Below are 92,477 nucleotides of genomic sequence, written 5' to 3' on the forward strand. Positions count from 1 at the left end.
GAAAGAACGAAGCAAAGCGCTTACAAGGAAGAGGTTCCTTCGGGGTTCGCGTTCCAGGCATCTTAAATGACTGCCCACGCTAGCTTGACACTGACCCGATGGCCCAGACAGTTGCTTTTTGAAATAAACTGTGGTAAAGTTAGAGAAATTGGAAATTTGAAACCGCAATTCACATATTGAAAAGGGGATCATTTTGAAGATGGAACTTTTTTCAATATGTGAATTTTTTTTAAAGAAAAAAGGAACATGTTAAATTATCTATTGGAGGTTTTTCACAATGCAAACAGGTACAGTAAAATGGTTTAACGCAGAGAAAGGTTTTGGCTTTATCGAAGTTGAAGGGGGAAACGATGTATTCGTACATTTCAGCGCGATTCAAGGCGATGGCTTCAAGACGCTTGACGAAGGCCAACGCGTGGAATTCAACGTTGTACAAGGCAACCGCGGTCCTCAAGCCGAAAATGTTGTAAAGCTGTAAAGCACATACCGTCTTAGCCATAAGACAGCAACCACAGGGATCGTCTCCAGAAAGGCGGTTCCTTTCGTGCTGTCATAAAGCGAAAGCCCTTATCGATAACGATAAGGGCTTCGTCTTTGCCGGGATTTAACCTAATCCCAGACCTTCTGCGATTCTCGCTCCGTAATCGGGGTCGGCTTTGCGGAAATGCCCGATTTGCCGCAGTTGAATCTCCGGTTTCACAGGCTTCATCGCAGTGACAATGTTGTCGATCAGATCCGCTTGTTCGCTCTCGCTCAATAAACGATACAAATCGCCGGCTTGCGTGTAATGATCATCGCGATCATACGGGTAGCTGTCGACCGCACCGGATACCGGCAGCGGCGGAGCTTTGGCTTCCGGAACCTCTTTCGGGCCGTTAAAGCTGTTGGGCTCGTAGTTGACCGAACTGCCGCCGTTGTCGTCGAATCTCATCGCCCCATCCCGCTGATAGTTGTCTGCAGGGCTTATCGGACGGTTTACCGGTAACAGATTATGGTTTGCTCCCACGCGGTACCGGTGCGCGTCGGAATAGGCAAACAGCCGGCCCTGCAGCATTTTGTCCGGGGAGAAACTGATACCGGGCACCACATTTCCAGGCGACAGCGTCGCTTGCTCCACTTCCGCGAAATAGTTTTTCGGATTCCGGTTCAATACGATGCGTCCGACCGGGATCAAAGGATAATCCTTCTGGGACCACACCTTGGTTACATCGAACGGGTCGAAACGGTACGTATCTGCATCCTGCAGAGGCATAATTTGAACGTACAGCGTCCAGGACGGATAATCCCCTTTTTCGATCGTTTCGAACAGATCCCGGGTTGCGTAATCCGGGTCCTCACCGGCGATGCGGACGGCTTCCTCCCGGCGAAAATTCTGAATGCCCTGATCGGTCTTGAAATGGTATTTTACCCAGACGGCTTCGCCCTGCTCATTAATCCATTGGAACGTATGGCTGCCGAACATGTGCATATGACGATACGATTTGGGTGTGCCGCGGTTGGAGAACAAAATGGTCACTTGATGCAGCGATTCCGGGGAAAGAGACCAGAAATCCCAGATCGCGTTCGGGTCTTTAAGATTGGTTTGGGGATTGCGTTTCTGCGTATGGATAAAGTCCGGAAACTTCAGAGGATCGCGAATAAAAAAAACAGGCGTATTGTTGCCGACCAGATCATAATTGCCGTCTTCGGTATAGAATTTGATAGCCGTACCGCGAGGATCGCGTTCGGTATCCGCGGCGCCTTTTTCGCCGGCGACCGTTGAGAAGCGGATGAAAACCGGTGTTTGCTTGCCAACCTCGGATAAGAATTTGGCCTTGGTCCACTGATTCACGGCATGCGTGACTTCAAAATAGCCGAAAGCGCCTGCACCTTTCGCGTGGACGACCCGCTCCGGAATGCGTTCGCGGTTAAAATGAGCCAACTTTTCGAGTAAGTGCACATCTTGGATCACTACAGGCCCGCGTTGGCCGGCCGTTTGCGAATTCTGATTATCCGCGACAGGGCTTCCACTGGATGTCGTTAACTTTTTTTTGCCCATATCATCAACCTCCTCTTCAAATTTCTAATTGATGTGTGATGGTCATGTTGTGCATATTCTGCACGGCGGTTCGAAATTGCTCGATCCATCAAGGCCGGCGAGCGTGTGGAGCCGGAAAGAACACTCACGGCGGGAAAAGCCCGGAGGAATGAGGAATCCCATGCATTTTATTTGTATTAGCCATATATACTGGATTATGACTACTTCCTAGGATGATAGGGCGGGTGATGCGCATTGCTTCATATTGTCGCTTGTATTAAACAGGTGCCGGATACGAAAATCATCAAGATGAATCCGAAGACCAATACCATGGATCGTGCCAGCGCGCCGGCGATCCTCAATCCCTATGACGCTCATGCGGTGGAGGAGGCGGTTCGGCTCAAGGCAAAGTACGGGGGAACGGTCTCGGTGCTGACCATGGGGCCGCCGCCGGCGGTGAAGGCGATTAAAAAATGCATCGAAATCGGAGCGGACGAGGGCTATATGATCTCCGACCGCGCGTTTGCCGGCGCCGATACGCTGGCGACCAGCTATGCGCTGACGAAAGCTTTGGACAAAATCGCCAAGCTCCGGCCGATCGACCTGATCCTGTGCGGTAAAATGACCATAGACGGAGACACGGGTCAAGTGGGTCCCGGGATTGCCAGGAGACTCGATATTCCCCCGCTCACCTCGGTCAAGAAGATCGTGGAGGTGCGGCGGGAACAAGGATATTTGATCGTACACCGTAAGCTGGAGGACGGCTATGAGGTTGTCCGATCGACATTGCCCTGTCTGCTTTCCGTGGAAAAAGAGATTAACGAAGTTCCTTATTCTCCGCTGCCTAACGTGCTTCGGGCGGCACGCTATCAACCGCAAATATGGTCGGTGGGCGATCTGGACGATGTTGACCGGACTCAGCTTGGATTAAAAGGGTCGCCGACGATTGTTTCCTCCGTGTGGGCGCCCCAAAAGCCCCAAGGGGGGACCATTCTGGAGGGTGGACCGAAGGAACAGGTGAAGGGATTGCTCGGCATTTTGATGGAAAAGAAAGAATTGTTCCAAGCAAGGGGTGAAGCTTGATGAGCTTCGAGGACTACCGGGGTGTCTGGGTGTATATCGAGGTGAAGGAAGGCCAGGTCGCTCCGGTTTCGCTTGAATTGTTGGGGGCGGGGAGAAGGCTGGCGGATAAACGGGGAACGGAACTGGCCGGGGTCGTCATCGGCGAAGGCGTGAAGCCCTTGGCAGAAACGGTATTTGCATACGGTGCGGATACGCTCTATGTATACGATGACCCGATTTATAAGCATTACCGTACGGAACCGTACATGAAAGCCTTGCTCGCGTGCACGCAGAAGTACAAACCGGAAATTATTCTGTACGGCGCCACCTCGACCGGAAAGGATCTGGCGAGCGCGGTGGCTACGGATCTGCCTACGGGACTTACCGCCGATTCCACCATGCTGGATGTGGAAGAAGACACCGGCCTGCTGCTGGCCAGCCGTCCTGCTTTCGGAGGCAACATCATGGCGACAATATTGTGCAAGAAGTACCGGCCTCAAATGGCTACCGTTCGCCCGAAAGTTATGAAAGCGCTATTCCCGGAGCCTGGCCGAACGGGAACGCTGGTAGAAGAATCGATTCCGCTGCAGGAAGAAGAGGTTCGCACCAAAGTGTTGGAGATCGTTCGGGAAACAGCCCGCAGAGTGCGCATCGATGAAGCGGATATTGTGGTAGCCGGGGGAAAGGGAATGGGAGGACCCGCAGGATTTCAGCTGATACATAAGCTGGCCGAAGTTTTGGGAGCCGCCGTAGGGGCCAGCCGGGATGTGGTCGAAGCGGGATGGATCGGGCATCATCATCAAGTAGGGCAGACCGGTGTAACAGTCACGCCGAAAATCTACTTTGCCGTCGGCATTTCGGGGGCCATCCAGCATATCGTGGGCATGCAAAATTCCGGATTAATCATAGCGATCAATAAGGATCCGAATGCTGCGATATTCCAGAACTGCCATTACGGGATTGTAGGCGATGCGTTCGAGATCTTGCCCCTGCTGATTGAAGAGTACACAACGGCCTTGGGTGGAAAGGAGGACGGGTATGTCCGAAAAATTTGAATGCATCGTCGTCGGTGCCGGTCCTGCGGGAATTGCCTGTGCCTATGAGCTGGCCAAGGCCGGAGTGAAGGTGCTGCTGTTGGAGCGAGGCGAATATCCGGGCTCGAAAAATGTGATGGGCGGCGTGCTGTACCGGCAGATGATGGAGGATGTCATCCCGGAATTTTATAAAGAAGCTCCGCTGGAGCGGCCTATCGTCGAGCAGCGGTTTATGATGATGGATAAGGAATCGGCCCTTACCTTCGGTTATAAAGGAATGGAATGGGGACAGGAGCCTTATAACAACTTTACCGTGCTTCGGGCCAAATTCGACCAATGGTTCGCTCAGAAGGCGGTGGATCAAGGCGCACTGCTCGTGAACGAGACGGTGGTGCTGGAATGCATTGTAGAGGACGGCCACGTGGTGGGCGTGCGTACGGACCGTCCGGACGGGGACCTGTATGCGGATGTCGTGATCCTGGCGGACGGAGTGAACTCCTTGTTGGCGAAGTCGCTCGGGTTTCACAGAGAGTTCAGGCCGGACGAAGTGGCGTTGGCTACCATGGAGATTATTAAGCTGGACCGCAAAATCATTGAAGACCGCTTTAACCTGGAGCAGGATCAAGGGTGTACCATCGAGCTGTTCGGCGATGCCACCAAAGGGATCCTGGGCACAGGATTTCTGTATACCAATAAAGATACGCTCAGCATAGGCGTCGGCACTTTACTCTCGGGACTCATCAAGCATAAAATAAAACCATACGAGCTGCTGGAATATGTCAAACATCATCCGATGATTCGTCCGTACCTCCAAGGAGGCGAGCCCCAGGAATATTTGGCCCATCTGATCCCCGAAGGCGGTTATTATTCCATGCCTAAGGTTGTCGGAGACGGCGTCCTTGTCGTGGGTGATGCCGCACAGCTTGTCAATGCAATTCACCGGGAAGGATCGAACATGGCGATGACCTCCGGCCGTTTGGCTGCCGAAACGGTCGTGAAGGCCAAAGAAGAGGGAGATTATTCCGAGCGCGTGCTCGATCATTACCGCAAGCGGCTGATGGACAGCTTCGTCGGTCAGGATTTGAAAAAATATAAAGACGCCACTCACCATTTCGACCGCTTTCCCCAATATTTCGATCAATATATTCCCATGATGAATCGAGCGGCCAGCCAAATGTTTACCGTAGACGGTTCCTCCAAGAAAGAGAAGCAGAGGAAGATATGGAATGAGATCGGCCCGGTCAAAGAGAAGCTTAAAATCGCCCGCGACCTATACCGGGCATGGAAGGTGATGAAGTGAGCCATGAGTGAGCAGGCCAAAGCCGCAACGATAGAGGAGAAGCAGTATCTCCTTCGTTTTAACGCCGATACGAAATCTCATCTTCATGTGTTGAATGCGGAGGTTTGTTTAACCGATTGCCCCGATAAAATATGCACGATCTTCTGCCCTGCCGAAGTGTATAAATGGGAGGAGATCCGGATGCATGTCGGCTACGAGGGCTGTCACGAATGCGGCAGCTGCAGAATCGGCTGTCCTCATCAGAATATTAAATGGGAATACCCGAAAGGCGGCCACGGGATCGTCTTTCGATTGGGGTGAAGCCTATGTTTGAGATCGGCGATTGCGTTGTTTTTTCCCTGGACCGGGCAAGGGGCATTATTATGGAGGCGAACGATGATGTATACCACGTCGTGTGGGAGGATTTTTTCTCCAGCTGGGAGAAAGGCGAGCTGCTCTCCAAAATAGCTCTTAGGTTGGATGACGATCAAGGAGCAGATAGAAATCGTGAGTGAACATACGGAGTAAACCATAACCAGGTGCCCTTGCGGTGGTACCGGGTCACCGCTTTGCCGTTCAGCCGGTGTGCCTTAGTATGTTAATTCTTCTTGAAGCCAACCTAAGAGTACTACCATATTACTGCAAAGAGGGATCGTATGAGTTATTTATGGTTGGTTTTCGCTTTATTATCGGCCATAACCGCCGCGCTGGTCAGTATTTTCGGCAAGATCGGGCTGCAGTCGGTGGACGCCAACACGGCAACGGCGGTCAGGGCCGTCATTATGGCGGTATTTTTAGTGGCCGTGGTTGCGTTTCAAGGCAATATCGGTAAAATCCCGTCTCTTTTCGAAGACAAAAAAACGCTGCTGTTCATCGTGCTGAGCGGAGCCGCCGGTGCCGCTTCCTGGTTGTTTTATTTTTGGGCTTTAAAGCTCGGTAAAGTTTCGCAAGTCGCCCCGGTCGATAAATTAAGCGTGGTCATTGCGACGATAGCGGCCGTTGTGTTTCTGGGGGAACGCCTCAGCTGGATCAGCGGAATCGGCATAAGTCTCATTGCCATCGGCGTCATTCTGATCGCATTCAGCTGAAGGTATAATATAAGAAAAACAAAGGACACCCGCCCCGGTGTCCTTTGTCTGTCTATTCCGCTGCGACTTTCTCGAGTACTTTGATCAGCTCGGCGGGCGGGTAAGCTCCGGAGAGGGCGTACTTGTTATTGAATACAAAGAAAGGTACGCCAGTAACGCCGATTTGTCTGGCTGCTGTCTGGTCATGGATTACCTTGTCGCTTCCTTTCCCTTGTTCGAGCTGTTCCCGCAGATGGACCGGATCATGACCGAGGGAAGCGGCGATGCCAAGCAGAATATCCAGCTGGGCTATGTCCTGGCCCTGTTCGAAGTAAGCGTTCATGATGGCATCGATCATAGCCTCCTGCTCGGAGGCGGGCAACAGGGCCGTCAGCCGGTGGGCCAGCTTGGTGTTCGGCATGCGGGTCACCTGATCGAAACGAAATGTCACCCCCACCGCTTCCCCCGCCTGGGTCACACGATCGGTCATTTGCTTCAAGGAAGCGGCATTGCCGCCCATTTTTCTGATCATAGCGTCCTGAAAGGGAAGTCCCTCGGCCGGCAGCGTCGAATCCAACTCAAAAGCCCTAAAATGGATCTCCACCTCGTCTTTAGGACCCCATGCAGCCAGAGCATCCTGTAAATTTTTCTTGCCGATTCGGCACCATGGACATACCATGTCGGAAAAGACATCGATTTGTATCATCGATATTTACCTCCAGTCAGTTACTTACTTTGTTATAGTATGATCGATTTGGCGGCGAAAGGCAACCATGGATCATTTACCATCGGATATTTTTGTTTTTATCTGTAACAAAAACAGAGATCAATCGTTATAACTCTTGCGAAAGGGGGAGAGGCATGCAGAAGGATTCGTTTACAGAGCTGTTCCGGATGTTTCAGCCCTCTCTCTATCGCTATTTATACCGCATGTGCGGGTCTAAAGAGGTGGCCGAAGAGCTGCTTCAGGAGACGTTTTATCGGGCCATGCTCTCGCTTCGGCTGGAGGATATGAGATTGGCCCGGGCCTGGTTATATAAAGTAGCCCGAAATCTGTTTATCGACTGGGTACGCAAGCGGAAGGGGGAGGCGGAGATGCTGCAGGCCATAGAGATTCACGCTTCCGGCACTAGCCCGATGCCTACTCCTGAAGAGGCTTTGCAGCTGAAGGAGCAGCGGAGAAAAATGACCGGGGTCATGCGTAAGCTGCCCGAGCATTACCGGACGATTCTTTATTTGAGGGAAATGGAAGGCTTCTCCTATCAGGAGCTGGCCGAGACTTTGGATCTCAGCATGAGTCAAGTCAAAGTCATGCTGCACCGCAGCAGGGATAAATTCAGGGAACTGGCGGATCAATGGGAAAGGGGAAATGGACATGAGTGAACAGCGCTTTACTAACGAAGAAAAGCTGCTGCATAACTGGGAATCCGATGCCAACGAACCGGATTCCCCGGCCTGGGATGAGAAAAAGTTCAAGCGCATGATCTGGCGCACCCGGTTTACCGTCGTAAGGAGCGTGGTCTCCACACTGCTGGGGATTTTCTTGCTGGTATGGATTTATATGATGCTCGTAACGAGTTATTATCACAGCAGCGGGAAAAGCGACCAATTTATCCGCTATGTCACTACCTTGGTAGAAACGCATGAACCGGGTTTAAAAGTGGAGAAAGGCGGTCATTGGAACGCAGAGCTGACGCCTTTTCTGACGAAAAAAGCCACGCTGAAGCTGTTTAAGCAGGTGGGTGAATGGCAGATCATCGCAGGGGAAGTTACGGCCACCCAAACGCTTTTCGGTGACGTAACCTATTCGATCAATGAAAATGTAACCTATTTAAGAACACCCAGCCGGTTTTCTTTCGCCGTCCCGCCCGATCTGATTGCCGGTGACCCCAGCCGCACACAGGCTCCCTCCAACCGTTCGGTTTGGGAGCAGCTCAAGCATATCGAGGACGGTTATGTAGCGGAGTTGGCTTTTTCCACGGCTGTGGGGATGGATCCCGAGGAGCTTCTCAAGCGGCTTTCCAACTATCAAGTGCGGGTTCTCAGCATGCCGGTTTATGCGGGAGAGCTGAAGGGAGATCTGAAGAATATTCCCCATTCGACCTCAAATGAACTCCATTTCGTGCCCCATCTTACGTTAAGGCCTTTTGTAAAGTATCAAGAAGAGGGAAACGGGATGAGCTGGGCCGGTTGGCTGGAGAATGCGGACACCCTCAAGCAATCCGTCGATCAAATGCTCAAAGATATCGAATGGCTGAGACAGGAGAGAAGCTACCGGGAGTCCGAAAACGACGGGAAGCGGTTGGACTACCTGAAAGAGAACGGAGTGAAAGTATATGGCGCCGTTGTTACAGGACCGGTGCGCGAGCTGGAGAAGCTGAAGCAGGAGCAGGACCTGTTTTATTTTCAATTGGGAAGGATCGAAATTTGGAACTGGGAGGAACACACATCGTAACAGAGGCCCATAGGTTAAATCCCCGTCACAAAGGCATCAAGTCTGGCGGTGTGTTATCGACACCTTTACATTTTTCCATATGTCAATAATTGCAATTTTACAGGGCTTAAGTGCCAAGCAAGAGGGTTAACGGATGAGTATGCGGGGTGAAAACATATCCAATGGCCTGCTTATCTTTCCTTCTACAAGGAAACACATAACTTTCTGTTTTTTGTGGAACATTACCCCTTAGCCGATGACCGCATAAGAAAAACCATCGCCTAAGGAGTGAAATGGTTACATGAAACGTTATGTCTCTTTCCTCGCCGCATTCGTTGTGCTTTTGTGTTTGATTTTACCCCATTCGGCCGAAGCCAATGCGAACAAACCTTATCACTTCGGGTTTAAGAAGAGCAGGAACCATGAGCTTCCATCGATTCAGGAAGAGGGGTTCCGGTCCATTGTCCAGAAGCATGATGCCATTTTTTTGGGCGATACGAAGCAAAAGGAGCTTTATCTTACGTTTGATAACGGCTATGAGAACGGCTATACGAGCAGGATTTTGGATGTACTCAAGGAGAAGCAGGTACCGGCCATCTTCTTTGTGACGGGACATTATATTCAAGACCAGCCCGAGCTGTTGAAGCGAATGGTGCAGGAGGGCCACCTCATAGGCAATCATTCCTGGAGCCATCCCGACCTTACACAGGTATCCGACCAGAAGCTGAAGGAAGAACTGGATCGTGTCAAAACGAAAGTAGCGGAGCTGACCTCCCAAAAGGAAATGCCGTATTTGCGCCCGCCGCGGGGGGTTTTTAGCGAACGGATGCTTGCGGCCAGCAAAGGATACGGGTATACCAACGTGTTTTGGTCGATTGCTTATAAGGACTGGGATCCGAAGCTGCAAAGAGGATGGGCTTACGCATACGAAAGCATCATGTCGCAGCTGCATCCCGGTGCGGTCATCCTGCTTCACTCTGTATCGAAAGACAACGCGGAGGCGTTAGCCAAAATTATTGACGATGCCCGGAAGCAAGGATATGAATTCAAGAGCCTGGACCAGCTGCAGACGAAAAATTATTAATTTATCCGTAACCCTCACATCGATGTGGGGGTTTATTTTGTATTCATACCGAAATCTGCTTTTGATGGAACCGTTTGCGGTGACTATAAAATAATGGGTTGACAGTAGGGTTTATTCTTGCTAGAATCCAAGTTGCAAATAAATGATAATGATTATCAGTACCAACTTTAAAAAGGGGAGTGTAATGATGTTAAAGAAACACCGGAGATTCTTATCATCCGCAATAACGGCTATTCTGAGCGTCGGGCTTTTGGCAGGATGTGGAACGGCATCACAAGGCGGACAGCAAGCTGCGCAGCCGCAAGAGCCGAATAGCGGAGCTTCCGAATCGAAGACGGAACAAGTCGTCAATCTTTATACGGCAAGACATTATGAAGTGGACGACGTTCTTTATGCTCAATTTACGGAGAAAACCGGTATTAAAGTCAATGTCGTCAAAGGCAAGGCGGAAGAATTGATTGAACGGTTAAAGCGTGAGGGAGAGAGCACTTCCGCCGATTTGTTCATCACAGTGGACGGCGGAGTGCTGAATAACGCCAAGCTGAACGGAGTGCTGCAGCCTGTAAAGTCGGATGTCATTGAGGCTAATGTTCCTGCACAGCTCCGGGATAAAGACAACGAGTGGATCGGTCTGTCGACGCGGGCCCGTGTGATCGTATACTCCAAAGATCGGGTTAAACCGGAGCAGCTCTCTACATACGAAGATTTGGCTACCGATAAGTGGAAAGGAAAAGTGCTCGTGCGTTCCTCCACAAGCTTGTATAACCAATCGCTGCTTGCTTCCCTGATCGAGTTGAACGGGGAGCAGAAAGCGGAAGAGTGGGCTAAAGGCATCGTCGCTAACCTCGGCCGTGCGCCGGAAGGCGGGGACCGTGACCAAGCAAAAGCCATTGCTGCGGGAACCGGAGATGTAGCCATTATGAACACTTATTACTTTGGACAGATGCTGAACTCCAAAGATACGGAAGAAGTGAAGGTTGCACAGCAGCTCGGCGTGTTCTTCCCTAACCAAAGCACGACCGGCACGCATCTGAATATCAGTGGAGTGGGTCTTGCAAAGCACAGCAAAAATAAAGAAAATGCCGTGAAGCTGATCGAGTTCTTGACCGATACGGAAGCGCAGGAACTGATGTCCAAGGAGAACTTTGAATTCCCGGTAAATCCCAAGGCGGAGAAACCGGAGCTTCTGAAATCTTGGGGAGAGTTTAAGGCCCAGCAAATTGACTTTGCCAAGCTGGGAGAACATAATAAAAAGGCAGTTGAGATTTCTAATAAAGTAGGTTGGAAATAAGAATGCGCTTTAGAGCAGCTATACGCAATATAAAACAACATACAAACGGCTGGCTTTATGCCAGCCTTCTGGGGGCAGTAGTCGTTCTGCTGCCCATTTTTACTATATTCGTGTCGCTGTTCCAACCGCCAAACGAAAACTGGCAGCACATCAAGCAGTATTTACTGCAGGACTATGTGTTCCAGACCGTTTGGCTTGTGTTGTTTACTTGTCTGTTTACCGTGCTGCTCGGGGTAACGTTGGCTTGGCTGATCGCGGCTTATGATTTTCCGCTCAGACGCTTTTTTCGCTGGGCGCTTGTGCTGCCGCTGGCCGTTCCTCCGTACATTGCGGCATACACCTACAGCACGATGTTGAGCTATACCGGTATTGTCCAGACCACGCTGCGCAATGAATTCGGGGTGATGCCAAACCCGGAGTGGTTTGGCATCATGTCGATGAGAGGCGCCATTTTCATATTTACGATGTTCTTGTTTCCATACGTATACATGATTACCAGATCCTATCTGGAGCATCAGAGCGGCTCTTATATTGAGAATGCCGCTCTGCTCGGGAGAAAACCTTTTTCCATATTTCTCTTTATCGTGCTGCCGATTTCCCGGCCTGCCATCGTCGGCGGTGTCATACTTGTCGTATTCGAAGTGCTTAGCGATTATGGCGTATCGAGCTATTACGGTATCCAGACCATCTCCGTGGCGATATTTCAGACCTGGTTCGGAATGTACGATGTCGACTCTGCCGTCCGTTTGGCCGCATGGCTGATGGCGGGGGTCGTCGGGATATTCGTGGTGGAACGGCTGCTCCGCCATCAGCGGAGCTTCGCGGCTTCCACCAGTAAATCGAGACCGCTTACACCCAAGAAGCTGAAAGGTATCCGCGCTGCGGCTGCTTTCATGTTCTGCGGGCTTATGTTTGCGTGCTCCTTCCTTATCCCTGTCATTCAATTGATCGTATGGGCCGCCTGGAGCTATGACGATGTGCTTACCCCGGCTTTTTTCGAATTGACGTATAACACGATAGGCCTTGCTTTGACGGCCACGGCGATCATTATGGTGTTCTCGGTGATTACAGCCAATGTAGTTCGTCAGCAATCGAATGTGCTGACCTATGTGCTGGCCCGGTCGGTGACGTCCGGCTATTCCGTTCCCGGAGCGATTATTGCCATCGGCGTACTGGCGCTGTTTATCGGCCTTGATCAATGGCTGGCCCCGCTATATGCCCGGATGGGCCTGGGGAAAGCGCCGCTTGTGCTCAGCATGTCCTTGGTTATGCTGGTTGTCGCTTATGTGGTCCGCTTTATGGCCACCGGATACAATGCGGTCGAGGCCGGTTTTGAGAAGATCGGGATGAAATATACGGAAGCCTCAAGGCTGCTCGGCCTGGGGATGACGAAGACCTTTTTCAAGGTGGATGCCCCGCTGATCAAGGGCGCCTTGTTCAGCGGCGTTATTCTAACGTTCGTGGAAATTATGAAAGAATTACCGTTAGCCTTGCTGCTTAGACCGTTTAACTTTGAAACGCTGGCGACCAAGACCTATCAATACGCAAGCGACGAACGCATCTATGAAGCTTCCATACCCTCTTTGTTTATTATCGGTGTCAGTATGGTCTCTGTTATCGTATTTCATCAATTAGGGAAGAGGTTGAATTCATGAAGATCGTGAATATTGGTAAACTTTCATTTTCCTATTCCTCCAAACAGAAGCCAGTGATTGACCGCTTCTCCTTCGATATGGAAAAAGGGGAGATCGTCGGGATTTTGGGGCCTAGCGGGAGTGGAAAAAGTACGCTGCTGCGGCTTGTTGCCGGGTTGGAGTCGCCAACCGGTGGAAGCATTGCGATTTCCGGGCGTACCGTGGTGGACGATACCTCCTTCATACCTCCTGAAAACCGCGGCGTCGGCATGGTGTTTCAGGATTATGCATTGTTTCCGCATATGACCGTAGCAGGCAACATCGAATTTGGCCTGCATCGTCTGTCGAAGAAAGAACGTGCCGCGCGGCTTGCAGAAATGCTGGAGCTGGTGCAGCTATCAGGCTTTGAGAAGCGTTATCCCCACGAATTAAGCGGGGGCCAGCAGCAGCGTGTAGCCTTGGCAAGGGCTCTTGCCCCGCGTCCTTCCATTCTTCTGATGGATGAACCGTTCAGCAATCTGGATGCAGACCTTAAAGTCTCTATCCGCAGCGAGCTTAGAGATATCCTGAGAAAAGCGGAGATGACCTGTTTGTTCGTAAGTCACGACCACCAGGACGTTGATGCGATTTGTGATCGTACGGTGATGATGGTTTCTTAATCAAGGGTTGCCCGTTGCATTAGACCAACGGGGATAGTATAGTTGTATTAACTATACTGAGGTGAAGCGACACGAGATGAATTGGATGGAGACGATTACAAGTTTGGATTGGCATGATGTGGAACATTGGCTAAAGCAATATGAAGCCTTAGGGCCGCTTCCCGGTATTCTAGCCCCTATGGCAGAATCCTTTCTCCCCGCTTTGCCTCTGGTGGCTATCTTGATTGCCAATGTGAATGCCTATGGATTAGGCGAAGGCGTATTGCTGTCCTGGATCGGAGTAGTGTGCGGAAGCATCAGCGTGTTTGCAATCTTCCGTAAATTTGGTGGCAGGCTTCGCGGTTGGATCGAGCGGAAGCATCCCAGGTCGGAGAAATTAGTGCATTGGCTGGAGCAGCACGGGTTTACCCCCATTTTCCTGCTCGCATGCTTCCCGTTTACACCATCCTCTCTTGTGAACATAATAGCGGGGCTCTCCAAGGTTCCCATGCATACCTTTGTCTTGGCTACGGCTTTGGGCAAAGGCGTCATGATCTTTCTCGTATCGTTTGCCGGCCATAATTTGGACAGCCTGCTCAAACATCCCCTGAAAATAGCGCTGATTTTTCTTGTGTTCTTTATCATTTGGCTGTTCGGGCGTAAGCTGGAATCCAAATATTTTAAATGAAAGCACCGCTCTCTTCTGAAGCTGTCTGTTCAGGGGAGGGCGTTTTTTGTTAGGGAACTGACTTCCAGCATAGCTGTGCGTTTGGTGTTTACAGTATGAACGCGCAAAATTAGAGGTAGCGGTCTTGACGGCGGCATGATAACCTGAAGGAAAACAGAGGCAGAGGTGAAAGGAATGGGATTTTTCGACGGGCTCATGGGGAACGCATCGGAATTGAATGCGGTTGATCTCCAGAAAGAATACGCACGAATATTGGCCAAAGGCGAAACGATTGAGAAGGGGTATAAGGTCATACGCGATCTGTTCATTTTTACGAACAAACGTCTGATTCTGGTGGATAAGCAGGGCTTGACCGGAAGAAAGATGGAGTACCATTCCGTTCCTTATCGGAGCATCACGCACTTCAGCATTGAAACCGCGGGGAGCTTTGATCTGGATGCCGAACTGAAAATCTGGATTTCCGGGAATGCGACACCCATCCAGAAGCAGTTTAACAAGAGCTTGAATATCTATGAGCTGCAGAGCGTGTTGGCCGCTTACGTGCTGGATTAGACAATACGACGGGATCTAAAGCGATAGACAAAATGGGAATAATGATGGAAAGCCGGCAGCAGGGGGATTAAGGTTGCCATGATCGGGTGCCGCAACGATTCGTGCTAAAGCTCTGATGGCAGCTCATGCGTTCCGCCGCACCAAGTCAGAATAGGCCTGACGGGCCCTCGAACGAATGTTTGTTCCACGTGGAAAACGTAAAGGTCATACGAAAGGGGTATACCACCGGTGATCCGCAAAAAACGGTACTGTACATCCTTATTATCATCGCCTTTCTCGATATGATCAGTCAGCTGCCCGTGATTAGTTCTTGGGCTCAGAGTCTCGGAGAAGATCCGTTCATGATCGGATTAGCCGTAGGCGTTTATTCGCTTACGAATATGATCGGTAATGCTGCCGCTCAAGGCGGACGCGCTCGCTCTCCGCGAGCAGGCTGCAGGGCTGCTGCTAAGCACCTTCGGCGTGGTGGCGATCGGCGTGTTCCTGCTGCCGACCAACCGGATATTCGACCGGGTACCGCCGCTTTCCACCTTGCTGGCCGGGATGCTGACGATTGCCGCGGCCCTGCTTGGACTTTCACTGGCCGGCCGGGAGGAGAGCCTTTTCGCAGTTATGGCGATATACGGTATCGGCTTTGCCTTCATGTTTCCTTCTATGAACGCTCTTTTGACCGGTCACGTCCCCGAAGGAGATCGAGGAAAGGCCTTCGGGCTGGGGCCTGTTTCTGCACTTGACCCCCGGAACCAGCGAAGCTCCGCCTTCCGTCTTCCGGCTTATCACGGGAAGAGCGGCCTGCAACGTGGAAAGAAGACCCCGCTGTTCCAGCCCGGCTGGACGACCTTTGCGGTTTCTCCTATAATGGGCTTACACGTAAAATGAAAGCGTTGGCATCACGACGGGCGCTTAGCAAAGGATAGGTGCTGAACCATGTCGCGTAACAAATGGGCGATCGGCGTGTACGCGCTGTTTATCGTATTTTTATTGCTGCTCTGGCAGTTCATTCAGACCAGCTTGGCCATTCAATCCGTTGTCGGACAAATGGAGAGCGGGGCGTCGGCTGAACGGTCGGGTCCGCATCTGGTGCTTATTTCACAAGAGCTGGACAATCCGTATTGGCGGACGGTGGAGCGGGGCGCCCGGGATGCGGCATCGAAGCTGGGGGCGGATATCGAATATATCGGGCCTTATCGCAACAACCCGCAGGAACAGAAAAATCTGCTCGAGAAGGTGATCGCAGCCAAGGCCGACGGCATCCTCGCGCAGGGCATGGCCGACAGCGATTATATCGGCTTGATTAATCGGGCGGTAGCTCACGGCATCCCGGTGGTGACGGTGGATACGGATGCGCCGGAAAGCGCCAGGCTTACATATGTCGGGACGGATAACTATCTATCCGGACGTTTGCTGGGTGAAGCGGTAGTCAAGACGGCAGGAACGCGGGGAGAGATCGGCGTCATCATCGGCAGTCAAGAAGCGGCCAATCAGCGCTTGAGGCTGGAGGGATTTCTTTCCGTCATCGAAGCTTACCCGGAGCTCAAGGTGGTGGAAGTCCGCGCATCCAATATCTCGCGGATTCAGGCGGCACAACAGGCGGAGGATCTGATGAGAAGCTATCCGAATTTAACGATCATGGCCGGAACGAGCGCGCTGGATGCGATCGGTATTCTACAGGCCAAAAAGAAGAGCGGCCGGGAAGGACTGCTCATTTTCGGTTTTGACGATTTGGAAGAAACGCAGCAGGCGATCAGGCGCGGTGATATTCAAGCGACGGTCGTACAGAAGCCGTATCGGATGGGGTACGACGCCGTGAAGCTGATGCTTGAGCATAAGCAGGGGGCTGCGCTGCCGCGGGAGCATTATACCGAAACGGGACTCTTGACTCGGGAGGATTTGGGCGGGGAGGATTCGCAATGAGTATCCGCCGAAAGCTGTTCGTCTTTATCCCGCTGATTGTTGTGCTGATTAACTCGGTGTCTTTTTTCATCTTCCAAAGCGGCAAAACGGTTCAGGAAAGCTACAATCTCATGATGGAACGGATTTTATTATATAAGCAGGTCGCACAAGGAACGGAAGAAAATTTAAGCGCCCTGAGCTCTTACTTGATTGAGCCGAGCACGGGCAACCGGGATATCGTGGCCGATCGGAGAGAGCGCCTGCAGCAACTGCAAGCGCTTCTGACGGCAAGCCGAAACGAGCTGAATCCGTTGGGGCTCACCAATTACACCAATTTGCTGGAAACCTTCATTCATCAGGAAACATCGGTTGTGCAATCTTTGGAAGGAGGGACGCTGTCCTCCTATGTTTCTCTTTATGAGCAGGCGGAGAAAACGGCCGGCTTTATCCAGCAGGAAGGGCAGCATCTGGTTGACTTGGAGCTTACCCATTACCAGCCCTATTACCAGAGTATTCTTAAACTTACGAATCATATCAACAGCCTGGGATTTGCGATCTTTCTCGTGGGAACCCTCTTGAGTATCTTGTTTGCCATCTGGCTGTCGCAAAGCATTACGGAGCCGATCGGCCGGCTGGTGCAGACGGCCAAGCAGATCTCGAGGGGAAACCTCAATGTGGAGCCGCCGGCATCGCAAACCGACGATGAGATCGGCATTCTGACCGGGACGTTTCGGCACATGCTGTACAATCTCAAGGAGCTGATCGCCCGGGATAAGGAGCGGCTGGAGATGGACCGGCTTGTCAAGGAATTGGAGATCAAGGCGCTGCAGAGCCAGATCAATCCGCATTTTTTGTTTAATACGCTGAACAGTTTGTCCAAGCTGGCGTTGATTGAGGGAGCGGACCGGACCAGCGATTTAATTGTGTCCGTATCCCATTTGCTCCGCTACAATTTGCGCAAGCTCGACCAGCCGGTAACCCTCCGGGATGAGGTAGAGCATGCAAAGGAGTATTTTACCATCCAAGGTTCAAGGTTTCGCGATAGAGTACGCTTTGTAACGGAGATTGAGGAGGCCGCGCTGGGCCAGCTGATTCCATGTCTAACGCTGCAGCCGCTTATTGAGAATGCGTTCGTGCACGGGATTGAGAATATGGAGGAAGGTGCGGAGATTGCCCTTCGCATTTGGACAATACCGTATCAACGCCAAGTGATCGTACGGGTGGAGGATAACGGGGTCGGCATGCCGGAGGAGACCCGGATCGCGCTGATGCGGCAGGACGAGCAGCCGGTAAAAACCGCGGGGAGCATATCGGGGGAACCGCCGACTGAGAAGAAGGCATCGACGGGCCTTGGAACGCATAATGTGTTTAAGCGGATCCGCCTTTTTTATGGCCGAGACGATTTGGTAAGCATTCTGGGGAATACAAGACAGGGACAGGGCACGGTGGTGGAGTTAAGGCTGCCTATGCTTACGGAGGAGGTTAAGCCGGATGTACAGATTGCTGATCGCCGATGATGAAGCGTTGGAACGCGAGGGGCTGGAGCTGATTGTAAAGCGCTTTATGCCGGACATATTCGATATCGCGCATGCGGAGAACGGACGGACAGCCATTCAACGGGCGGATGAAATCAGGCCTGATATTGTATTTATGGATATTAAGATGCCGGGCATTCAAGGTCTGGAGGCGATCAGGGAGATCAAATCGCGGCATCCGCAGGCAAAGTTCGTGCTCGTGACGGCGTACGATAATTTCGCTTATGCGAAAGAGGCGATCTCACTTGGTGTAAAGGAGTACCTCCTCAAACCGATGAGGCGGGATCAGATCGCAGATATTTTGGGGAAGCTGACGGAAGAAATCGCAGCAGAACACAAAAAGCGGGAGGAAGAGCTGCGCCTGAGCGAACGGGCGATGGAGTTCATGCCGCTTGCAGAGAAGGAAATTGCGCTGTCCTTGATGCTCGATCCCTTGTATGACCACCATCTGGAACCTCTGTTTGGGCTGCTGGATTTGCGCGTGGTATGCGGATGCGCCTGCGTGATTTCGCTGCCGGTAAAGGAAGATGGGACGATCGATACTCCAGAGGGTATGAGCAGCGAGCAGCTGTATGAAGCGGTGCGGAGCCGGGCCAAAGCGACGGTGCCGCATGCTGTCGCCGGTCCTGTAGTGGGCAGATGGATCGCCTTGTTTCTTGTGAACGGGGATGAGAGCAAGCCGTTCTTCACCTTCCGTACCGAATCCCTGCAGTGGGGCAAGGAGCTGAGCAGCTTTATTACCGGGCAGCTAATGATCGGCGCCAGGCTCGGTCTGGGAACCGTAAAACCGGGTATCGAAGGTTTGCGCGTCTCGTTTAGGGAAGCGCTGTATGCGGCAGCTGCGGAAGGATCCGAGCGGCTGCAGCCGTTCGACCGGTTGCCCGAAGAGGCGGCCGGAGCGGCCAAGGGGTTGGAAGTCACCGTTTTTCCGCGAGGGGACGACATGAACCGGCAGCTGGACCAGCTTCAGGAGGAGAGGGGAAGGCGGGCCGGATCGGTATTGGACCGGGTGCTTGATTATATAAGGAAGCATTACCGGGAGGACATTTCGTTGGAGCAGGCAGCCGATCATGCGGGTTTGAATCCATTTTACCTCAGCAAGCTGTTCAAGCTGCAGACGGGAGAGACGTTTATTGACCATATTACCCGTTTGCGGATCGGCAAGGCCAAGGAACTGCTCGCGGATGAACAGTACAGTTTAAAGGAAATCTGTTATCAGGTCGGCTATCATGACCCGAACTATTTTAGCCGCGCCTTCAAGAGAGCGACAGGGGTTTCCCCGTCGCAGTATCGGCAGCAAAAAGAGCTGTCGGCCGGCGCTGATCAAGCTTGACCAAATCAAAGCGGGATAAAGTCCATTTTCTATAGGGAAATGGATTTTTTTGCTGTAGTGCCAAAAAAATACTAGAAAATGAAAATTGATAGTTAGCGTTTTCATCCGGAATTAAAACAATCCAGATTCATGCCAAAGAAATGCTGGCTTTAACCGGTGTGTAAGCGGGGTCTCCTTGATATGATGTAAGCGCATACTATCGTGAAACTTCATATAGAGCGCTATACGGTTTTAACTCAGATCAAAGGGGAGATTACAAATGAAAAGAAATACGGTAAAGGTTCTTTCCGTCTTGACAGCCGGTGGCCTGCTGCTTGCGGCCTGCAGCTCCGGAACGCCGAATCCGCAGGGACAGGAGACGCCGCCGAAGCCGTCCGAACCTGCCAAAACCGATGCAAAGAAGCAGGTGGAGATTTTCAGCTGGTGGACCGGAGCGGGCGAGGAAGCCGGACTGAAGGGGCTTATTCAGCTGTATAAGGAGAAAAACCCGGACATTGAAGTCATCAATGCCGCCGTCTCCGGCGGAGCGGGTACGAATGCCAAAGCCGTTTTGGCAAGCCGGATGCAGGGCGGAGATCCCCCGGGTACGTTCCAGGTTCATGGAGGCGCGGAGCTGAATGCCGGATGGGTCGCCGCAGGCAAAATGGAGCCGCTGAACGATCTGTTTGATCAGGAAGGCTGGAAGGATAAGTTTCCGAAGGAACTGATCGAGCTGGTCAGCAAAGACGGCCAAATTTACTCCGTTCCTGTGAATATTCACCGGGGCAACGTGCTCTTTTATAACAAAAAGGTGCTCGATCAGCATGGCCTGAAGGCTCCGACAACGTTCGAGGAGTTCTTCCGGGTCGCGGATACGCTCCAAGCCAAAGGGGTCACCCCGCTGGCGCTTGGAGATAAGGAGCCGTGGACGGCATCGCATCTTTTTGAGACGGTGCTTCTCGGCTCCCTCGGTCCCGACGGCTACAAGAAACTGTGGACCGGTGAACTGAGCTTTGAGGATGCATCGGTCAAGAAAGCCGCGGAAACCTTCAAAAAAATGATCGGTTACGTCAATAAAGACCATGCGGCGCGCAACTGGCAGGATGCAGCCCAGCTCGTAGCGAAGGGCGAGGCGGCCATGAACGTCATGGGCGACTGGGTGAAGGGGTACTTCACTACGGATCTCAAGCTGAAACCGAATGAGGATTTCGGGTGGGCGCCCACACCGGATTCGGAGGGAAGCTTTATGGTCATCACGGATACGTTCGGGCTGCCGAAGGGTGTGAAGGATCCGGAATCGATCAAATCGTTCCTGAAGGTACTAGGGTCTGTCGAAGGGCAGGATGTGTTCAATCCGCTCAAAGGGTCCATTCCGGGGCGGATCGATGCGGATGTCACCAAATACGACGTGTACGGGCAACAAACGATTGAAGATTTCAAGACAAGCAAGCTGGCGCCGAGCATGGCTCACGGGTCCGCCGCTCCTGAGGGCTTCGTGACACAGGCCAATCAGGCCATGACGATTTTTGTTACGAGGGGCGATGTCGATCAATTTACGAAGTCGCTTCAGCAGGCTGCAGCCGCAAGCGGTATCAAAAAGTAACACGGAATTTACCCGGTGGCGCGGGCGGCGGCAAGACCGTTGTCCGGCTGTTCCGGGTCTGGTTTGGGGAGGTGAATGACAAATGAATACATCAGCCTCGGAGCGGTGGATCCCTGTGCTCATGATCCTGCCCTCAGCTATAGCCATTGCTGTGTTTGTATATGGTTTTATCGCATGGACCGGCTACGTTTCGTTTACCGATTGGAATACACTGGTGAAGAACCTGAGCTTCGCGGGTCTGAAAAACTATTCATTTTTGTTTCAGGATTTCCGGTTTCAGTCAGATTTGCGCAATACGCTGGCGTTTACGATCTTGTTTATTACAGCAACGATGGGCATCGGACTTTTGCTGGCTCTCCTGATCGATCAGAAAATTAAAGCGGAGGTGCTGTTCCGAAACATTTTCATTTTCCCAATGGCGCTGTCGTTTGTTGTTACCGGCGTTGTCTGGCAGTGGCTGCTCAACCCGTCCACGGGCTTGAACCTGATTTTGCAGTCGTTGGGCGTAACGAATGTGCCGGATTGGTATATCAGCACCAGGATCGTACCAGCGATTTCCATTGGACAAATCGAATTCGGCCTGCCGCTTGCGCTTATTGCCGTCGCCATTGCTACGGTCTGGCAGATGTCCGGATTCACGATGGCGATGTATTTGGCGGGGCTGCGCGCAATCCCGGACGACTTAAGGGAGGCGGCTCGGGTAGACGGGGCAAAGGAACGGGAAATCTGGTTTCAGATCATTCTGCCTCAATTGAAGCCGATTACGGTAAGCGTCATCATTATTCTAGGGCATATTTCGCTCAAAATCTTCGATCTCGTCTATGCGATGACCGGACCGGGCGCGATGTTCGTTACGGATGTGCCTGGCGTATATATGTTTGAGACGACGTTCCGGGGCAATCATTACGCCCAGGGCGCAGCCATATCGATGATTATGCTTGTGCTGGTGTCGCTGCTCATTGTACCTTACCTGATGGCCAGTATGCGAAAGGAGGAGTCGGCATGACGACCGCTCTGAACGCGAGACGCTGGGGGCTGTATATGCTGCTCGTTCTGCTGGCGCTCTTTTATCTGCTTCCGGTGTATGTGATGGTCACCACCAGCATCAAAGGAATGGACGAGATTACGCTCGACCAGATGTGGAAGCTTCCTTCCGGGGTTTACTTTGAGGGATATCGCGAAGCATTCAGCAAGCTGGCGCCGAATCTGTGGAACAGCCTGCTGCTCGCCGTGCCTGCCACGGTGCTCTCTGCACTGCTCGGAGCGCTGAACGGCTATGTGTTGAGCAAATGGAAGTTCCGCGGCAGCGACACATTGTTTACACTGATGCTGTTCGGGATGTTCATCCCGTATCAGAGTATTCTGATTCCGCTCATTCAATTTCTGCAGACGATCGGCCTGTACAACTCGATTCCCGGTCTGGTTTTGGTGCATGTCGTATACGGACTGCCGATTTGTACACTCATCCTGAGGAACTTCTACGCGGGCATTCCGACCGAGCTCCTTGAAGCGGCTAAAATCGACGGCAACGGATTTTTCGGTATTTTCCGCTACATCATATTTCCGCTTTCCATTACAGGATTTGTGGTCGTTGGCATTTGGCAGTTCACCAACATCTGGAATGAGTTTCTGTTTGCAGTTTCGCTTACGACCCAAAAGCAGCAGCCGATCATGGTCGCTCTGCAGAATCTGTCCGGCAGTCAGGTGGTGCAGTGGAACGTCCAAATGGCCGGCGCACTTTTGGCCGCTCTGCCGACCCTGCTGGTTTACGTGTTTCTTGGCAAATATTTCATCCGCGGCTTACTCGCGGGATCGATCAAAGGCTAAAAGAGAAATGCCCGCAGAGCACTTGCTGCCTATGCTCTGCGGGCATTTTGCTTATTTCACCTGAAACGAGCTTTTCAGCGATACGATTCGGTTGAATACCAGCTTATCGGTTGTCGTATGTTTCGGGTCTACATTGAAGTAGCCGTGGCGGAACATCTGGAACTTATCATAAGGCTTCGCGTTTTTCATGTTGTCCTCCACATAACCGTGGAGGATCTCCAATGAATTCGGGTTCACCTTGTCAAGGAATGATTCGCTCTCTTCCATGTTGTCGTCGAGAATAAGCGGCTCATACAAACGGAATTCCGCCGGCTTAGCGCTTGTAGCCTCAACCCAGTGGATCGTCCCCTTCACCTTGCGGCCGGTAAACCCGCTGCCGCTTTTGGTCTCGGGATCGTAGGTACAGCGCAGCTCAACCACGTTGCCGTCGGCATCCTTGATCACTTCTTCGCACTTGATGAAGTAAGCGTGCTTCAGGCGTACTTCATTGCCGGGGAACAGACGGTGATACCCCTTCGGCGGCTCCTCCATGAAGTCGTCCCGCTCGATGTAAATCTCACGGGAGAACGGGATCTGGCGCGTCCCCATCGCTTCGTTCTCCGGGTTGATCTCTGCATCCAGCATCTCCACTTGACCTTCCGGATAGTTGGTGATGACGACTTTTAACGGCTGCAGCACGGCCATCGTGCGCGGCGCCTTCAGCTTCAGGTCCTCACGGATAAAATGCTCCAGCAGTTTATCGTCCACCACGCTGTTGTTCGTCTTGACCACGCCGACTTCGCGGCATAACTCACGAATCGCCTCCGGTGTATAACCTTTGCGGCGCAGGCCGGAAATCGTCGGCATCCGGGGGTCGTCCCAGCCGTCCACGAGCTTCTCGTCCACAAGCTGCTTGAGCTTTCTTTTGCTCATGACGGTATTGGTCAGATTCAACCGGCCGAATTCATATTGTTGAGGCACACATTCCATTTCACATTCACGGACGACCCAATCATACAAGGGGCGATGGTCGGCAAACTCCATTGTGCAGATGGAATGAGTGACGCCCTCGATCGCATCCTCCAGCGGATGGGCATAATCGTACATCGGATAAATGCACCATTTGTCACCGGTGTTGTGATGATGAGCGTGCGAAATCCGGTACAGCACCGGGTCCCTCATGTTGATATTCGGCGAGGCCATGTCGATTTTGGCGCGGAGCACCTTCTCGCCGTTCTGGAATTCGCCCTTGCGCATCCGCTCGAACAGGTCGAGATTTTCCTCCACGCTGCGGTTCCGGTACGGGCTTTCTTTGCCGGGCTCGGTGAGCGTGCCGCGGGTTTCGCGGATTTGCTCGGCCGTCAGGTCGCATACATACGCCTTGCCCTTACGGATCAGCAGGACGGCGCGATTGTACATTTCTTCGAAAAAATCGGAGGCGAAAAACAACTTCTCCCAGTCAAAGCCGAGCCACTTTACATCTTCTTTGATCGATTCGACATACTCCGTATCTTCCTTCAGCGGATTCGTATCGTCAAAGCGCAGATGCGTCCTGCCGCCGAATTCGTCCGCCAGCTCGAAATTCAAGCAGATCGATTTGGCGTGTCCGATATGCAGATAGCCGTTGGGCTCCGGAGGAAACCGGGTCACGATTTCTTTTACTCTCCCCGCCTTTAAGTCTTCGGCCATAATCGTTTTAATATAATTGGAGGATGAAGCAGATACAGGTTTTGTTGTTTCCACAGATATCAACCTTTCTAACATGAATAACTGCAAAAATCTATTAACATCTATAATACACAAAATGAACCGCAATTATAATGGTTTTTAAGCACGAATCTATGAATTTAGGGTGCAGCAGACATATAGGGCGGCGAATTTGTACAATGACTTCAGGCCTCCCGGCCTTTCTTGCACACGCGTCTTTTGCGGTAAAGCAGCCGTCAAAATGGCGTACCTGTATGGAAATGGACTCGTCTGCTTGGCTCATGGACCGGCTTCGCAAGCTTGTGACCCGGACAAGGACAAGATACAATAACGATAACGGGTTTGGAGGTGAGCGAATGATTCGAATCGGACTTGCCGGCTGGGGGGATCATGATGAGCTTTACGAACGGAGTGTCGGGGCAAGGGATAAATTGAAGGTATACAGCCGTTATTTTTCCGTGGTGGAGGTGGACAGCTCCTTTTATGCCATACAGTCGGAAAGCACCTACGAACGGTGGGTAAACGATACCCCGTCCGATTTTTCGTTTGTTATCAAGGCCTATCAAGGCATGACCGGCCATCTTCGCGGTCCGAGCCGATTCTCCGACTCGAAGACGATGTTCGAAGCGTTCTGCAGCTCGATCCGTCCCGTGCAAGAGTCGGGCAAGCTGAAAGCGGTGCTGTTCCAGTATCCGCCATGGTTCGACTGCACGAGGATGAACGTGGAGCAGCTCCGGGAAACAAGAAAGCGGATGGATGACCTGCCCGTTGCTTTGGAATTCCGTCATCAAAGCTGGTTTTACGACGATATGAAGGAGAAAACCTTGTCCTTTATGGAGCGGGAGGGCTGGATTCACAGCATTTGTGACGAACCGCAGGCGGGGGTCGGATCTGTTCCGACCGTGTTGCATCCTACTGATCCGAATCTCACCATCGTCCGTATGCATGGCCGCAACGCAGAAGGCTGGAACCAGGGAGGCAGCCCCAATTGGCGGGAGGTGCGCTACTTATACCGGTACAATGAGGCGGAGCTGCTGGAGTGGAAAGGCCATTTGGAGCGGCTGCAGCAGCAGACGGCCGAGGTGTGCGTCATCTTCAACAACAACTCGGGAGGAGACGCGGCACACAATGCAGCCCAATTGATGAGACTGCTGGATCAGCCGACGAAACCGTTTGCGCCTCAGCAATTGGACTTGTTCTGAATCATTTCGCGCCTGACTCACCCCGTTGTCGCTGGATGCCGGGCGCGAAATGTTACGATTGACAAATCAGGGAAGCAGATTCATAATGAACATATGAATAATTGTTCATATATAAGTAAAACAAACCCATGTTATGGCATATAATAATAGAACTTGCTGATTTGCGCAGTCAGGGGGAATGCATCTTGTCTCAATCAAGCAGTCATCATCACGGACACCATCACCAACACGATCACCATGACCACCACGGCCATCATCACCATCACCATCGTCATGATCATGCCCGCGATGGCAATAAGAAAGGGCTCATCCTCGCCTTGATCATTACCACGAGCATCATGCTTCTCGAGTTTTTCGGAGGGCTTGTGACGGGAAGTCTGGCGCTGCTCTCCGACGCCGGCCATATGCTGAGCGATGCGGGATCGCTGCTTCTCAGTCTGGTAGCGATCAGCTTTGCGGCGAGACCGGCCACCTCCGGCAAAACCTATGGCTTTTACCGGGTCGAGATTCTAGCGGCGCTGTTCAATGGCGTGACATTGTTCGTTATTGCCTTTTTTATTATACAAGAAGCCTATGGCCGATTTTTGGCCCCTCCTGAAATCGCCAGCGGATCGATGATGCTGATCGCCTCCGCGGGCCTGGCCGCCAACCTGCTGAGTGCCTGGGCCTTGATGCGTAAAGGCGACGTCCGCAACAACGTCAATCTGCGCAGCGCGTATCTGCACGTGATCGGAGACGCCTTGGGCTCTGTAGGCGCCATGGCCGCGGGGTTGGTGATGCTGCTGTTCGGCTGGTATGTAGCTGATCCGATCATCAGCGTGCTGGTCGCGCTGCTGATTTTGAAGAGCGCATGGGGAGTCATTCGGCATGCGGTTCACATTCTAATGGAAGGGGCGCCTGCCCGTTTGAATTCGAAAGAGGTACAAAAGACCTTGGAGACCATAGACGGCGTGATCGATGTGCACGACCTGCATATATGGACCATTACCTCCGGGCTGGATTCACTAAGCTGCCATCTGCGTATCGAGGACGGCCGGGACAGCCAGCACATTCTGCAAAGCGCGATACAAATCATTGCATCCCGATTCCATATTCATCATACGACCATACAAGTAGAGGCTTCAGGAATTCTTCATGAGAGATGCGAGTATGAAAAAGGGGGAGGCCACTGATGGCCCGTGAATTCGACGTCTTTGTGGTTGGTTAGGGTCAGGCATGACCTTTGAAAGGCCGGAGATCGCTCCACCGCCAAGACCAACCATGGCCTTTTTTCCGAAAGCGGGTGATCTTATCGACGGGACCTTTTCTTAAGCCGTTCATTCCGGCATTCGCCGCATGCCGCCAAGGGTATATTTTTCAAGTACATACTTTCTCCTGACGAACCCTGCCCAACTTCGGGAAAAGGCTTCTTCATTCGCATAAATTTCACCGTTTCTTCCCACATTAACACCAACCCGATGCGACCGTTCCTTAAGACCCGGTTGCAGGAACTGAGGGAGAAAGGAGGACCCGCGAATGTCCCGTTACGATTCCAGCTTGCAGTCGCAAAATCCGATTTCGCAAGCACAAAACTCGGTGAAGAAGGCGCATAATGCCGTAAAGCAGGCAGAGTCGCATCCGTCCGGGCAGATGATTGAACAGGCCGAGGCAGCCGTGGAGAAGGCGCAACGGTCGATCGAGCAGGCGTCGCTCAGCCATAATCAAGAGCCGGTACAGCTGGCCGCCGACATGCTGGCTGAGGATGAAAGCTCTTTGCACAGTTTGAAGCCAATAGAGGAGTAGCCGATGAAGCCGGGAACCGCCCGGCTTTTTTCTTTTACTTCATGCTCATAGGTCAGCTGCGGTTATCTCTGATCCGGACGTATGTACCCATTACTTCCAGGTTGTGCGGATGGCCTGTACAAGCTTTGGCGGTATCGTGTGTTTCATCGCTTTTCCGGCACCTTCTATGCTACAATGACAGTAATTGGAATAGGCTGGAGTCCTGACGGGCACACCTTGTCTATATTAATCTCCGACGAAGCGTGTTGTCTTTTATGATTATTCTCCTGCGGATGGTCGAATTTCCAGCTGCTGCACGTGGGTCACGGAGGAGCAGCTCGCCGAACAGCCTCATGCCGCAGGGTGTTTCGCTTCAAACTCGGAGTGAAAGGGAGACCAACATTCTGTTATGGCGGATCATCTAGCGAAACCGTCGGAAGAGGAAAAAGCTTGCGGGAAACGGCAGCGGTGGATCGAACTCGTCGAATCGGAGCTTTTGCCCGGGCTGACGCTGACCAGCGAGCAGCCGCACAATCCGGTTGTCGTCCACAGGTACCCGAAGCCGTGGCGGCTGGTCGGGGCGGGGAATTATGCAGGGGTGTTTGCGCACCCCTCATATCCTGACCGCGTGGTGAAGGTGTATGCACCGGGACGTGAAGGCCTGGAAGAGGAAGCGGAGGTGTACAGGCGGCTTGGAAAACATCCGGCGTTCTCCGAATGCTTACACGTGGGAGATGTCTATCTGGTGCTTCGCCGGTTGAGCGGCGTTACGCTGTATGATTGCGTCCGGCGCGCCATCCCGATTCCGCGGCAGGTGATTGAAGATATCGACGACGCTTTGGCGTATGCCGTACAGAAGGGGCTCTATCCGCACGATGTCCACGGCAAGAATGTCATGATGAAAGACGGCCGGGGCATCGTGGTGGATGTCTCGGATTTTTTGCGCAAGGAGCCTTGTTCCATGTGGAACGACCTAAAAAAGGCATACGATCTGTTGTACATTCCGCCGCTTCGCCGGGTGCCGATTCCTGAATTCATATTAAACGCCGTCCGGATCGGTTACCGGATGTGGAAAAAGCCGGCTCGTAATTAGGCGGACGAAACCGCGGCGGATTGGCCGCTTGTGAAATGACAATTTTCCTTTTTTGGCAGGAAAAACAAACTTGTCGGCGAAATGGTAATGAGGCGCCGATACGGCATCCGTCAATGGACGGAAGACGGGTCATTCTAAAAAGCGGGGCCAAACGGTTCGTAACAACCGTATATGAAAGCCTGCTACATGAACATGCGGCGTTCCGCACAAGATAATACGTAGTACCGTTCGTAAGCATACCTTATGCTTGTGAAATTGAAAATTTCAAGGAGGATCCCCCGATGTCCAAAAACTTAAACGAAGTGTTAAACACACAGATTGCGAACTGGAGCTTGCTGTATATCAAGCTGCACAATTACCATTGGTATGTCAAAGGCCCTCAGTTTTTCACGCTGCACGTAAAATTTGAGGAATTATATACCGAAGCTGCGCTGCATGTGGACAATCTGGCCGAGCGTCTGCTTGCGCTCAAGGGCCAGCCGGTAGCTACCATGCGTGAAATTTTGGAACTGGCGACCGTACACGAGGCAACGGGGAACGAGAATGCGGAGCAGATGGTCCGCGCTATCGCCAATGACTTCAACACGGTGGCCGCGGAGCTGAAGGAAGGAATGGCGATTGCCGAGGCGGCGGACGATGAAACGACAGGCGATATGCTGCTTGCCATTCACAGCTCGCTGGAAAAGCATACGTGGATGCTGGAATCGTTTTTGGGCAAATAAGGAGATCAAGCCAAGCGAACCTCTTCGGTCAGACGGGTTCGCTTTTTTGTGCTTCGTTTGGGTATAATGGAAACAAAAGGGATGGAGGGGAACTCATATGTTCGGACGACCATCGGTCATTTTCTTAGGATTAGCATGCGTGCTTGCTTTTAGCGGCTGCGATGCCGCCCGCCAAACCGCTCCTTCGCCGGTAAACGAAAATCCCGCTGCTTCAAACGATTCGGCATCATCTCCCATTCCGTATAAACAGGAAATTATCGCCACCGGATTGGATATCCCATGGGAGATTGAATTTGCACCGGACGGCCGTATCTTTTTTACGGAGCGCGGAGGTTCGCTGCGGCTGATCGATCAGGGAAAGCTCGTCGACGAGCCGGTATTCCGCTTTGACGACAAGCTGTACACCCAAGGGGAAGCGGGACTGCTCGGACTTGCGCTGGACCCGAAATTTAACGAGAACCATTATATGTATGCCTATCACACGTACATGAATGGAAATCAACCGCTCAACCGGGTTGTCCGGCTGAAGGAGAGCGGAGGCAAAGCGACTCTCGACAAGGTGCTGCTGGACGGCATGCCGGGCAACCGGATTCATGACGGCGGACGCATTAAATTTGGGCCGGACGGATTACTTTATGTGACGAACGGAGATGCTGCCTCCCCATCCGTGGCGCAGGATATTGGTGTACCCGCGGGCAAAATCCTCCGTATTCACCCTGACGGTTCAATTCCGGCGGACAATCCGTTCCCGGGCTCGCCGGTGTACAGTTTCGGTCACCGCAACCCGCAAGGTCTGGCGTGGCATCCGGAGACAGGACAGCTGTACAGCTCGGAGCACGGACAATCGGCGCACGATGAGATCAATCGGATTGAGCCGGGTGCCAATTACGGATGGCCATTGGTTCAAGGCGATGAAACCGAGGCAAAGCCGGACAACAACCATACGGACAAGGCAGGTCCCGGACCGCTGATGAAGCCCATACTGCACAGCCATACCGTCACTTGGGCGCCGTCAGGTATGACGTTTATCAGTCAAGGGCCTTGGAAAGGCCATTTGCTTGTTGCGAATCTTCGCGGCACGCAGGTGCTGCATGTGGTTCTGACGGAGGATGGCAAGGGCGTGCATGCCTCGGATGCTTTGCTCAAAGGGGAGTTTGGGCGCATTCGCACAGTAACCGAAGCGCCGGACGGTTCAATCTATATTTTGACTAATAACCGCGATGGCCGAGGGAATCCGAAGGACGACGATGATAAAATCGTTCGCTTCATTCCCGCTTTCAATAAATAAACGGATGAGGATTGTGACTTAACCATGCAAGAAGAGCTGTTGGAGCTAATCAAAAGACTGCTGGGTGAACGCTTGCTGATTCAAGCGACGCTCAGCCAGGTGCGCCGCCGCGACCCGAGCGGTAACGGGTGCACGAAGGTGACGGTCAAGCCGGTGGAGCTAAAAGGTGAGCTGAACTACCAGTTCAGCTCATTTTGCGGTCCGAAGGTGTTTCATGACAACCTGCGCCCGGAAGAAGCGGAAGCAAGGTTTGCCGAGCTGTTCGCGGAGCAATTCCGCCAAGGGCTTCTGCAGACCGGGGAGGCGGATTACCAGGTGCTGATCAGCAAAAAAGGCAAGACCGGCATTCTGAAGAAACCGCCGACCAAGCAAGCGGTCGCAGCCATCACCCATAACAGGAAAAAGAATTATGTCATCGAAGAAGGGGAGCCCGTTCCCTTTCTTGTCGAGCTTGGCATCATGAATGCAGAGGGAAAGGTGTTGGCGAAGAAATACGATAAATTCCGTCAAATCAATCGTTTTTTGGAGATGATTGCTGACGTACTGCCTCATCTGCCGCAAGGGAGGACCTTGCATATGGTGGACTTCGGCTGCGGCAAATCGTATTTGACCTTCGCTCTCTACCATTACTTGAAGGTGATGCAGGGGATCGATCTGCGGGTTGTTGGCCTGGATCTTAAAGAAGATGTCATCAGCAGCTGCAGCGCGCTTGCCCAACGGCTCAGCTATGACGGCTTGCGGTTTTTGGTAGGCGACATCGCCCAATATGACGGGCTGCAGCAGGTGGATATGGTGGTGACGCTGCATGCCTGCGATACGGCGACCGATGCGGCGCTGGAGAAGGCGGTCCGCTGGGGCGCTTCGGTGATTTTGTCGGTGCCCTGCTGCCAGCATGAGCTGTTCCGGCAGGTCCGCAGCGAGGTGCTGGGGCCGCTGCTTCAGCACGGAATCTTGAAGGAACGTTTCTCGGCGCTGGCTACGGATGCGATTCGCGCCAAGCTGCTGGAGCTTCTCGGCTACCGGACACAGCTGCTTGAGTTTATCGATATGGAACACACGCCGAAAAATATTCTCATTCGCGCGGTCCGCAGCGAGAAGCCGCTGCCGCCTGCGGAGCAGGCCAAGCTGGCGGAGAGCTATATCGCCTTCCGTAACTTTCTTCAGGCGGATCTTTATTTGGAGCGTGCGATGAAGCCGGAGCTGGCAGCCTTGCTGAAGTCATAGCCGGGTGGGCGGAGAAAAGAATCATCCGCTTCCGGCTGCTTGTATTACAATAAGACAATCCTACAAAGCATTCATTCAAGAATGCATAAAATCGAGGTGCCGGGTTTTGGGGTATTTATTGCTGCTGCTGGCGACGCTGTCATGGAGCTTTGTCGGCATTTTGGTTAAATCAACGACCGGTTTTGTGGATAGTACAACCATTGCCTTTGCCCGGTTTGCGTTTGGCATTGTGTTTTTGGGAGGTCTGCTGCTCCTGAAGGACCGCGCCTTGAAGCTGAGATTTAACATGAAGTGGATATGGATCGGGGCGGCAGGGAAATGCTGCAATTATTTATTTGAAAATATCGCCTTATCGATCGGTTATTCTTACGGCAATATTCTGATCGGACCGATTCAGACGGTAATTTTGCTGGTGCTGTCGGCTTTCTGGTTTAAGGAACACGTATCGGTCAGAGGGTGGATCGCCGCGGCGCTTTGTATTGTCGGCGTCCTGTTGATCAGCTGGAACGGCCTCTCGTTATCCGAATTGCTCCAAGGCGGGATGGTGACCACGCTGTTGTATGGGCTTGCTGCTCTCGGTACGGCGTTTCACGTGCTGAGCCAAAAGGTGCTGATCAAGGAGATGGATGCAGGGAATATGAATTTCTCTGTCTTTCTGGTGTGCACGGTTCTGCTGGCGCTTCCGCTGCCCTGGACCTTTTCCTGGTCAGGCGAATTCAGCGCTTACGGCCTGCTGGCTCTGGTGCTGCTTGGGGTCATTACGGGGCTTGGCTTCTATTGGTTCTCACTCGCGCTCAAGCTGGTTTCTTTCCCCATTGCGGTCATCGTCAGCAACAGCTGGGTGCTCTTTTCGATTTTGTGGGCCTATTTGTTTTACCATGATCCGATTACGATCTATGTGATCGGCGGCGGAGGATTTTTTGTCGCCGGGCTGGTGCTGCTGAATTTGCCTCTTCGTTCGGCGGTGGAACGCCAGATATCCAGGAAAATGGCGGGGCCAAGCGGAGGGGCGGATGTAAGATGAAGGAGACTAATCAGCCTCGGGGGCCGCTTTTGACGGGATTTCCCCCGGTGGCCGATGAACGGTGCCGAATCCTGATACTCGGTTCCATGCCGGGGAAGGCGTCGCTTGACGTGGGGCAGTATTACGGGCATCCGCGCAATCATTTTTGGAGGCTTCTCTATGCGCTGCTGGACGGTGGCGCCCCGGAGCCTTCTTATGAGGCCCGGATTCGGTTCGCTTTATCGCGCCGGGTGGCGCTTTGGGACGTGTTGCGGTCATGCGAGCGCCAAGGCAGTCTTGATGCGGCGATCCGTCGGCCGGAAGCTAACGATTTTGAACGTTTTTATCAGCGCTGCCCGTATATTCGATTTGTTTTCTTTAACGGGAGCGCTTCGGAGCAGTTGTATCGGCGTTATGTGAAGCCTGTGGAGAAGGATGCCGCGCTTCGATGCTACAGGCTGCTGCCGTCGTCGAGTCCGGCCCGGGCAATGACGTTCAGCGCCAAGCTGGAGGCGTGGCAGCCGCTTCGGGAGGCCTGGTTAAGTGGAGCGGAAGGATAAAAGCAGGACGAACACCCGGATCGGCTATCCCACCCGGGTGTTCGACGCTTATTCTTTTTCTTTTTGCGTGGCGCCGATCAAATTTTTCGTGGTTTTGACGTTCTCTACCGTATCGTTCACAAATTCCATGCTTTGATTTTCTGCTTCCGTAGATGCCGTTCCCTCATAGTTGCCTTGATGCTTTTTGTTCTCCGACATGCGAGCGTCCTCCTTTCGCTTACCTGCTGCTGATTTCATGATTTAACGTGCTCCTCAATCTGGGAAAATATACTTCGGACCCGGTATCCCTTCCTTCCCGCATGGGAAAAAGGCTTCACGGGATACTAATCCGGAGACTTCGGTAAGGAGGTAGAAGACAATGGCGTGCGATAACATCCGGGTGCCTTTCGGTTACGAGCCGCCTGATCCGCGGAATAAGGAACGAGGAAGTCTTTGGGTATACGATAGTTTCGAGGAATTTACGGAGCGGGATCTGGAGAAGGTTTTGGAGCTGGCCGACCGGCGAAACCTGGCCAAGACCGTATTTTACCCTCTTCATGAAGAGACACTCCGCAGAATGGTCAAAGGCGCCTTCACGCCATACTATCGCAGGGTGGATGCGCTCCAGGCCTTGCTTGATGCCGCCGGGACCGATCTGGATTATGTGATCGAGCGGTTTGAAAACAAACGTAAAAAATACACTCCGGTCGACACAGCCTTCCGTTTCCTCGAAGATAAATACGATGGGCCTTTCTTCGTATATGTTACTGGCGATACGGCGAATTTGCTGGCCTCTTATGATTCATTCGAAGCCTGGATCAGAAAGCTCCGCCTCTTGATATCTGGTAAGGAAGTCGGAGGAATCCACCCGCGTTTGCTCCAGTACGAGCATCGCTGGGAATGGGTGTAAACGGATGGCCTGAAAATTGGCGGAACATGCGAACCTTATGGTGACTCTTCAACAATGACATCGAGCGGTAATGGGTTTTATGAGGCCATTTTGAAGCAGGAGGGGGAACCATGGGGGCAAGAAAAAAAATCGCATGGATGGTGATCGCCGGTTTGCTGATCATCAGCTTGATCAGCGGCGCGGCTTGGATCGGTGACCAGCCGGTTTCGGCGGAAATTTCGGAGCAGATCAAGGGCCAATTCGTTTGTCTGGACGAAGGAAACCGTAGAATCACTGTGGCCTATGAGGACATGGAGAGAACGTATCCGCTTGCAGCGGATGTGTGGGTATACCGGAATTCGCAAAAGGCGACGTTGGCGGAACTGAAGCAGGGCGATACACTGGACATCATCTTTAACAGTAAAAATCAAGCGGCTTATATCAAAGCGGCGGATCAAAGCACGGATGCAGAAGCGGCTCCTGCCGTGCCTGCTGATGCCGGTCCGGCTCCGTCCGCACAAGCAGCACCTTCGGTGGAAGCAGCTTCGCCTGCGGAAACAAAACCTGACAGTAGCGGGGGGTCTGCGCCTTCATCGGATGTGAACGCCGGTGTCTCTGCCGTGCCGCCGGCTGCTCAGCCTTCTGCAGGCAGCACACACGTTCCAATGGAGCAGGATCTCTATGCCTGGCCGTGGAAAGAGCTGGAGCTTGAACTGAAAAGCAAGGAGCTGGAGCTCAAGCTGGAGCACGAGCCGAAGGGCAAAGAAGCAGAAGCGGAACTGCAGATCAAAATGAAGGATCGCTCGGTGATCCGCATGAAAGGCGCGGAGGCAGAGCACGTGTTGTTAATGTTGATGCAGGGGCTGCCCGAGGATAAAGCCGCTTGGGTGCAGGCGCTGAAGCAGCGTTTAGCAGCGGAGTTCAAACTGCGGGATGTCTCTTCCGCCAAATGGAAGCTGGATATTCAATGGAAAGACGATACCGGTGCCGTGATAATCCCTCCGGCCGAACATCCGAAATCGGAGCTCAAAGGCAAAGGAAAGGAGAAGGAGCACAACAAGGGAAAAGGGCATGACAAAGACCGCGGCAAGCACGATGACGACGATGATGACCACGACGACGATTAAAAGGTCAACATGCCTTCATCAGACACGTAGAAGGACCTGACGCTGTTCCGTCAGGTCCTTTTTTTGGTACGCCCAGCATGGGCGTCATGTTAGGGTGAGTGTCCCGAACGGGGGCTGGCGAGCGCCTACCGTAGCTGAGGGCAAGACCCTCTATGTCACGCCCCCTCCTACTCGATTGAATGATTACTCCTCGGGCGTACGGTCAAGATACAACCGAATGACCGAGGTGGAATCCCCATGCTCGATTTCCTCGCGGGAAGCTTTCTCCTCCAAAGGATCGTGAGTGTTTAAGCCCGGCGCAATGGTCGGTTCGTTATGTCTGTGTTCCGGCGTTATACGGGATTTGCGGCTTTCAGGCATGAGAATCTCCCTCTTCCGACTTGGAATAAGCGATCAGGGTAATGGCTTGTCCGGTCAGCCCGGAAAGCTTGGACTCGGCCTCCTGAATGATGCTGACCGTCTCCGATTCCGATGGTTTCGGCAAACGGGCGACTTGATAAGATTTGGTTTCGATTTTCATCGTCAAGCTCCTTCTATCGGCATTCGGATAATGTGAACTTTTCTTATCCTCTCCGATGAGAGAGTCATTCATGCATTGGTAGATCGGACCCGGAAGCTGTGATATATTGGAAGTACTGCAAAAATCGAAGGAACGGAAGGGTGGGGAAATCCGATGAGCCTCCAATGGAACCGCATGGCCGTGATGACCAGCATAGTGCTCGCCGTGCTGATTTCATCGATAGATACGACCATTATGAATACGACGATGCCGTTAATCGCCGAAGAGCTTGGAAATGTAAAGCTGTATGCGTGGAGCTTCGCTTCCTATATGATTATCTGTACGATCGTAACGCCGCTCAGCGGACGGATCTCCGATATATTCGGGAGGAAAAAAGTACTGGCCGTTGGGATCTTAATCTTTTTGGTAGGCTCCATCCTGTGCGGAATGGCATCCTCCATGCTGGAGTTGGTTCTGTACCGCGGCGTCCAAGGGCTGGGGGCCGGAGCGATGATTGCCTTTCCGGCTATTATTGCGGGCGATTTGTTCTCAGTGGAAGCGCGGGGCAAAATCCAGGCGCTTTTTACAGGTATGTGGGGATTATCGGCTGTATTGGCGCCCCTCCTGGGCAGTTTGTTTATCGAGCGATTAACATGGCGCTGGATTTTCTATATCAACATCCCGATTTGTCTGGCCTCTTTATTGCTGCTGATTCCATATCGGGAAGTATACCAGGCCCGCAAAAGCACAATCAATTATACAGGATCGCTTTTGTTCGGGTTGGGGATCGGACTTCTCCTTCTCAACACGGTGGTTGCGGAAGGCTATCTGCTGTATACCGTCCTGGGCCTGCTGTTCATGGCGCTTTTCATATGGAATGAGCGAAGGCATCCGTCCCCGATCGTACCGATGGAGCTGATGCGAAACGGGACGGTAGCGTGGATGAATCTGAATGCCTTTTTGACCTGTGCAGCTTTATTCGGCGCTTCGAGCTACATTCCATATTATTTGCAGCACCAGGGATATTCGGTCTTTATGAGCGGGCTGGCGCTCATCGGCATGTCCGTTGGGTGGAGCCTCATGGGGGTGCCTGCAGGCAAATGGATACTGAAATTCGGCTACCGGCCGCTGCTCGTGATCGGGAATGCCCTTTTGGTTCTGTCGGGTCTGCTTTTGCTGTTTTTACCGGATCAGGGGGGCTTCTGGTTCGTTAATGGCGCCTTGCTGCTGCAGGGGATGGCCTTCGGCTTGCTGGTTACCGTTTCCGTCATCGGCTCCCAGCAGCTTGTCGATTCCCATCAGAAGGGAATTTCCACCTCGCTGCAGGTGTTTGCCCGTAATATCGGGACAGCGGCGGGAGTAACGATCATGGGGGCGCTCCTGACGAATGCTCCCGAATTTATGACCGGGATACACCGGCTGTTCCTTTATGGCTTCATTGTCGCGCTGGTCGCACTAGCTTCCACTCTTTTTCTGTTTATGAAGCACGAAAACGCAGGTATGCCTGCCAAAAAGCTCGGCGAACTCTAAGTTAATCGTCGCTCTTTCGATCTTTCCTTTCTTCCTTAGCTCTTCTTTCTTCGCGTTTGGGCTTGCGATCTTCTTCGTCACGGTACATATTTTGCCGCTTGGATGGCTTGGCTTGCAGTTGGGCTTGCTGTGCGGCAAGCACTTCATCCGGGACAGGGAACGGGGTGACCGGCACATCCTTTAACGCCCGGGTCATGATTTCACGAAAGAGCACCGCTGGCACCGCACCGCCCGAGGTCGTCAGGTAATGATTCTGATCGGTCTTGTCGTACCCGAGCCAGATCGCGGCGGTCAGCTCGGGTGTAAATCCTACGAACCATGCATCTTTCGCCCCGTTGCCGCCAATCCTTGCAAATTCAGGGGTATCCGGCAGCTGGGTCGTGCCTGTCTTCCCCGCCGTGGGGCGTCCGTCAAGAAGCGCAGCCGCTTGGCCCGTTCCGACGGCTACGGCTTCCTGCAGAAGCTGCGTCATCGTATAAGCATGGACGGGAGCCGTGAGCATTGTCCTCTGCGGTACGGCTTCGACCAAGGGATGCCCGTCCTTGGTTGTGATCCGTGTGATGACGTGGGCCCGTTCCATCACCCCTTGATTGGCGATGGCGCCGTAGGCCTGTGCCATCTGCAGGGGGGAGACGCCCGCGGACAGACCGCCGAGAGCCAGGCTCAAGTTGCGGTCTTTCTCCGGCAGGTCGATGCCGGCCCGGCGTACATAGTCCAGCCCCGCATCGATCCCGATTTCGTTCAGGAGCCAGACGGGAGGGATGTTCCACGAGCGCAGTACGGCCTCCCGCAATGTAACCTGCCCGCGCGTCTGTCCATCCCAGTTGCTGGGCCGGTAGCCTCCGATGTCGAGCCGACCATCGTAAAGCAGCGAGTCGGGAGTGTACCCGCGTTCGAGCGCAGGGCCGTAAACAGCCAGCGGCTTGAACGTAGAGCCTGGCTGGCGCTTCAGCTTCGTAGCGCGGTTGAAGCCGCGGTATACCTGATCCCCGCGTGCCCCGACGATGGCCCGAATGCCGCCGGTACGATGATCGAGCACGACGACTCCGCTTTGAACAGGCCGATCCCCCGGACCTGCGGGAAACAGCGCATCGGTGCGATACACTTCTTCGGCAGCCTGCTGCACCTTCACATCCATTGTCGTATGAATGCGGAGTCCCAGCGTCAGTATTTGCTGCTCCGTGAAGCCGTACAGCCTCTCCGCTTCATCCATCACATAATCTACGAAGGAGGGATATCGTCCCTTGAGCGATTCTCCATTGTCGGGTTTGAGCGCAATCGGCTGATTGATGGTTTGCGCGTAAGTCGCTTCGTCAATGGTCCCCTGTTCCAGCATCAAGGAAAGAACCAGATTGCGGCGTTCCAAGGCTTTATCCGGATTTTTGACAGGCGAGTAGAGCGTCGGCGCCTTCGGCAGCCCGGCGAGCAGAGCCGATTCCGCCAGTGTCAGTTCTTTAACCGGCTTGCCGAAATATTGCCAGGCCGCTCCTTCCACGCCCCAGCGTCCTTCTCCATAATAGATGCTGTTTAAGTACAGCTCCAAGATTTCATCCTTGCTGTAGGCAAAATTGATTTTGATGGCGTAGCCCAATTCTTTCACTTTCCGGCTGAGCGTTTTATCCGAATCCAGGAACAGGTTTTTGGCCAGCTGCTGTGTAATCGTGCTGCCGCCTTCCTTCAGGGAGCCCGACTGCAGATCGCGGATCAGCGCCCTCCCGATCGACCAGAGATCGAATCCCGCGTGTTCATAGAAGCGGCGATCTTCCACGGCGATCACGGCGTTTTTCAGGTCTGCCGGAATCTCCTCAAGCGGCACAGGGATGATGCGCGAGGAGGAAAGCTGGGAAACCGGCTGTTCGCCGGCATCCATCACGAAGCTCGGCTCGGGAAGCGGATGCTCGAGCTTGCTGATATCCAAGCCGCGAACCCACAATGCGAACAGACCGATGAAGGATGTACCGGCCAAAAACAGCAGCAGAGCACTCCACAGCAGCATCCGGCGCTTGACCCTCCACTTCCCGGATTTTGCGACTTTAGACGGTGCTTCTGTTTCCGGTCCAGCGATATCCGTCTTGTTCTGCTTTTGTTCCGGTTTCACGGCAGGTCCCTGGGAACTGCTAGCCCCCTGCGATTTTCCGGCTGTTTTGCCCCAAGCGGCACGTGCGGCCTGAAGCGCCTGCTTATGGTTCCTTTCAGGGGAACCGGACGGATTATGCCTCACACCGGATGGCTTTTGGAGGGAGGCCGACGGTTTGGATTCTTTAGGGTTCCGGCTCAACCAGCCATTTATCGGTGAACGTTTCATTCCATCTATACCCCTTTCTATCTCTGCTAACCTATTCGCAGCCACCCCCCTTTTTAAGCTGGTGGACGGGCTGAAAAACGGAAAACCGTGACACGGGTTTCGGAAATTTGATACGGGAAACCGGCATGATATAATAAAGCAATGAAAAATGCCAATGATATGCGGAAGTAGGGTTTTCATGCGAATTAACAAGTTTATAAGCGAAACGGGTTTTTGTTCCCGTCGTGAAGTGGATAAATTGATCGAAGCGAAGCGCGTGACCATTAACGGCAAGCTGGCGGAGCTGGGAACTCAAGTAAACGAGGGCGATGAAGTACGGATTGACGGGAAAAGAGTGGGTGCTAAAAAGAAGCATGTGTACATCGCACTAAACAAGCCGGTGGGCATTACCAGTACGACGGAGCGGCATATCCGAGGCAATATCGTGGATTTCGTGGGGCATCGGGAGCGGATTTTTCCGATCGGGCGGCTCGATAAGGATTCCGAAGGGCTTATTTTGCTGACCAATGACGGGGATATCGTCAATAAAATTTTGCGTTCGGAATACGAGCACGAAAAAGAATATATCGTTACGGTGGATAAGCCGATCACGCCGATGTTTGTTCAGGGCATGTCCGGCGGCGTCCGCATTCTCGGAACCGTGACTAAGCCGTGTCGGATCACACGTCTGGACGATCGTACGTTCCGCATTATTTTGACCCAAGGACTCAACCGGCAGATCAGGCGGATGTGCGCGGCTTTCGGATATGAGGTGCGAAAGCTGAAGAGGGTGCGTATCATGAATATCAAGCTTGGCGATTTGCCGTTAGGGCGGTGGCGCGATCTCAAGCCTGATGAGCTGGAAGCTTTGTTTCGTCAGATCGGGCATGAAGCTCATACGTGACGGATTCAGGCACCTGAATTTTGTAATCTGTCTTGGGAGGCAAGCGGCGACAAGACGCCGTTTACTTCCACGATGCGGCTCAACAAGCCGATTTCGAGTCCCGGAAGCGTTAGGTGCCGGGGCTCTTTTCAACAATAAAGATTTTTCCCCGGCCAGTGTCTTCTCACCTAAACCAGTTGTTGACGACCCCGACTAAATCCCCGTTTCCATAATTTACAATCTAAGATAAAATAAAATATAACATTGTCCAAGCCGGATGAATGGCCTGTCAACCTTGAGGTATCGGATGAAGCACCGCATTGCGGTATTCCGTAGGCGAAGCCTGATAATGCCGTTTAAACTGCTTGGAGAAATATAACGGATCCTGGAAGCCGACCGACGAGGCGATCTGTTCGACGGTAAGCTCTGGCCGTTCCCGAAGCAGGTGGCGCGCCTTATCCAGCCGCAACCGCAGCAGAAACGTTACGGGGGTCAGCCCGGTATGCTTTTTGAACAACGTCGACAAATACGCGCGGTTGTAGCCCAGCGTTTCGGCCATCAGCTCGATGGTGATCGGCTCGGCATACTGGGCGGTCAAATATTGCAGCGCCTGTTGTACCGTCTGCTCTCCGCCCGTGGTTTGTCTGGGCATGCTCGCCTGCTGCGGACGAAGGGCTTCGGCGTACTCCGCGAACAGCAGATGAAGCAACCCGTTCGCCCGGAGATTGGCGCCGGCGCTGCGGGATTGAAAGGCAAGCTGAATCTGGCGATACAACGCGCCGATCTTTCGCCTGCGACCGGTATGGACGATGGGGGCAAGCGAGCTGAGGCCGATGTCTTGCAGCATCATGGACGCTTGGGGACCCTCAAAGGCAATCCAGCAATAATGCCAAGGCTCATCCCAATCCGCCGCGTAATGAATCAGCTGGCCCGGCTCGATCAGGAAGCTGTCCCCTGCGCCGAGCTGATAGGTTCGTCCCATACAAGCATATGTTCCTTTCCCGGACAAGATGTGATGAATAAGATAATAGTCGACGACCTTCGGACCCGGTTTGTGCCCGGGCCTGGTTTGGCTGTTGCCGGAGAACAGCACCGTCAGCGGGCTGCCTTCCGTCGGAGTCTCCGGGTTCGAAACGACGTAATAGCTATAGGTCCGTTTGGCTGATGAGGAAACGGGCATTAGAAGGGCTGCCTCCTTTGCTGTGGATTGAAATGTATTCCGCAGTATGCAAACGATCCATGTTTGCATGGCGCACGGCTGAGCGTTCCGATCCGCTTCGGTCAAGCCGTCAGCGGAAAGGGGGTACAACACGCTCCGGAACCTCTTATTTATGGTTACATTATACCATGTCATGGGCAGCGGACCCGCAATAATCTAACATTTATCCATATCAAGCTTACATCCTTCCATAGTGTCGGCGGAAGCGTCCGCGTTATACTTGAGGCATAGATTGATCAGAACAACAATGGATTTTTCCAATATACTATGGTAAACGAGGTGAAGCCCTCATGACAGAAATCCAAGCATTGAAGGAGCAGTTCGTAAAGCTTTACGGGGCTGGAGATTCCCGTCCGATTCGGGTGTTTCATGCCCCGGGGCGCGTGAATCTGATCGGTGAGCATACGGATTACAACGGGGGCTGCGTATTGCCTGCGGCACTTACCTTCGGGACGACGATGCTGATTCGCAAGCGGGCCGACGGGCAAGTGGGTTTGGCTTCGATGAATTTCCCTCTCCGCAAACATATTTCCATTCAAGGTTTGGTATACAACCAGGAAGACGGCTGGATCAATTATCCCAAAGGGATTATTCGTGGGCTGCAAGAGAAGGGCGTAGCTGTCGGAGGGTATGATATCCTTTACAGCGGTGCGATTCCGAACGGGTCCGGCTTGTCTTCCTCGGCTTCCATCGAAGTGGTGACGGCTTACGGTCTGCTGTCCATGGAAGAACAGCCCGCGGACAAGGTTGACATTGCTCTTTTGTCGCAGAAGGCCGAAAATACGTTTGTTGGCGTGCAGTGCGGGATCATGGATCAATTCGCAGTGGCCATGGGGAAGAAGGATCACGCGATTCTGCTGATGTGCGATACGCTGGAATATCGGCATGTGCCTTTTGAAACCGGCGTCTATAGGCTGGTGATCGGCAACACCAATAAGAAACGCGGGCTCGTCGATTCCAAATATAACGAAAGGCGCACCCAATGTGAGCTGGCGGTACGTGATTTGCAAGCGCTGCATCCGGGACTAACGCTGCTCGGACAGCTGTCGTTGGAACAATTTGAGGAGGCCAAGCATCTCATTGAGGATGAAACCGTGAAGAAACGGGCACAGCACGTAGTGGAAGAAATCGACCGTGTGCAGCAGTCCATTAAGGTGTTGGAACAAGGTGATTTGGAAGCGTTCGGGGGACTCATGACGGATTCCCATCGCTCCCTGCAAGACTTGTACGAGGTGACGGGCCCGGAGCTTGATACGATGGTGGAGTCGGCGCTTCAGGTTCCAGGCGTGCTCGGGTCGCGAATGACCGGTGCCGGCTTCGGAGGCTGTACCGTATCCCTTGTGCATCAGGACAGCGTAGAGCGGTTCATCGAAGAGGTCGGCCGCGAATATTTGAGAAAAACCGGCTTGCATCCGGACTTCTATGTATGTGACATTGGAGATGGAGTCAAGGAAATATAGAAGAGAGTCGCCCATGGGGAGACGGAAGGAGAGAAACATGGCTATTTTGGTTACTGGTGGAGCGGGCTACATCGGTTCGCATACGGTGGCGGAGCTGCTGGCAAAAGAAGAAGAGGTCGTGGTGGTCGATAATTTGCAGCAAGGGCATCGCGATGCGGTGCTCGGCGGAAAACTGTATGTGGGAGACATTCGTGATGCGGAGTTTTTGGATTCGGTATTTAGAGAAAATGACATTGATGCGGTGATTCACTTCGCAGCAAATTCGCTTGTCAGCGAAAGCATGCAGAAGCCTGGTAAATATTATCACAATAATGTTTACGGGACTTTATGCCTCCTGGAAAAAATGAACGAATATGGCGTGAAAAAAATCGTCTTTTCATCTACTGCAGCCACCTACGGAGAGCCGGAAAACATCCCGATTCTCGAAACCGATCGAACGCTTCCGACCAACACTTACGGGGAAACGAAGCTGGCGATGGAAAAAATGATGCATTGGTTCGATACGGCCCACGGGATCAAATATGTATCCCTGCGTTATTTTAATGCCGCAGGTGCGCATGAAGGGGGCCAAATCGGAGAGGACCACACGCCAGAGACGCATCTGATTCCGATTATTCTGCAGGTGGCGTTGGGTCAGCGGCCCCACATTTCCATCTTTGGTGATGACTATGCGACGCCCGACGGCACGTGCATCCGTGATTATATTCACGTCAGCGACCTGGCGGATGCGCATATCCTCGCGGTGGAGAAGCTGCGTCGGGGCGGGGAAAGCAGCGTATACAATCTCGGTAATGGCCGAGGCTTCTCTGTGAAGGAAGTTATCGATATCGCACGTGAAGTGACGGGGCACCCGATTCCTGCCGTCATGGAAGCGCGCCGCGCCGGAGATCCGGCCATTCTGGTCGCTTCCTCGGAACGTATGAAAGCCGAGCTGGGGTGGAAGCCGAAACGGGACATCCTTACGCAAATCATTGCCTCTGCGTGGAAATGGCATCGGACACATCCGAACGGCTACGGCAAATAAGACTGGAAGTGGGGACCACAGCTTAGAAGGGGGAGGGATGACAATGGAATATAACCAAACGGAAACGGGCTGCAGCACTTCCGATCGAAAGGCGGCTTACCTGGTGGAACGCTTGCTTCAGTTCGGATTGGTGCAGAAGCTGCTTGAGCCGCTGGATGTTTACGCGGCGCGCAACGGATTGCTCGATTTGCTTCGCATTGCCGAGCCTTATACGGGAGAGCTGAGGGAGCCTGCCGCAGACAGTCCTGCAGAGCTGCTTGAACCGCTGCTGGATTACGCGGCCGATACGGGGATATTGGAAGAAAACCATACGACGCTGCGCGATTTAATGGATTCCCGTATCATGGGCCAACTGATGCCGCGGCAGTCGGAGCTGGCAGAGCGGTTTTGGACTATAGCGAGGAGGGACGGAGTAGAGCGGGCGACGGACTTTTTCTATAAGCTGTGTATCGATTCCAACTATATTCGTATGGACCGGATCCGTAAAAATCTGTATTGGCTTGCACCGACGGAGTATGGAGACCTGGAAATCACCGTTAATCTCTCCAAGCCGGAGATGGACCCCAAAACCATCGCGATGCTCAAAAATGCCCCTCAAAGCCATTATCCCCGGTGCCTGCTCTGTGTAGAGAACGTGGGTTATGCGGGAAGGTTGAATCACCCTGCCAGGCAGAATTTGCGGGTTATTCCGCTTGAGCTGTTGGGTGAAACGTGGTATTTCCAATATTCGCCTTATGTGTATTATCATGAGCACAGTATTATTTTCGACGGGTTGCACCGGCCGATGAAAATGACAAAGATGACCCTCGGGCGGCTGCTTGACTTCGTTGACCGGTTTCCACACTATTTTATCGGCTCGAATGCCGATCTGCCGATCGTGGGCGGATCGATTCTGAATCACGACCATTTTCAAGGCGGCCGTCACCGATTTCCGATGGAACGGGCGGAGGTGGAGGAAAGCTTCAGCCATCCGGACTTTGCAGGAGTGAAGCTCGGCATCGTCCATTGGCCCATGTCGGTCATCCGCCTCTCAAGCCGTGACCGGGAGCTTCTGCTGAAGCTTGCCGCTATGGTTTTGGAGCGCTGGAAGGAATATAGCGATCCCTCACAAGACATCAAAGCCTACTCCGAGCAAGAGGGGACGAAGGTGCCGCACAATACCGTGACTCCCATTGCCCGCAAAAATGCAAGCGGCGATTACGAGCTGGATCTTGTGCTGCGCAACAACCGAACCAGTGCGGAGCATCCGGAAGGTATTTTCCACCCGCATCGGGAGCTGCATCATATTAAGAAGGAAAACATCGGCTTGATTGAGGTCATGGGTCTGGCGGTGCTGCCGGGACGTTTAAAGGACGAACTGGAACTGGCAGCAAGATTGCTGACCGGAGAGACAGCGTTGGACGAGCGGATGATGCTGGACCCCGGGCATCCGCTGCACAAGCATAAAGCTTGGCTGAAGGAACTGGTTGAACGCTACGGCACGGCATTGCCGGACGAGAAGGCTGCAGAAGTGCTTCGGAACGAAGTGGGCCGCAAATTTTTGAATGTGCTCCAGGATGCGGGCGTATATAAGCTGGATGCGCATGGCCGTCAAGGCTTCCGCCGTTTCCTGAGGCACTTGGGAGTCCAATAGGGAGGTTTGATGCCTGACCGCTCATGGAAACGGTCAGGATTTTTGCGTTTGTTATGTGAAAAAACGATCAACTTTTAATTGACTGTGGCAATGTAACCGTAAACGTTGAACCTGTTCCTGGTGCTCCTGATACTTGAATATCACCGGTATGAAGATCGATGATTTTTTTCACGATCGACAAACCGAGTCCGTTTCCCTTAACGGAAGGATCGCGGGATTTATCCACTTTATGGAACGGTTTAAAGATATCTGCACGTTCTTCCTCAGGAATCCCAATGCCATTATCGGTTATAGAGACGGTGATCAGATGGTTATTCTTACCGGCTTCAATCCGAATCGTTCCACGGACCGGCGTGAATTTAATGCTATTATTCAGTAAATTGATCCACACCTGGCTGAGCTGATCTTCATCCGCTTGTACCGTAATAGCCTCTAATTGAACATCCATTTCAATGTCTTTGGCTGTCCATTGAGGCTCCAACGCAATGACGACCTTTCGAAGCTGCTCATCCAGTCGGTACGTACTTCGCTTCAACGGATGAAGTTCCTGCTGTAAATAGGATAGTTGAAGCAAATTTTGACTTAATCGCGATAATCTCTCGCATTCCTGTTCGATGATGGTCAAATAATGGATTCGGCTTTCCTCACTCAATTTCTTCTGCTTTAACGCTTTGCTAAAACCTGAAATCGAAGTTAAAGGCGATTGAATTTCATGCGAGACGTTGGATACGAAATCTTGCCGCATTTGATCCAGCTTCGCAAGCTCTTGTGCCATTTCAGTAAAGCTAACGCTCAAAGCACCAATTTCATCCTTCCGTTTTGTTTGCAGCTCAACATCGAACTTTCCTTTTGCCATAAGCTTTGTTGCTTCTGTCAAACGAAGAATCGGGTGGACGATATAACGGGCAGCGACGATAATAAGAAAACTCCCGAAAAACAAGATAATAATATACATGAGATGAATGGAATTCATGATCTCGTCTTCGATCGGATTCTTCTCCACGGTTACAAATAAACCGTAAGGCTCCCCATTGACCTGAAATGGAAGTCCGATGACCGGAAAATGAGGGACGTGTGCATTCTGGTGCTCACTGGTATCGATATGGCGGACGATATCGCCTGAAAGCACGCGTTCAATTTGAGCAGAATCCATTAGCAAGGATATCTTGTTTCTATCAAGGAGGGGGGTACCGTCCTTATTGTACAGTTGAAGAAGGTTACCCGAAAGGCCAGAAAGGCTTTGCATGAAAGGAATCAAATCGGCGGATGATGTTGTCTGGTAAGAATGTATGATCTTCTCCCCGTTCAGGATGAGCGTTTTTTCTATTAGCTTTTGAATGCGGCCTTCATACAAAAAGGACGAAACAACAAATGCCGTAACCAGGCTCAACATCACAATGCCGACAAAGACAAATACAACGCGGGTATAGAGCGATTTAATCTTTGTACACCTCCAGCCGATAACCCAAGCCGCGAATGGTCACAATGCGGAATTGAGACTCAAATTCGGCAAACCGTTCCCTTAGCCTCTTGATGTGAACATCCACCGTCCGTTCATCCCCTTCATAATCCACGCCCCAAATGTCCTCAATCAAATGTTCCCGCGTAAACAACTGCCCGGCATAGCTGCCCAGTTTGTAAAGCAGTTCAAATTCTTTCATCGGAATGGTGACGGTCCTCCCGCCGTTGTAGATCACCTGATAACTATTGCGGTCTAAAGAAACGTCACCCAATTGAATCACACTGGAAGTAGAAATACGATACCGCTTGAGCAGCGCCTTCACCCGAAGAACCAGCTCGACCGGGTCGAACGGTTTCGCCAAGTAATCATCCGTTCCAAGCATAAATCCTTTGATTCGATCTGCCGACTGCCCCCTCGCGGTAACCATCAATATCGGTATATCCCCATATTCACGGAGCTTCCGGCATAGAACCCATCCATCCATTTTCGGCATCATAATATCCAAAATCACCAGGTCAACTCGATGATTTTCGGCATACTCCAACGCCTCCGCTCCGTTCGATTTTTCTACGAGCTCAAACCCCTCATCTTCCAAGTACAAACGTATCAATTCCCGGATGTGAGCTTCATCATCTACCACTAATATCCTTGGCAAATTTAATTCTCCCCTTTGATTTCTACCACAAAAGGAAATGCTCTCACTTTTCCATGTTGTTTAAACTCAGCCCATATTTTATAGATGCCCGGCTGCTTGAACTCTGTTTCAAAAACCGGATCCTCATGATTGGCCGGATGAACATGAAGAAACTTCTGTGCAGTTTCATCAAGAATGACAACATGCCCCATCGCTCCCAAATAAGGAGTTAAATTGGTTTTATCGAGATCAAATGCTAACGTTACAGGCTTATTGACATCAAAAGAACTCATATTCAGTGTTACGGTTTCTCCGTCGATATGCTGAGTAAGCGTATTGTCCGGCTTAAGCTCCTCGTTGTTCGTTGATCCGCTTGGAGTGCCGACTACAAACGGAATCGGTTCTGCATGAAATGCTAAATTTTTCGGTTTAATATCAATAAAGGCTTTATAAAATCCTTCAGGCAGCATATTTCCAATTCTAAACTCGCCATTGCCCGACTGTTCGGGGTGCACGTGATAATACTTCTGCAGACGTTCATCCACAATGATCAGATGAAGAAGCTTCTCATGATTTACTTCTAAATCGTTAACTGGGTTTCCTGCTTTATCCTTCAAAAAAATCTTTATTTCATTTTCATCAGATTGAACAAACGTAATTACCTCGCTATGATCCTCATGCTGTGAATGACTTCCATGTTCATGGCTGCTTCCATCCTCTTCGCCATGATTTTCATCGTATTGATGCTCTTGTGCAGATGCAGGTTTTGTATCATCAGCGATAAACTCATCATATATGGTAAAGCCACCTATCATGACTGCCACATAAAGAATTGACGTTATGACCCATTTATCAAATATGACCCATTTACCCATTTCAACCAACCCTCGCAATCATTATTTTGGTCAGTCCGTTGAATGAACTTACGCTATGGACACCATATTGTTTATGCGGAAACCTTTAATCGCGGCGGTAAAATGCCGTGGAAGTGAGGGGAATCCGATTTAGCAGTGGTGTGACTTTCCCCTCCATGCTTCCGCGAAAATTTAAAAAAAAAGTGAAGGGCATTTCTATTTCTTCTTCATGATGAACCGTCTGTCAATATAAAAAGCTGCCAACACGGATATGACAACGGTCAAAAGCAGGTTCGCATAAGTTTCAAGAGGAAACGGCTTGCCTTCAAGATGGATATCATTCGCACGATATTCCATTCGTTTCACCGCATGTCTGGCCGTTTGAAGGTCCTCTTGCCGGGCTAAATCTTCAAGTTGGACTTCGAACATAAATCGATCCGGGGAATCGCTATGGACGAGCTGAAGCTCCGTGGTCTTTCCTCTTTCGTTCCAGTTTTTAACATCCTCCGCAGCCAGCGATTTGGCTTGTGTTCCCGAAACGATCATTTTATCCAATTGAGGGGCATTCGACATCGTGTATCTGGATAGCAGGTTCAAACCGTGTTTCGTCACAATGGGGGCATCCGCGCTTGAAACGGAAAGGACCTTTGTCGTTCCGGTGTCTGAATAGATATCAAATACGGAAGCCAGTGCCATTTCCTCCATACCGTCATACAGCAGCACGCCTGCCTTTTTCTTGTTCCACTGAAAAGCGTTATTCAATACATAGGTTGCATAGCGCAGATCGATGTAAAATGGTTCGACCTTTGGATTTTGAAGGAAGTGATAAGAAGGATAATTCAATTCTTTCGCTATTTTGGCCGCCATCGGATCGCCCAGTTTTTGTGAGATGACATAGAGGACGGCATCGATTCCTGATGAAATACCTGCTGAGGATATCACATGATCATCATTAGTAACATAACGCAGATCCCTTTTCCAGTTCACTTCAGGATATTTCTTTGAAAGAATCCACATCGTTTGCCAGTGAGATGCCGCTGACTTTCCATTTAATAATCCAGTAGCGGCAAGATTGTCCGCGCCCGCGCAAATGCTCAATAAAGTGGTTTCCTTGTGTTGTTGTATCCATTCACGGACGGGTTGATAGCTCTTTTGGTCAAGCATGGTCATGTAAGGGATCGCGATAATGTCAGGACTTTTACCCAGCAGTTCATCCATTTCTTTAAAAGAGTAGTGCGGCACCACATCCAAGCCGCCAGTCAGTGACTTCACCTGATTGTCCGCAGCAACGGCAAACACATTGTATGCGCCAGTCATAGAAAACAATTGATACGGAGTCATGAAATCCAATCCTTCCGTGGTTTCATTCCCCAGCAAGACGGCAACCGTAGGTTTATTGGGATCATATTCGGGTTGCTTTATTCCTTGCAAAGAAGGAACGGGCTCTTGGCGAACCGAACCGTAAAAATCTTTTTGAGAACGAAAATATCCGAACGCTCCGACCCCTCCCACAAACACAACGAAACTACATAAATAAACGACGAAACGCAATAATAACTTCTTCATTTGATTTCCTCCTCGATGATTAAGGTCTTTCATTTACAATACCGGAGTAGGGTATAACGACATGTAAAAACGACCGATTTGACATCACTCTTAGACAGAGGCTCACCATCCCATTTTAACCAACGTAACAATGACAAAAGTCATAGAAACCACGAAAGAAATGGATGTCATGACGATCATTTTTTTATTTTTCCATCCGTCTCTAACGATTTGATAAACCGACCAGAGCAAGGTTCCAAGTGTTAATACAATCATCGCACGCCGAAATAAAATCATGTCTTCCATGCTCAACATGGTGGTTGCGGATCCTCCAATAACCAGAAAGATGAGCGCATGAAACCAGTGTTGGGTAGCTAGAAAAGATATCACCACCGGCAAAAATACGGATACCTTCTTTCCCGGTTTCATCTTATTACAGCAAGCTTTCATTCATTTTTTCCTCCTGTTCATATTTTTAAATTAACTTCGCTATGGATGATACTATAAATCAGATTTGTGAACTCATTATGAACTGAGCCATAGAAATTAAGATCAGTCAATGCGGAAACGGACCGCATGAATCCATCATTTAAGAATACTTTCTTTCAAAGTCCATAATATTTAATCATTGAGTAAAATGGAGGTGTAACTATGTCCAATGGATTCGTTATGCGTTCTTTAGACGAAGTCCGGTTTTGGTCACGTATAATGAAGGAACATTCGCTTTTTCTGAAATTAGGGTTTCGTTGCGATGACACCCAGTTAATACATGAGGCGAATCAGTTTTACGCGGTGTTTGAGGAAATTGAAAGAAGGTCGAACGCATTCACATCTGAAACAGACCCTGAAGTAATAAAAAGATTCAATGTAGAAGTGCACAATGCGGCTTCCCGCATATGGGCTTTTAAAAGAAAAGTGTTAGGATTAATTTTAAGCTGCCAACTTCCAGGAGCCAATAACTTTCCATTGTTGGTCGATCACATTAGTAGAGAAGCATTTTACTTTAGAAACCGATTGGAAGAACTGAATACGGGAAGATTAGACCCTTTACCAGATGCAATCATTAATGAAAATGTATTTTTCTTAAGGATAATGGCTGACCATGCAAAATTTATTGGACATTTACTGGACCCCTCTGAACGGCAGTTAGTTGAACAATCACGTAACTTTAGTCATGATTTCGACCAATTGCTCTTTCAAGCCAGAGATTTGGAATCCATGCGACCTCAATCCCAGACAGTTCCTTTACTAGACCAATTCCTTGATCAGAATCGAATTTCCGTTAAATCTCTTCGCGATTTTAAAAAGACTGCTAAAGAATTAATTGAGTCTTGTCGTATAAAGAGTATTATCCATCCCCTGCTGGCAGACCATGTATTTCGGGAAGCTGAGCGATTCCTTTTTATTATAGATATGTTAGAAAGTAGTTTGACAAAAACATCTGCGGGATAAAACATAAAGAGTAATCAACACGATTCAGAACGGGAGCAACCTGTTCGTGGAATTTCCCGGTTATTCGGACTACGGGCACCTTCCAGTCGTCGGCATAGCCGGTCTGACTGTTCTTCGATTGAAGCTTTTGAAACGAACTTTAAGCTTAATGCTCATCCGAATGCTTATCCGGTATACTTTGCAGAAAGCGCTTGCGTAGATGAGTCAGAAGTGACTTCAACGATTTTCAGGTTATTGAAACAAAGGCTTAATCGCATCAGTGCAACTTCGGCCTGCTCACGAGTCATCGGTTCTCCAAGTATTTTACCTTTGTAGCTGATGGCGTAACGCATTCGTTAACCTCCATTATTGAACGGATCCCGGTTCTCCGGGATTTTGTTCTGGTTGACTCTACGTCATTATACGTAGGATTAGCGCAACAAGAATGCATCATCACGGTTGCGCTTCTTGAAACCGGCTTGTACATGTACATACCATCCGATCTGTCCGGATGCGCTCCGGTTCTTCTACATCCCAATCCATCCAATTATAACATGAGAAGTATAGATTAGGGTAATCGCCGGGGAAAATTGGCATATTAAATCCATATCCATTGGAATTATCGGCAGGAGAGTGGATGAATTGCATTTTCGATTTGCTTTAATGATCGGCACGGCGATTGCCGCGGGGCTCGCGCTCCATGCTGTGGAAGGGGCGGCTTTGATCCAGCCGCAGGAACGGATCATGACGTTCGCCGTTCTCAGCGACATCCATGTGCAGAACTGGGACAAACGTGCCCTGCAAACATTCGGACAAGCACTCGACGATCTTCACCATACCGTTCCCCAGGCTGAGGCGCTCATTATCAACGGGGATTTGGGCAACGGGAATCCGGAGGATTACCGTACACTTCGCCAAATGTTGGATAAGCATCCCCATCCGCGGCGGATTTTTTATACTATCGGCAATCATGAGTTTTACCGCATGTGGCATGATCGGCTGGGACGCTGGAGCCCGGACACATTCCCCAACGGGGAGACGGAAGCCGCTGCCAGCCAACGATTTTTGAGTTTTATCGGGGAGCCGAAAGTTTACTATGAACGGGAGGTTAGGGGCTTCCGGTTTCTGTTTCTTGGAACGGAGCGCTATAGACAGTCCGACCCGTCGGTGCAAGAAGATGCTTTTCTATCCGCCGGCCAGTTGCAATGGTTAGAAGCGAAATTAAAGGAAGCCGCCTCCGTCAGGAAACCGATATTCGTCTTCCTGCATCAACCCCTTCCGGATACCGTGTCCGGGAGCGGACGGGAAGGGAGCGGAAGAGGCGTAGTTCAGCATCGGAAGCTCAAGGCGCTGTTGTCTTCCAATCCTCAGGTGCTTCTGTTTTCGGGACATTCCCACCGGGAACTGGCGCAGCCGCGTACCGTCGTGCGCGATCACTTTGTGATGGCGAACAGCTCCTCTGTCCGCGATCCGTCGCACGAAGCCGGACCCTACGCGCCTGAAGCGGGAAAGAGCGAAGGGCTCATCGTTGAAGTGTATCCGGATCGCGTATGTATCCGGGGCCGTGATTTCGGCCATCGGAGCTGGGTGCCGGAGGCGGTCTACACGGTTCAATGAAGTTGGGCTTGATGCAGCAACAGAAGGGCGGAAGGACCGGCTGTCCGGTCCTCCCGGGTTTACTTTTCGACCCACTCACTGCGCAGCGAGAACAGATCCTTGAGATCCTCCGTCGATAACTCGGTGATCCACTGCTCCCCGCTGCCAACGATTTGCTGGCTGAGCTCCATCTTTTTATCGATCATCTCGTCAATGCGCTCCTCCAGCGTGCCCAGCGTGACGAATTTGTGCACCTGCACATGGCGGGTCTGGCCGATCCGGAAAGCCCGGTCGGTCGCTTGATTCTCTACCGCGGGGTTCCACCAACGGTCAAAGTGAAACACGTGGTTGGCGGCCGTGAGGTTGAGCCCTGTGCCTCCGGCTTTCAGCGAGAGCAGGAAAATGCCTGAATCCGGGGAGTCCGGCTCCGCTTCATTTTGGAATACCTCGATCATCCGGTCACGCTCCGCTTTGGAACTCCCGCCGTGCAGGAACGGGACCTTGCCGCCGAATTCTTCTTCGAACACCCGCTGCAGCAGCAGACCGCTCTCTACAAACTGGGTGAAGATAAGACATTTGTCCCCTTCCTGCCGCAGCTCCTGAACCATCTCCAACAGCCTTTCGACTTTGTTGGAACGTCCGCGCCATGGCGACCGGGCCGACTCTTTGGCGAGCAATGCGGGATGGTTGCAGATTTGCTTCAGCTTGGTCAGGGCTGTTAAAATCATGCCCCGGCGTTGCATCGGCGAAAGCGTATCGATGCGCTCGAACATGTCGCGAATGTAGTTTTCATAAAGCGTAGCTTGTTCCGTAGTTAGAGAGACATAGGTTTTATACTCGTATTTTTCCGGCAAATCAAGCTGAATCGAAGGATCCTTCTTCACCCGCCGCAAAAGGAACGGGCGGATGAGCCGCTGTACCTTAGCGATGAGCTCTTGATCCTGGGTCCGTTCGATGGCTCCGACATACCGCTGTGTAAAATCACGCAGCGTTCCAAGGTAACCGGGGTTCAAAAAATCAAAAATCGACCACAGCTCGGTCAGCCGGTTCTCGATGGGTGTACCGGTCAGAGCGATCCGGTGCTGTCCCGTCAGCTTGCGTATGGATGATGCCTGTTTCGTGTAGGCGTTCTTGATGTTCTGCGCCTCGTCCAGACATATGGATTCCCAATGCAAGGAGGAGAGCTCCGCTTCATCCAAGTGTGCCAGCGTATAAGTCGTCAGCACAAGATCGCTGCCGCGGCAGCTTTCGGCGAAACGTTCTCCCTTGGCGCGTCCCGGACCATAGTGCAGATGAACCCGCAGGTCGGGAGCGAAGCGCTGCAGCTCCTTCTGCCAGTTGCCTAGCACCGAGGTGGGGCAAATCAGCAGGGAGGGTGAAGGATCCGTCGTTCCCTCGCTCAGCCGTTTCTCCCGCAGAAGGAGCAGGTAGGTGATCATTTGAATCGTTTTGCCCAGCCCCATATCGTCGGCCAGGCATCCGCCCAGGCCGCATTCCCTCAAGAACATAAGCCACGAAATACCCTCGACCTGATAAGGCCTTAAGGTGCCGCGGAAGCTGTCGGGCGGCTCGGTGAGCGGCGGCCGCTTGGCATGATTCAGAAGATCGACCAGCTCCTGAAGCTGATCGTTGAGCTCGACCTCCATCTTCAAAGAGCGGTGGAATTGCTTGTCTTCCTCGCCGTCGCTCGTACCCAGCAGGTGCAGCTCCAGCACATCCCGAAAGGAAAGGCCCTGCTTCTTCTGCACCTGATGCATTACGCTTTGCAGCTGTGCGAGATGAACGGGATCGAGCTGTACCCACTGGCCGCGGATTTGCACCAGCCTGCGGTTTTGTTCCAGCAGCTCGCGAAATTCTTCTTCCGTCAGCTCGATGTCGCCCAGGGCGATTTTCCAGTCGAACTGCATAAGCTGATTGAGGCCGAACATCGGCTGGGGGCCGGTCCCCACCGACGACTTGATTTTCGCCTTGAGGCGGGGACGCCACTTGCGGATGCGCTCCCACCACGCCGGCAGGAATACGGAGTAGCCTGCCTCCACCAGACGAATGCTGCCATTCACTAGCAGTTCCCAGGCCTCGTCCGGCGTGAGCAGGCTGCGTATGCCTTCCTCGCCTTCGGCGAGAAAGGGGACCATGCGCCGCCACTTGGCGGCATCGCGAACGGCACGTCCGAGGTGTCTGCGCCAAGCCTCGGGCACACCGGCGGCCGCTTCCCCGTCCGTCTCCGCGGTGGCCCAAGCTTTGAGAACCGAAGGGTCCGCCTCGTACTGCACGTTTTGGTCCCCCCGGTCCTGCAGCACGACGCGCAGCGGCCAGGCGCCGCCGGCAGTTGCAGGCTCCTCAAGCTTCAGGCATGTTCGAAAAGGCGTGCCGTCAGACTGCCAGCCAATGGAGATGAGCCAATCCTCCTCGTCCATCCACAAATCGGCGGCCGATTTGCTGCGGGAGAGCAGAGGAAATGAGCGCTCCAGCCGCTCAAGATTTTGACGCATGACCCCGTCTGCTTCGATCCAGGCGGGAATGAGCTGATCCATCCAAAGCTCCGCTGCGGGAGAGGCAGCCAGAGCGGCCGCTTCTTCATCCAGCAACAGCTTCCAGCCGAGCGTCCCGGCTTTCCACTTGGCAAAATCGGGCATAAAGCGGCCTTGCGTCAGCGCCTCTTTGACGGCCGGCGCCAGCCGCATCAGCTCATCCAGCTCGCGGCTGTAGTTCAGCCGCTGATGCATAACGGTGCTTGGAGCGGCCCAATAGTCCAGCGCCTCCAGCGTCGGAAGCAGCACACCTTCCAGATTCATCCATTCGATGACCTCAATGAACGTGCCGTAGAAGGAAGGAGCATGCCAGGCAAACAACCAGTCCCGCAGGTCGTAAGCGTCGCAGATGCCGCCGTTGTGACGGGTACCCCACAGGAAGAATCCGCCCTGAGGCGCCCATCGCACATTTACGCTGATGCTTCCCGTATCGATCATGGTATCCATTTTCCTTTCCTCAACTCTTCTTGTAATGCGCGAAGGCGAGAGTATTTTACGGCCAGCCGGTAGATGTAATCCTCCCAATCGTTCAGACGGTCCAGCTTTTTATATAGATTGTTCAGCTTTTTGAGCAATTTGGTTGCGGACTTGTAAGCGGTGCGGTTCTTCCCGGCAATGCACCGTTCCACCGCTTGGTGATACAGCGGCAGTACCAGTGCCGGGTTCTGCTTCTCTACGGATTGCAGATCGACGGAGTACAGGTCATTCGGGGAAACGCGGTTGGCCAACTGCAAATCGATCCAGGCTTTATACCGCCGGCCCTTCAGCAGATATGCCGAATAGAAGTTGTACGTGCGCGGCAGCAGCGCTACCATGACGGACACCCATTCCGCATCGTCGGATTGCCGCCCTACGGCTTCCATCCAATACTGGCAAAACTGCCGTAATTCCTCCTGCTGGGCGCGCTGTACCACCGGCAGCAGCCATCGCAGCCATGCCAGCATGCGTTCCCATGCCTGCTCTTTATGGCAGTGGTGCAAATAAAAGAAGAAATCCCGCGCCTCACGTTTGCTGAGCTGCTCCATCTGCCGCCTGGCGGCTTCGTCATCCCCCGCGATGACGGCAAAATGCGCGTCCGCCATCAGCAGCGCATCCTTACGCTTTGGCATCAGGTCCTTTGCTTGCAGCATATGCTGCAGTCGAGTCTGTTCCTCCGCGATCCATGAAGAGAGGTTTGCCATCCGCCACCAAACGCTGCGGTACACGGTGGGCCACGAAACAGGGGACTCCTTCCCGGACAGAGCGGACTCCGAAATCAGATGCAGCGTTTCTTTCCACTCCGCGGAATAGCTTTGCGTCAAGGCTTCCACATCCAGCGTCGGCGTAAGGCGGAGCAGCTCTTCCTGACACTTTCGTCCGATCGTTCTGCACCCGGTTTCAATATAGTAAGAAAGATACGATGCTTTCGTCTCTTGGTAAAACTGCTCGATCTTCCGCATGATGAACAGCAGCAAATGCAGATCATAGAGCTCCTTAAGGGGAGATTTCCAACCCTCGCCGTAGGGGGCAAGCTTTTCTTTGGCCGCGTTGTGGAACAGCTCGATCGAATGCTGCTGAGACAGCGAGAAGCCGTAAAACTGCTGGTCAAAAAAACGCTGCCATTGCACGGGGCTTTGTTCTTCTGTGGGTGGCTCAAGCCGATCCTGCTGACGTTTATCCGCCGTACGGCCGCCTGACCGGATCTGCTGCTGTCGGCTGCGAATCATAATGGCCTGCTTCAGCTGTTGAAGGAGAAGCTCGGGCCGCGCGTAAGAAGCATACAGAGTAAAGACGACCGCAGCAATATGCTCGCAGTTCCTTACGGTTGAACAACTGCATTCGCTTTTGCTGAAATGGTCGATGTCGATGATGACCTCGCAATTTGGCTCGAGCACCAAGGCATGCACTTCCACGCCGTGCTTCAGCTCGAGTCCGGCCACACGGCCTTTGTGGAAATATTCCCATCCCCGCTCGAGCCGGTCCAGTTCATAATCGCTCTGCAGATGCCTTGTCAGCTCGTGTATTCGATTTTTAGGGATCTGCAGCTTGAGCATGTTTCGCCCTCCGCCTGTTTTGTCTATCCTTATAGTGTATCAGATTTTGCATATGAATGCGTAGAAAATTGGTCGAGACCCGAGTTTTTGTTGGTCCGTCACTGGTTGCGGGCACAAGGGATTTGTGAGTACAATGAGGCAAAAGCGAATTTACCGCTGGAAGGACAGGTGGCCATGGGCATTAAATTCGGAAGGGAATACAACGACATCATCAATGATTTTACCGATGCACTGCGGGGAGTGGAAGGCTGCTGCGAATTTCTGGAGATGCCGGCGGACGATTGGGACGCCATGAGCGAGGAGGAACAGAAGGAATGCATGAAGACGTTGGCGGATGATCTGTTCTATGGACTGGGAGTAGAGGCGCAAATGAGCATAGGCGATTGTATGGTCACGCATGACCCCAAACGGCACTTGATCCGCATTGACCAAGGAGAAACGCTTACGACGGTCATCTATTTGGTATAGGAGGGATGGGCATGCACAGGAGATTAACGGAAGAGGAAGTGCAAGTCGGCCTGAACCGGACGGAAGGCTGGGCGTTGGAAGAGAACGGGAAATGGATCGCAAGGAAGTACCGCTTCGCGTCTTTCATGGACGGCATCGGGTTCGTGGATGAAGTGGCCCGGATTGCCGAGGAACTGAACCATCATCCGATGATTTCCATCGATTATCGGCTGGTGACGCTTCGCCTCACCTCGTGGAACGCCGGGGGACTGACGGAGCTTGACTTTACCAGCGCCCGGAGGTACGACGAAGCTTATGCGGGTTTTCGGAAATGAATCTGTTCTCATGCATCCTTATGCGGACCATACCATGCAGTGGAACTCTTCCATGCCGGTAGGGGTCATCCGTTGGTAGGTGTCCGTAATGATAAAACCGGCGCGGGTATACACACGGATCGCTCTTTCATTCCAAGTCATCACTTCAAGGTCGATTTGATTTTGTGGAGCCAACCGTTGGGCTTCCTGTACAATCGCTCTTACAAAATGAATTCCGTTGCCGCAGCCGCATAAATCGGGACGCATGCCCAGACCCAACCGGGTAACGCCCACCATAGGAAAAAACTGCACAAATCCGCTCAGCTCACCGCTTGCGTCCAGAACGGCACGGTACTGGTTCACTCGAATTTCAGCATCGGCGAATTCCTCTTGATCGGAAAGCATAAGCTCCCATGGCCGGAAATGGTAGGTATGGTATGGCGGAGGATAAACCCAGCTGCAGATGTCGCGGCAGTGCGCCTCCGTGAGCGGGGCAATATAAAAAATCCGGGGCTCGTTGGGTATCACTTTCTTTTCAGCTTCTCCCTTCGGGTGTATACTGTTAATATACAGCATATCACCCCATTAAAGGAAGTGATTGGATCTTGAAGCATGTAGTCAGTCAAGAATGGTTGTTTGAGCACGGCATCCAGGACCATATCGTGATCGCGGACTGCCGCTTTATATTAGGCCAGCCTGAGGCCGGAAAACAAAGCTATGATATCGATCATATTTGCGGAGCGTTTTATTTTGATCTCGAACGTGATTTGTCCGGTCCAAAAGAGAAGCACGGAGGGCGCCATCCGCTTCCCGATCCCGGGAAGCTTGCCGCCAAGCTTGGCCGGGCGGGTATCCACGAGCATTCCGTCGTTGTCGCTTACGACGATCAAGGCGGTGCGATGGCCTCGCGGTTTTGGTGGTTGTTGAAATATCTTGGTCATGACGAAGTCTATATTTTGGATAAGGGCTACTCGGCATGGAAGGAAGCAGGGTATCCCGTAACGGAGGAGCTGCCTGTGGAGCAGCAGGCCGTATTCACGCCGAAGGTACGCAGCGAGATGCTGGTGAATGTGGAGCAGGTGAAGGACCGGTTGAAGCGTCCAGGTACGGTGCTCGTGGATTCTCGCGAAGAGAAACGTTACCTTGGCCTCGAGGAAACGATCGATCCGGTGGCCGGACATATTCCGGGAGCGAAGCAGTATTTCTGGAAAGAAGGATTGCAAGCTTCAGGGGGATGGAAGGATGCTTCGGAGCAAAAGGCCAGGTTCGCAGACTTGCGCAACGCCGATGAGCTTATCGTCTATTGCGGCTCCGGTGTGACGGCGTGTCCGAACGTGCTGGCGCTTAGCGAGGCCGGATTCGACAATGTCAAGCTGTACGCAGGCAGCTGGAGCGATTGGATCAGCTATAAGGACAATCCGGTGGCGACAGGAAAAGAGTAGGAAATGGGGATTCCGTGTCAGACACGGTTGGAGGACTACGATCATTTGCCGTTGGCATGCTGATCCGGTCCTCCTTGTTTTTTCATCCGGGGCTGTGTATGATACACCGGCACTCTTATCTTATATTTCCGATCAAAGCGTCCCTGTCAAAAGCTTTCGCCTTTTCTCTTCACGGTCCTTATCGCTGAGTTTGGGACATGTAAAGCAGTAATTCCCGCATGCTTTTTCCGTTTTGTAGTATAGGCAGCACGCGGCTTTCACCCGGAGTAAACGATCCGGATCAGCAGGAGACTCGACCATTTTAAAATTAAGATCCAGCAGATTGGTTTTTTTCTCGAAAATCCGGGGTCCGATGCGGTGTACCAGAACGGCAAAATCGTCCTTAATCCGGCTTCTCGTCTCTTCATCCTCCGCTTCCCCGATCATCACGTCAATCGTATAATACAGCCGGGTGACCAATTGGGCCCACAGCTGAGCCGTTGGAATGCCGGCGGCTTCGGAGACGGAGGCGATGAGAGGCTTCACCTGCCCGATATACCAATGATGAAAAATCGCACTCAGCCATTCTTCTCTGTTATCGGCAGGGCAGGGCGTGCCGACGCAGGAATCCGCTCTGAAAGCCAGCGCAGGACCATCGGAGTGATGGCGGAGCTGCAGCTCCAATTGATCCAGATGCAGGTTCAAGGCCGCTTGATGGCAAGAAACGGTATACTGCAGAGCAGAACAGACTTGAGTAACCCAAGCGATGAAAAACATGCCGCCTACGTCGATATGCGATCCCTTCAAAGCTTCCGTATAGATGCGAATAAACCGGGACATCTCCTCCAGTCTCAACAGGCTGCCCAGACGGAATCGGTGTTCTGCTCCGGCGATTCCGGTTTCGGATAGTCCAAACCGCTGTTCAAGCACTTGGTTGACCGGTTCCTGAAGAGTCATGATCCGGCGCTCCTTTCTGGCACATCAGGCGAATGATTTGGGGGACAGTCCCCGATCCCAATGAGAATTATAATCATTATCATTAGGGAAATCAATAGAAATCACAGCATTCGGAACAGATCGGATGCAGGAGGCTTCCGCATGGTTTCTGCAAAATAGAAAGCCCTGCAGGCTTGTCCGTCCGTTTCGTCCGTTTTTGCGAACGATCGGATCGGGCCAAACACTGAGGGCTTCCGAAGCTGCATTGCGAATCCGTTGACCAAATCAATTGGCGTCGGTCATGAGTTGTTTGTACTGCTCGTCCGACAAAATACGCCGGGCTGTCACATAACGATTGGCGTAGTAAGATTCGCTCATTTCAGTAATCGTAACGCCTTTGTTCGTAGCCGAGTGGTAGAACTTGCCGCCTCCCACATATACGCCGACATGAGAAATGCCTTTACCGTCGGTGTTGTAGAACACGAGGTCGCCGGGACGGAGCTGATCTGCGGCTACCCATTGGCCGGCTTGGGCTTGGCCTTTGGAGGAATGGGGAAGTTCTATACCGAACTTGTCGAACACCCAAGAAGTATAGCCGGAGCAATCAAAGCCGTTTGTCGTATTGCCTGCCCATTTGTAAGGCGAGCCTAAACCCGCGTTTACCGCTGCGCTTAGTGGGGTTTCAGCAAATGCGCTGCCCACGGAAACACTGCAAAACATAGCTAACGAAAGTGCAAAACCTACAAGCTTCTTTTTCAAAAAAAGTTTCCCCTTCCGGTGCCTACGAGGTTAGCTGAAGGGTTCGGTTGAAGGTTCCCTATGATCACTGACGTTGTTTGTCGAGATCAATTCACCCGGTTATGGATCCCCCGTTTTCCTAAACAGAAATTCGGCAAAATTTTCTTTTTTTTGATTTCGGATAAACATATTCGAGGAAAACTGCACTTTTCCTTCTTTTGTAACAAAATTGACACATTTAAGCGGTTTAAATTGAAAATTTTGTTTAATTGAATCGGGGATATAACAACACAAAGACACCGGTCCATGGCGGACCGGTGCTTCTGCGGTCTTATTAGGATATCAGCTACGCTTTCTCCGTCCAAAGCGCATATTGTGTGCTGATGGCCCATACTTTAATAAACATTTGAACCAGCCGATAGGCTTGTAATCCGATCAGGGCCAGAAAGCCGGCCCAGAAAAACGAGGCCGCCATCACCGCGGCGGACACGGCCAAAGCGATTCCTGCTACGGATAAAGAAATCAGCATAATGGCGGGCAGATGGCGAATCACAAACAGCAGGGTGTAAATGGCCGACCTGCCGTCGGTTTTTCCGATCTGAAGGAACAAAAAGACGAGCTGGAGCACAAACCAATAGGCGATGTAGCCGGCCAGCGCCGGCGCCAGCGCTTTCCCGAAGGAAATATATGAAGTCTGATGCCCGTACAGCTCTATTGTATAAGGAACCAGCCAGTAGAGCGGAGAGAGCAGCAGCGCCAGTTGGATGAAGTAGAGGCCGAAGAAGGGAAGAGACAGCTTTCGAATCCCCTCCACGAACCGGTAGCCTGCGTTCATGTCCCGATGTTGAAGCGAGTAATATACCCCCGCATTAAGCAGCGGATGCACCAGCATTCTTAATCCCAGAAGGCAGATGCCCCACCACAGAAACGGCTCCAGCAGGTCCGTCTTCATGATCTGAAAATGACCTTCGATCCAGAACAGCTGCGAAGCTGTGACGGGCAGGTCGCTCCCCGGATAACGATGGAGAAGGGGGAGGACGACGGATTGAATCAGCTTATACAGCGCGACGCCCCAGATGAGATTGTATATAAAGAGGGTAAAGACGGCAAAAGGCTGCTGCCAGGCCAAGGTCCAGCCTGCTTTGATCCGGTTCCACATATTCCTCGCTCACCTCACCATGCGACCCAGCCAAACAAGGTCTCCAAAATTTTCACAACACTTACGTTCCATCGCACCGACAGCTTCTTATCGACTTCCGTTTTCATAAAGCCGTTGATCCGCTTGTTCTCCAGCACGATAGAGTGCTCCGGGTCTATGGCCGCCCACGACAGCGGAGCCGTGTGATTCAGCTTCATGATGACTTCGCTGTCGGCGCCGTTCCATGTTTTATCGAGTTGTGTTCCATCGGCAAATTGAAAACGGACCGGGACATTTTGGTAGGTGCCTCCAAGCTTGCGCAGCTGCACGCTGTTCTCATAGTAGGTTTGGCCATTTTCTGTCACCTGCTGCACTTTGATGCCGGTTACGGCGTAGTCGACCATCATGCCGTTATAAACGTATTGATCAAAAAACGGCTGCCAACTGGTTTTCGTCACATCTTCTACGACTTGTTGAAAATCCGACGTAGTCGGGTGCTTGAATTTCCAGCGCTGGAAATACGTTCGCATGATCTTGTCCATGGTCTCTGCTCCGACCTGACGTTCCATGGCCTTCAGCACCAGCTTGGCGCGGGTATATACATTCTCGGCATAGTGATGGTGTCCGTCATAGCTCCAGGCATTCTTCAGCAGCGCCGCCGGATTGGTGATGTAGCTCGACTCCACGAGCAGATTCGGGCGAACGCCGTATTCCGCTTCCATTAACTTGTCTTCCACATAAGAGGTAAAGCCTTCGTCGAGCCACGCCTCTTCAAATTCATTGCTGGCGACCATGCCGTAAAAAAATTGGTGGCCGATTTCATGCACCACAACCCGTTCCAGCTCCAGACTCGGGTTCTCTTCGGCTGCTCCCCATGCGGTAATCAGCGTAGGGTATTCCATTCCTCCGGCTCCGTTGCCCTCCTCCGGCGGCACGACGATCGACAGCGTGTTGTAAGGATAACTGCCGTACCACTGAGAGTATCGGGCGAGCGCTTTTTTGGCGGCTGTCATATAACGGGCCTTCAGATGCTCATGCTTCGGATCCAGATACAGCTTGATGCGGACGCCGGGCAGATGAGGAGTGGCGTAGGGTTCTTCATGGTATATAAAATGCGGCGAAGCGGCCCAGGCAAAATCATGCACATCGTCGGAGTAAAACGAGTAGGTTTTCGTTTTGCCGTCATCGGAGACGGGTTTGGTCGGGAAGCCGGTGGCCGCTACCTTATAGGCGGAAGGCACCTTGATTCTAACGTCGAATATGCCAAAGTCCGCGTAAAACTCCGAATTCCCGTGATACTGGTGCAAATTCCAGCCCTCATCTGTCCGGCCGCGGGTGCCTTTGGGCTCGTATACGGCGATTTTGGGAAACCACTGGCCGGCCATCACAAAATCGTTCGCATAGCCCATTCTGGCGAAAACCTGCGGCAGCTTCACGGAAAATTGGGTCAGCAGATCTACACTTCCGCCCGGCATGACGGGCTTTGGAAGCGGTACCCTGATCAGGGTGTTGTCGTCCTTGTTGCCGTCATCCGGCTGGACATACTCCATCCGGTCGATCAGCTCCATCTCGGCTCCGTCAAGCGTTCGAATGGAGCTGACCGTCATGCTGCCAAAGCTGTCTTCCTTGCGGACATCGTCCCGCAGCTTCCCGCCGGATTCCTTCATGAACGTCGTTTTCTTGGACTCGAACGCATTGGGATACAAGTGAAAATAAAGCTCCTGCACCGGGCGACTTCCCGGGTTTTTCCAAGTCATCGACGAGGTGCCTTTAATCAGCTTGCCATCGGCATCCAGTTCTACGTTGAGATGATACTCGACGATGCGGTTGGATAATGGCTTCGGCGCCGGTTTCTCTACAGGCTTGACCGGCAAGCTGGGAGGTGCGGGAGGAGGGGCCGCCGGTTCGTTCACTCGTCCGCTAACCGGCTCCGCATGTGCTGTCGGCAAAAAAATGCCCGTAGATGAGCCGTCCGCTTGTCCCCTGGCTTGAGGCCATGCCGGCGCCTCAACGATGGAGTGCCCCGCGGTTGACCTTATGGGCTTCAGGTTGAGCGGATCCACCCCCCCTTCAGCAGGGAACACGGCAGGGTAAGCGGCTTCGGCGGAAAGCTTCCAACCGGCGGAAGGAGTTCCCGACCGGAAGTCGGACGACAGCAGGGCATTCGTCAGCAGTGTGACACCGCAGGCGAAGATTGTAAGTAAGCCCCATGATACAAGGGGGCTGCCGATTCGTTTTTTCATCCATATTCACCCCGTTGACAAGCATCTACAGCATGTATATGTTTGTGGGACGAGGATTATTTCTGCCTTTTTTCCTTTACGGGTTTTTCCCGGGCATTTGCGTTTGGGAACGGAGCGGCTTCGATTTATTTACATGCTCCGGTACTTTGGCTACAATAATAACGAGTAAGATTGAACTATGCGGAACTTTGAATTATAGGATAGGGATGGTGTGCCTTGTGGATATAAATGAAAAGAAAAAACTGCCTTCACTTAATATTGTCAGCAATAAGGAAACGAAGCACCGCGGCTTTGGCCAAGGCTCGATCGACCTGAGCCAATTATCCTGCGTCATTATTGACGAGGGAGAAGCCTATATCGATCAGGGGGCGCTGCATGCCAAGAGCAAAATAGAAAAAGGGATCAAGTTTACCACGAACAAGGATGAGGTTCCCAACGGACGCCCCTGCTGGATCGTTTGGGTGGCAGTGGATTTCAAGGAGGACGGCAAATACTATGCAGGGGTCACTTCCTGCGAGATGACGGTAGATCCGGAGGCGCGCAAAGGCTGGAAAGTGCTCGCCGATCATGTGAACCGGATGGATTATGCGCTAAAGCGCCGCATTATGCTCGATAATCTCGGGGAACGGGAAAAAGCCGCTCTCAAGAAACTGATGATCGAGAACGACCCCGGCATGTGGGAACGCTCCGAAGCGGAACTCAAAGAAGCGCTTGCGTAAAATTTGTACATTATGTGACGGTCATTGAACGGCCTGACATAACGATGTATACTAATGCCTAGTATATGCACCATATACTAGGACAGCAAAAAGGCAGACCTTTGGTCTGCCTTTTTGTGTTGTGTACGCCCAGCAATGGGCGTCATCTCTAGGGTGAGAGTCCCGAACGGGGGCTGGCGAGCGCCTACCGTTAGCCAAGGGCAAGGATGTCCGCCGCGAGGCGGAATCTGAAGGAAGCCGGAGGCAAAAGCACGGGCCAAGGTACACGAACCCAATTTGAGGCAGTGTTAGTCGGATGAGCCTCCACACCAAGGCAAAATCCAAAGCCGCCAAGGGCTGACGCTGTAGACTTGGGTGGTCGCGGGAAAGGAGAGAGGAAACCGATGCGTTCGCGCGAAGAGCACAGACAGCCGAATATCTCGCAAGAGAGCTTCCGGCAAAGAGCAGCGGTGAAGCCGCAAGGGTATGTCGGGGTGCCGAGTCCTTCGCCGGCACAAGTCGCCCCTTCCTCTCGCGAAGACCAGAACGAACTGCTGGAGAGGGTGCTCGAAAAGGATACCTTCGGCTCGCTTACAAACGAGTCGTCCAAAACGGAGGAGCGCCCGGAGTGGACGGAAGAAGGTACGCCGCAAGGCGGTCCCTTAAGTCCGCTCTTGGCCAACATCCTGCTGGATGACCTAGACAAAGAACTAACCAAACGCGGGTTGCGGTTTGTCCGTTATGGGTGCGAACTCGTCTCCGCGAGCTTCGGGCACTTGGGGCGCCTGAATGGGCAGCTCTCATGATGGCTAATTCCCGCCGGGGTGCTTGAAAAATGTCCCGGAACACAAATAATGCCCTCCCGGCTTCCTACTGGGAAGCAAGAGGGCTGAGAAGTTTAGTTTGCTTTCTCGTTATCTGGAACTTTGTTAACCTTCGGAACCGCCGTATGCGGACCCGCATGTACGGTGGTATGAGAGGACGGGGGTTAGTCGCCCTCTCCTACTCGATTTGCGCAGCTGCCGGCGGCCTTTCAGCACGGAAGATAACGTCCTTTGGTTGATTATTGGTTGACCAAGTCCAATATAAGATTTATACTAAATCTAAATATAAAATAAAGGAATGAACCCCTATGAATAAAATCAATTTGACTGCACAGCGCAAAGCGGTTCTTGAGGCTGTCCAATATGACGATGGACACCCGACGGCCGCGGAGGTGATGGAGAGACTGAGAGAGCAAGGCCAGCAGTTCGCCTATGCTACGGTTTATAACTCCCTCAAGTATTTGACGGATGTAGGGCTGCTTCGCGAGCTTAAATTGGGAGAAGCGGCAAGCCGTTATGATGCAAGAGTGGACGATCACCATCATATTGTTTGCAAACAGTGCGGACGAGTGGACGAGGTACTGAGTCCGACGCCGGACGAATGGATTACGGCGGTGGAGAAAGCGACGAATTACAAAGTCAGCAATTCCCATGTTGTCTTTGAGGGGGTATGCGGTACATGCGCACAGCACAAAGTGTAAATCTGTTCCAAAATTTCGAGATTACGGATCAAAGCCGATTGCGGGAGGAGGATTCTTGGATGCTGGGGAACGTATGCACCCGTACGCAAAGAGTGATTGTCATCAGCCCGTTTCCGAATCGGTTGGGCGAACTGATTGGCAGGCTGGCTTCGGACTGCTTCGATATTCTGGTGTTCCACCGTTACGATCCCTTGATGATGAAGGAGCTTAACGTAAATACCATCATCTATGATTTGACATCGTCTCAAGACGTGGAGCGGGACGCGCAGCACGCCGTTTCTTTATTTTCGCAATCGCTCCGGCAGCCCCGGCTTCTTTTTTTGGTGAACGGGCAGACGGCGGCAGCTGCTTCAGCAGATTCGGCAGCCGAATTTATCAGCTGGCCTGCCGGCGATATCCGGGAAACCGTGCGGCGCATAAGCGAAGCGGTTCCGGAATCCGGGTTCACGCCCGACGTTTCCTCCGGCCGGAGTGTGTTCAAGGATTTGACGGTCGATTCCAGAAAAATGGCGGTTTACCGGGGGCAGGTACGGCTTGATTTGACGAAAACGGAATATGAGCTTCTGCAGCTTTTCCTTCAATCGGAGGGTGCGGTGCTTTCACGGGAAGATATTTTGAATCAGCTATGGGGGAGCTCGTATTTCGGCGGCAGCAACGTGGTTGACGTTCATGTGAAAAGCTTAAGGAAAAAGCTGGGCGACTCGGCTGGAGAAGCCAAGTACATCTCTACGGTAAGAGGTGTGGGGTACCGGTTGGCGGATGAGTGAGCGGCAGATTCGCCTTCATCATTTTTTCATGTAATTTTCATTTGAATATCATGATTTGGCGGTCAGCGCATGTTATGATCATATCAAGATTTAAACCAAGTCTAAATTTAAATACAAGGAGTTGCTTGATATGCATAACAGACTGACTACCAATCAAGGCGCGCCGGTAGGTGATAACCAGAATTCGAGAACAGCCGGACAACGGGGTCCGACACTGCTGGAGGACTACCATTTGCTCGAAAAGCTGGCTCACTTTGACCGCGAACGTATTCCGGAGCGTGTCGTTCATGCCCGCGGCGCAGGTGCTCACGGGGTATTCCGGACGGAGGCCAGCATGAAGGCGTACACGAAGGCTCACTTCCTGCAGGAGGTGGGGCAGGAGACGCCGGTGTTCGTCCGTTTTTCCACGGTTATCCACGGTACAGGCTCACCGGAAACGGCTCGCGACCCGCGTGGATTTGCTGTCAAGTTTTACACAGAGGAAGGCAACTATGATTTGGTAGGGAACCATCTGCCGGTGTTCTTTATCCGCGATGCGATTAAATTCCCGGACATGGTCCATTCCTTAAAGCCCGCCCCGGACACGAACGTTCAAGATCCGGAGAGGTATTGGGATTTTATGACCTTGTCTCCTGAGTCCACACATATGATGACCTGGGTGTTCTCCGACAACGGGACCCCGGCCAACTATCGGCAAATGAACGGCTTTGGCGTTCACGCCTTCAAGTGGGTGAATGCGGAAGGCAAGGTCATTTATGTTAAATATCATTGGAAGTCGCTTCAGGGTGTCGTGAATTTGTCGGCTGACGAGGCGCGCGAAGTGCAGGGCAGAGACTTTAACCACGCTACCCGGGATTTGTTCGATAACATTGAAAAGGGGAATTTCCCGCAGTGGGAGCTCTATGTTCAGATGATGCCGGTTGAGCATTTGGACCGCTTTGCGTTTGACCCGCTGGATGCGACGAAGGTATGGCCGGAGGATATGTACCCTCTGCACAAGGTCGGCACCATGACGTTGAACCGGAATCCGCAAAACTATTTTGCGGAGGTGGAGCAGTCCGCATTCGCTCCGAGCGCGCTGGTTCCCGGGATCGAGCCGTCGGAAGATAAGCTGCTTCAAGGCAGACTGTTCTCTTATCCGGATACCCAGCGGTACCGTCTGGGCGCCAATTATCTGCAAATTCCGGTCAATTGTCCGTACGCTCCGGTAAGAAATCATCAGCGCGACGGCTTCATGAACGTGAAGCAGGATCCGAGCCCGGTTAACTACGAGCCGAACAGCTTCGAGGAAAGTCCGAAGGAGGCTCCGGAGTATGTGGAAAGCCGTTCGCCGCTTTATGGTGTCGCAGGACGTCAGCGCATCGATAAAACGGACGATTTCACACAGGCGGGCGAACTTTACCGCAGCTTCTCCGATCAGGAGCGCGATCATTTGCTCAGCAATCTGGTCAATGATTTGAAGCAAACCAATGAAAAGATTCAACTCCGTGCCGTATGCAACTTCTTCCGCGCGGACCGGGAGTACGGCATGAGACTTGCGCAAGGACTGGGCCTCGACATCAGCGAATTTATGCCGAAAAACTAGCTTGGAAAAAAATAAATCAAAAGAGGGGGAGAAAATAAGTATGCAGCTAACCTTACACGAAACGCTCAACAGACAAATCGCCAATTGGTCCGTCTTGTTCGTTAAGCTTCATAATTATCATTGGTATGTGAAGGGACAGCAATTTTTTACGCTTCATACCAAATTCGAAGAGCTCTATACGGAAGCGGCGGCACATGTGGATGCTCTCGCCGAACGTCTGCTGTCGCTCGGGGGCCTGCCCGTCGCTACAATGAAGGGCTGCCTGGAGCTGGCTTCCGTCGGGGACGCCACGGGCAAAGAGACTGCCGAACAGATGGTCAAATCGATCGTTGACGATTTTGAGACCATGGTCGGTGAGCTGAAAACGGGGATGAAGCTGGCCGAATCGGAAAAAGACGAAACGACCGGCGACCTGCTCCTCGGCATTCATTCCAGTCTTGAGAAGCATGTGTGGATGTTGAATTCGTTTTTGGGCAAATAAGAGACATGATTGGAGGAAGGGGCGCTTGACGCCCCTCTTTTTCAGCTTCGATGATGGTTCTACGTACGCTTTAGTGAGTTGAAGGCTGTCTTGAGAGGCAATCCCCCAAGCGCTTCATGTCGTACTTGCGGCCGGCGTACGCAGCCCGCTTGCTTCCCATTCTGCTCCCGGTGCTAGCTGTTCCACCAACGCTTCAGGTCTTCCCACCACGTGCCGTTTTGTTTTCTTTTCGCCGGTTCGGAATTCTGGTCTCCGTCATTCCGGGCCGGCTGCTGCGTGCAGTATTCCGTTGGCTCCGTGCCTTGAACGAACGCTTCCATCCGTGAATCGGGACAGCTCTCGTTGGCCAGCTTGCCGGTCGCCGGATCGATGTAGACATTCACGACGCCTTCGGGGATCGGGAACAGCTTCGGGGGCACCGACTCCAGCGTCCGTTCCGTGAACTCGGCGAAGATCGGCGCCGCGAGGTGAGATTCGACCGCGCTGATGTTGCGGTCCTTATCATAGCCGACCCATACGGCCGTCGACAGCTCCGGCGTGTAGCCGACAAGCCATGCGTCCGTATTCGTCGTGCCGGTTTTGCCGGCAACGGGGCGCTTCAGCACGCTTGATACACGGCTGCCCGTGCCGCCTTGGTCGAAGACGCCCTCCATCAGCTTGGTCAGCACGTAGGTGTACGCGGGCTCAATGACCGTCTCCTGCTTTGGCGCGGCCTCATAGAGCACGCGTCCGCGCCGGTCTTCAATGCGCAGAATCGCTGTCGGCTCGACGCGAACGCCTTGCCCGGCCAAGATGCCGAAGGCTGAAGCCATTTCGAACGGGCTGACCGGAAAAGTGCCGAGCGCCAAAGACGGCATCGGCTTCATCGGACTTGTGATGCCCATCCGTCTTGCCATCTCAATGACGCGTTCGGGTCCTGTTTCCAACACCGTATGCACGGCAAAAATATTGTCTGATTTGGCAATCGCCGTACGCAAATCAATCCAGTCGAAGTATTTATTGCCAAAATTGCTGGGCGTGTAGGTTTGCCGTCCCTGATCGTAGGTGAATGTCGTCGGTTCGCTGAGATACCGGGTGACCGGTGAAAAATGCTTTTCCTTCAGCGCCGTTAAATACACGATCGGCTTGAAAGACGACCCCGGCTGCCGCGTATTCGCGAACACGCGGTTATATTGGTTCTCCCCGTAATTGCGCCCGCCGACCATCGCCTTGACATAACCGTTGCGGGGATCGATCGCGACAAGAGCCGTCTGAATCTCCGGGAAGTCCTTCAGCTGCTCCGTGACGACGTCTTCCGCAATCTTTTGCGCTTTCAGATCCAGGGATGTATAGATGCGAAGTCCGCTTTCCTCGAACTCTTTTTCCTCCATACCGAGCAATTCCGTGCCCAGCCTCCGCACATAGTCGTGAAAATAAGGCGCCGTCACAGGCTTTTTGTTTGCCAGCGGCAGGATGTTCAGCTTTTCCCGCGCCGCTTCATCCGCCTGCTTCTGCGTAATATAGCCGGCCTCGACCATGGTTTGCAGCACCGTTTTTTGCCGGTTCATCGCATTTTGCAAATCATAATAGGGGGAATAATAGCGCGGGCCCTTCGGTATCCCTGCCAGCAGGGCGCTTTCGGCAAGGGACAGCTCGGATGCGTTCTTGCCGAAAAACAGCTGGGAAGCCGCTTGAATGCCGTATGTAGAGTGCCCGTAATAAATTTGGTTCAAATATTGCTCCAAAATTTGATCCTTGCTCATTTGAAGCTCCATTTGTACGGCATAGTAGGTTTCCTTGATTTTGCGCGTCCATGTTCTCTCATGTGTTAAATACAGGTTCCGCGCCAGCTGTTGGGTAATGGTGCCTGCTCCCTGGACCTTGGACATATGCTGCAGGTTTACCCAGGCGGCCCTGGCTATGCCTTTGGGATCGAAGCCGAAGTGGCCGTAAAAGTTCCGGTCCTCAATCGCCAGCGTCGCTTCAATTACCTTCGGGGACATCTCCTTCAGGGAAATCATCTGGCGGTTTTTGCTCCCGCCGTACGCTTCGATCATGGTGCCGTGCACATCGTACATTTCGGAAGCCATCGCCATTTTCGATACGGGAAGCGACTGCGAACGCATGAACAGTATGAGAACCAGCAAAGCGGCTGCGCTCAACATCAGACAAGTAAAAGAAAATGATATCCACTTCTTCAATCGTTTCCCCAAGCGTTCCAAGGGATCGGTTTCTGCGGCCGTCCGTTTACTCCGCTCTTCGCTCATGTCATTCGCTCCTTTCCCGGGAAAATAAGTTCTATTATCCAGTATGGAAAAACATAGAAAACCCTATTCATGCGAATGTAACAGAAACGTTAAATTTTTTTAAAAATCGTTCGGATTCCCGGCGTTCGTATTTGCATTTTCGGGTAGATCCACTATAATACAATTTGACATGCAAGAGACCGGCTGAAACATACCAAAATAACAGTTGTCCGCCCGTCCTGCGGTTTCTCCATTGGGATGGAAGCCGATGAATATGCGCTTTTGCGAAAGGTGGAATTACATATGGAATTATGGTACACAGAAAAACAAACCGATAACTTCGGCATTACGGCAAAAATCAGCAAGACTCACGTTACGGAAAAAACGGATTTTCAAGATCTTGCGATGATCGAAACGGCCGAATGGGGCACGATGCTCGTGTTGGACGGAATGGTCATGACTACCGTGAAGGACGAGTTCGTTTATCATGAGATGGTGGCGCATCCGGCGCTCAATACGCATCCGAATCCGAAACATGTTCTGGTCGTCGGCGGCGGCGACGGCGGCGTCATCCGCGAAGTGCTGAAGCATCCGGAAGTGGAAAAAGCGGTTCTCGTTGAAATCGACGGCAAAGTCATCGAGTATTCCAAGAAGTATCTGCCTTCGATCGCCGGCGCACTGGACAACCCGCGCGTAGAAGTGATCGTGAACGACGGCTACATGCATATTCACGACCATAAGAACACCTATGATGTGATCATGGTGGACTCCACCGAGCCGGTTGGCCCGGCCGTATCGCTGTTTACACAAGGGTTTTATAAAGGAATTTACGATGCGCTCAAGGAAGACGGTATTTTTGTTGCGCAAACGGACAACCCTTGGTTCAAGGCGGACCTGATCCAAAGCGTCAATCGCGACGTAAAAGAGATTTTCCCGATTGTGCGCGTATACTGTGCCAATATTCCGACTTACCCGAGCGGCCTTTGGACGTTCACAATGGGCAGTAAAAAATATGATCCGCTTGCTGTCGATGAAACGAAGATTCCGGAGATCGATACGAAATATTACACTCCGCGCCTGCATAAAGCGGCCTTCGCGCTCCCGAAGTTTGTGGAAGATTTAACGAAGTAACCGCCAAACCAAGGAGGTCTGAATCTATGAAACTCGATCAAAAATATTCCGGTAACGTCTTTATTCTCAGCTCGGACGACTATGCGGCGTCCCGGGCGGTCATCTACGGCATGCCGATGGACTATACGGTCAGCTTCCGTCCCGGTTCCCGGTTCGGCCCTTCGCGCATTCGCGAGGTGTCGATCGGTCTGGAGGAGTACAGTCCGTATTTGGATAAAAGCCTTGAAGATATCACTTATTTTGATGCAGGGGACCTCCTGCTTCCATTCGGTAACGCGGGACGCAGCCTGGAGATCATCGGCGAGTATGTGCGCGGCCTGCTGGCTGACGGTAAATTTCCGCTTGGCCTCGGCGGCGAGCATCTCGTATCCTGGCCTGTCATCCGGGAAGTGTACGCCAAGTACCCGGATCTCGCTTTGATTCACATCGACGCCCATGCCGATCTGCGCGAGCAGTACGAAGGCGAGCCGCTGTCCCACTCGACGCCGATCCGCAAAGCGGCTGCACTGATGGGCGGCAGGAACATTTATCAGTTCGGCATCCGCTCGGGCTCCCGTGAGGAGTTCCGGTTCGGCCGCGAAAACATTAATTTCTACCCGTTCGAGGTGCTTGAGCCGCTGAAGAAAGTGCTGCCGGAGCTTGCCGGACGTCCTGTCTATTTGACGATCGACATTGATGTGCTGGATCCGATGTGCGCCCCGGGCACGGGAACCGCGGAAGCGGGCGGCATTACGTCGAAGGAGCTGCTTGCCGCGATTCACGCGATGGCCGCTTCGGAGCTGAATTTCGTCGGCGCCGACATCGTCGAGGTTGCCCCGGCTTACGATCCGACGGAGCAAACCCAGATCGTCGCCAGCAAGCTGATCCGCGAAATGCTGCTCGGCTTGGTGAAATAACATCCAGATGAATAAAACCGGTCTTTTCGTCTTACTTTCAGGCGAAGGGCCGGTTTTTTGTCTGATGTATGCTGGGGCCCCGGCCTGCTTAAGCTTGGCGCAGCGTGAGCACCGTAAGCTCCGGGCGGCACAGGAAGCGGATGGGGTGCTGAGAGACGCCGATGCCCCGGTTTACGTATAATTGCAGCTTGTGATCGCCGATCGTGTATCCGCCGATCACATACTTCTTGCCGTACTTGGGGGTCACGACATGCCCCAGCAGCGGGATCCGTACTTGGCCGCCGTGGGTATGGCCCGACAGCTGTAAATCCACCTGGTGGTCAACGGCGACGTCGGCAAAGTCGGGGCAGTGCGCCAGCAGCATGACGAAGTCTTTCGGCTTGGCCAGGCGTGTCGCCTCTTTCACATCGGGTTTCCCCATCCACATGTCTTCTACGCCCGCGATCCACATCGTGCTTCCTCCGTGTTGTACGGCCGCCAAATCATTTCGAAGCATGCGGAATCCGCCCTCGGTCAGGAGCCCGGCTACTTCGGCGGATTCATTGAAATAATCATGGTTTCCGAGCACTGAAAACTTGCCGAGCGCCGCCTTCATGTTCGCCAAGGCCTCCGCATAACGTACCCCGTCCTTGCCGATCTCGTAATCGACCAAATCGCCGGTGAAGCAGATGATATCAGGCTGGAGTCCGTTGATCGTTTCCGCCAGCCGGAACAGCTCATCCGTATCGTAATGGAAGCCCAGATGGACATCGCTGAATTGGACAATTCGGATGCCGTCCATTCCCTGAGGCAATCTCGGCAAAGACAGCGTGACTTTGTTCACTTCAAGCCAGCGGCGTTCGGCATATCGGGCATATCCATAGGCGGTCGGCGGTAGGGCTATGATACCTGCTGCTGTTAGGGCCGCCTTCTTGAGGAATGTTCTTCGGGATAGTTTTCTTTTCGCCTTCCTTGTGCTCAAATCCATGAATGAACACATCCTCCGGGAATTATGGAATCAACATGCGAAAGCAGATACAAAAGTATCGCTTTAACCCTATTTGACGTAAAATAAACGGAGCAGGTTTCAAAAGCAGTAATTACGGGAGAGGATCGTTGAGATGACGGACAAGCACACATCGGCAGCCCACAGGCGCCGGGTCGACATTATATTAGAAAGCTTTGCCGCGGGAGAACGCATCGTGCGGCGTATGGATGGGGACTTGTTTCTGAAAGGGGAACAGGTGTACGTTCGTTACGATGAACCGCCCGAAGCGGAAATGGGCCGAACCGTTACTATGGTCAAGGCAGGACAAGGAGAGCTGCGCATCGTACGTCATGGCGATATTCGGCTTGAACAAACCTTTATCCCCGGGAAGCGGCATACAGGGTACTTGCAAACCCCGCAAGGCCGAATCGAACTGGAAACGGAAACCCTCAGTCTGGATGTACGGCAGGAAGGCCCACCGGACAGCTTGGACGACATAAGCGCTCCGGGCGGTCCGCTGACCATTGCCTGGAGCTATAAGCTGTCTGTGATGGGCGAAGATGGCGGGGAATACCGTCTCTTGCTTCGTGCCGTACCGCAGAAGGATTCGGATCCCGGATCCGGCCGGGCCTGCTGACCTGTCAGGATGATTTGTCTACGGCCTGTACCGCGCGGAAGGCATGAATTTCTTTCACGCTGCTGATTTTTTTTCCGGATTTGATAATAAATCGGGCGTTTTTCCTTAAAATTCTCTTTACGGCGAGCGGCCTCAGTCCCGGTCGCCGCGCAAGCATGAGGGCGATCACGCCCGACACGTGCGAGGTCGCCATCGAAGTGCCGCTCAGCTCGTGGTATTTGCCTCGCGGCCAGGTGGAATAGATTTTCTCGCCGGGAGCATAAATATCAATTTGTTTGCCTACATTGCTAAAAGGTGCAATTCGTCCTTTGCGCGTTGTGGCGCCGACGGCAATAACCTGCCGAAGCCGCGCAGGGTAGTCGACTTCCGCTTGCTTGCCTTCGTTGCCTGAAGAGGCGACGATGATGACGCCCGCCCGGTAAGCGCTGAGGACGGCAGCCTCCAACGCTCTGCTGTACGTTTTCATGCCGAAGCTCATGTTAATCAGTTGAATGCCGTTCGAGACGCACCATTCAATCCCGCTGACAATGTCCGAGACGAAGGCACCCCCTTGGTGATCGAACGCTTTTACCGGATGAATGAGCGCGCCGGGCGCTACGCCGATCATTCCTTTGTTCTGGGTATAAGCGGCAATGGTTCCTGCGATATGCGTCCCATGGCCGTTATCGTCTATAGGAAGCAAATGGCGGTTCAAAATATTCACGCCCCGGGAGAGGCAATGGCGAAGATCGGGATGGGAATAATCCGCTCCGGTATCGATGATGCCGATGCGGACTCGTTCGCCCCGGGATTTCCTCCAGGTCTGGGGTGCGCGGATATGCTTTATTCCCCAAGGAATGACTGTTTTCTCGGCTGACCTGCCGCCTTCGGAGGGCGATAACGTTCTGGCCATAGACATATTCCAAAAGCTGTGTACTTTTGCGCGGTTGTCTTCTTCGACAAAATGGATAAAAGGAACGGAACTGAGCTTTTCCGTCGAACGCAAAGTACACGAGATACCGCGAATCAGCCTGAGCGGCTGAATGTGTCGAAGCAGGGGCAGGGATTTGCGCTGCCGGCTGATGAGCCGGGCAAAAGCAGCGTAATCGCGCCCATGAGCAAAGCGGATAATATGCCGCTTCTCGGCGTTCTTCGAATCGACCACCGCCTCATGAAGCCACGCAACAAATGCTGAAGGATTCATAATCTTCCTCCCCCCCTTTAGCTGGCGAGCGTTCCTTAGTTATCGTATGTAGGAGGGTATACTCCCGTATGAGCGCATAACCTTATGCCAAATAAATAGGTTGTAGGCATGTGTCAAAGCGCATGGGGCTACATACGATATCAAGGGGGAGTGTCTGGTGTTCCCTCTTCTAGGGTCAGAGGAGCAAGGGAAGGCTCAAGAGTCCGGCTTTGGTCCTTTGGGGATACAGTCAGGAACGAAGGATTCCGCCTAATGGGCCGTCCGGCACAGGATCGGGTTACGGCATACGGCGTAATCCTTCGTTTCATTTCGCTAAAACCCCGTCAACCAGTTGCATTTTTGGATAAAATAAGGTTTACTAATTGAAGATAGTGGATATTGTAGTGATAAAGTTGCCGACTGTGAGCGGCCACGCTTCTCTGTAACAGTTGCAAGCGCATATAAATGTCGGAAAGGATGTGCCCCGAAATGAGTGCTCAGAACCTGCTTAAAATCGGTACGGAGCAAGCCAAGGAAATGCCTATGGTGGATCTCGCCTTTGAATTGCTGAAGGCGGCGAATACGCCGTTTTACTATCGGGATCTGATGATGGAAATCGCCAAAATAAAAGGTCTGTCCGATGACGAGGTAATGCAGGTCATCGCCCAGCTATATACCGAGATCAACATTGACGGTCGTTTTGCATGTGTAGGCACCAACCTGTGGGGCCTGAAGCGTTGGTATCCCGTGGAGAAATCCGAGGATGCTGTGGGCAGCGGCAAACGTCCGCGCATCATTAACGATGAAGACGATGACTTGGATGATGAGGATTTGTTCGCTGAAGAAGAAGATACGTTTGCTGAAGAAGACTATGACAGCTACGATTCTCCTCGCGACGACTACGATTCGGAGGATGAGGTGGAGGAAGAGACCGAATTCTTCGAAGAAGAGGAGGCTGACGAAGAAGTCCTGGATGAAGTGGAACTTGATGAGGAAGTTTCCGATCTGGAGGATGACCTCGACGATCTGGAAGAAGATTTCGAAAGTGCAGACGACGATAAAAATGACAAATAATAGCTGCGCCTCCTTTCTCCTTGACAGGTTGACCCGATCAGAGTAAACTATTTTCTGGGCTTTGGATGAACATTACGGACCATGAGGTCCTTTTGGATAAAAGTGCCCCGCCGGAGCGGGGGCTTTTTCTTTTTTTTTAGGCAAGCTAAACTTGGGAGGTATTACATAATGACAAAGTATATTTTCGTGACCGGAGGCGTTGTTTCTTCGCTTGGTAAAGGCATTACGGCGGCGTCGCTCGGAAGATTGCTCAAGAACCGCGGGCTAAAGGTCACGATTCAGAAATTCGATCCGTATATTAACGTCGACCCGGGAACAATGAGTCCTTATCAGCATGGGGAAGTATTCGTAACGGACGATGGTGCGGAGACAGACCTCGACCTTGGCCATTATGAACGTTTCATCGATATCAATCTGTCCAAGAACAGCAACGTCACGACAGGCAAAGTGTACTCCTCCGTCATCGCAAAAGAACGCCGCGGAGAATATTTGGGCGGCACGGTGCAAGTCATCCCTCACATCACAAACGAGATCAAGGAGCGGGTGTTCCGGGCCGGGCGCGAAGCCCAATCGGATGTAGTCATCACAGAGATCGGGGGTACGGTAGGCGATATCGAGAGCCTCCCGTTCCTCGAAGCCATTCGTCAAATAAAAAGCGACATCGGCCGGGATAACGTGATGTATATTCACGTCACACTGATTCCGTATCTGAAGGCGGCAGGAGAGGTCAAAACAAAGCCGACTCAGCACAGCGTAAAAGAACTCCGCGGCATCGGCATTCAACCTCAAGTTATCGTCTGCCGCACGGAGCACCCGCTGGCTGAAGACATGAAGCGGAAGCTGGCGTTGTTCTGTGATATCGACCCGGGCGCCGTTATCGAAGCGCGCGATGCAGAAACGTTATATGAGGTTCCGATGATGTTTCGCGAGCAGGGGCTTGACGACATCGTGGTGAATCATTTGAAGCTGTCCGCGAACGAGCCGGATATGACGGAATGGGAAAACCTGATCAAACGCGTTAAATCGCCTAAAGAAACGACCGAAATCGCCATTGTCGGTAAATACGTAGCGCTTCATGACGCTTATCTGAGCATTGTCGAGGCGCTGGGCCATGCCGGTATCGATTGCAACACCGAAGTGAAAATCCGCTGGGTGAATGCGGAAGAAGTGTACGACCACAACGTCGGCGAGCTGTTGGGCGGCGTTCAGGGAATTCTGGTTCCCGGCGGTTTTGGAGACCGCGGCATCGAGGGCAAAGTGACGGCGATTCGTTATGCCCGCGAGAACAAAATTCCGTTCTTCGGCATCTGTCTCGGCATGCAGGTGGCCGTCGTCGAGTATGCCCGTTCGGTGCTCAAGCTTGAGGGTGCGAACAGCTCGGAAATTCACCCTACGACGCCTTATCCGGTCATCGATCTGCTGCCTGAGCAGAAGGATATTGAGGATTTGGGCGGAACGATGCGGCTTGGATTGTATCCTTGCAAGCTCAAAGAAGGGTCGCTCGCGATGCGCTGCTATGGGGACGAGCTCGTATACGAACGTCATCGTCACCGGTATGAGTTTAATAATGAATACCGTGAAACGCTTGAAGCCGCAGGCCTGCATATTTCGGGAACCAGTCCTGACGGCCGCTTGGTGGAAATCATTGAATGTCCGGACCACCCTTGGTTTTTGGCGGTGCAGTTCCATCCGGAGTTTACTTCGAGACCGAACCGTCCGCAGCCGCTGTTTAAGCATTTTGTACAAGCGGCTTACACACACGGGCGATAATCTTGATATGTCGGGAGTGCCCTGCTTTCCGTAATGGATAGGCAGACAGCCGAATAACAGCCTTCGACTCGGCGAAACGGACGGAGGCTGTAATGTCTGCTTAATTTGTAAAACTTTTCAAAATTTTTTGGTGGAGACAGCAGGAATCGCGTTTCCGGTATAGAATATTTTGTTAGGTGTACAAATCAGGACGGAATTTCCCAAATGCATTGGGAAAACGAAAATGGGAGGGTACTCACTTGAAGAAGAAACTGCTCATCGTTGATGACCAGAATGGTATCCGTATATTGCTGATGGAGGTATTCAGCAGTGAAGGGTACGAGACATATCAGGCATCCAATGGTAAGTTGGCGCTTGAGATCGTAAGAAACGTGTCGCCCGATCTTGTTCTTTTGGATATGAAGATTCCCGGAATGGACGGTCTTGATATCTTGAAGCACATCAAGAGCATTGACGCTTCGATTAAAGTCATCATGATGACGGCTTACGGGGAGCTGGACATGATTAAAGAAGCTACTGATCTTGGAGCGATTATGCACTTTACGAAGCCGTTCGATATCGATGAGCTCCGTCAAGCCGTTAATCAGCATCTTCGTTCCTCGAATAACAGTTCATACGCCGTGGGATCCTGAAAAGGGTCTCTTTTTTTAAAATACAAGATTAGACAAGTCCACTGCGGTGGAAACTAAATCTGCAGGAATAGCTGCTCCAAACCTCGGATGTTTCTTCACCGAAAGCCTTCTTCCGTATGCCGATCATCGTATGGCCTATTGCTGATGTCACTGCGTTTGTTCCCGTTTTCATACCGTTCATATGCTGAGGGAGCCGGGTCACGGGATTCTCGTTTGTCCATTTGTATGGTATAATGGGCCAGTATGACTTTAGAACGGTATACAAGCCGGAAAGTTCAAATTATACTTAGAAGGAGAGAAATACTATGCCACTTGTTTCCATGAATGAATTTTTACCTAAAGCCAAGGCAAATAAATTTGCCGTAGGCCAGTTTAACATGAATAATCTGGAATTCGCTCAAGCGATTACGGAGGCGGCTGAAGAATTAAAATCGCCTTTCATTTTTGGCGTTTCCGAAGGCGCCCTGAAATATATGGGGATCGAATATACAGTGGCATTGGCTGAAGCTGCAGCGAAGAAATCGGGACTTCCCATCGCGCTGCATTTGGATCACGGCAGCAGCTTTGAAGTAGCCATGAAATGTATCCGTGCAGGCTTCAGCTCCGTTATGTTTGATGGTTCGCACTATTCATTTGAGGAAAATATTCGTTTGACCAAAGAAGTGGTGAAAGCAGCTCATGCGATGGGGGTATCCGTTGAAGGAGAGCTTGGGACCATCGGCGGTGTAGAAGACGATATCAGTGTGGATGAGGCTGACGCTGCTTTGGCTAAACCGGAAGAAGCGATCCGTTTTTACGAGGAAACCGGTGTCGATTGCCTGGCCATTGCCGTAGGTACGGCACACGGAATGTACGCGGGAGAGCCGAATATCCGCTTTGACATCATCGACAAGGTGGCGAGCGCGATTCCGGTACCGGTTGTACTGCACGGCGGCTCCGGCGTTCCGGATGAGATGATTCGCAAAGCCATTGCTGCAGGTGTAGGCAAGATCAATGTCAACACCGAGAATCAGGTGGCTTGTACGCAAACGATCCGCGAAGTGCTGAACAAAGACGCAAAAGTGTACGATCCTCGTAAATACCTCACTCCTGCTCGCAAGGCCATGGTTGAAGTGGTCAAATCCAAAATCCAGCTGTTCGGAAGTGCCAACCAAGCTTAAGGATACAGCGGGAAATACACTGGTTTAGGTGTGTTTCCCTTCTGTTTTTTTACCCTTATCAGTGTATTTGCTTGATCACCTTACATGTGGTGAAGTAGGAGGAAAAACAACGAAATGGAAAAACTGATGATTGCCGGCGGGCGCCCGCTGCGGGGAACGGTCCAAATCAGCGGAGCCAAGAATAGCGCGATCGCGCTTATACCGGCTGCCATTTTATCGGAATCCGCCGTAACGCTTGACAATTTGCCTGAATTGAGTGACGTTGCGATTTATACGGAGATTCTGGAGGAACTTGGCGCAACGGTCGACTGGAATCATGATAGAATGGTCATCGATCCAAGTCGGCTGATTTCCAGGCCGATGCCTAACGGTAATGTTAAAAAACTTAGAGCATCATATTATTTAATGGGAGCACTGTTGGGTCGATTTCGGGAAGCGACGATCGGCATGCCTGGGGGCTGTAATTTTGAACCGCGGCCAATCGACCAGCATATCAAAGGCTTTGAAGCATTGGGGGCATCGGTTACGAACGAAAATGGGGCTCTGCATATCAAGGCAAAGGAATTGCACGGAGCCAAAATATATCTGGATGTCGTCAGCGTAGGGGCGACGATCAATATCATGCTGGCGGCATCGCGTGCCAAAGGCGTTACAACGATTGAAAATGCGGCAAAAGAGCCTGAAATTATAGACGTAGCGACACTTTTGAACTCGATGGGAGCTAAAATCAAAGGCGCAGGGACCGAGACGATACGGATTGAAGGCGTGGATGCGCTTTACGGCTGCAGGCACTCCATTATTCCGGACCGGATTCAGGCGGGAACTTATATGATTGCCGCCGCTGCGACACGTGGCGACGTCATTGTGGACAACGTCATTCCTAAGCATTTGGAGGCCATTACGGCCAAATTGCAGGAGATGGGCGTGCATATTTACGAAATGGACGAATCGATTCGCGTCGTAGGACAGACGGATTATGAAAGTGTTGATGTCAAGGCGCTGGTATATCCGGGCTTTGCAACGGATCTTCAGTCTCCTATGAGCAGTCTGCTTACGCAAACCAAGGGTGTCAGCATTCTGACGGACTATGTGTACAGCAACCGATTCAAGCATATCCCTGAACTCCATCGCATGGGCGCGCGTATTAAAGTAGAAGGACGTTCGGCCATTATCGAAGGAGGCCCGCTTACGGCGGCCAAGGTGAAAGCGACCGATCTTCGCGCAGGAGCAGCGCTTGTGATCGCCGGGCTGATCGTTCCGGACGGCATTACAGAGATCACCGGCGTGGAGTATATCGATCGGGGCTACGATCATCTCGTGACCAATCTATCAAATCTGGGGGCCGAAGTTTGGCGGCAGCACGAATGAAGAAGCGGTATACTTTTCTTTCAAATTGGGTATGGCTATAATAGATCATTTGCAAAGTTTGAAAATTTAATAGTTTGGTGGTTGGATATGTATGGATATGCATCTGGCGCAATTGGAAGCGCTGAAGCTCACGGAATTATACAAGCTGGCTAAAAAGCATCAAATTCCGTATTACGGGCAGATGAAAAAAAAGGAACTTATTTTTGCGATTTTACGTGCTCAGGCCGAGCAAAGCGGCTTGATGTTTATGCAGGGCGTGCTGGACGTCCTACAGGAAGGGTTCGGATTTCTACGTCCGATCAACTATTTGCCCAGCAGTGAGGATATTTATATTTCCGCTTCTCAGATTCGCAGATTTGATCTTCGCTCCGGCGACATGGTTTCAGGGAAGTGCCGGCCTCCCAAAGAGAACGAACGGTATTTTGGTTTGCTGCACGTGGAAGCCGTGAACGGCGAGGATCCGGAAACAGCGGCGGAACGCCTTCACTTCCCGGCGTTGACACCTCTTTATCCGCAAAAGAGACTAATCTTGGAAACCTCCCCTACCAAACTTTCTACCCGATTGATGGATCTGTTAACTCCCGTAGGTTTTGGACAGCGGGGATTGATCGTTGCTCCTCCGAAAGCAGGAAAAACGCTGCTGCTTAAAGAAATTGCCAACAGCATCTCAACGAATCATCCGGATGTAGAGCTGTTCGTGCTTCTGATTGACGAGCGTCCAGAGGAAGTGACGGATATGCAGCGTTCGGTAAAAGGCGAAGTCATCGCATCTACGTTTGACGAGGTTCCGGAAAACCATATCAAGGTGGCCGAACTGGTGCTCGAGCGCGCCCAGAGGCTGGTAGAGCACAAGAAAGACGTTGTCATTCTGCTTGACAGCATTACGCGTCTGGCTCGCGCCTACAACCTTGTCGTTCCGCCGACAGGACGTACGCTTTCCGGGGGGATTGACCCCGGCGCATTCCACCGCCCGAAGCGTTTTTTCGGCGCTGCCCGCAACATCGAGGAAGGCGGCAGCCTGACCATTCTCGCTACTGCGCTTATTGAGACGGGTTCGCGCATGGATGACGTCATCTATGAAGAGTTTAAGGGGACCGGTAATTTGGAGCTGCACCTTGACCGTAAGCTGGCGGAACGTCGGATTTTCCCGGCGATCGACATTCGCCGCTCCGGAACGCGCCGCGAAGAGATGCTCCTGACCAAAGAGGAGCTTGATAAAGTGTGGGCGATCCGCAAAGGCATGAATGATTCCCACGATTATATTGAAGCTTTCTTTAAGCGGTTTGGCGAAACAAAAACAAATCAAGAGTTTCTGGAAACGCTGGAGCCTAACGGAGGCGGTCCTCAATCTGGCGGCAGTGGCGGTGCTTCCCGGCGGGTTAAGCATTCCGTCTCGTAGGAGGGTAGGTTCATGAATTTGGTTTATGCCGATCGTGATGGCAACGTCTACGATCATCCGGATTTTACGGGTCTTGGACGCAGCGGCGATACGGTGATGGAGATGCTGGAAGAAGAGCTCATTCCGCTGCCGGAAGGAGCCACCCTCGTCAGTTTGCCGGACACTCGCCCCATCGGCATCCACGTGCGAACGGGCGAAATGCAAATCGTCCCTGGAGAAGTATCGGCCGTCGGCGCTTTACTGCCGCAGGGCTTTACCCGTCTGCTGCTGCCCGGTTATGTGAAGGCGGATAAGAATAAGGTGCTTCCTTTGTTCGGCTATACCGCGGTCGTTTGGAAGGACGGCGGGTTTTATGTAGCGGCCGAGGCGAGTGACGATCCTGAGCGTTGGAATCCCCGGAATTGTGACCCGGACGAGCTGGAACTGCAAGTGCAGCGCATTCTGGGGCAGTATAAAGATAACCGGCTTTATCAGCACTTATCCAATTGTGCGCTCGGATACGAATGTTTAACGGCCTCGAACACGTTCCTGAATCGTTGGGAAGGCGCTGTTCCGGTCTCTTTCTCCTGTAATGCTGGCTGTTTCGGCTGTATTTCCGAACAGCCTGAGGACAGCGGCTTTCCTGCGCCTCAGACACGAATGAACTTCAAGCCTACCGTCGAGGAAATCATACAGGTGATGCTGGAGCATCTCAAAACTCCGGAGAGCATCATCAGCTTTGGGCAAGGTTGCGAAGGCGAACCGTCGACCCAGGCCAAAATGATTATCGAAGCGATCCGGGAAGTCCGGCGCCAAACGAGTACGGGTTTTATTAACATCAATACGAATGCCGGCCTGACGGATCATATCCGCGGTATTGTCGACGCGGGCCTGGATTTGATGAGGGTCAGCACGATCAGTGCTCTGGACGATCATTATAATGCTTATTACAAGCCCCGCGGCTACACGCTGAAAAACGTGGAAAAATCGCTTCGTTATGCGGCGGATCACGGGGTCGTCACTTCGATTAACTATTTGATTTTCCCGGGTGTGACGGATCGTGAGGAAGAGATGGAAGCCATGATCGATTTCGTGCGCCGAACCGGTCTGAAGCTGATCCAACTGCGGAATTTGAACATCGATCCGGAAAGCTATTTGGAGCTTATCCCGAAGCCGCGCGGTGAGCGTTACGGGATGAAGCAGATGCTGGATATTTTTCGGGAGGAGCTTCCCGGCGTCGTGCTCGGCTCCTATACGCATATCCCGCAGGAACTGGCTGACAAGCGTAAGAAACACTTGCAACACGGATAGCTCCATGGTATAATCCGATCATGTGTGCTAAAAGATAACTCTGATTCACATGGTGTTTCAGGGCAAAAGAGGTGAAAGAGTAATGAAAGAAGCTATTCATCCGACATACTATCAAACGACGGTTACTTGCGCATGCGGTAATACGTTTGAAACGGGATCCATCAAGCAAAACCTCCGTGTGGAGATTTGCTCCGCTTGCCATCCGTTCTTTACCGGTAAGCAGAAATTCGTGGATGCCGGCGGTCGCGTAGATAAATTCAAGAAGAAATACGGCATTTAATTTTTGTCAGATTCTATACAGCATGAACCGTGCCTCCTGTGGCTATTCTAAGATTACGTATCTTAGTGCTGCAGGAGGTGTTTTTTTATGAAGAAAAGAATCTTTTTCCTTGCCGCGGTATGGCTGCTGGCGGTTTCTGTTGCGACGGCTTGCGGAGGAGCCGCCAATACTCGGCAGGAAGTGAGGACGCATAGCAAAGACGGTTTGCTGGGGATTACGGAAGTGAATCCTAACATGCCGTTAAGCAAGACCTACCGGACATACTCCGATGATGTTCGTGTGATGGAGGCTGCTATTAAAGAGCGGTTCCCGATGGTTACGAACACAACGATTACTCTTAATGGGCCTGTAGCCCATGTACTGCTCAATGTGCCTGCCGGAACAAGCGCGGAAGAAATTGCCCGGATCAAGCACGAGGCGCAGGCTGTTTTGGCCGCTGCCTCTCCGAGATACAATATAGATGCTGACGTTTCTGCCAAATAACTCCCTCCAGGTTGATATTTTTGATGGGATCGACTATACTTATCTATGCCGTGCTAGACGGGGAGGTAGCGGTGCCCTGTAACCCGCAATCCGCTGTAGCGGGGTCGAACGCCTAATCGCGGTATTGCGATGTGAGGGTTGGGTTTTAAAGTCGGTGTTGAGAGTCGGGTCCTTCGCAATGGATGCCCGTGAACCCGGTCAGGTCCGGAAGGAAGCAGCCGTAAGCGGGATGGTTCATGTGCCGAAGGGTGGCCTAACTTGAGTCGATGATAAAAATTCCACTTGGATCGTAATATCAAGGTAGGTGCACGGTTTTTCTTTTCTTAATGTACAGTAAAATACAGTGAACAAAGGAAATACACCGTATGGGAAGCCTCTTAGGCTTATCCATTCGGTGTTTTTTTGCGTCGGCCGCTCATTATTTTCTCCCCGGAATGCTCGAGTAAGAAGTTTTCTTAAAAAAGGGGAGGAAAATGAAAAAAATAGGAGAATTGTATACTAAAGTTAACTGGGCCGGCAAGAACGTACAAACCATACGGCGTTGTGCGATGGGCTTTCGTAGAGAAAAACAGGGGGGAGAGAATTGCGTTGCAGCATGAATTAAATTTGCTCCAGCGATTTGCGGGTACGTTCTTAAAAGATGTCAATTTGGGAGTTATGCTGATCAATACGGATTTTGAGCTTATTGATATTAGCGACATGGCCTGTCGTGTACTCGGTTTAGACAGAGAACAGGTTCTCCAGTTGCCAATGGAACAGGTGTTTGCTGATTTGCCGGCAGAACACCAACTGGTGCAAAGAAGCATTTTGGATGGCATGGTCGTACGCAATCACGCTCTGTCATGGACTAATAACCAGGAAAGGTACGAGCTGCTTGTCGATTCGAATGTGTTAAGAGATGAGGAAAGCCGGGTCGTAGGGGCTTACATCATTTTTAAAGACGTTACGAATCTTCGTTCCCTGGAGGAACAGGTACAGCGAAGCGACCGCTTGGCCATGATCGGCCAGATAGCAGCGGGTACCGCGCATGAAATCCGGAATCCGCTAACTTCCATTAAAGGGTTCCTTCAGGTTATTCGAAAAACGCTTCAGGATCAGGGGTTGGAGAAGGAAAGCGGTTATACGGAAGTGATGCTGCAGGAAATCAACCGGATTAATGAACTGGTCAACGAATTTTTGCTGCTGAGTAAACCGAAGAACGTTACATACGATAAGGTCGATGTGTCTCAAGTGCTGCGTGACATTTTGCCGATCATCAACAATGAAGCGATTTTGCACCGGGTTGTTGTACAGTACGAAGCCATGTACGACCTTCCTCTGGTTGTTGCCGATCGTGAAATGCTCAAGCAGGTGTTTCTTAACATATGCAAGAACGGAATCGAAGCTATGGGAGATGGAGGTTTTTTAACGATAACGGAAAAGGCGGATGTGGAGGAACGGAAAGTCAATATCATTATCCATGATACGGGTCCCGGAATTCCGATGTATGTGGTGGATAAAATATTCGATCCGTTTTTTACAACGAAAGTGGAAGGAACGGGTCTGGGTTTATCCGTCTGCCAGCGCATCATCCATGATATAGGGGGGCATATCCGAGTTTCCTCCAAAGGCTTCGGAACCACGTTTACCGTGAGCATTCCTTTCCCGTAAGGCTATGAACTTCAAACCTGCTCTTAAGTGTAGTATAATGGACTGAATAAACGAACATTTGGAGAGGGCAAGATGGCACATATCGCCTTATACCGAACATGGAGGCCCCAATCCTTTAAGGATATGGTAGGCCAGAAGCATATTGTCCAAACCTTACAAAATTCGCTTCGCGAAGGACGTTTCAGTCACGCTTATTTATTCAGCGGTCCCCGTGGGACGGGCAAGACCAGTGCGGCCAAAATATTGGCTAAAGCCGTTAACTGCCAGAACGGTCCGGCAGTGGAGCCTTGCAATCAATGTGAGGCCTGCCTACGGATTACCGAAGGAGCCGTAATGGATGTCGTGGAAATTGATGCGGCTTCCAACCGCGGGGTCGAGGAAATACGCGACATTCGCGATAAGGTAAAATATGCGCCTACCGAGGTACGTCAAAAGGTGTACATCATTGACGAGGTGCATATGCTGACTACAGAGGCTTTCAATGCGCTGCTCAAGACATTGGAAGAACCGCCCGGCCATGTGATGTTTATTTTGGCAACGACGGAACCGCATCGTATTCCTGCAACGATTATATCCCGCTGTCAGCGGTTTGATTTCCGCCGCGTAGCGCTTGATGAACAAGTGGAGCGTCTTCGCGAGGTTTGTTCGAACGAACAAATAGAGATCGATGAGGACGCGTTGGCATTCATTGCCCGGCTCTCCGATGGAGGCATGCGCGATGCGCTCAGTTTGTTGGACCAGATCATCGCTTTTTCCGGACAGCGGGTAAGTTACGAGGACGTGCTTTCCATTACGGGGGGGATGGCGTCCGATCAATTCGAGAAGCTCGTTACCGCCATTCAGGACAAAGACTTCGGCGCTGCGCTGCGATTGATCGATGACTTTATGCAAGAAGGCAAAAGTGCGGACAAGTGTATGGAAAACTTGATTTACTACTTCCGTGACTTGCTGATGGTGAAGATGGTGCCGGGGTCAGGGGCGGTCACGGAACGCATCGTGGATGTGAAGAGGTTTTCCGAGGTGGCTCAGCGGTTTACAAGCGAAAGTCTGATTGCCATGATCGATACGCTTAACTATTATCAGACGGAAATGAAATATTCCGTGCAGCCTCAGACGCTGCTTGAAGTGGCCGTAATGAAGCTTTGTACTCAGGTTGGCGGTCCGGTCGCGGGTTCGGGTTCCGCTTCCGTTGTGCAGGCTGCGCCTGAACGGCAAGACGGTCTGGTTGTCCAGTTAATGGGCCGCATTCAGCGGTTGGAAGACCAGCTTGCCCAACTGATGAAACAGGGAATCGCTCCTGCCGGAGGCAGTCCTGCGCCAAGCGGCAGAGCGGGATTAGGCGGCACTGGCCGACAAGCCTCTGCGCCGGCTGTAGTGAAGAAAATCGAAAAGCTGGATGCTTTCCTGCAAGGGAGAGAAGATGCCGCTTTCCGAGGCGTGCTGCAGCAGTGGAGTCAAGTGCTCGGTCGGGTGAAGGAGCTCAAAATTACCGTGCACGCTTGGCTGGTAGACGGGGAGCCGGTTTCCATCCATGACGGCCGATTGTTAGTCGCATTCAAAAGCGCCATGCATCGGGAAACGACGGAAAAGCCTGCGAACAAACAATTGATCGAGCAGGTCATGAATGAAGTGCTCGGCCAGCCGTACCGGCTTGTCACGGTGATGATGAAGGACTGGAAAGCCGCATCCGATCAGGCTGGGGGTGCCGAAGCGCCGAAAGAGGAGCTGCAGCTCGTTGCAGAGGATGAACAATCCGGCGGCGGCAGGGAAGCATGGATTGATGAGGCCATACAATTGTTTGGCGAAGAATTGGTAAAAATAAAAGAAGACTAATATGTGAACGCGAGGAGTGTATTTCATAATGAACAATATGAACCAAATGATGAAGCAAGTGAAAAAAATGCAGGAGCAAATGCTGAAGGCCCAGGAAGAGCTGGCGAACAAAACGTTCGAGGGCACGGCCGGCGGCGGTGTGGTTAGCGTAACGGTCAACGGACATAAAAAGGTAACTTCCGTTGTGATCAAGCCGGAAGCTGTGGACCCGGACGATGTTGAAATGCTGCAGGATTTGGTGCTTGCCGCTACGAATGACGCCATGCTGAAAGCGGAAGAATCGGCCGGTAAAGAAATGTCCAAACTAACCGGCGGTCTTAACATTCCGGGATTATTCTAAACGGAGACCGGATCATCATTAGCCGCGCGAGGCTAAAGAGGCCTCTAAGTTTAACGTGTGAGGAGCTAATCGCTTGTTTTATCCCGAACCATTAGCCAAGCTGATCGATTCGTTCTCCCGGCTTCCGGGCGTCGGACCCAAGACGGCGGGGCGCCTGGCGTTTCATGTGCTGCGAATGAAGGAAGACGATGTCATCGATTTTGCCAAAGCACTCGTAAATGTCAAAAGGAATCTGCACTATTGTTCGGTCTGCTGTAATATTACCGACACGGATCCGTGCCGTATTTGTCAGGACAAGAGCCGCGACGCCTCAACGATTTGCGTGGTGCAGGAGCCCAAAGATTTGGTAGCCATGGAGCGGACGAAAGAGTACAACGGGTATTATCATGTTCTTCATGGAGCGATTTCGCCTATGGAAGGCATCGGGCCTGACGAGATCCGGATTGCCGATTTATTGAAACGCTTAAGCGATGAGCGTGTTCAGGAGCTTATTCTGGCCACGAATCCGAATATTGAAGGTGAAGCAACCGCAATGTACTTGTCTCGGCTGGTCCGTTCCTTTGGGCTGAAAGTGACACGAATTGCACACGGTCTGCCGGTCGGCGGGGATTTGGAGTATGCCGACGAAGTCACATTAACCAAAGCGCTTGAAGGGCGCAGGGAATTACTATGAAATAGATTGTTTCTCCAAGAGGTCCTGCCCGGGTTACGGCTGATTGAGCCGCGTTGCCGGGGAGGGCTTTTTTTGGTTCTATTCGGGTTCTGTTCTTTATATGTATGTAATGTATGGGACGAACCTGGAGAAACCAAGGAGGCGGAGATATGAAGCAGTGGATATTGAAACTGTGGAAAAGAAAGGAGAGGAAAAGAGAAGACGCGATACAAAACGATAGGCTTTTGCTTGTACAGGAAATACGCAAAGCGCATCTGGAATGGGAAACGGCGCAGAAGCGGTTTGATTACGTTATAGAAAAGGAACAGATCGATTACGCCGTGTTTGCTTTGGAGACTGCCGAAAAAAGGTTTGAGATGCTGATCAGGCAAGCCAAAAATATGAGAATCTCACCGAATGAAGTATGGTCCAGCTTTGTATTGGAGGAGTCTTCATGAAGCCTTATATATTGTGGGGGGTTTTTCTCCTGTCCGGCGGGTTGCTTGGTTTCTTATTGATGAGAAATCGGTTTGCTTTTCAGTGGCTGGGCAAAATATGCCTGCATCTTGCTTTTGCTTGCATCATGTTGTATATTGTTAATCTGTTCAGTTCGTATACCCACCTGGAACTTCCGCTTAATACGGTAACTGTGGGTATGGTCAGCATTCTTGGGCTTCCGGGACTGGCTGTTCTTGCCGCTTTGAAGCTGTGGGTATTGTGAGACAGACGGAAATAATATTCCGCAAAAAAAAAGCTTGCATTGAATTGGGCCGATATGATATATTAATCAAGTCGCCGCTAAATAGGTGACAACAAACGACAAAAGATTTCAATCGATTTTGTCGAAAGAAATTGCCCTTTGAAAACTGAACAACGAGTGAGTGTAAAGATAGAGAATCGAGAGATTCTCGCCAGTAGTAGATGATGAGCTAATCAGATTTTCTTTGATGGAGAGTTTGATCCTGGCTCAGGACGAACGCTGGCGGCGTGCCTAATACATGCAAGTCGAGCGCTAGGGGTGCTCCCTTAGGGGAGCCCCCTGGAGCGGCGGACGGGTGAGTAACACGTAGGCAACCTGCCTGTAAGACCGGGATAACTACCGGAAACGGTAGCTAAGACCGGATAGGTGGTTT

At 52.1% G+C, this 92,477-nt stretch carries 90 protein-coding genes, 1 rRNA gene, 1 other RNA gene, 1 pseudogene and 1 riboswitch; of the genes and pseudogenes, 69 read left to right on the forward strand and 24 right to left on the reverse strand.

Annotated features, from left to right (window positions below; translation table 11 throughout):
• Positions 1–277: 277 nt before the first annotated feature.
• The gene (locus BLT35_RS15650) at positions 278–478 is read left to right on the forward strand and encodes a cold-shock protein (protein WP_054817005.1); all 201 of its coding nucleotides are present in this window, start codon (positions 278–280) and stop codon (positions 476–478) included.
• A gap of 126 nt (positions 479–604) precedes the next feature.
• Here BLT35_RS15650 and BLT35_RS15655 read toward each other — a convergent pair whose 3' ends face one another.
• A complete protein-coding gene (locus BLT35_RS15655; protein ID WP_074728877.1) occupies positions 605–2,038 on the reverse strand; it encodes a catalase in 1,434 nt (477 codons plus the stop codon).
• A 234-nt stretch (positions 2,039–2,272) separates the two neighbouring features.
• Here BLT35_RS15655 and BLT35_RS15660 point away from each other — a divergent pair, with 234 nt between their 5' ends.
• The 6 genes from BLT35_RS15660 (at position 2,273) to BLT35_RS15685 (ending at position 6,480) form a co-directional block, all read left to right on the forward strand.
• Positions 2,273–3,100 carry an electron transfer flavoprotein subunit beta/FixA family protein gene (locus BLT35_RS15660; protein ID WP_062410261.1) on the forward strand — a complete coding sequence of 276 codons (828 nt, stop codon included), beginning with the start codon at positions 2,273–2,275 and terminating at the stop codon, positions 3,098–3,100.
• Positions 3,100–4,134: an electron transfer flavoprotein subunit alpha/FixB family protein gene (locus BLT35_RS15665; RefSeq protein WP_074728879.1), complete on the forward strand. Its 1,035-nt coding sequence runs from the start codon at positions 3,100–3,102 to the stop codon at positions 4,132–4,134. The genes BLT35_RS15660 and BLT35_RS15665 overlap by 1 nt, the downstream gene beginning before the upstream one ends.
• Entirely contained in the window at positions 4,118–5,413 is a 1,296-nt protein-coding gene (locus tag BLT35_RS15670; protein WP_074728882.1) for an FAD-dependent oxidoreductase, read from the forward strand. Before BLT35_RS15665 ends, BLT35_RS15670 begins: the two co-directional genes overlap by 17 nt.
• Before the next feature lie 3 nt (positions 5,414–5,416).
• Complete coding sequence (locus BLT35_RS15675) at positions 5,417–5,713, forward strand: ferredoxin family protein (RefSeq protein ID WP_062410263.1); 297 nt, start codon at positions 5,417–5,419, stop codon at positions 5,711–5,713.
• 5 nt (positions 5,714–5,718) lie between these two features.
• Complete coding sequence (locus tag BLT35_RS15680; protein ID WP_054817008.1) at positions 5,719–5,907, forward strand: hypothetical protein; 189 nt, start codon at positions 5,719–5,721, stop codon at positions 5,905–5,907.
• Positions 5,908–6,048: 141 nt separating this feature from the next.
• Positions 6,049–6,480, forward strand: coding sequence for an EamA family transporter (locus tag BLT35_RS15685; RefSeq protein WP_074728884.1), 432 nt, complete (start codon positions 6,049–6,051; stop codon positions 6,478–6,480).
• 52 nt (positions 6,481–6,532) lie between these two features.
• On the opposite strand, the gene BLT35_RS15690 is transcribed toward BLT35_RS15685, so the two are convergent.
• The gene (locus tag BLT35_RS15690; protein ID WP_249929663.1) at positions 6,533–7,165 is read right to left on the reverse strand and encodes a DsbA family oxidoreductase; all 633 of its coding nucleotides are present in this window, start codon (positions 7,163–7,165) and stop codon (positions 6,533–6,535) included.
• 155 nt (positions 7,166–7,320) lie between these two features.
• Here BLT35_RS15690 and BLT35_RS15695 point away from each other — a divergent pair, with 155 nt between their 5' ends.
• The 15 genes from BLT35_RS15695 (at position 7,321) to BLT35_RS15765 (ending at position 22,950) form a co-directional block, all read left to right on the forward strand.
• Positions 7,321–7,842, forward strand: a complete 522-nt coding sequence (locus BLT35_RS15695; RefSeq protein WP_074728886.1) for an RNA polymerase sigma factor — start codon at positions 7,321–7,323, stop codon at positions 7,840–7,842.
• Positions 7,835–8,914 carry an anti sigma factor C-terminal domain-containing protein gene (locus BLT35_RS15700; protein WP_171006008.1) on the forward strand — a complete coding sequence of 360 codons (1,080 nt, stop codon included), beginning with the start codon at positions 7,835–7,837 and terminating at the stop codon, positions 8,912–8,914. Before BLT35_RS15695 ends, BLT35_RS15700 begins: the two co-directional genes overlap by 8 nt.
• A 280-nt stretch (positions 8,915–9,194) precedes the next feature.
• On the forward strand, positions 9,195–9,977 hold the full coding sequence (pdaA, locus tag BLT35_RS15705) for a delta-lactam-biosynthetic de-N-acetylase (protein ID WP_062410265.1): 783 nt from the start codon (positions 9,195–9,197) through the stop codon (positions 9,975–9,977).
• A 184-nt stretch (positions 9,978–10,161) separates the two neighbouring features.
• Positions 10,162–11,268, forward strand: coding sequence for a Fe(3+) ABC transporter substrate-binding protein (locus tag BLT35_RS15710; RefSeq protein WP_418007052.1), 1,107 nt, complete (start codon positions 10,162–10,164; stop codon positions 11,266–11,268).
• 2 nt (positions 11,269–11,270) lie between these two features.
• Complete coding sequence (locus tag BLT35_RS15715; protein ID WP_062410267.1) at positions 11,271–12,923, forward strand: ABC transporter permease; 1,653 nt, start codon at positions 11,271–11,273, stop codon at positions 12,921–12,923.
• Complete coding sequence (locus tag BLT35_RS15720) at positions 12,920–13,561, forward strand: ABC transporter ATP-binding protein (protein WP_054817011.1); 642 nt, start codon at positions 12,920–12,922, stop codon at positions 13,559–13,561. Before BLT35_RS15715 ends, BLT35_RS15720 begins: the two co-directional genes overlap by 4 nt.
• 76 nt (positions 13,562–13,637) lie before the next feature.
• Entirely contained in the window at positions 13,638–14,228 is a 591-nt protein-coding gene (locus tag BLT35_RS15725; RefSeq protein ID WP_054817012.1) for a TVP38/TMEM64 family protein, read from the forward strand.
• Between the two features lie 174 nt (positions 14,229–14,402).
• Positions 14,403–14,780, forward strand: a complete 378-nt coding sequence (locus BLT35_RS15730; protein ID WP_054817013.1) for a PH domain-containing protein — start codon at positions 14,403–14,405, stop codon at positions 14,778–14,780.
• 390 nt (positions 14,781–15,170) lie between these two features.
• Positions 15,171–15,659 carry an MFS transporter gene (locus BLT35_RS15735; protein WP_074728888.1) on the forward strand — a complete coding sequence of 163 codons (489 nt, stop codon included), beginning with the start codon at positions 15,171–15,173 and terminating at the stop codon, positions 15,657–15,659.
• 48 nt (positions 15,660–15,707) lie between these two features.
• Positions 15,708–16,694 carry a sugar-binding protein gene (locus BLT35_RS15740; protein WP_054817015.1) on the forward strand — a complete coding sequence of 329 codons (987 nt, stop codon included), beginning with the start codon at positions 15,708–15,710 and terminating at the stop codon, positions 16,692–16,694.
• Positions 16,691–18,190 carry a sensor histidine kinase gene (locus BLT35_RS15745; RefSeq protein WP_074728890.1) on the forward strand — a complete coding sequence of 500 codons (1,500 nt, stop codon included), beginning with the start codon at positions 16,691–16,693 and terminating at the stop codon, positions 18,188–18,190. Before BLT35_RS15740 ends, BLT35_RS15745 begins: the two co-directional genes overlap by 4 nt.
• Positions 18,165–19,541 carry a response regulator transcription factor gene (locus tag BLT35_RS15750; RefSeq protein ID WP_062410271.1) on the forward strand — a complete coding sequence of 459 codons (1,377 nt, stop codon included), beginning with the start codon at positions 18,165–18,167 and terminating at the stop codon, positions 19,539–19,541. The genes BLT35_RS15745 and BLT35_RS15750 overlap by 26 nt, the downstream gene beginning before the upstream one ends.
• 259 nt (positions 19,542–19,800) lie before the next feature.
• Positions 19,801–21,123 carry an ABC transporter substrate-binding protein gene (locus BLT35_RS15755; protein WP_062410272.1) on the forward strand — a complete coding sequence of 441 codons (1,323 nt, stop codon included), beginning with the start codon at positions 19,801–19,803 and terminating at the stop codon, positions 21,121–21,123.
• Between the two features lie 82 nt (positions 21,124–21,205).
• On the forward strand, positions 21,206–22,129 hold the full coding sequence (locus tag BLT35_RS15760; RefSeq protein WP_062410273.1) for a carbohydrate ABC transporter permease: 924 nt from the start codon (positions 21,206–21,208) through the stop codon (positions 22,127–22,129).
• A complete protein-coding gene (locus tag BLT35_RS15765) occupies positions 22,126–22,950 on the forward strand; it encodes a carbohydrate ABC transporter permease (RefSeq protein WP_054817018.1) in 825 nt (274 codons plus the stop codon). The genes BLT35_RS15760 and BLT35_RS15765 overlap by 4 nt, the downstream gene beginning before the upstream one ends.
• 51 nt (positions 22,951–23,001) lie before the next feature.
• Here BLT35_RS15765 and BLT35_RS15770 read toward each other — a convergent pair whose 3' ends face one another.
• A complete protein-coding gene (locus BLT35_RS15770) occupies positions 23,002–24,693 on the reverse strand; it encodes a glutamine--tRNA ligase/YqeY domain fusion protein (protein ID WP_074728933.1) in 1,692 nt (563 codons plus the stop codon).
• A 299-nt stretch (positions 24,694–24,992) separates the two neighbouring features.
• On the opposite strand from BLT35_RS15770, the gene BLT35_RS15775 reads away from it, so the two are divergent.
• The 9 genes from BLT35_RS15775 (at position 24,993) to BLT35_RS15815 (ending at position 33,489) form a co-directional block, all read left to right on the forward strand.
• On the forward strand, positions 24,993–25,838 hold the full coding sequence (locus tag BLT35_RS15775; RefSeq protein ID WP_062410274.1) for a DUF72 domain-containing protein: 846 nt from the start codon (positions 24,993–24,995) through the stop codon (positions 25,836–25,838).
• A gap of 185 nt (positions 25,839–26,023) precedes the next feature.
• Complete coding sequence (locus BLT35_RS15780) at positions 26,024–27,010, forward strand: cation diffusion facilitator family transporter (RefSeq protein WP_062410275.1); 987 nt, start codon at positions 26,024–26,026, stop codon at positions 27,008–27,010.
• A 343-nt stretch (positions 27,011–27,353) separates the two neighbouring features.
• Positions 27,354–27,620, forward strand: a complete 267-nt coding sequence (locus BLT35_RS15785) for a hypothetical protein (protein WP_054817019.1) — start codon at positions 27,354–27,356, stop codon at positions 27,618–27,620.
• Positions 27,621–28,008: 388 nt separating this feature from the next.
• On the forward strand, positions 28,009–28,692 hold the full coding sequence (locus BLT35_RS15790) for a serine/threonine protein kinase (RefSeq protein WP_217437425.1): 684 nt from the start codon (positions 28,009–28,011) through the stop codon (positions 28,690–28,692).
• A gap of 281 nt (positions 28,693–28,973) precedes the next feature.
• Positions 28,974–29,414 carry a Dps family protein gene (locus BLT35_RS15795; protein ID WP_054817020.1) on the forward strand — a complete coding sequence of 147 codons (441 nt, stop codon included), beginning with the start codon at positions 28,974–28,976 and terminating at the stop codon, positions 29,412–29,414.
• Positions 29,415–29,511: 97 nt separating this feature from the next.
• Positions 29,512–30,702 (forward strand): PQQ-dependent sugar dehydrogenase, encoded by a 1,191-nt coding sequence (locus tag BLT35_RS15800; protein ID WP_074728893.1) that lies wholly within the window; start codon positions 29,512–29,514, stop codon positions 30,700–30,702.
• Between the two features lie 24 nt (positions 30,703–30,726).
• Entirely contained in the window at positions 30,727–31,926 is a 1,200-nt protein-coding gene (locus tag BLT35_RS15805; RefSeq protein ID WP_062410278.1) for a class I SAM-dependent methyltransferase, read from the forward strand.
• A gap of 106 nt (positions 31,927–32,032) precedes the next feature.
• Positions 32,033–32,950 carry a DMT family transporter gene (locus BLT35_RS15810; protein ID WP_074728935.1) on the forward strand — a complete coding sequence of 306 codons (918 nt, stop codon included), beginning with the start codon at positions 32,033–32,035 and terminating at the stop codon, positions 32,948–32,950.
• Positions 32,947–33,489 (forward strand): DNA-deoxyinosine glycosylase, encoded by a 543-nt coding sequence (locus BLT35_RS15815; protein ID WP_074728895.1) that lies wholly within the window; start codon positions 32,947–32,949, stop codon positions 33,487–33,489. The genes BLT35_RS15810 and BLT35_RS15815 overlap by 4 nt, the downstream gene beginning before the upstream one ends.
• A 48-nt stretch (positions 33,490–33,537) precedes the next feature.
• Here the strand turns inward: BLT35_RS15815 and BLT35_RS27045 are convergent, their stop codons facing one another.
• Positions 33,538–33,687 (reverse strand): hypothetical protein, encoded by a 150-nt coding sequence (locus tag BLT35_RS27045; RefSeq protein ID WP_174351194.1) that lies wholly within the window; start codon positions 33,685–33,687, stop codon positions 33,538–33,540.
• A 160-nt stretch (positions 33,688–33,847) separates the two neighbouring features.
• Between BLT35_RS27045 and BLT35_RS15820 the strand changes: the two genes are divergently transcribed.
• On the forward strand, positions 33,848–34,378 hold the full coding sequence (locus tag BLT35_RS15820; RefSeq protein ID WP_074728897.1) for a hypothetical protein: 531 nt from the start codon (positions 33,848–33,850) through the stop codon (positions 34,376–34,378).
• Between the two features lie 110 nt (positions 34,379–34,488).
• The gene (locus BLT35_RS15825; RefSeq protein WP_074728899.1) at positions 34,489–35,484 is read left to right on the forward strand and encodes a hypothetical protein; all 996 of its coding nucleotides are present in this window, start codon (positions 34,489–34,491) and stop codon (positions 35,482–35,484) included.
• 183 nt (positions 35,485–35,667) lie between these two features.
• Here BLT35_RS15825 and BLT35_RS27050 read toward each other — a convergent pair whose 3' ends face one another.
• Positions 35,668–35,844, reverse strand: a complete 177-nt coding sequence (locus tag BLT35_RS27050) for a hypothetical protein (RefSeq protein WP_171006006.1) — start codon at positions 35,842–35,844, stop codon at positions 35,668–35,670.
• Complete coding sequence (locus BLT35_RS15830; protein ID WP_249929662.1) at positions 35,837–36,004, reverse strand: hypothetical protein; 168 nt, start codon at positions 36,002–36,004, stop codon at positions 35,837–35,839. Before BLT35_RS15830 ends, BLT35_RS27050 begins: the two co-directional genes overlap by 8 nt.
• Before the next feature lie 153 nt (positions 36,005–36,157).
• Between BLT35_RS15830 and BLT35_RS15835 the strand changes: the two genes are divergently transcribed.
• Entirely contained in the window at positions 36,158–37,513 is a 1,356-nt protein-coding gene (locus tag BLT35_RS15835) for an MFS transporter (RefSeq protein WP_074728901.1), read from the forward strand.
• 1 nt (position 37,514) lies between these two features.
• Here BLT35_RS15835 and BLT35_RS15840 read toward each other — a convergent pair whose 3' ends face one another.
• On the reverse strand, positions 37,515–39,818 hold the full coding sequence (locus BLT35_RS15840; RefSeq protein WP_254777578.1) for a transglycosylase domain-containing protein: 2,304 nt from the start codon (positions 39,816–39,818) through the stop codon (positions 37,515–37,517).
• 178 nt (positions 39,819–39,996) lie between these two features.
• On the opposite strand from BLT35_RS15840, the gene rluF reads away from it, so the two are divergent.
• Positions 39,997–40,701, forward strand: a complete 705-nt coding sequence (gene rluF, locus BLT35_RS15845) for a 23S rRNA pseudouridine(2604) synthase RluF (protein ID WP_054817023.1) — start codon at positions 39,997–39,999, stop codon at positions 40,699–40,701.
• Between the two features lie 268 nt (positions 40,702–40,969).
• On the opposite strand, the gene BLT35_RS15850 is transcribed toward rluF, so the two are convergent.
• Positions 40,970–41,860, reverse strand: coding sequence for an AraC family transcriptional regulator (locus BLT35_RS15850; RefSeq protein WP_062410283.1), 891 nt, complete (start codon positions 41,858–41,860; stop codon positions 40,970–40,972).
• A 329-nt stretch (positions 41,861–42,189) separates the two neighbouring features.
• Between BLT35_RS15850 and BLT35_RS15855 the strand changes: the two genes are divergently transcribed.
• Genes BLT35_RS15855 through BLT35_RS15865 form a run of 3 tightly spaced genes read left to right on the forward strand, consistent with a single transcriptional unit; the run spans position 42,190 to position 46,016 of the window.
• Entirely contained in the window at positions 42,190–43,359 is a 1,170-nt protein-coding gene (locus BLT35_RS15855; protein ID WP_062410284.1) for a galactokinase, read from the forward strand.
• A 37-nt stretch (positions 43,360–43,396) separates the two neighbouring features.
• Positions 43,397–44,383, forward strand: a complete 987-nt coding sequence (gene galE / locus BLT35_RS15860) for a UDP-glucose 4-epimerase GalE (RefSeq protein WP_062410285.1) — start codon at positions 43,397–43,399, stop codon at positions 44,381–44,383.
• Between the two features lie 43 nt (positions 44,384–44,426).
• A complete protein-coding gene (locus BLT35_RS15865; protein WP_074728903.1) occupies positions 44,427–46,016 on the forward strand; it encodes a UDP-glucose--hexose-1-phosphate uridylyltransferase in 1,590 nt (529 codons plus the stop codon).
• Between the two features lie 67 nt (positions 46,017–46,083).
• Here the strand turns inward: BLT35_RS15865 and BLT35_RS15870 are convergent, their stop codons facing one another.
• The 5 genes from BLT35_RS15870 to BLT35_RS15890 all read right to left on the reverse strand — a co-directional run bounded on the left by BLT35_RS15870 (position 46,084) and on the right by BLT35_RS15890 (position 50,961).
• Positions 46,084–47,478 (reverse strand): sensor histidine kinase, encoded by a 1,395-nt coding sequence (locus BLT35_RS15870; protein ID WP_496559585.1) that lies wholly within the window; start codon positions 47,476–47,478, stop codon positions 46,084–46,086.
• A complete protein-coding gene (locus BLT35_RS15875; RefSeq protein WP_074728908.1) occupies positions 47,453–48,133 on the reverse strand; it encodes a response regulator transcription factor in 681 nt (226 codons plus the stop codon). Before BLT35_RS15875 ends, BLT35_RS15870 begins: the two co-directional genes overlap by 26 nt.
• Positions 48,134–48,135: 2 nt before the next feature.
• Positions 48,136–48,987, reverse strand: coding sequence for a DUF8832 domain-containing protein (locus tag BLT35_RS15880; protein WP_074728909.1), 852 nt, complete (start codon positions 48,985–48,987; stop codon positions 48,136–48,138).
• Between the two features lie 195 nt (positions 48,988–49,182).
• Positions 49,183–50,532 (reverse strand): DJ-1/PfpI family protein, encoded by a 1,350-nt coding sequence (locus BLT35_RS15885; protein WP_074728911.1) that lies wholly within the window; start codon positions 50,530–50,532, stop codon positions 49,183–49,185.
• 102 nt (positions 50,533–50,634) lie between these two features.
• Positions 50,635–50,961, reverse strand: a complete 327-nt coding sequence (locus tag BLT35_RS15890) for a hypothetical protein (RefSeq protein WP_074728914.1) — start codon at positions 50,959–50,961, stop codon at positions 50,635–50,637.
• Positions 50,962–51,162: 201 nt separating this feature from the next.
• Here BLT35_RS15890 and BLT35_RS15895 point away from each other — a divergent pair, with 201 nt between their 5' ends.
• A complete protein-coding gene (locus tag BLT35_RS15895; protein ID WP_054817028.1) occupies positions 51,163–51,963 on the forward strand; it encodes a DUF2935 domain-containing protein in 801 nt (266 codons plus the stop codon).
• Positions 51,964–52,127: 164 nt separating this feature from the next.
• Here the strand turns inward: BLT35_RS15895 and BLT35_RS27055 are convergent, their stop codons facing one another.
• Positions 52,128–52,295 carry a hypothetical protein gene (locus BLT35_RS27055; RefSeq protein ID WP_171006005.1) on the reverse strand — a complete coding sequence of 56 codons (168 nt, stop codon included), beginning with the start codon at positions 52,293–52,295 and terminating at the stop codon, positions 52,128–52,130.
• Between the two features lie 289 nt (positions 52,296–52,584).
• Between BLT35_RS27055 and BLT35_RS15900 the strand changes: the two genes are divergently transcribed.
• Positions 52,585–53,559, forward strand: a complete 975-nt coding sequence (locus BLT35_RS15900) for a metallophosphoesterase family protein (RefSeq protein ID WP_139170819.1) — start codon at positions 52,585–52,587, stop codon at positions 53,557–53,559.
• A gap of 59 nt (positions 53,560–53,618) precedes the next feature.
• On the opposite strand, the gene BLT35_RS15905 is transcribed toward BLT35_RS15900, so the two are convergent.
• Together BLT35_RS15905 and BLT35_RS15910 are read right to left on the reverse strand one after the other, a co-directional pair.
• Entirely contained in the window at positions 53,619–56,507 is a 2,889-nt protein-coding gene (locus BLT35_RS15905; RefSeq protein WP_062411108.1) for a DEAD/DEAH box helicase, read from the reverse strand.
• Positions 56,504–58,102 (reverse strand): hypothetical protein, encoded by a 1,599-nt coding sequence (locus tag BLT35_RS15910; protein WP_062410293.1) that lies wholly within the window; start codon positions 58,100–58,102, stop codon positions 56,504–56,506. Before BLT35_RS15910 ends, BLT35_RS15905 begins: the two co-directional genes overlap by 4 nt.
• A gap of 105 nt (positions 58,103–58,207) precedes the next feature.
• Between BLT35_RS15910 and BLT35_RS15915 the strand changes: the two genes are divergently transcribed.
• Together BLT35_RS15915 and BLT35_RS15920 are read left to right on the forward strand one after the other, a co-directional pair.
• A complete protein-coding gene (locus BLT35_RS15915; RefSeq protein ID WP_254777580.1) occupies positions 58,208–58,570 on the forward strand; it encodes a hypothetical protein in 363 nt (120 codons plus the stop codon).
• 11 nt (positions 58,571–58,581) lie between these two features.
• Complete coding sequence (locus BLT35_RS15920; RefSeq protein ID WP_062410294.1) at positions 58,582–58,884, forward strand: 4a-hydroxytetrahydrobiopterin dehydratase; 303 nt, start codon at positions 58,582–58,584, stop codon at positions 58,882–58,884.
• Between the two features lie 18 nt (positions 58,885–58,902).
• Here the strand turns inward: BLT35_RS15920 and BLT35_RS15925 are convergent, their stop codons facing one another.
• Complete coding sequence (locus BLT35_RS15925; protein WP_082660910.1) at positions 58,903–59,439, reverse strand: GNAT family N-acetyltransferase; 537 nt, start codon at positions 59,437–59,439, stop codon at positions 58,903–58,905.
• 29 nt (positions 59,440–59,468) lie between these two features.
• On the opposite strand from BLT35_RS15925, the gene BLT35_RS15930 reads away from it, so the two are divergent.
• The gene (locus BLT35_RS15930; RefSeq protein ID WP_074728916.1) at positions 59,469–60,305 is read left to right on the forward strand and encodes a sulfurtransferase; all 837 of its coding nucleotides are present in this window, start codon (positions 59,469–59,471) and stop codon (positions 60,303–60,305) included.
• Between the two features lie 132 nt (positions 60,306–60,437).
• Here BLT35_RS15930 and BLT35_RS15935 read toward each other — a convergent pair whose 3' ends face one another.
• The 4 genes from BLT35_RS15935 to BLT35_RS15955 all read right to left on the reverse strand — a co-directional run bounded on the left by BLT35_RS15935 (position 60,438) and on the right by BLT35_RS15955 (position 65,339).
• Entirely contained in the window at positions 60,438–61,241 is an 804-nt protein-coding gene (locus BLT35_RS15935; protein WP_062410296.1) for a hypothetical protein, read from the reverse strand.
• Positions 61,242–61,505: 264 nt separating this feature from the next.
• The gene (locus BLT35_RS15940) at positions 61,506–61,979 is read right to left on the reverse strand and encodes a C40 family peptidase (protein ID WP_062410297.1); all 474 of its coding nucleotides are present in this window, start codon (positions 61,977–61,979) and stop codon (positions 61,506–61,508) included.
• Positions 61,980–61,983: 4 nt separating this feature from the next.
• Positions 61,984–62,125: riboswitch (cyclic di-AMP (ydaO/yuaA leader) on the reverse strand.
• Between the two features lie 179 nt (positions 62,126–62,304).
• Entirely contained in the window at positions 62,305–63,117 is an 813-nt protein-coding gene (locus BLT35_RS15950; protein WP_062410299.1) for a hypothetical protein, read from the reverse strand.
• Positions 63,118–63,131: 14 nt separating this feature from the next.
• Positions 63,132–65,339, reverse strand: coding sequence for a M1 family metallopeptidase (locus tag BLT35_RS15955; protein WP_074728918.1), 2,208 nt, complete (start codon positions 65,337–65,339; stop codon positions 63,132–63,134).
• Between the two features lie 206 nt (positions 65,340–65,545).
• Between BLT35_RS15955 and BLT35_RS15960 the strand changes: the two genes are divergently transcribed.
• The 6 genes and pseudogenes from BLT35_RS15960 to BLT35_RS15985 all read left to right on the forward strand — a co-directional run bounded on the left by BLT35_RS15960 (position 65,546) and on the right by BLT35_RS15985 (position 70,395).
• On the forward strand, positions 65,546–66,058 hold the full coding sequence (locus BLT35_RS15960; protein WP_062410301.1) for a YwhD family protein: 513 nt from the start codon (positions 65,546–65,548) through the stop codon (positions 66,056–66,058).
• Positions 66,059–66,669: 611 nt separating this feature from the next.
• Positions 66,670–66,970, forward strand: a pseudogene (locus tag BLT35_RS28065) (hypothetical protein); the annotation flags it as partial.
• Between the two features lie 199 nt (positions 66,971–67,169).
• A complete protein-coding gene (locus BLT35_RS15970) occupies positions 67,170–67,562 on the forward strand; it encodes a Fur family transcriptional regulator (protein ID WP_054817039.1) in 393 nt (130 codons plus the stop codon).
• Positions 67,541–68,329 (forward strand): winged helix-turn-helix domain-containing protein, encoded by a 789-nt coding sequence (locus BLT35_RS15975; RefSeq protein WP_054817040.1) that lies wholly within the window; start codon positions 67,541–67,543, stop codon positions 68,327–68,329. The genes BLT35_RS15970 and BLT35_RS15975 overlap by 22 nt, the downstream gene beginning before the upstream one ends.
• Positions 68,330–68,459: 130 nt before the next feature.
• Positions 68,460–69,914, forward strand: a complete 1,455-nt coding sequence (locus tag BLT35_RS15980; protein WP_074728921.1) for a catalase — start codon at positions 68,460–68,462, stop codon at positions 69,912–69,914.
• A gap of 40 nt (positions 69,915–69,954) precedes the next feature.
• On the forward strand, positions 69,955–70,395 hold the full coding sequence (locus BLT35_RS15985; protein WP_062410303.1) for a Dps family protein: 441 nt from the start codon (positions 69,955–69,957) through the stop codon (positions 70,393–70,395).
• Positions 70,396–70,568: 173 nt separating this feature from the next.
• Here the strand turns inward: BLT35_RS15985 and BLT35_RS15990 are convergent, their stop codons facing one another.
• The gene (locus BLT35_RS15990; RefSeq protein WP_062410304.1) at positions 70,569–72,641 is read right to left on the reverse strand and encodes a transglycosylase domain-containing protein; all 2,073 of its coding nucleotides are present in this window, start codon (positions 72,639–72,641) and stop codon (positions 70,569–70,571) included.
• A gap of 282 nt (positions 72,642–72,923) precedes the next feature.
• Between BLT35_RS15990 and speE the strand changes: the two genes are divergently transcribed.
• Both speE and speB read left to right on the forward strand, forming a co-directional pair.
• Positions 72,924–73,751 (forward strand): polyamine aminopropyltransferase, encoded by an 828-nt coding sequence (gene speE / locus BLT35_RS15995; RefSeq protein ID WP_062410305.1) that lies wholly within the window; start codon positions 72,924–72,926, stop codon positions 73,749–73,751.
• 26 nt (positions 73,752–73,777) lie between these two features.
• Positions 73,778–74,647, forward strand: coding sequence for an agmatinase (gene speB / locus BLT35_RS16000; RefSeq protein ID WP_062410306.1), 870 nt, complete (start codon positions 73,778–73,780; stop codon positions 74,645–74,647).
• An 88-nt stretch (positions 74,648–74,735) separates the two neighbouring features.
• On the opposite strand, the gene BLT35_RS16005 is transcribed toward speB, so the two are convergent.
• Complete coding sequence (locus BLT35_RS16005; protein WP_062410307.1) at positions 74,736–75,614, reverse strand: metallophosphoesterase; 879 nt, start codon at positions 75,612–75,614, stop codon at positions 74,736–74,738.
• Between the two features lie 133 nt (positions 75,615–75,747).
• Here BLT35_RS16005 and BLT35_RS16010 point away from each other — a divergent pair, with 133 nt between their 5' ends.
• Positions 75,748–76,251, forward strand: coding sequence for a YwiB family protein (locus BLT35_RS16010; protein ID WP_074728923.1), 504 nt, complete (start codon positions 75,748–75,750; stop codon positions 76,249–76,251).
• Positions 76,252–76,255: 4 nt separating this feature from the next.
• Here BLT35_RS16010 and BLT35_RS16015 read toward each other — a convergent pair whose 3' ends face one another.
• A complete protein-coding gene (locus BLT35_RS16015) occupies positions 76,256–77,434 on the reverse strand; it encodes a S8 family peptidase (RefSeq protein WP_062410308.1) in 1,179 nt (392 codons plus the stop codon).
• 468 nt (positions 77,435–77,902) lie between these two features.
• On the opposite strand from BLT35_RS16015, the gene rpoE reads away from it, so the two are divergent.
• The 17 genes from rpoE to BLT35_RS16100 form a co-directional block, all read left to right on the forward strand.
• On the forward strand, positions 77,903–78,487 hold the full coding sequence (rpoE, locus tag BLT35_RS16020) for a DNA-directed RNA polymerase subunit delta (RefSeq protein WP_062410309.1): 585 nt from the start codon (positions 77,903–77,905) through the stop codon (positions 78,485–78,487).
• A gap of 168 nt (positions 78,488–78,655) precedes the next feature.
• Positions 78,656–80,257, forward strand: coding sequence for a CTP synthase (gene pyrG, locus BLT35_RS16025; RefSeq protein WP_054817042.1), 1,602 nt, complete (start codon positions 78,656–78,658; stop codon positions 80,255–80,257).
• A gap of 239 nt (positions 80,258–80,496) precedes the next feature.
• Complete coding sequence (locus BLT35_RS16030; RefSeq protein ID WP_054817043.1) at positions 80,497–80,889, forward strand: response regulator; 393 nt, start codon at positions 80,497–80,499, stop codon at positions 80,887–80,889.
• Positions 80,890–81,194: 305 nt separating this feature from the next.
• Positions 81,195–82,049: a class II fructose-1,6-bisphosphate aldolase gene (gene fba, locus BLT35_RS16035; RefSeq protein ID WP_054817044.1), complete on the forward strand. Its 855-nt coding sequence runs from the start codon at positions 81,195–81,197 to the stop codon at positions 82,047–82,049.
• Between the two features lie 114 nt (positions 82,050–82,163).
• Entirely contained in the window at positions 82,164–83,417 is a 1,254-nt protein-coding gene (murA, locus tag BLT35_RS16040; RefSeq protein WP_054817045.1) for a UDP-N-acetylglucosamine 1-carboxyvinyltransferase, read from the forward strand.
• Positions 83,418–83,508: 91 nt separating this feature from the next.
• Positions 83,509–84,816 carry a transcription termination factor Rho gene (rho, locus tag BLT35_RS16045; RefSeq protein ID WP_054817046.1) on the forward strand — a complete coding sequence of 436 codons (1,308 nt, stop codon included), beginning with the start codon at positions 83,509–83,511 and terminating at the stop codon, positions 84,814–84,816.
• Between the two features lie 12 nt (positions 84,817–84,828).
• The gene (locus BLT35_RS16050) at positions 84,829–86,106 is read left to right on the forward strand and encodes a radical SAM family protein (protein WP_062410310.1); all 1,278 of its coding nucleotides are present in this window, start codon (positions 84,829–84,831) and stop codon (positions 86,104–86,106) included.
• A gap of 82 nt (positions 86,107–86,188) precedes the next feature.
• Positions 86,189–86,386 (forward strand): 50S ribosomal protein L31, encoded by a 198-nt coding sequence (gene rpmE, locus BLT35_RS16055; RefSeq protein ID WP_054817048.1) that lies wholly within the window; start codon positions 86,189–86,191, stop codon positions 86,384–86,386.
• An 87-nt stretch (positions 86,387–86,473) separates the two neighbouring features.
• Positions 86,474–86,869 (forward strand): hypothetical protein, encoded by a 396-nt coding sequence (locus BLT35_RS16060; protein ID WP_074728926.1) that lies wholly within the window; start codon positions 86,474–86,476, stop codon positions 86,867–86,869.
• Positions 86,870–86,917: 48 nt separating this feature from the next.
• Positions 86,918–87,181, forward strand: an RNA gene (ffs, locus tag BLT35_RS16065) — signal recognition particle sRNA large type.
• A gap of 276 nt (positions 87,182–87,457) precedes the next feature.
• Positions 87,458–88,519, forward strand: a complete 1,062-nt coding sequence (locus BLT35_RS16070) for an ATP-binding protein (protein WP_062410311.1) — start codon at positions 87,458–87,460, stop codon at positions 88,517–88,519.
• Positions 88,520–88,591: 72 nt separating this feature from the next.
• Positions 88,592–90,352 carry a DNA polymerase III subunit gamma/tau gene (dnaX, locus tag BLT35_RS16075; RefSeq protein WP_062410312.1) on the forward strand — a complete coding sequence of 587 codons (1,761 nt, stop codon included), beginning with the start codon at positions 88,592–88,594 and terminating at the stop codon, positions 90,350–90,352.
• A gap of 28 nt (positions 90,353–90,380) precedes the next feature.
• Positions 90,381–90,692 (forward strand): YbaB/EbfC family nucleoid-associated protein, encoded by a 312-nt coding sequence (locus BLT35_RS16080; RefSeq protein ID WP_062410313.1) that lies wholly within the window; start codon positions 90,381–90,383, stop codon positions 90,690–90,692.
• 73 nt (positions 90,693–90,765) lie between these two features.
• Positions 90,766–91,365: a recombination mediator RecR gene (gene recR, locus BLT35_RS16085; protein WP_062410314.1), complete on the forward strand. Its 600-nt coding sequence runs from the start codon at positions 90,766–90,768 to the stop codon at positions 91,363–91,365.
• 149 nt (positions 91,366–91,514) lie between these two features.
• Positions 91,515–91,802: a DUF2508 family protein gene (locus BLT35_RS16090; protein ID WP_062410315.1), complete on the forward strand. Its 288-nt coding sequence runs from the start codon at positions 91,515–91,517 to the stop codon at positions 91,800–91,802.
• Positions 91,799–92,065: a pro-sigmaK processing inhibitor BofA family protein gene (locus tag BLT35_RS16095; protein WP_054817050.1), complete on the forward strand. Its 267-nt coding sequence runs from the start codon at positions 91,799–91,801 to the stop codon at positions 92,063–92,065. The genes BLT35_RS16090 and BLT35_RS16095 overlap by 4 nt, the downstream gene beginning before the upstream one ends.
• A gap of 223 nt (positions 92,066–92,288) precedes the next feature.
• A 16S ribosomal RNA gene (locus BLT35_RS16100) occupies positions 92,289–92,477 on the forward strand; the annotation flags it as partial.

The organism is Paenibacillus naphthalenovorans, from assembly GCF_900099895.1.
Lineage (GTDB): Bacteria > Bacillota > Bacilli > Paenibacillales > NBRC-103111 > Paenibacillus_G > Paenibacillus_G naphthalenovorans.

What these genes read in the sequence shown, in the direction of transcription:
- BLT35_RS15650 (WP_054817005.1), top strand. Translation starts at nt 278, where the DNA reads ATGCAAACAGGTACAGTAAAATGGTTTAACGCAGAGAAAGGTTTTGGC.
- BLT35_RS15655 (WP_074728877.1), bottom strand. Translation starts at nt 2,038, where the DNA reads ATGGGCAAAAAAAAGTTAACGACATCCAGTGGAAGCCCTGTCGCGGAT.
- BLT35_RS15665 (WP_074728879.1), top strand. Translation starts at nt 3,100, where the DNA reads ATGAGCTTCGAGGACTACCGGGGTGTCTGGGTGTATATCGAGGTGAAG.
- BLT35_RS15670 (WP_074728882.1), top strand. Translation starts at nt 4,118, where the DNA reads ATGTCCGAAAAATTTGAATGCATCGTCGTCGGTGCCGGTCCTGCGGGA.
- BLT35_RS15675 (WP_062410263.1), top strand. Translation starts at nt 5,417, where the DNA reads ATGAGTGAGCAGGCCAAAGCCGCAACGATAGAGGAGAAGCAGTATCTC.
- BLT35_RS15680 (WP_054817008.1), top strand. Translation starts at nt 5,719, where the DNA reads ATGTTTGAGATCGGCGATTGCGTTGTTTTTTCCCTGGACCGGGCAAGG.
- BLT35_RS15685 (WP_074728884.1), top strand. Translation starts at nt 6,049, where the DNA reads ATGAGTTATTTATGGTTGGTTTTCGCTTTATTATCGGCCATAACCGCC.
- BLT35_RS15690 (WP_249929663.1), bottom strand. Translation starts at nt 7,165, where the DNA reads ATGATACAAATCGATGTCTTTTCCGACATGGTATGTCCATGGTGCCGA.
- BLT35_RS15695 (WP_074728886.1), top strand. Translation starts at nt 7,321, where the DNA reads ATGCAGAAGGATTCGTTTACAGAGCTGTTCCGGATGTTTCAGCCCTCT.
- BLT35_RS15700 (WP_171006008.1), top strand. Translation starts at nt 7,835, where the DNA reads ATGAGTGAACAGCGCTTTACTAACGAAGAAAAGCTGCTGCATAACTGG.
- pdaA (WP_062410265.1), top strand. Translation starts at nt 9,195, where the DNA reads ATGAAACGTTATGTCTCTTTCCTCGCCGCATTCGTTGTGCTTTTGTGT.
- BLT35_RS15710 (WP_418007052.1), top strand. Translation starts at nt 10,162, where the DNA reads ATGATGTTAAAGAAACACCGGAGATTCTTATCATCCGCAATAACGGCT.
- BLT35_RS15715 (WP_062410267.1), top strand. Translation starts at nt 11,271, where the DNA reads ATGCGCTTTAGAGCAGCTATACGCAATATAAAACAACATACAAACGGC.
- BLT35_RS15720 (WP_054817011.1), top strand. Translation starts at nt 12,920, where the DNA reads ATGAAGATCGTGAATATTGGTAAACTTTCATTTTCCTATTCCTCCAAA.
- BLT35_RS15725 (WP_054817012.1), top strand. Translation starts at nt 13,638, where the DNA reads ATGAATTGGATGGAGACGATTACAAGTTTGGATTGGCATGATGTGGAA.
- BLT35_RS15730 (WP_054817013.1), top strand. Translation starts at nt 14,403, where the DNA reads ATGGGATTTTTCGACGGGCTCATGGGGAACGCATCGGAATTGAATGCG.
- BLT35_RS15735 (WP_074728888.1), top strand. Translation starts at nt 15,171, where the DNA reads ATGCTGCCGCTCAAGGCGGACGCGCTCGCTCTCCGCGAGCAGGCTGCA.
- BLT35_RS15740 (WP_054817015.1), top strand. Translation starts at nt 15,708, where the DNA reads ATGTCGCGTAACAAATGGGCGATCGGCGTGTACGCGCTGTTTATCGTA.
- BLT35_RS15745 (WP_074728890.1), top strand. Translation starts at nt 16,691, where the DNA reads ATGAGTATCCGCCGAAAGCTGTTCGTCTTTATCCCGCTGATTGTTGTG.
- BLT35_RS15750 (WP_062410271.1), top strand. Translation starts at nt 18,165, where the DNA reads ATGTACAGATTGCTGATCGCCGATGATGAAGCGTTGGAACGCGAGGGG.
- BLT35_RS15755 (WP_062410272.1), top strand. Translation starts at nt 19,801, where the DNA reads ATGAAAAGAAATACGGTAAAGGTTCTTTCCGTCTTGACAGCCGGTGGC.
- BLT35_RS15760 (WP_062410273.1), top strand. Translation starts at nt 21,206, where the DNA reads ATGAATACATCAGCCTCGGAGCGGTGGATCCCTGTGCTCATGATCCTG.
- BLT35_RS15765 (WP_054817018.1), top strand. Translation starts at nt 22,126, where the DNA reads ATGACGACCGCTCTGAACGCGAGACGCTGGGGGCTGTATATGCTGCTC.
- BLT35_RS15770 (WP_074728933.1), bottom strand. Translation starts at nt 24,693, where the DNA reads ATGTTAGAAAGGTTGATATCTGTGGAAACAACAAAACCTGTATCTGCT.
- BLT35_RS15775 (WP_062410274.1), top strand. Translation starts at nt 24,993, where the DNA reads ATGATTCGAATCGGACTTGCCGGCTGGGGGGATCATGATGAGCTTTAC.
- BLT35_RS15785 (WP_054817019.1), top strand. Translation starts at nt 27,354, where the DNA reads ATGTCCCGTTACGATTCCAGCTTGCAGTCGCAAAATCCGATTTCGCAA.
- BLT35_RS15790 (WP_217437425.1), top strand. Translation starts at nt 28,009, where the DNA reads ATGGCGGATCATCTAGCGAAACCGTCGGAAGAGGAAAAAGCTTGCGGG.
- BLT35_RS15795 (WP_054817020.1), top strand. Translation starts at nt 28,974, where the DNA reads ATGTCCAAAAACTTAAACGAAGTGTTAAACACACAGATTGCGAACTGG.
- BLT35_RS15800 (WP_074728893.1), top strand. Translation starts at nt 29,512, where the DNA reads ATGTTCGGACGACCATCGGTCATTTTCTTAGGATTAGCATGCGTGCTT.
- BLT35_RS15805 (WP_062410278.1), top strand. Translation starts at nt 30,727, where the DNA reads ATGCAAGAAGAGCTGTTGGAGCTAATCAAAAGACTGCTGGGTGAACGC.
- BLT35_RS15815 (WP_074728895.1), top strand. Translation starts at nt 32,947, where the DNA reads ATGAAGGAGACTAATCAGCCTCGGGGGCCGCTTTTGACGGGATTTCCC.
- BLT35_RS27045 (WP_174351194.1), bottom strand. Translation starts at nt 33,687, where the DNA reads ATGTCGGAGAACAAAAAGCATCAAGGCAACTATGAGGGAACGGCATCT.
- BLT35_RS15820 (WP_074728897.1), top strand. Translation starts at nt 33,848, where the DNA reads ATGGCGTGCGATAACATCCGGGTGCCTTTCGGTTACGAGCCGCCTGAT.
- BLT35_RS15825 (WP_074728899.1), top strand. Translation starts at nt 34,489, where the DNA reads ATGGGGGCAAGAAAAAAAATCGCATGGATGGTGATCGCCGGTTTGCTG.
- BLT35_RS27050 (WP_171006006.1), bottom strand. Translation starts at nt 35,844, where the DNA reads ATGCCTGAAAGCCGCAAATCCCGTATAACGCCGGAACACAGACATAAC.
- BLT35_RS15830 (WP_249929662.1), bottom strand. Translation starts at nt 36,004, where the DNA reads ATGAAAATCGAAACCAAATCTTATCAAGTCGCCCGTTTGCCGAAACCA.
- BLT35_RS15835 (WP_074728901.1), top strand. Translation starts at nt 36,158, where the DNA reads ATGAGCCTCCAATGGAACCGCATGGCCGTGATGACCAGCATAGTGCTC.
- BLT35_RS15840 (WP_254777578.1), bottom strand. Translation starts at nt 39,818, where the DNA reads ATGAAACGTTCACCGATAAATGGCTGGTTGAGCCGGAACCCTAAAGAA.
- rluF (WP_054817023.1), top strand. Translation starts at nt 39,997, where the DNA reads ATGCGAATTAACAAGTTTATAAGCGAAACGGGTTTTTGTTCCCGTCGT.
- BLT35_RS15850 (WP_062410283.1), bottom strand. Translation starts at nt 41,860, where the DNA reads ATGCCCGTTTCCTCATCAGCCAAACGGACCTATAGCTATTACGTCGTT.
- BLT35_RS15855 (WP_062410284.1), top strand. Translation starts at nt 42,190, where the DNA reads ATGACAGAAATCCAAGCATTGAAGGAGCAGTTCGTAAAGCTTTACGGG.
- galE (WP_062410285.1), top strand. Translation starts at nt 43,397, where the DNA reads ATGGCTATTTTGGTTACTGGTGGAGCGGGCTACATCGGTTCGCATACG.
- BLT35_RS15865 (WP_074728903.1), top strand. Translation starts at nt 44,427, where the DNA reads ATGGAATATAACCAAACGGAAACGGGCTGCAGCACTTCCGATCGAAAG.
- BLT35_RS15880 (WP_074728909.1), bottom strand. Translation starts at nt 48,987, where the DNA reads ATGGGTAAATGGGTCATATTTGATAAATGGGTCATAACGTCAATTCTT.
- BLT35_RS15885 (WP_074728911.1), bottom strand. Translation starts at nt 50,532, where the DNA reads ATGAAGAAGTTATTATTGCGTTTCGTCGTTTATTTATGTAGTTTCGTT.
- BLT35_RS15890 (WP_074728914.1), bottom strand. Translation starts at nt 50,961, where the DNA reads ATGAAAGCTTGCTGTAATAAGATGAAACCGGGAAAGAAGGTATCCGTA.
- BLT35_RS15895 (WP_054817028.1), top strand. Translation starts at nt 51,163, where the DNA reads ATGTCCAATGGATTCGTTATGCGTTCTTTAGACGAAGTCCGGTTTTGG.
- BLT35_RS27055 (WP_171006005.1), bottom strand. Translation starts at nt 52,295, where the DNA reads ATGCGTTACGCCATCAGCTACAAAGGTAAAATACTTGGAGAACCGATG.
- BLT35_RS15905 (WP_062411108.1), bottom strand. Translation starts at nt 56,507, where the DNA reads ATGATCGATACGGGAAGCATCAGCGTAAATGTGCGATGGGCGCCTCAG.
- BLT35_RS15910 (WP_062410293.1), bottom strand. Translation starts at nt 58,102, where the DNA reads ATGCTCAAGCTGCAGATCCCTAAAAATCGAATACACGAGCTGACAAGG.
- BLT35_RS15920 (WP_062410294.1), top strand. Translation starts at nt 58,582, where the DNA reads ATGCACAGGAGATTAACGGAAGAGGAAGTGCAAGTCGGCCTGAACCGG.
- BLT35_RS15925 (WP_082660910.1), bottom strand. Translation starts at nt 59,439, where the DNA reads ATGCTGTATATTAACAGTATACACCCGAAGGGAGAAGCTGAAAAGAAA.
- BLT35_RS15935 (WP_062410296.1), bottom strand. Translation starts at nt 61,241, where the DNA reads ATGACTCTTCAGGAACCGGTCAACCAAGTGCTTGAACAGCGGTTTGGA.
- BLT35_RS15950 (WP_062410299.1), bottom strand. Translation starts at nt 63,117, where the DNA reads ATGTGGAACCGGATCAAAGCAGGCTGGACCTTGGCCTGGCAGCAGCCT.
- BLT35_RS15955 (WP_074728918.1), bottom strand. Translation starts at nt 65,339, where the DNA reads ATGAAAAAACGAATCGGCAGCCCCCTTGTATCATGGGGCTTACTTACA.
- BLT35_RS15960 (WP_062410301.1), top strand. Translation starts at nt 65,546, where the DNA reads ATGGTGTGCCTTGTGGATATAAATGAAAAGAAAAAACTGCCTTCACTT.
- BLT35_RS15970 (WP_054817039.1), top strand. Translation starts at nt 67,170, where the DNA reads ATGAATAAAATCAATTTGACTGCACAGCGCAAAGCGGTTCTTGAGGCT.
- BLT35_RS15975 (WP_054817040.1), top strand. Translation starts at nt 67,541, where the DNA reads ATGCGCACAGCACAAAGTGTAAATCTGTTCCAAAATTTCGAGATTACG.
- BLT35_RS15980 (WP_074728921.1), top strand. Translation starts at nt 68,460, where the DNA reads ATGCATAACAGACTGACTACCAATCAAGGCGCGCCGGTAGGTGATAAC.
- BLT35_RS15985 (WP_062410303.1), top strand. Translation starts at nt 69,955, where the DNA reads ATGCAGCTAACCTTACACGAAACGCTCAACAGACAAATCGCCAATTGG.
- BLT35_RS15990 (WP_062410304.1), bottom strand. Translation starts at nt 72,641, where the DNA reads ATGAGCGAAGAGCGGAGTAAACGGACGGCCGCAGAAACCGATCCCTTG.
- speE (WP_062410305.1), top strand. Translation starts at nt 72,924, where the DNA reads ATGGAATTATGGTACACAGAAAAACAAACCGATAACTTCGGCATTACG.
- speB (WP_062410306.1), top strand. Translation starts at nt 73,778, where the DNA reads ATGAAACTCGATCAAAAATATTCCGGTAACGTCTTTATTCTCAGCTCG.
- BLT35_RS16005 (WP_062410307.1), bottom strand. Translation starts at nt 75,614, where the DNA reads ATGGATTTGAGCACAAGGAAGGCGAAAAGAAAACTATCCCGAAGAACA.
- BLT35_RS16010 (WP_074728923.1), top strand. Translation starts at nt 75,748, where the DNA reads ATGACGGACAAGCACACATCGGCAGCCCACAGGCGCCGGGTCGACATT.
- BLT35_RS16015 (WP_062410308.1), bottom strand. Translation starts at nt 77,434, where the DNA reads ATGAATCCTTCAGCATTTGTTGCGTGGCTTCATGAGGCGGTGGTCGAT.
- rpoE (WP_062410309.1), top strand. Translation starts at nt 77,903, where the DNA reads ATGAGTGCTCAGAACCTGCTTAAAATCGGTACGGAGCAAGCCAAGGAA.
- pyrG (WP_054817042.1), top strand. Translation starts at nt 78,656, where the DNA reads ATGACAAAGTATATTTTCGTGACCGGAGGCGTTGTTTCTTCGCTTGGT.
- fba (WP_054817044.1), top strand. Translation starts at nt 81,195, where the DNA reads ATGCCACTTGTTTCCATGAATGAATTTTTACCTAAAGCCAAGGCAAAT.
- murA (WP_054817045.1), top strand. Translation starts at nt 82,164, where the DNA reads ATGGAAAAACTGATGATTGCCGGCGGGCGCCCGCTGCGGGGAACGGTC.
- rho (WP_054817046.1), top strand. Translation starts at nt 83,509, where the DNA reads ATGGATATGCATCTGGCGCAATTGGAAGCGCTGAAGCTCACGGAATTA.
- BLT35_RS16050 (WP_062410310.1), top strand. Translation starts at nt 84,829, where the DNA reads ATGAATTTGGTTTATGCCGATCGTGATGGCAACGTCTACGATCATCCG.
- rpmE (WP_054817048.1), top strand. Translation starts at nt 86,189, where the DNA reads ATGAAAGAAGCTATTCATCCGACATACTATCAAACGACGGTTACTTGC.
- BLT35_RS16060 (WP_074728926.1), top strand. Translation starts at nt 86,474, where the DNA reads ATGAAGAAAAGAATCTTTTTCCTTGCCGCGGTATGGCTGCTGGCGGTT.
- dnaX (WP_062410312.1), top strand. Translation starts at nt 88,592, where the DNA reads ATGGCACATATCGCCTTATACCGAACATGGAGGCCCCAATCCTTTAAG.
- BLT35_RS16080 (WP_062410313.1), top strand. Translation starts at nt 90,381, where the DNA reads ATGAACAATATGAACCAAATGATGAAGCAAGTGAAAAAAATGCAGGAG.
- BLT35_RS16090 (WP_062410315.1), top strand. Translation starts at nt 91,515, where the DNA reads ATGAAGCAGTGGATATTGAAACTGTGGAAAAGAAAGGAGAGGAAAAGA.
- BLT35_RS16095 (WP_054817050.1), top strand. Translation starts at nt 91,799, where the DNA reads ATGAAGCCTTATATATTGTGGGGGGTTTTTCTCCTGTCCGGCGGGTTG.